Raw genomic sequence first — 115,308 nt, forward strand, 5'->3', positions numbered from 1 at the left:
TTCAGTGAGACCATCCGTGTGACCGATAACGGCGCGAAATCTTTCAGCAATATGTCGCGCGAGCTATTGGTAAATTGCTGACTTGGTAGGGTTGTAGTGTCGGCTTAGCACCAAATGGAATGGGGCGATCTCACTCAATCCGCGCGCACCGGCCTCGTGCGGTCCGGCTGATCGACATGGCGGTGGGCCTTAGCCCTGGCGACGCACTTGTCGATGAGCCAGGCGCAAGCAGGCGCGCTCCATCAAATACCAGCTGATCGTCGCCAAGCTGCCGCTCGCCAAGAAGATCGAGGAATTCGACTTCACCGACACGCCGGTCAACGAGGCCCTTGTCCGCGAGCTCGCCAACGGCACCTTTGTCGCCGACCAGCGCAATGCCGTGCTCATCGGCGGCCCCGGAAGCGGAAAGTTGCATCTGGCGATCGTCATCGCGCGTGCAGACCCGCAACGGTTCACACGGCCGCTTCTTGTCTGCTTGATCGGCACACCCTGCTTCGACAATTCCAGAATGGCCTCGTTTGTCTCCTGGCGTCGCAGATATCCTTCATATTGCAGCCGTTCGGCGTAGGTGAGAAGCAAGGCTGCATTCGGATGCCCGCCATATGACTATTGCAGCGGAGTTTATCATCCATCTAATGCCTCTCCGCGGCTTAATTGGCTCTACGGATGCGGTATAATTATCTTTACAGACTGCCTTGCGCTCGTGCCACTGATTTGCCGGAAAGGGTATCGCCCATGTCTTGCGACACAGCGCTGCCATGGGTTGCTATGGGCGGGCGTCGATTGCTGCGTCATTGCCCTGTGGCTGGGCCATGAGGCGATGGAAACGACGCTGGCCTATCTTCATGCACATCTTGAACTAAAGGAATCCGCACTCGCAAAGCTGAAGCCGTACGAACGCGCCATGGCCGAGCGATTTCGACCAAACGACCGGCTTCTGGAATTCCTGAATGCCCTCCACTGCTGCCCGGTTAAATTGGCTGGACAGGTTGCATGACATTGATTTCTACTCGATTTCAGACGTTTCGCGGCGTTTGGGACACGAGCAGGAGATCAATGTCATGCGGCATCACAATAGCGTTTTTCATTCGCTCCTGAAACATGTTCCGTGGGCGTGTTCGATCGGCTTGTGGACAAGCATAAAGCCGATCACAGGGTGGGGCAGCTGACCAGCAAGGGTCAGTTCCTGGCGCTGTTGTTTGGCCAACTGTCTGGGGCAACAAGCCTGCGCGAGATCGAGGCGGGGCTGATGAGCCACTCGGCCCGGCTCTATCATGTCGGTGGATCTCCGGTAGCGCGACGACACTGGCCGATGCCAATGCTAGGCGGCCGGCAGGCCTTTACGCCGAGCTGTTCGCCCACATGGCCGCTCTCGCCAACCGAGGCACCCGCCGGCAATTGGCCGATGCCGTGCGCATCCTCGATGCCACACGGGTGCAACTGTCTTCGCTCAGCAGCGGATGGGTGAACACCATCAAGGGCGCACGTGCGATCAAGCTGCACATCGTCTTCGACCCGCGCACCCACGCTCCACTCTCGGCAAGCTTCACCGCCCTGAGGACCAACGACATCACCCCGGCCAAGGCGATGCCTGTCGAGCCGGGCATGACCTATGTGTTTGATCTGGCTTACTACGACTTCGCCTGGTGGGCCGCGCTCGACGCCAAGGGCTGCCGCTTTGTGTCCCGCTTGAAGACCCACACCCACCTCGAGGTGACCGCCGAGCAACCAACGCCCGAAGCCGACAATATTCTTTCCGATCGCATCGGTCTGCTGCCGCAGCGCATGGCCCGCTCGCGCCGCAATCCCTTTGCCGATCCGGTGCGCGAGATCACCGTGCGTATCGCAACCGGCAAGATCATCCGTCTCCTCACCAACGATCTCGATGCTTCAGCTGAAGAGATCGCCGACCTCTACAAAGAGCGCTGGCAAATCGAACTGTTCTTCAAGTGGATCAAGCAGAACCTCAAGATACGCCACTTCCTCGGCGCCTCCGAGAACGCCGTGCGTATCCAGATCTTTGTCGCTCTGATCGCCTATCTGCTTCTGCGTGCCGCTCAGGCCACCCAGAAAACCGTCAGACAGCCCTTGGTATTTGCTCGCCTTGCGCGTCTCAACATCATGCACAGACGCTCAATCGACGCCCTCAAGACCCCACCGCCAATCGAACGCGACGACAGTCAGATGCTACTAGAATTTTAACCGGACAGCAGTGAATGCCCTCTGAGCATGACCCAACTTGAACAGTTGGAGGTGAACGGATGGCGAACACTGTGTAAGCGGGGCAAAACCGGTGGCTGACGCGGCGTTATGACTCGGGTGTATCGGGTTAGAGGGGTGGCGGTTTGGCGGGCGGGGTGATTTTGTCAGGCCATGGCGGAGCCACCAGATTCTCGAAGGCCGCCCTGCGGACCTGCTCGACATGATCCTGCAGTTGCGGGCAGAGGTCGCCGGGCTTCGCGCCGAGAATGCGGCTCTGAAGGATGAGATCCGGCGTCTGAAAGGTCCACCGCCGCGCCCGACGCTGAAGCCGAGCGGGATGGAGCAGTCGTCCAAGCGGAGCTCACCTGCGGCAACGGGTCCGAAGCGGCGTGGCTCGAGCCGGGCGATCGTCACCGAAGAGCGCCGTCTTTGTTATGAGCCGCCACCGGGCTCGCGGTTTCTGGGGCGGACAAGCTTCGTTGGGCAGGATCTGACGATCGGGGTGCGGGTGGTCCGCTATCATCGGGACCGCTGGCGGTTGCCGGATGGCCGGATGGCCGGCGCTCCGCTGCCGGACGGGGTCGAGGGGCACTTCGGATTGGCGCTTCGGCGTCTGGCGCTGTCGCTTTATCACCATGTTCAATCGACCGTGGAGCGGATCGTCGCGTTGCTGCGCGACTTCGGCGTGTCGATCTCCAAACGCCAGGTCGTGCGGATCCTGACCGGCAAGATCGACGCCTTCGTCGCCGAAGCGAAGCAGGTTCTGACGGCCGGGCCCGCTTCGGCCGGTTGGGTCAGCGTCGACGACACCGGGGCCCGCCATGGCGCGGTCAATGGCGTGTGCACGCAAATCGGCATGACCGGTTCGCCGTGTTCACGCCACCAAGTCGAAGGCCGGCTGAACTTCCTGCAGCTCCTGCACGGCGGGTCGCCCCGGTGGGTCCTGAACGCCTCACGCGCGCCTACATGCTAGAGCGCGGGCTGCCGGTGATCACGACGGATATTCTGCATGCCGGGCGCGAGCCGTCCGGGTTCGAGGACGCGGCGTCATGGGGACGCCCATCTACTCGCCCATCGCCTGGAGCCCAAGGATGGCCCTCTGGACTCGTTCCGCATCGCCAGCGAAGGCGCATTGTGGGGCGGTCTGACCCAGGCGAAGACCCTCGACGGCACCGTCATCCTCAGTGATGGGGCGGGCCAGTTCGCTATCGGCGAGCACGCGCGGTTCTGGGTCCATATGGAGCGGCAGATCCATGCCCTCGTTAGCTTCATCGAACCGCAGCGCCGCGCCAAGGCCTAACCTATGCCGAGGGCCGGCCGATCTGCAGCGAGATGATGGTGCCCGGCAACACCGCTGACGTAACCGTCCTTTTGCCAGTGGTGCCTGCGAACGCGCTTCGGCGTCACACGCGCCTGCGTTGTCGCCGATCGCGGCATGATCAGCGCCGATGCCATCGCCGCGCTCGAAAAGGTTAGCGGGCCCGCGAACGCTCGAGCAGCATGATCCACAAACGTCGTGCTCAAGGACGCGGCACCGATGGTTCCGCTCGCTCTCGAGCGCCAGCGCGGTGAAACTCAGTTGCGGGTCAAAGAGGTCAAGATCGGTAACGACCGCTACATCGTCGGTCGCAATGACGCCGGCCGAGAAGGACAAGCCGACCGCCAGGCGATCATCGCCGGCTCGAGGCACAGCGCAAGAAGGGCGACAAGCCACTGGTCGGCAACTCGGCCTACCGGCCTTACCTCAAGGCCAGCGGCAAGAACTCCAAGATCGATGTCGGCAAGGAAAATGGCACTCCAAACGCCCTTGGCCGACCAGCGCTGGAAACGGTTGTAGAGGGGCTTGCGCGATCCATAGACCGACGGAACGTCGGCCCACGTCCGCCGCTCTTCACCACATGAATAATGCCGCTGATCACGCGGCGATCATCGACGCGCGGCTTGCCTCGGGTGTCGGTCGGCAGATGTGGTTCAAGCAACCCAAACTGCTCATCGCTGAGCCAGAAATATTCGCGATCATGAAGTGGTCCCCCTCAGAGACCCGTGAATCACAATCCCGCCGTCAGAGGAACCCCCCTTTTATGGGTCCGGACCCTAAGTTGTGTTCGCCGACAATCACCTATTACTTGGCGCCACCTCTGCAAGTGCGGCCATCGTGAGCCCCGGACTGCTCCTATTCGCCAATTTACACAAAAGGTGTGATTGACCAATCGATCAAGTCGACGGCACGCTCAAGTATGGACCGGGTCTGCGCGAGGTCAGGTGAAGCAGCAATGATATATCCAACAGAGTCTCGGAAATCGCCTTTTCTGACGATTGGCGTCTTAGGTACAACATGCAATTTGACCTCGGTTACGCTTGGCACTGCAGCAGCCTCATCGTCGCCATCAATCCAATCGAGGGTACCATCGCAATCAGGTATCAGGATCCGCGCCGCCGCAATCTGCGAATGCCTTTTGCGCAAATCCCATTCGCAGCCGATGACAAGCTTGATGTGCTCCTTGATGAGATCGACGCCGCAGGCGGCTTGAACCAGCTGAGGACTGGTCCCACCCGCTAGACGCGGATTGACTTCAATGACGACCGGACCATTGTCCGTCCACCGGAGATCAATGTTCGTTGGTCCCCAGCCAATATCGAGAGCTTGCAAACAGCTCAGCGAAACATCCGTGATGCGCCTATGCTCATCAGCGGTCAGCGCCGCCGGAAAGGTGTACTCAAGACCGACGAAATGCGAATTGTTGCCGAAGTCAACGGCGGCAATTCCAAAGATCTCGTTGCCCATTAGCTCAACGCTATAATGGGGACCTTGTGCGAACTTTTCGACCAGTATCCTTGGTGAAGAGAGCCATATGTAGTCCTCGCCCAAAAGATAGTGTGTATGTTCAGTTAGCTCGTCGGCGTTGTGGCATAGTCGGACACCTCTACTGCCTGATCCTACGGCTGGCTTAACAATAACCGGCAGACCTATCTCAGCAGCGGATCTCTTCACGTCGGTCGCATTCGCCGCCAAGTGATAAGCAGGCATTGGAACGCCGGCCCGGGCGAGGATCTGATGTTGCGTGAATTTGTCGCGGCAACGTTCAATCGATGCGGGGTTCGGTCCCGGTAGATCGAAATGCCGGCAGAGCTTGCTGATTGTTGCCGGGACGGACTCGTCGAGGCCAGAAAAGCCAGTGATGCCAGCGATCTCATAGGTCTCACGCAGTCTACAACATTCGCGGATCAGCGCATGGAGTTTGCTTGTATCGACCCGGACTGCCTCAATGCCCTCTACCGCAAGATAGTCGTACTGAGTTGGATCTGCTGATAGGGTAATTGGACAGAGACCAAGGCGCTCGGCCGCGTTCAAATATAGTGAACCGATACTCCTGTGGCCTTCAATCAAAATAATAGCTCTTCTTGCCACTGGTGTTGACCCTCCGTTGTGCCGTGTGGCGACCTGAGCGTGAACAGGCATCAGTTCTTAATCCGTTCCTGACCTCAGACTTTGCCGTGGGGATATCACCGAAAGCTGCCTGCAAACGTAAAGTTTCTGCAAATTTAGTTTGAAAGGATCCTGCCAAGCTTCTTCCAAGACTGGCTCTCGAAGATTAGTGAGTACATGAGCGCGGCGCGGAGTGTCGCGTCTGCGGCAGTGCGGACACCGTGTTGGTGGCGGCTGTGCGAGAGCGTTGAGGATTGCCTGGCGTATGGCCGGGGGCTTGGCTGCGGTGGAGGGCTGAGGATTCTTTTTTCCCCCTCGGGGTTGGTCTTGTAAGCACGATGGTCGTCGGGCACGGGCGAGCCGGGCGGGATCGCTTGTCCAGCTCTCGGAGAGAAACAGCCGCAGACCAACCATCACCGGCACTTCACCCGATGCCAGCGTCAACGACACCAGCGTCTGGCAGTTGGCGTTTCTTGCCAAGCGCCGACGCATATTGCGGTGCTACGCCGACCGAGTGGCGCCCTTTTTTCGGCAGGTGGTATCATCCACGATCAGCCAGGCATGGTCACCGCCAACTTGGCTATCGGCTTCAGCAAGTAGCGCATCCTCCAGTGATGCCGCGTCCCATACGCCGCTCGCGATGAAATGGTGTAGTTGGTCATAGCTGACACCTGAGCCGCGGGAGGCCATCGGCGGCATCCTCTTGCGATCGCCAGGGCCGACCAATCCCACCACATAGGCCGGGCACATCCGCGCTCTCGTCTTATGCCTCAGCGCCGCGACAAATGGTGCTAGCCAGCGCTCCAAATCAACTTGCCAGTCCCCATCCATAGTCAGGCCCTGCAGAAGCCGAGCCCTATGAATCTGGAGGGTTCTGTGTAATCGCGGGCGCGATTGGGCGGGCACTCACGGGTCGCGACTACATTGAAGCCTGATTGAACTGAACCGCGGGATGGCGGGCGGGCTATGGGGATTTAGGGTCGACGGTGTGTCCGAGGCGCCGGAGCGGGCTCGCCGATCGCTCTCGGGCGGTCGCCCGTCGTCGCGATGCAGGACCATCTGCGACGCGAGAGACGGCGCCATTGGTGGTTGATGCTGAGGTGCAGCGTTGCTGGCGACAGCCAGGCTGCGACTTTGACTAACTGCGCGCAAAGGCCCTTCGGCGACTGTAGCAGACGCCCGTGCGGCGCTACAATCAACGTGAGAGCGCAGCGTCAATCAGGATGAGAATGCCGGTGGCTATGGGCGTTCGATTGAGCCTGCACCCCCGTAACCAGGCATCTGCAGCGTCTTGGAAATGCTAGCCTCCGGAGAGGAAAGCCACATATTCAACTCTTTTTTAAGTGGCTCTTTCCTGCCAATCAACGAGTTCTGTCACTCGTCGTTTGCGATGCACCTCGGCGCCCGCCCAGCGCTCCCGTATCTCCTCACATTTCAGCTGCATTTCCCGAAACAGCGTTTTTGCTACAGAAACCTGGACGTCTGTTGATCTTTTTCCGGGTCCTCCTCCGAATTGCAGAGCGTCCCTGCACTCTTCAAGACTCGCCGGCAACACATCAGCGAGTTGGTCGGCCAACTCGCTTCGGCGCTCCGCGGCGCAGCGATCCAGAGACGCTCGCCTGGCGATCTCACCAACTAGTGTGTGGGCCTTCCTGAAAGGAACGCCTTGCGATGCCATCCGTTCGGCGGCGACAGCCGTCATCGATGATCCGTCTTGTAAATTTTCGCGCATCGACCTCTCGTTGAAAGACATGAACTTCACGATTAGCGACGTGAGGGCTAGGGCGCGCTTTAGCGCTTCTTCTGCAAGGCCTAATGAAGTGCAGCCGTAGTTGCTCACCTCGATCGAGTTACTGAAAGGTGCTTTGCAGGTTGCCGTTGTTGCAGAAACGTATGCGCCAATCACGGTGCTTGCCGATCCCTTGATGTGTTCAAGCAGAAACGGGTTCCTTTTTTGCGGCAGCATGGAAGAGCCGCCAGCAAGATCGTCAGGAACGTCGATAAGTGCGAATTCCCGCGTCGTCCAAACTTGCAGGTCCTGGGCCACACGGCTGAGCAAAATTGAAACGCCAGCGAATAGCGAAAGCGCTTGTAGGTGATGGTCACGGCTTGCAACGGCATCAAGTGAGTTGAACGGAGGCATTTCGAATCCCAGCAGATTTGCTGTCTTTGTGGGATCTATGGGCACGCTGGTGCCTCCGCCGGCGCCAGCCCCCAGAGGGCAGTTCCGGATTTCTTCCAACAGGCAATGGAGGCGCTGGCGCTCGCGCCCCAGAGCGAAGAAGACGCCAAGGAGGTAGTGCCCTGGCGATCCGGGGAGTGCGATCTGATACTGACTGTACAAGGGGGCCAGAAGTCTCGATCCCTCATCCACTCGCTGAAGCAGGGCATCTTGTACAGTTCCGATCTGTTGCGAGATGGAACACGCAGCTTCCCGAAGGGCCAGGAGAGAAATGGTCGCGTTCAAGTCGTTGCGGGACCTCGCAAGGTGCAGCCAGCCGGCCATTTCGGGGCCAGCTCTAGCGCCAAGTTCGGCCTCGTAGGCCAGATAGAGGCCACGCGGAGCATCGCGGCCCTCCAAAGACTGAAAGCCCTCATCTTGGAGGTCGACGATGTGCTTGAGGAGATCGGCCGCCCCTGCCTCGCTGACCAAGCCCTGGTCCGCAAGCATCACCAGATGTGCTTCGTCTATGGCCGCCTGGTAACGCAGAAGGCGACCATCACGCGTGATTTCGATAGGCGGAGCGAGCAACTTCATCGCTTCGGGATGCAGGGTCCACCTGCGCTCGCTCGCGTCTTGCTTGTCCGGTTCGCCAGCAGCCGCCTCAATATCGATTACAACGGAATCGATCATCCGTTCAGCTGCCGCGGCGGCGACATTGAGTTCATCAGCGAAGCCGATAGCGTAGGCTACCCGGTCTCTGAAGTCGCCATTTATTTGAACTTCCTGCCCCTCAGATTTCAGAAGACCCGCTTCGGCCACTGCTGGCTCTGAATGTCGAGAGAAGCCCAGGCGTTTAAGCTTCCCGGATATGTGAGCAAGTCGGAAACGGATGGCTCCAGCCCTTGCGCTCGCGCGTGGAGGCGTGAACCCTTCTCCCGCGTAAAGTCTAATCACCATGTCAAGGATTGACGTGCCCAAGGCGCGCGAGAGCATGACTGGAATCATTCCTCCAGCAAGCCTGGGATTGACCTCAATGATGACGGGGCCCGACTCCGCTATCACGAACTCAACGTGAGCCGGTCCAAACTCCAAGCCGAGAGCCGATACCGCGCGAGCGGCAAAATAAGCCAGTTCTTGGAGGGATGGCTCTGGAAGCGGGGCCGGGAAATCGTGCCCTACCTCGACGAAGCAGGGGCCCGGCCCTTTGTGCTTGGCAAGAATTCCAAGGCAGTGCAGCGTCCCATCATACGCAACTATCTCTGCGGAGTATTCCTTACCCTGCACATACTGCTGGATCAGGATGTCGGGACTGGCCAGATCCACTTGATCCACCAAAACGTCCTTTGCACTCTCAAACGCCTCGACCGCGGCTGCTGCACTGTCGCACAACCGCACGCCGCTACTCCCACTGCCGGACACCGGCTTCACGACAACTGGCAGAGTGACTTGGGTAAGAATGTCCTCAACGTCTGTGATGGATGTGGCCAGCCGAGTGTCAGGGATCGCGATTGATTGTCGCTTTAACTCGGCCGCTTGCTTCCATTTGTTCCGGCAATTAGCAATAGCCTCCGGATTCGCTGCTGGCAGCCCTATCGCCGTCGCGACACGTGACGCTGCTCCCACAAAATAGTCCGACGACGAATATACACCTGCCAGCCTGCCTAATTTGGTGGCGACCCCGATGAGGTCATCCGGGCTGCGGGTCTCAGCTTCGATCACTTCAGCGACCGAGTCCTTAAGAAAAGGATAGCGCGCAGGATTGCGCGTAACGAGATAGGGCTCAAAGCCCAGGACACGGGCCCGCTTCATCAATAATTCGCCAGTGCCCGTTGTGTTGCTTTCCACGAAAAGGAAGCTACCTCGGTTCATGATGACGCGCCCTCCGGGACGTCTAGGACAGCTTTCCGGCTTTTCCGCTTCCAGGGATATCGGTTCCATGGTGGGAGGGCAGTCGAAGGGTGATTTTCGGTGGCCGGCGCATCCAGCAGAACACTGTCGTATGCACATGCGTTCTGCTTGAGCCACTCGCGGTCGTATGCAGCTTCGACGTAGCGGTGGCCTTCATCAGGACATATGGCGACTACGGTCTCTTCTGGATACCGCCGAGCACGCCAGCGCCCCACGATGTAGCTCGCTCCGGAGGTCGGACCGGCGAAAACGGCGTGCCGCTCGTGGAGGGTTCGCGTTGCAGCAAATGCGAGCTGTGCGGAGATGAGATGCACCTCGTCATATAGTTCATGTTTGACGTTCTTGGGGACAAGACTGTTCCCCAGCCCTCGCAGTTTACGTTCGCCGTCCTGTTGGCCAAAAATGACGCTATTGAAGGTGTCCACTCCAACCAGGCGCGCGCCAGGGGCCTTTTCGCGGAGACGCTCTATCGTTCCGCAAGTAGAGCCGCCTGACCCTACAGAACCGACTAAAGTTACGTCGGCACCCAACATCCCCGATATCTGATCGGCAAAGAACTTATACGCTGCGGGGTTGTCGGGTGTTTCGTATTGCTGGGGCCAAAAACAGGAGTGCCCCCACTTTTTCATCCTAGCATGTAATGCGTCGAGGCGGCTTCTTTGATAGCCACCCTGCTTCGCCTTTTCAGCTATTATGAACACTTCGGCTCCCAAGGAGCGCAACCTGTTTTCCAGGCCTTTGTCCATCACTGGGTCTGTGAAGATTTCCAGCTGGAAGCCACGTTCTCGGCAAACCACGGCCAAGCCCAGCGCGAACGTTCCGCTCGAGGTCTCGAGAACTTTCATGCCATGCCTCAAGGTTCCTCGAGCCAGCGCTTGCTCAATGATGTACTTCGCAGGGAGAAGCTTCATGAACGCAAACTGTGCAACATAAAGGTTTGTCTCACACCTAATAATACTGGGGAGAGCATAGGCATCAGAATAGCTAGAGAATGGCAGGCGCTTGTGAACGGCGTTCATATTCCTCATCGGCAGCCAGTCATGGTCAGATATATTTTTGGCGAGTTGTCAAACTGCGATACATGGGCGAGCACGGACCGAAGCTTCCGTGGAAAATCAGCCGCCATTCGATCAAGCAGGATTCCAATCATTGTGCCGCTGTGCGCGACTATGACCCCGAGAGCGTCAGTGGCCTCGGAGGCTTTCAGCATCGAGTTCAGATGCTCCTTTGGGACCCGCTCCTGATGCAGGAGCGCGCTGGCCGTAGCTATTCTGCCTATCGTGGCCGTATCACCCCGCGGAATTGCGATCCGCGCGCGGTCGAGTAATTGGTGATATTCTGCTCTATGACTGGCGGAGATTTCACCTCGCCGTTGATCATAGTCGAGGGTTTCGATTGTCCCTCCTTCATCGATCCCAACGATTGCAAGCGGCGGCATTTGACCTAGGAAGGAGAGAAGTCTACATGCTCGCTGCTGATATGCGACCACTCCTGGGTACATCACCCCGTCGGATGGCTCTATCTCCGCCATTAGCTTCTCAATCAATGATGTCCGGACTCCGCGCTTGAAGCAGCAGGCGATTGACCTTGCAGCCGCAACAAGATCCGCAGACGAACTCGCCAGCCCTTTGCCTTCGGGGAGCTCAGATTGCAAAAGGAGGCTTCCTCCTGAGACACCGAGAGCAATCACGAGATTCTCAGCTAGTCGTTTTGCCTTGAGTTTATGTGGTGGATAAACGGTTACGGATCGTGTGCCTGCAATCGGCATAAAGTGAGCTCGCGCAAAGACCGCGATGGGCATCGTGACCAAGAAGTGAGGTTCGCCAAGAAGGGAGCCGGCCGGCAACTGGCCTTGGAGCAGCTCGCCGAATGTGCCGCAACAAAGAGCCTCGCCATAATGGATTCCTGGCTGCTGTCCATCCTCGGCGATAAGCTCAGCCGTGCCTCCGAACGTCTGGTGGCACGTGTATGGCCTCCAAACTGCATCGGCGGCGGCTTCCAGAAGTGTAGTCGTGATGCTCCCCCTGCTTCCTGCTGAGTCGATGGAATAGGTGGAATGCTGGATCGGCATATCACATCCCCTAAGGTACGCTGTATTCGATTTGCTGCTAAGAAATGAGACTTTGATCATCGGAGTGCGGGTCGTTTTTCATTTGGACACTTTAAAGTACCTAGGCGCTTGGCTGTTTGGCCTCAGACTTTGAGGTGAACGTACCATTGGCAGCGATTTGCGGTTGCAAAGATTCTATGAAATTACTTGTAGTATCTGTTGCACTGAACCGCCCCGGGTTTTCCGGAGGCCGTTTCGTTTGAGTCACGCGGCTATGGCTGGTTCATCCAACATGGCGTAGTAGCGTTCCTAGGCTTCGGCCGGCGGGATGTTGCCGATGGGCTCCAGCAGCCGGCCATTGTTAAACCAGTCGACCCATTCGAGCGTGGCGAACTCGACGGCCTCGAATGAGCGCCAGGGTCCGCGTCGATGGATCACCTCGGCCTTGTAAAGACCGTTGATCGTTTCGGCGAGAGCATTNGGTCCGCGTCGATGGATCACCTCGGCCTTGTAAAGACCGTTGATCGTTTCGGCGAGAGCATTGTCTAAGAGTCGCCGACACTGCCCACCGAGTGTTCGACGCCGGCCTCCGCCAGGCGCTCGGTGTATCTGATAGAGACGTATTGGGCGGCCTCTATCGCTGTGATGGATGAGCCCGCCTCCCTGCACGGGCCGCCGATCATGGAGAGCCTGTTCCAAAGCGTCCAGAACGAAGCTGGCATGCGCCGTCCGGCTCATCCGCCAGCCGACGATCCTTCGCGCATAGGTGTCGATGACAAAGGCGACATAGACGAAGCCCGTCTAGGTCGCGACGCAGGTGAAGTCGGAGACCCACAGCATGTTCGGCGCCGGGGCATGGAACTGGCGATTGACGTGATCGAGAGGGCAAGGTGCGGCCTTGTCGCTCACCGTGGTGCGGATCGGCTTGCCGTGGATGATGCCCTCAAGACCCATGGCCTTCATCTGGCGGGCAACCGTGCAGCGGGCGACATCGAAGCCCTCGCGTTGCAACTGCCGACAGACCTTGCGAACGCCGTAGACGCGGAAGTTAGCCTCGAACACGCGTTGGACCTCATCCTTCAAAACCTCTTCCCGCTTCACCCTAGCCGACAGCCGGGAGGGATCGATGCGCTTGGCGACATGGTCGTGGTAGGTCGACGGGGCGATCGGCAGCACCTTGCAGATCGCCCCGACCCGATGCGCCTGGCGGTGACCGTCGATGAACGCGATCATGGCTTGAACCGGCGGTCGAGCTCTGCCTGGGCAAAATACGCGGAAGCCTTGCGAAGGATCTCGTTGGCCTGGCGAAGCTCGCGGTTCTCGCGTTCCAAAGCCTTGAGTTTCGTCGCAACATCCGTGGAACTCCGGCGCGCACGCCACTGTCGCACTCGGCCTTCCTCACCCCACTCATGCAGCGTCTGCGCCGTGCAGCCGATCTTAGCGGCGATCGACGAGACCGCCGCCCACCGCGAGGCATGCTCGCCTTCGTGATCCAAAACCAGCCGCACCGCACGGGCTCGCACCTCGGGAGAGAACTTGTTGGTCGTCTTGCTTGTCATGGCTCCACCTTCTCAGGAGTTGGAGCCTCCGATCAACCCGGGGCGGTTTCCACCCCTGATTGCTGGCGGCGCCGCATGGAACGTCTCAGCGAGTTTCGGTGGGCGCGACGTTCAAGGGACACCGGTTTGAGCATTCAGAGATCCTGCTTTGTCTACGGTGGTATCTGGCAGTCCGGCGGGATCATTGGGCCCCCACGTACATCGCGGATCACCCGCGACAGATGCCCGGCATCGACGTCATGCCCCGCCCGGTCGCCCACGACGCTCTCGATGGAAGCCTCCGCCGCCTTGTTCAGTGCCGGCTCTTCCATCGCAAGCGCCGCAAAGCCGGTGGCCGACGCCATGCCTTAAGGCAACACGAGCCGTATCTTCCGATCAGACGCTCGGGCCAGTCATAGACCTGGCAACGCGCGGCACCGTGCCTGCGTGCCACCTCGGCCACCCGCGCGCAGGGCGGAAGACTCTGCACGAGCGCCACGCCTTCGTCGAACGCTGCCCGCCGGCCGTCAGACCTGCGACTAACTCAAGCCAGGAGCAACCCGGATCGTGTCCCGCGGCGTGGCGTCAGCACCTCCAAGAGACCAAGAGAGGCTTCTTGGCGTGTTCAAATCGACGGATCCATGCGAACGGAAAGAGGCTACGGAGACAGGGCTTTGAACCTAGGTTAACGCGAAGCAGGATTGAGGCAAGGGAGTCAGTGCTCCAGGGTGCGCGGCCTTCCCGATATGAAAATCCAGGCTTACTCTCACGGCTCCGGCCGTGAACCTCAAGTGGCTGGCAGCCGCATATTTGGACCAGCTCCTTCGCATGGTATTCCGCTGCTCCGGATCGAGCCGTCGGTAGCAAGACGAGCGGTCTGAGGGTCACGCCAAACCAAGGCGGACCCCGTCTCAACTCAAAGCCGTTCGCCCAAGCGGACTTCTTCAACGGGCACGCCTCACTTCATGAGGAATGTGCTGGCGCATGCTGGAAACGGCAGAGTGGGGCGTGCTGCCAAAACGCCACTGTTGACCAGGCGCATCACACAAAGCCCGGGTTTGAATTGCCGTCAGCTTACGAGACGCCCTTCCGGCCGATCTGGGTTGAATCCGGAAGGAGCGCATTTTTGATCAATGCCGGAACCATGAATACTTTTTGTTTCACTTTTGTGGGCGGTTTGAAACAAACGTTGCGGAGAACTATGAAATTGTTAAGATTGCGAAGTAAATATTAAATCTCCAAGTATGGCTGGGCATCAGAGCGTGGACGACCTAGACAAAAGGATCCTGACGGCGCTACAGAAGGACAATCGGCACTCCTTTGCCGACCTCGCAGAACTCGTCGGTTCTTCAGCTGCCTCATGCATGCGTCGAGTGAACAAGTTGCGTGCGGAAGGCGTAATCGTTGCGGATATCTCACTCGTGGATCCGAAGGCTCTTGGCAAATCGCTTACCATTGTTGTGACGGTTGAACTTGACCGTGAACGTCTGGACCTTGTCGACGACTTCAAGCGCGGGATGCGCGCAGCCAAGGAAGTAACTCAGTGCTACATGGTGACGGGCGACGCCGATTTCGTCCTAATCGTAGCGGTCGAGGACGTCGAGGCCTTTGACGTCTTTGTCAAGACAAAGCTCTATACCAACCCCAACGTGCGAAAATTTAGGAGTATGATCAGCCTTGATCGTGTTAAGTTCGAGCCCCGGGTCACGGTATAGCTTTCGGCGGATTGCGATGAAGCCATCGATCCGAGCCGCCTTTGAAGCGCCCTCACTCCAACATCTACGGTCTCCAGAAAGTCCAGAGTTTGCAACGGGGCTCTAGCAGAACCCAATGAAAGAAAGACTTTCTACTCTCTTGACTAGCACCTTCTGGTGTCCTTTGGCTTTTTCCCTCTACCGATTAAGACATTCCGGATGAACTGGATCCTCTTCGCCTTGGGGGCAGTCAACAGCTGGCTTCCTCGACTTGCTAAGACCTTCGAAAACTTTGAGCGCTTTGCCGGCACAGCACGACGGCAAAATCGCAATCTGTCAAGCGTCCGCCGTTGCGGAAGGTGTAGCTGTACCCGTTGATGGCCGGTCCGCCGCCGAGATGCGCGCAGAGCACCCTCGATCCCTGTGGAAGGAAGCCTTTCTGGACAAGGTCGATCATCGTTGCATGGATTTGCCCTCGTAGACGGGATCGGTATTATACGCTCGTGCCGCGCACACAGGCGGATGGCCTGCTTCGTTGCCTCGGACGGAAGGCCGTAACCGGGACAAGCGTACCGCTCGAGCAGCAGCACGTCATCCTTGACGATTTCCATGCCAAACTTGACGAGCTTCGCAGTATCTCGGGCAATACTTAGCACCTGCGCCTTGGTTTGGGCGGGGTGGCGGAGGCATCGATACCGAGCACGTTGCGCTGCCGACCGTCCTTGGCAAATCCGACGACCATGCCGGCATGCGTCGAGTCCATGACCGTGCAAACGACGATGTAATCGGAGGCAAACCCAAGCTGTTTTTCCTGGGCGCGCATTTCTCCGCGAACCCCACATAACCGAGGCCGCCGTTCGGGTGAACAGACGCCCCGGCTCGTATCGGATAGTGGTCTGCCGCCCCTTGACCTCGCAGAGCGCTTGTTTTAACTGCGGCGGATGCCGATATCGAAGCCTTGGTCGACAAGGCGCACTTCTGCTCCCATGATCCGGCTCAAGAGAATGTTGCCGACCCGGTCGTAGACCGCATCCTCATGTGGGACCCAGCTCTCGTGAACCAGGAGGCATTTCATGCGATCTTGCCGGCGACCGCGGCGACCATGCGCGTATGGTTGGATTGCACACCCCCGATGGTGACGAGCGTATCGGCGTTTGACGCGATCGCGTCGGGGATGATGTATTCGAGCTTGCGGAGCTTGTTTCCGCCGAACGCGAGACCAGAGTTGCAGTGCTCGCGTTTGGCGTTTTCCACTTTGCCCCCCAGATGCCTGGAGAGGCGATCGAGCTTCTCGATGGGCGTGGGTCCAAATGTGAGCGGATTGGAGTGCGCCCCTCGGACCGGACAGGGTCAAGCCGCAGTTTTGACCATCTGCCGGGCGTGTTGGTCCTCGAACTGTTGCGGGCTGAGATAGCCGAGCGCTGAGTGCAAGCGGCGGGTGTTGTAAACCTCATCAATGAAGCGGGGAAGGTCCTCAGCGACGTCAGCGAAGGTTTCGTAGGCTATCGGATAGACGGCTTCGACCTTCATCGTCTTCATGAAGCTTTCCGCTTTCGCATTATCGTAGGGATTGCCGCGCCGGCCCATCGATCCAATAAGATCGTGCTCGGCGAGAACGTTGCGGTAGAGGAGTGCGGCATATTGGGCCCCGATCCGAGTGATGGACGCAGCCCGGCGGGGGTTTTCGTCGTTCGATTGCCGCCTTCAATGCTGCAACGGTCAAGCGCGCGTCGATCGACCGACCGATGGCGTAACCAACGACCTTGCGTGACCAGGCATCCAAAATGACCGCGACGTAGACGAAGCTCGCCGCAATCGTCACGTATGTTGTGTCGCTCACCCAGAGCTGGTTCGGGCCGTCGGGTGTCAAGTTCTTCGCCCGTTTCGGGAAGATCGGCAACTCGTGATCGCTGTCCGTAGTGGCGACGAAGCGCCGCCTGATCCTGGGCTGCAGATCGTGCTCGCGCATCAACCGTCTGACCTTCTTGTGGTTGACGACGATGCCGCGCTGCCGCAGCGCCGCCTGCATGCGGCTATAGCCGTAAGCTTCGAAGCCGTCGGAGATCTCACCCATCGTCTCGACGAGCGCTGTGTCATCCACGGCGGTTTCGGGCTGATCGTAGTAGGTTGATCGCGCGATCCCCATCAGCCGGCATCCTTCAGCGATGGAGACACCGCCGGGCCGGTGATCACGGATGTAGTCCCGCTTCTCGGACGTGGTGAGCTTTTCAGAGCCCCCTTTAGAAACTCAATTTCCAAGGCTTGCCGGCCTACCAGCCGCTCCAGCGCTGCGATCCGCGCCTCATAGGTCTGCATCGTGTCGGCCGCCGCCACGTCTTCGTCGAAGGAGCCGGCCTCGTATTTCTGAACCCAGATACGGATCAGGTTACGCGGCAGTTCGTGCCGTCTGGCGAGACCATGCAGCGTCTCGCCGGACGTTTGAACTCGATGCTATGCGTGCGATAAGTCACCTTCCATCCTTCGAAAGCCCGGCTTCCAAGTCAATTCTGCTTGTTCATCCTGTCCGGTCCGAGGGGCGCACTCCAGATTGCGTCCAAACATGTCCAGCATTTTCTCTCCGGCAACACGCGATGGAGCTGAATGAACCATTCACGATTCATCTAGAGGCGTCTTTGATTTGACGTCATCTGCATTTCCGGCGCCAGAAGAGTCCCATTACGATTTCCAGCGCCTCGTTCGTCTTTGAGAGTCGCAACCGGCCTGCGAGAGAACCAATGCGTATGGGATTCAAGAACTGCATCTCCTGGTTACTTAAATGAGCGGATTGCGGTATACCCCAACTCAAGCTCAGTATGCCTTCTAAAATCGCTCAATGTTCATCGTCGATCCAAAGTTTCTCCGGCTTGAGCACTGACCTTGTCATGTCGCCTCAGGGCAGCAGCAGCGATATGGCCAGCATTTTATCGCGCTGGATCAAATCTGCAGATTCATTCGTTACCTCATCAAAGTCTGGCGGCAAGTATCCAACTTCCTTGCAACTTCCGAAATGCTCAGCCCTTTGGCCAACTCGGCTAACGCAGCCATACCGCCAGATCAGAAAGAGCACGCTTGCGAAGTACGCCAGCTGAAGGAGCAGCGAACAAGCCATCGTCGTGACGACTACTGCGCCGATTGAATGAGATGCGAAGTAGACAGTCAGTGCAGTGCTGCACAGCACCACCCCCAGGACTCGACAAAACATTCTAAAGGGCAACGCCGTTCTCCTGGTTTTGTCTCCTCAGATCACGCTGCGACCTGATCGGCCGCAACATGGGTCTGGCAGTTCTTCGGGCAGACGCGGGCGCAGGCCCCGCAGCCAATGCAGCGGCCCGCATGATCGACGACCATGATCATGCGATTGAGCTCGCCATCGAAATCGTCGTCTTCGCCGTCGCAGGCGCCGAGGATTTCACCCGCGTCATCGACGCCGTAAAGATGCATGACCTCGCGAGAGCAGACTCTGAAACAGCGGCCGCAGCCGATGCAGGTCGTGCCGTCTATAGCCGTGAGATATTCCGGCATCCATCCGGAGCCGTCGCGGGTGATAAATGTGTTCGTCATCGTAACTTCTTCATTGCGAGCGCTCTCTTGGCACCATCCAACTCGGCAAAACCGCCGACGTTTCCTGAGCAACTTCCTCTATCTCAGTCCATTTTCCCGGGAGATCATCTGCAAGGTCGCGCAATTTTCATCTTGGCAACTGCCGCGCGCAGCTGAAGCTTTCGGACTTTCTTCCCCATCTCATCCAGCTTTGACATAGATCCTTCCTCGAAATCGGTTTCATCAGGCCGGCGCCACGTCGGGATAGGCTTCAATGGCTGCGGTCGCATCGTCGACCAGTTTCGTTCCGGCCTCAGCGAGTTGCCGAAGCGTCTCGAAGCCGAACCGGTGGATGTCTCGACAGAGCGACCAACCGCCCGGCCGTGAAAAGCAATCGCCCGAAGCCCCATGGGTTTCATCTTTGTTACTGGGATGTCATCAGGCCGGAGCGCGCTCCTCGATCGCGAGCGCGACAGCGGTGTAGAACATGTCGAGTCTCCACAGCCCGACCGATAAAGGCGATGCAGCTGTCTCGGTCGACTACGAACGAGGTCGGAATCCCGACGCAAAAGCTGGGTTCCCTCCAAAGCTTTTTCATTTCGCCTGTGAAGTCGGACGCAATCCGATGATTCAGATCCGGGCACTTTTCGGCCAACCACGCGTCCAACTTGGTGCGAGCCTCAACGGCCGTTGGAGCATCCTCATTAGCCGCGACGCCGACGACCTCAAGTCCGCTGTCCCTGTATTTTTCCTGGAGCCGCATCAGATCGAGCATCTCCGCGATGCATAGTTCGCACCAAGTTGCCCAAAATTCGACGATATAGACTTTGCCGGGCTGGAAGTTCACAAGGGGCTCGCCACGCAGCCAGTCTTCCATTTTGATCGAAGGAGCCGGTGACCCCATCTGCAATACCATGTTGTCTCCAAAGCTGTTGCCAAAAGTTGCGTGACCTTATGCGCAAGCTTGTTCCCCCTTTGAGACGGCGCACGAGGGTTCAAGGAATGGAGAGAATCGCTCGTCTTGCGCATCTGCGTGCAGTCAGCCTTCACTCAGTGTTGCTGAATCTCAATTCGCAAAGGCCGTGCCAACGCGCTCAGCGCGCAGTAAACGTTTGATATACTTTAAAAAACTTTGGGGGCGCCCAAGATAGCCGGTTGTATTAAACGCGACATGTTTTCTGCCATTGTCAGGTCTTGGACACGCATCACGCGCTTCGCGTCGCCAGAGAAGCGTGGCCACGGACGACTCGACATATATTCGGGCTGATGGACGAGCAGATGGACATCGTTGACTGCGTTGGCTACCGCCAGGCTCGTCATCATCGTCGGCCTCAAGCCTTGCTTGAGCTTCTTGCCATCTCGGTCGCTCACGTGGTAGCAGAACGCCATTGCGATTGGAGGGCCGCTCCATCCGAGCATCGCCTCTGCCCTACCCTTCCGCTTTGCCATTGATTTCCTGGCTCGCGACGCAGGAGTTCTTCACGAGGCCCGGTCCAGCTGCGGGTCGCGAGTACCGTCATCACCAGATTGACGATGACGATCGTGGCGAAGAGGGCCAGATGAGTGCCGGCATATGCCGGCCGGTGAACTCTGCGGGATCCCTGCTTTGTGTTTACTTCTGTGTTCCCGGTGCTCAGGTGCAACGGGACCTCGCGGCGCGACGTGAGCGTTGGCGGAATTGCAAACCCAAAGACCGCTCGGTCGCAACGCAGGTTGGGCCGGACCAACGGGAAACGCTGGAGATGCGGCTGTCCGCCACTAACCCGGGCTACCATCCCAGAGATGACAAGGCGATTGATGCCTTCGTTCGCGCGGACGCCGGCAAGAGCCCGACCGTCCCGACTCGAAGGTCGGCGCCTTGGCCACTGCACGGTCGTTGCGGTGGTCAGCTCCCGGCCAGTGGTGAGGGAAATCGTGATAACGCCAATACGATGCGGCTACGGTCCGAACGCGGCCTGCCGCGCTGAAACGACGCTCTTTCTCGACCTGGCGCCGACCTGCGAAGCCCCGGTTTTGACTGCATTGAGGAGCGCCTGTACCTCTGCCGGCCGTTGGTGTCCGCGTTACGGATCATCTCGGTCGAGCAGAACCCCCAACGCGAGACGTCCGCGATGTTCTCGGCGACAGCGCGTGCAGATTGGCTCCGAGGAGCTTCGCGAAACTTGCGCGTTTGCCGCGGCCTTTCTCCGACTTGGCATCAGGATACCCAGGGGAGTAGAGCTTCGAAGAGCATCGGTGCTGCTTCAAAACCCGTCAGCGAGCCAAAAACAGCGGCAATGGCGGCTTCCCCACTATCCATCTCGTTACGCCACCGAAGAGCCGCTCGCGCAGCCGTCGGCTGCCATAAGCGCCCATCACGATCACGTCGGCAGACGTGTCGATTGCGTGCTGCGCTAGCACCGTGGCCACCGGTTTGCCGCGGCTCGCCAGCCGGTCGACCAAAACCCTAGCACCGTGCCGAGTGAGATAGGCAGCGATGTCGGCTCCCGGCTCGGCGCCGTTTCCGGTGCAGGTCGCCTCCGGATCGACGACTGCGACCCGAACTTCCTCAGCACCGGATAGGAGATCCAGCGCTTCCCGAACCGAACGGGACGCCTCGACTCGCGAATCCCAGCCGACCAGGACGCGCCGCGGAGACAGAGTCGCCTCAGCGCCCTCCGGTACGACAAGCACCGGCTTTCCCGTATCGAACAAGCTGCCGTTGATAACAAGGGGTCCCAGACTAGCCCCATTGAGAAGTGCGGGGCCGACGATTGTCAGGTCGGTGCAGAGCGCCCGCTGTCGCACCGCGTCACCGACGCCAGCGTTGTCGCAGTGTTCGGTGTCAACATCATAGCAGCGCCACGTGGCTCTCAGCACTTTATGAATTTCCCTCGATGTTTTTTCCAGGTTGGCCATGTCCTGTGAAAATTGTTCCCGTGCGGTAATGTGGTGTGCGCGATGTCTAGGCCACTCGGGGATGCGACCGCCCAACGGCGGAGGGGACCCAATAAGCGGAGGCGACATCAGGAGCGGCGGAGGCGATATAATTAGTACGGAAAGATACGCGCCGACCTCGGCGCACAAGCGAGCAGCTATTGCGACGTCCTGATCGGAATGGTCAGCTCCCGTCACACTGAGTATCTTCTTGAAGGCCATTTGACTGCTTCCCCCTGAGATTCGCGGCCGTAGCGCGTTTTCGAACCGCAAGACTTGCCTTCCAACGAAGATGGAGAGTGGCACACCGTCCGTTCGCGATTTAGTCGTCCAGCTTCTCGAGCGAGTAGCCCGCAGACCTGACAGTATGAATGACGCTACCTGGCGAGGCCGCCTTCAGCGCCTTTCTGATCCGGCTGATATGGACGTCGACAGTGCGTTCACCGACATGGATATTGTCTGGCCAGGCCGCGTCGATCAGCTCGTCTCGGCTGAAGACCTTGCCGGGAGCCTCAAGAAATTGCCGCAGCAGGTTGAATTCGAGAGGTCCGAGATGGATGTCGTGGCCATTACCTCGAACGCGGTGAGCATCGAGCTTCATCTCAAGGCTGCCGCAACAGAGCCAGCTGCCGTTTTTTATCCCGTTTGAACCCGGCTGTGGCAGCGCCAACTTCGTGCGTAGACAGTCAAGCAGCTTGGCCGGTGCGAAGGGCCGCACAAAGCTCTCGTCAACACCTGCCTTCAAGAGATCGAGGTGCTGGTTCTCGGCGCCGGGCGCGATCAACGCAATGACAGGCAGGCGGCCGGTCCGGGGCTCCCCCTTGAACCGGGCGCAGATTGTGGAGCCTGCCGCGCTTGCTGGCCCGCAGTCCAGCACGACCGCCTGGAGCTCCCGTTGATCGGCCAATGCAAGTGCTTCCTTCACGCCGCCTGCCGGCTCACTCGTGAAGCCGTCCACCCCCAGAATGTGGCTGAGGAACAGATACAACTCCGCATCTTGCGAACAGATCAGTACCACTGGCTTCATCAGCGCTACCCCAAGAACCACATCGGCCTCGACCGCCTCGATTGAGAGGGCTCGCATGTCCTCAAGGCCTGACATGATCCCCTCGATCGAAAATCGGTTCCATCACGCCCGCGCCACCTCGGGATAAGCCTCAATGGCTGCGGTGGCATCGCCGGCCAGTTGGGTACCGGCCGCAGCGAGTTTCCAGAACGTCTCGAAGCCGAACCGATGGACGTCGCGCAGGGTCTTGGACAGAACGACCAGTCGCCCGGCCGTGAAGAGCACGCGCCCGAAGCCCTCGTGGCTTATCTCCATCATCGGCGATGCCATCAGGCCGGAGCGTTCCTCAATCGCAAGCCCGACGGCGGTGTAGAACTTATCGAGCCTCCACAGCACGTCCGGATCGGGATCGCCGATGATTGGAACTGCACGGCGCTGTTGCCTGGTGATGATGAAGTCGCCCAGCAGCTCGGCGTCCGATTTGCCTTCCCATGACCCGTGGGAATCATTGGCACGAATCAGCCGCACGAGGCATTTGACGAACGGGGTGGCAAGGGCCGCCTCGTCCTCGGTGGCGGCAGGGCTAACAGCGGCTTCAAACATTTCGCCCACTCCTCATTCAGCTTTCGTCCTCGAAGGAGGGTTTCTGTTCAGCGACTCCTGCCTGCGCCAGCACCTTGCGCAGCCAAGGGGGAGGACACGTCCTGAGCATCATCTTCGTGCGCAACAGCACCTCTTGGATGGTCTGGGGCTGCGGCACTTTGATCGGATGGATCTTTGCGGAAACAAGTTTGGCTGCCGAAGGTCCGCCGATCGCCAGACAAAACAGGAGATGACAGCCCTTCAGCGCCTCCACCTTCGGGGTGATGCGGTCATCGCCCTCAGTTCGGTGCTTCCCGCTCTCGTCGGAAACGTCGTCGAAGGCCACGGCTTCGACGAGATTCCACTCCTCGCGCGTCACGTCGTAGACAGCAAAGCGCCTGGCCGACCCGAAATGGGCGTTGAGGTTCTTCATGTCCTGCGTGGCGATTGCCACGCGCAATGCGCCGGCTTGGCGTTTCGGCGCCGGTGCGCGAACCTCGTCAGTGACGAGCGAGAGGCGACGAACGGAGCTCATCTGGGATTTCTCGCTTACGGAGTGGATCAAGCGCCTCAGGCGTCGGCGCGTGCCGGTTGGCTTCAAAAATGTTGGCAACCTCGAAGATCAGGTCGCGGGTCCCCTGGTAGAGGATTGTGAGCTTGTGCTGGCTGCCGAGCCGGTCGAAGACCGGGAAGCCGACCCGCATGAGCGGAATGCCGAGGCGCTGCGCCGCCTGGCGACCGTGGGAATGAGTGACGAGAAGATCAGCGCCGGCGCCAAGAGCTTCCAAATCACCGAGATCGCCGATTTGAACCGACTGCGCCGGCACTTCCTCCAGAATTTTCGACATAGCGGCCGTTGTGACCGCCGCCGCGATTTCGGAGCCCATGCCGATGAAGAAGCTCGCGAGTTGGTAGAGTTGGTCTGGTTCAGCAGCGATCGCAATTTTCTTGCCTCCAAAGTGGAAATGTCCGTCGAGCAACGCGTCCTGCAACTGCGCCCGCCGACGGCGCACCCCAGCCGGCGCCGCCTCGCCCGAAACTGCGGACAGCTGCGATACGAACCGATCGGCGTCCCTCAATCCAGTCAACGACCGGAACAGCACGTAAGGCACCCCGGTCAACCTATGCAGCACGTCGGCCGGGCGGCGCATATGCTCACCGATGACGATGCATTGCCCTGCCGTGCCAAGCTCGCGAATATCCTCCACGCTGGTGCCGCCATAGGTGGTCGTGACCCAACGGTCGGGCACCGTACCGTCGAGCGAGCCGGAGACGTCCGGCAAAATCACCGGTTGCAGTCCAAAGCTCTCAACCATCTCACGCAAATGCTCGATGTCAGCCACAGTGAGGTTCCAGCCAGGCAGGATCACGATCTTCTTCGATTGCCGCGCCTGCTCGCCGGGCCGTGTAATCCCTTCGATCATCGCGGTGACAGCTTTGGCCCAGCCCTCTTCGATCGCACCATCGAAATCTGGCGTGTTGGCCAGTACCACCTCCGTACCCGCGAGCTCTTTGGTGCGCTTCAGCCCGATATTGGCGATATCTCCTGCGCAGTTTTCGCCCCGGGTTTCCACCAGCGCGGTCGTGCAAACCCCGATCAGCGTTGGCTTTGTGCGGGCCTTGAGGTTGAGGATCGCCTCTTCCAGATGGTCTGCCCCGCCGAGGATCGTTGCCACCTCGTCCATCGCGGTTGTCTGCAAGGGAATGGCTTCCTTGAAATGTCGCACGAAGAGCACGAGCGCGAAGCTGGTGCACCCCTGGCTGCCGTGGAACAATGGCATCGCGCCGTCGACGCCAAGAAAGGCCAAGGCGGCACCCAGCGGCTGCGATGACTTCAGCGGATTGACCGCCGCCGCTTTGGTCTGGGGAAGGATGCGGCCCATTGGCTTCTCAACACTCGCCGAAATCAGCGGCCGTCGTGCCGGAGAATTCCTGGACAGCATGCAAGGTCACGTTCTCGCTTTTCGTGCGCGGCAGTTCCTCCCCCACCGCAGGCTGGCAATCCCATGGTGCCGGCTCCCGTACCTGGCACCAGATGGGGTTTTGAATGGCCAGGTCGATCTGGCGTACGAGTTCCACCATGCCGTCATAGCCGGCGTAAGGGTGTTGGCGCTCCTGGTTGATGTCGAGCCAGGGTGTCTTGGCCTTCAGAGCGACGAATTGCGTGCGCCCGCCTGATAGCAGGATATCGGCCTTGTGTTCGGAGAGCATGGCGTAAAGCTCGCGCGCTGCCATCTGCTCGAATATATGGTTGTCGTCCTTGAGGATCTGCTTGATCCGCTCCTTGTCTTCGACGGTCGACTTCTTGACAGAGGTGCCGACGATCTCGATCCCGATCTCCATCAGCGCATGGACGACCGACCAGGACTTCACGCCGCCGGTGTTGAGCAGCACGCGCTTGCCTGCGAGCCTCGGCCGGTAGGCCGCTAGCTTCTTCCAGGCGATCGCCTCTTCCTCTGAAATCAATACCTCGGTGCGGCCGAGGATCTCCGGATCAGCACCCTGCTTCACGAGCAGCTCAGCTATGTTCCGGAGTGCATCCGAGGTATCGGTGATGCCGTAGAAGGAGCCCTCGAAAAACGGGATGCCCCAGCGCTCGTCCATCTTGCGGGCGAGATTGATGAGCGCGGTCGAGCACACCACCATAGCCGCCCGGGCGCGGTGCGCGCAGGCAATGTCGAAGTAACGCGCGTCACCCGGAATGCAGGCGCGCACCCGGATCCCGAGCCGATCCAGCAGCGGCTTCACCAGCCAGAATTCGCCTGAGAGGTTGAATTCGCCAAGGATGTTGATGTCGTAAGGGCCGGGATCGTCGGGCTCGGCCGTGCCGATGACATGATCGAGCAATGCCTCGCCGGCAAGCTTGTTGCCAAGATTCTTGGAGCCGGCGAAGCCCGGCGCATTGACCGGTACAACGGCCAAGCCGAACTTTTCCGCCGCGCGCTGGCAGACGGCCTCTATGTCGTCGCCGATCAGCGCCGTCACGCAGGTTGGATAGACGAAGATCGCCGGCGGCCCATACGCTTCCTTGATCTCGCGGATCCCTTTGAAGAGCTTCCGCTCGCCCTGCCCCATGACAACATCGAGTTCGGTGAGGTCGGTCGTGAAGCTCGTGCGCCACAGCGTTGGCCCGGACGAAGCCGCACCGCGGTTGTCCCAGGAATTGCCCTCGCAGGCGAGCGGCCCATGGACCAGGTGTGCGACGTCGGTGATCGGCTGCAGCACGATCTTGGCGCCATCGAAGGCACAGCCGCCGGCCGCCGCCCCGGGGGTCAGTGGCCTCGAACAGCCCACCTTGCGCGCCTTGGCATCCTTGCCGCGGTTCTTTTCGCAGCCAGGCTCGTTGAAGACATCCTGGATTTTGGCTCTGAGCAAGGACATTGCGTCGGTCTCCAAAGTCCCTCGGGAAGACGACCGGCCAAAGCCGACCGTCAAGCTTAGCGGGTGAGGTCATACGAATAGTCCGTCACGCCCGTCTCGCTTGTCTCGCGATCGAGCTTGTCGAAGATCTTGTCGAGGATCGTCGTCAGCACGCGCAACCCGCCTTGGTAGCCCATCAGCGCGAACCGATGGTGATGGTGGCGATCGAAGATCGGAAACGTCAGCCGGATCAGCGGCGTGCCGGTGTCGCGCTCCAGATACTTGCCATAGGAGTTGCCGATCAGCAGGTCCACCGGCTCGGTGAAGAGCAGGGAGCGCATCGCCCAGAGGTCCTTGCCCGCCCAGACTTGAGCATCCTTGCCGAAGGGCGATGATGCAAGCAGTTCCTTCAACTCCGCTTCCCATGCCGACGTGCCGTTGGTGGCGAGGCAATGGGTCGGCTCGCCGCCCGTCTCCATGATGAAGCGGGCCATGGCGTAGACAAAGTCCGGATCGCCGTAAATGGCGTATTTCTTACCGTGCAGCCAGGATTGGCTGTCCGCCATGGCGTCGACAAGTCGGCCGCGATCGAGGCGGATTGCCTCCGGGATTTGCTTGCCGGAAATCGCGGAAACCTCCATCAGGAAGTCGTCAGTCGCCTTTACACCGAGCGGGTAATGGAACGAGGCCGTCGCCTGCCCCACCCCCTCGCAATACTCCAGGGTTTTTCGGGTGTTGTAATGCTGCAGCGACAGCGTCGCCTCGGCGTTGAGTGCCTTCCTCACGTCTTCGATCTTCGTGCCGCCGTCATACATCCGGTATTCGCCGTCGGACGGCGTGTCGAACTGGTCAGAGGCGTCTTGGATCAAGGTATAGGACACGCCTATGAGGTCGAGCAGGCGCTTGAGTTCCCGGTTGTTGCCAACACAGAAGCCATCGAAACCCGGAATGACGTTGATGGTCCCCTCGGCTTCCGTTCGCTCCTCGCCTTTCCAGAAATGCTCCAAAATCCCCTTGAGCGTGACGTCGTAGCCATCGACATGACTGCCGACGAAGGCCGGCGTGTGGGCGAATGGTACGTCGAAGTCGCGCGGGATCGAGCCTTCGTCCTTTGCGTTCTCGATGAAGCTGTGCAGGTCATCTCCAATGACCTCCGCCATACAAGTGGTCGAGACGGCGATCATCTTCGGGTCGTAGAGTTGGTACGTGTTGGCGAGACCGTCGACCAGGTTCTTCAGGCCGCCGAACACTGCCGCGTCCTCGGTCATCGAGGAGGAAACCGCCGAAGCAGGCTCCTTGAAATGGCGCGACAGGTGCGACCGGTAATAGGCCACGCAGCCCTGGCTGCCGTGGACGAAGGACATCGTTCGCTCGAAGCCTGCAGCCGCGAACACCGCGCCAAGCGGCTGGCAGGCTTTGGCGGGGTTCACGACAAGCGCTTCGCGAGCGAGATTCTTTTCGCGGTATTCCCACGTCTTGGTGAATTCGCCTTGGTCGGCAACGATCTGGTCCGGGTGAGGACATTCGAAATTCAGCCTCTTCTCGGCGAGCATCTGCCTGTATTCCGGCTCGCGGAACAGGGGCGCGTGGTCGAGAACTTTTTCAGCCGACTGCGGCATGGGTGGTTACCTCTTTCCATCTGGCCCGCCATAGGGCGGCACAGGGACGTCGAAACGTTTCAGGTCTCCCGCGGACAAGCGGCCACAGGCGTTCACTGCCTCCCGGCTTCCGGGAGGCCAGGGTTTCATTCGGCTGCGATCGCCGCCGACGGCTCGGCTTTTTTCTTCCAGGGAGCGTCGTAGAGGTTCCAGACCGGGTTGTTGATGGCCAGGTCCATGTCTCGGGCGAAGATGGCGAAGCCGTCGTAGCCGTGATACGGGCCGGAATAATCCCAGGAATGCATTTGACGGAACGGTATGCCCATCTTCTGGACCGGGTACTTCTCTTTGATGCCGGAGCCAACGAGATCAGGACGGATCCCTTCGATGAACTTCTCCAGCTCGTAACCAGTCACGTCGTCATAGATCAGGGTGCCCTTCTTCACGTAGTGGCCGGTGCGCTGATAGTCGTCGTTATGGCCAAATTCGTAGCCAGTGCCGACGATCACCATGCCCAGGTCCTCGTATGCCGTGACGACGTGACGGGGGCGCAGCCCGCCGACATAGAGCATCACCGTCCTGCCTTCGAGGCGCGGCCGGTACTTGGCGATTACGGCATCGACCAAGGGCCGGTATTTGGCGATGACCGCCTCGGCCTTGGCCTCGATTTCCGGCCCGAAATGCTTGGCTATCTTGCGCAGAGAGGCTTCAGTCTGGGAGGGGCCGAAGAAATTGTACTCCATCCAGGCGATGCCATACTTTTCCTCCATGTGCCGGCAGATGTAGTTCATCGACCTGTAGCAATGGATGAGATTGAGTTTCGCCTTTGGCGCTCGCTCTATTTCGACCAGGGTAGCGTCGCCCGACCAGTTGCCGACCACGCGAAGACCCATCTCTTCGAGCAGGATGCGCGAAGCCCAGGCGTCGCCGCCGATATTGTAGTCGCCGACCACATTGACATCGTACGGGCCGGCCTCGAACTCGAGGTCCTTCTTCTCGAACACCCAGTCGCGGATCGCGTCGTTGGCGATGTGGTGGCCGAGGGATTGCGAGACGCCGCGGAAGCCCTCGCAGCGCACCGGCACGATTGTCTTTTCGTGCTCCTTGGCCTTGTTGCGGGACACAGCTTCGGTGTCGTCGCCAATCAGGCCAATCGGGCATTCGGATTGCACAGTCATGCCCTTGTTCAGCGGAAACAGTTCCTCGATCTCGTCGATGATCCGTTCGAGCTTCTTGTCGCCGCCGAAAACAATGTCCTTCTCCTGGAAATCGGAGGTGAACTGCATGGTGACGAACGTGTCAATGCCGGTCGTGCCGATGTAGTAGTTGCGGCGCTGAGACCAGGAATATTGCCCGCAGCCTACCGGGCCGTGCGAAATATGGACCATATCCTTGACTGGACCCCACACCACGCCTTTCGAGCCGGCATAGGCGCAGCCGCGAATTGTCATCACGCCGGGGATGGACTTGATGTTCGATTTGACCTCGCATTCGGAAAGGACCTCGCTTTCCTCGCCAGCCTCGTCGCCGCTTTTTGCGACGCTGAGGTGCTTTTTGCGGCGCTTCGCCGACTTGTCAGGATATTGCGACAGCACTTCCTCGATTAGCCTCGCATGGAGGCCACCGTCATTCTCGTATTCCAGGCTCATGGGACCCCTTTCAAGGTTCAGGGTGACGCCTCACCGACGAGGCGCCGTTCTTTGAAAGACGCACCAGGTCAGGCGGCGCCTCATGTCGGCAGTGGTCGCTACTGTGCGGCCGCCTTAGCCGCTTCCTTGACCTGAAGCTCGGCAAGCATCTGCTCGTCCGTCTTCATGATGCCGAAGTCGAGCAGCATGTCCTCGAGCTCCTCCATGGTGATCGGGGTCGGGATGGTGCCCTGGCCCGAATTCCCATGGATCTTCTCGGCCAGCGCCCTGTATTCGCCGGCCTGCTTGGAGTCCGGCGCATACTGGATCACAGACATCTTCCTGAGCTCGGCGTGCTGGACGATGTTGTCGCGCGGCACGAAGTGGATAAGTTTGGAATTGAGCCTGGAAGCAAGCGCCTCGGCGAGGTCGAGTTCGCGGTCGGTTTGGCGCTCGTTGCAGATCAGGCCGCCGAGCCGCACGCCGCCCGAATGGGCGTATTTCAGGATACCCTTGGCGATGTTGTTGGCGGCATAGAGCGCCATCATCTCGCCGGACATGACGATATAGATTTCCTGGGCCTTGTTCTCGCGGATCGGCATCGCGAAACCGCCACACACCACATCCCCGAGCACGTCGTAGGAGACATAGTCGACGTCGTCGTAGGCGCCGTTCTCCTCGAGGAAGTTGATTGAGGTGATCACGCCGCGGCCGGCGCAGCCGACACCCGGCTCGGGCCCGCCCGACTCCACGCATTTGATGCCTTTGTACCCGACCTTGAGCACGTCCGCGAGTTCCAGGTCTTCCACCGAACCTTCCTCTGCCGCGAGGTGCAGCACCGTATCCTGCGCCTTCGCGTTCAGGATCAGGCGGGTGGAGTCGGCTTTGGGGTCGCAGCCGACGATGAGGATTCTCTGCCCGAGGTCGACAAGGGCGGCGAGCGTATTTTGGGAGGTGGTGGACTTGCCGATGCCGCCCTTGCCGTAAAAGGCGATCTGACGCAAACCTGACATGTAGCTTTCCTTCCTTCGTTCCATTCATCGCGGCTGCCGCGACATGAATGCCGGTCGGGCAGCTGTAGCCGCCTCGCACCTAAGGATCTCAAGACTCGTGCCAATTTGGCTGATCGAACCGAAGAATAATTTAATGGTTGCTTTTCAGGGGTTTAGCCTGAGGGCCAAAGAAAGGATCGTCGCAACAGACCGTGTAGCGGACCCGACAATGGCGACACAAAGCGTCGGATCGCGATCCTCAGTCACCGAATTCGTTTGAACCGCGTCGTTATGTTGAAGTGGACGAACAGCAGCTCGATCCTGTTGGGTGAATTGCGGGATGCTGTCTGTTCCGGCGAGCTGACGTGCTTGCTCACGCGTGTCATCGTGGACACTCCGCGGAATCTTGCGCCACGCTGGCATGCCTTCGATCCAGCCATCCATAGGGCCGCGGATCGAAAGTTCCGCTATATCAGCAACCCGAGGGGACTCGGCTCACTTATCGGCGCAGGAGTTCAGTATCGGCGTCATCGCCTTCACATGTTCGTCCATCCGCTCGAGCACTTTTGCTGCGACAACGTCGCGCTCAGGCAGATGCCACCAGTACTCGTTGACGAGTTTGACCGTCTCGACCACTGCCTTTAGGACTGCCGGCTCCGGAAGCCTTGCGCGGTTCGCAAATGCTTTCCATCGCGGTGCTGCTAGCGCCTTGAACGAGCGCTCTCCTCCAAGCGACAGCGCCATGGCGTCGGCGGGAATATATGGCACAGTGGACAGGACGTCGTAGATTGGTGCAAGCGCGGGCTTGTCGCCGTTTCCGGGATACATCAAAGACCAATTCTTCAGGTGCATGTCGCCATTGCCGGTGATGACGCTCAGTGCCAGGCGGCGGACGAAATCGAGAGCCGCCGTAGGCGAGACGGCCACGCCAAGAGCCAAGGCTATGTCGTGATAAGCGGCCCCCTCATATTTGCGCGAGGGGTAGACACTGAAGACCTGAGCGAAATCCTCGATGTGTATCCTCTCGCCACCGGCGCCGCGATCGAAGCGTTTGACGAGAAGGACCTTGCCCTCCGACAGCGTATTGAATTCTTCGGGAACGCCCTCAAAATCGGACTTCTCGACCAGTTCGCATTCAGGAACCTCCATGCCGATTGCTGCTGCCAGCGCCAGGTTGGCGAATTCGTTCTCGGAAACGCCCGGAAACGCCGTCGAAGGGAACTTGGCAATGTACCGGCCCTGCTCGTCGTCCATCGGCAAGGTAAGGCCGCCGCCTTTTCCAATGTTCTTCATGACCGACAGCTTCATCTGCACGCCGGCAAGCGAGAACCGTGCCTTGGGGTGATCCTTTGAGCCATCCTTCGAAACCGTTATCGCGCCGTCACTGGGCAACGCCCGTACGGCTCCCGGCAGATCGGCGCCCAGTGCCGCTAAAAGATCGAAATCATTGCCTGGCCGCACATTGCCTTCGTGATGCCTTTCCATCGCCTCCCGCAATTTCTCCTCCGGCAGGAGGTTCGCGAAGAAAGCGGGCAAGGCGCCTGCCAGAGGCTTTGGATCTTTCCGCAATCCTCCCGTCGCTGCCCGGAACGACAGGCTGAGAACCGGAAAGCCGCCCGTCGCGCGGTAGGCGTCATCGAAGTTGAACGCATTGAAACCGCCCGGCGTCCTGACGATTGTGCCGATCTTCACTGCATTCAAGAGCACGTCCAGTGACGGGATCGTCTTAGGTGCGCGAAAGACTGGAGCCATGATCGTCATCGTCAGGTTGAGAAACAAAGGCGGGTCGATCGTCATCATCATGCGGACGCAATAGAGCCTGGACAGCCGGCACCATGGCTTGCGGAACCAGCATCATTTCCAGACCGAGCGCGCGAGCGATATTCATGAGCGTCGTCGCACGCGCGGCTGCGGCTCCCTTTTCGATGTCGCGATATCGGGGACGGGATATACCCGCCAAATCGGCGACCTGCTCCTGCGTCATCGCAGCGGCCAACCTCGCCTGCCTGAAAAACCCACCGATTTCCCGAAGAATTTCCGATTGAGAGTCCATAACGCAACCTATACGATCTATTCCAATGCGCGATGGTACGCAAAGGTATCTCATCCAGCGAGCAGTCAATGCTTCTATGATCTGTTTACATATCATATGTGAAGAAAATGATATGGAAAGAGTTCAATCTTCCTCTCTCTTTAGCGCCGCGCGGCAACGTCGTTCCTCCGAGAACTGAACCGCACCGGGTTTTCCGGAGGCCGTTTCGTTGAGTCACGCGGCCATGGCTGGGTCATACAGAATGGCGTAGTAGCGTTCCTCGGCTTCGGCCGGCGGAATGTTGCCGATGGCCTCCAGCAGCCGGCGATTGTTGAACCAATCGACCCAATCGAGCTACCGAACTCGACGGCTTCGAAGTTGCGCCATGGTCCGCGTCGATGGATCACCTCGGCCTTGTAAAGGCCGTTGATCGTTTCGGCGAGAGCATTGTCGTAGCTGTCGCCGACGCTGCCTACCGAAGGCTCAACGCCGGCCTCCGCCAGGCGCTCGGTGTATCTGATAGAGTCGTATTGGGCGGCCTCTATCGCTGTGATGGATCAGCCTGCCCCCCTGCACGGGCCGCCGATCATGGAGAGCCTGTTCCAGAGCGTCTAGAACGAAGCTGGCATGCGCCGTCCGGCTCACCCGCCAGCCGACGATCCTTCGCGCATAGGTGTCGATGACAAAGGCGACATAGACGGAGCCCGTCCAGGTCGCGACGCAGGTCAAGTCGGAGACCCACAGCATGTTCGGCGCCGGGGCATGGAACTGGCGATTAACGTGATCGAGAGGGCAAGGTGCGGCCTTGTCGCTCACCGTGGTGCGGATCGGCTTGCCGCGGATGATGCCCTCAAGACCCATGGCCCTCATCAGTGGGCAACCGTGCAGCGGGCGACGTCGAGCCCTCACGCTGTAACTCCCGCCAGACCTTGCGAACGCCGTAGACGCGGAAGTTGGCCTCGAACACGCGTCGGACCTCATCCTTCAAGGCCAGGGCCTCATCCCGCTTCGCCCGAGCCGACAGCCGGGAAGGATCGATGCGCTTGGCGACATGGTCGTGGTAGCTCGACGGGGCGATCGGCAGCACCTTCCAGATCGGCTCGACCCGATGCGGTTGCCACGTCCGAAGGCACGCCGGCGAGCACGGTTCATACAGCTGCTGTGGCCACCGTCCACCGGCTTTTCTTCGTAATAGGCCTAGTGCATGCGTCGCTGCAGACGGCCAACTGAAAGAACATTCAGCCAACGGCTATTTGACCTCGGCGCCGATGCGCTCGACGGTGGTCCTATTAAAGAGACGGGCTGCTTCAGATGCCGCACAGCCTTCATTTAGCTGAGTCGAGTGATTTCGGAGCGCTGATTGGGTTTGTTTCGGACGGCGTCCACCCTTTCGCCCGCGTTCGCGGGCTGCCTTCAACCGGGGCACCGTGGGCATTTTTAGAATAATACCCGCTAAGGTAATTCGAAGTTGTTTGGATTGACCGGTTAGCTCGGATCGGCCTGGAGCGTTCCCGGGTCGGTCAATCTGGTTCCAGAGATAGTCTTTGGTGATGCGATATGAGCCAAGGAGCGGTGCGACCTGGGAGAGCAATTCGACGGAATATCGATGCCCTGGCCTGGACATAACCGACAGGGGCTGAGATGACGGTAAGCGCGTAGGCTAGGCCCCGTGTCAGCATCACCAAAGCTGATAACCCTTGGACGGCTCGCAGCGTCGGGGACGACTACGGGGTGGCGACAAGGCGCAGCTTGAGGTGCCCAGACCGGCGCTTGAGAAGGCTCTAACTCAGGCTGGCTAGACCTCCGACCCGACAAGCTAACACAAAGACGCAACGCCCCGTTCGAGTTTATTGCTGGCAACAAGCCGGCTCCCCAATTAGAGGATTTCCCGGCTTAATTTCCAGCGTCGACTTGACTGCAAAAGACTTTCGCTGGAAGTGTCGACCTAGATTCGGGGGGCTCCATAAAATGGCAAGCAAGGCAAAATCGCGGAAGCGCGTTGGAACTCTAGAAGACCGGTTTATGGACGCCGTTAGAGAATTGTCGGGGGGCGGAAAAGTGAGCGTTAAGAACGCAGCCCTTTTCAATAAACTGGGTTGGATAGAAGAACGTTACACGACAACTAAGGACCGCCTGAGGAAGAATGGACTGATAAGAGGAGGTCCCGGTGGGACTATGTCCCTCCCCCAAAATGCGGCTAGCCCCAGTCCCAAGCCTCTCAAGGCGTTTATCTCCTACTCGCATGCAGATGCGGCTATCAAGGTTGACCTTCTAAAGCACCTTACGCCGCTGAGCCGACTTGGTCTTGTCGAGGCTTGGCACGATGGCGAAATCGAGACTGGCGACAAATGGGCGGACGCCATCAAGGGCAATCTAGAGAGCGCCGACATTATCATCCTCCTGATAAGCGTTGACTTTATCAACTCGCGTTATTGCAACCAGATTGAGCTAACTCACGCGATGGAGAGAGAGGCCAACAACACGACGGTTGTTATTCCAGTGATCGCGAGAAATTGCCTGTGGCAGGAAGAGCTCTTCGGGTCTTTTCAGGCGACCCTCAAGGGTACATCGATCGCAAGTTTCAAGGACCGCGACGAAGCTCTGACTTTGGTCGCGGCAGATATCAAGGAAAAAGCCCTTTCCATGCTTGCCAAAAAGAACGGGGTTGCTCCTTCCTAGATGTGCAATCTGCACAACATCACCACGTCGCAAGAAGCCATACGCCAGTGCACCAGGGCTCTGCGCGACCATCTCAGGCAACCTGAACCGTCCATCGACATCTACCCCAACCAGCCCCCAACCAGCCCGGTCCGGTGGTCCGCAATGCGGCAGACGGGCAACGTGAAGTCGCCAACCTGATTTGGGGAATGCCGACACCGCTCGAACGGGTCAAGGGCAAGGCCGACTACGGCACGACCAATATCCGCAACCCACAATACGGCCATTGGCAGCAGTACCGTTGGGGTTGAGCATCGCTGTGTGGTGCCTGTGACGAGTTTCTCGGAGCCCAGCCCAACACCCGGCATTCCATCTCGGCCTCGAGCACCTCCTGCATCACCGCACGGAGAACTTCGTGCAATCCATCCGGGTTCGAAAGCAAAATGTCTTTGACGGCAAGCGCCGGCGGTCTTAGTCAGTCTTGGTCACGGTGGCGTTCCTTCGCGGGAAATCAGGTGACGTGAACAATCACCAGCCTGCCATGACCGCCCCCTCTCAGCGAATTTGCAGAACTCTCAGCACACTACCTCATCTCGATTTCGGGCCAATCGCATATGGAGCTCCCCCACTCCGTCTCGGCTTCGCCGAGCCACCTCTACCCCCACATTCGTGGGGGANGTGACGTGAACAATCACCAGCCTGCCATGACCGCCCCCTCTCAGCGAATTTGCAGAACTCTCAGCACACTACCGGGGCAGATGTGGATCGGTGCCTAATTGGCGTAACGCCAAGCAAACACAAGGGATCGAGGCTGGCTTACCTTCTCCGTTGCTTGCAGGAATACTCCTTCATTGCAATGGATTTGCGCCATCTGCTCCTGCCGGTCTCCCGCCGCACCTGGTGTTCCGGCCCTTTCAGGGGCTCGGCTCGATCGGCGTGACCACCCTGATCAAGCATCGACATAGCCGTCGAATACCGCTTTACTCTCGGCTGTCCAGTCGGGCGTGGCGGGGCGCTTCCCTGATGACGAAGCAGCACCCGAACAAGCCCGTGACCAGCGTGTCCCCGCTTCCGAGACTTTCTCACTCAGTAAGGCTATGCGCCCGCCGCCACCTGCGGGCTACGCCGGCATCAACCGGCGGGCAGATGGGCCGAGGGCAATAAGCGGGCCTGGCGCAACGCCCCCAGATCAGCCGAGCCGGTGCAGAAGCAGGCGACGGCCAACTGGCGGATGACGATCTCGAAATGCGCGACAACTGCCTCGGTGGATACCGTAGCCGCGCGCAGCACGCCGGCTGCCTGCCCGGCGATGTCCGCGCCGAGGCGGATAGCCTTGGCTACGTCGACGCCGTCGCTGATCCCGCCCGACGCGATCAGCTTCACCGCTGGCAGCGCCCGACGTACCGCCTGCACGCTGGCCGGGGTCGCAATCCCCCAATCGGCGAACGCCATCGCCACTGCGCGGTCGGCGGCATCGCGGGCGCGCTCGCCCTCCACCGCGGCCCAACTGGTGCCGCCGGCGCCGGCGACATCGATCACCGCCACGCCCGCCTGAACGAGCGCACAAGCCACCGAGGGAGAGAGGCCCGACCCCACTTCCTTGGCCACGACCGGCACGCCGACGCTACGTGCGGCGCGAGCGATCTGGGCCAGGACGCCGCGCCAGTCGCGGTCGCCCTCCGGCTGTACCGCTTCCTGCAGCGGATTGAGATGGACGATGAGTCCATCGGCCTCCAGTGCATCCACCGCCCGGCGGGCAAGGTCCAGGCCGTCGGGCTGGCGCAGTTGCGCGGCGCCGATATTGGCCAGCAAGGGAACGTCTGGGGCGAGGCGGCGCAGCGCGCGCGTCAGCCCCTGGGAGTTGCGGGATTGCAGGCTCACGCGCTGCGAACCGACGCACATGGCGATCCCCAAGGCTTGCGCTGCCTCGCTCAGATGCCGGTTAATGGCCTCGGCGCGTGGCATGCCGCCGGTCATGGAGCTGATCAGCAGAGGCGCGCGCATGGTCTTGCCCAGCAGCGAGGCGCTGAGGTCGATCTGCGTCAGATCCAACTCGGGCAATGCGCAGTGTTCGAAGCGAATGTACTCCCAGCCGGCGGCCTTGGCCCGTGCCGTTCGACTATCCAGCACGATGTCCAGGTGGTCGTCCTTGCGCCGGCTCAGGTTGGTGTCGCTGATGCTCGCTCCATCCGCCGCATCGGGCGACGGCGTTGCGTCGGATCGGACCGACGGGAGCGCGCGCAAGCCGCCGCTTCCCGCGCGTTCAGGCCGGCGCACGCTGGCCTCCCTCCGCAGCGTCGCTGCGGTAGCGGCTGGTTGAGGTCTCGTAGTACTGCGCTCGGATGGCCGCCATGGCGTCGATCAACGGTCCCCACGGCGCGGGAAAGCGTTCTTGCGCCATCACCCGGTGCAGCATGCGCGTATGGCCGGCCAGCTCGTCGTTGAGGAACTCCACCACAGGCATAGCCGGATAGCGCTGCAGCAGCAGGATCGCCGCGTTAACTCCCTCGCCGGCCGACCTATCCTTTTCGCGTCCATGCAGATCGTTCTGCAAGCGCCCTATCGCGGAGATGAGCCGCAGGACCTGGCGAAACGCCGGATGCGCGCGCAAGGTCGCCATGTCCAGCCCCCACAGCAACGACAGGCAACAGAACACGTTCGTGTAGGCGATCGAGTCCACGCCGTTCTGCAAGTACTCGGCGTAGGACCATCGCTCCGCCCCTGCCGCCTGCGCGTGTTCGGCACGCAGCGCCGCGCAGTAGCACCGGGTATCCTCGAGAAGCTGGGCATAGTCGCGACGATCGTAGGCGAGCGCGGCGAGCGAAGCGCGCAGCACGGCACAGCCCTCGAATCCGGGGAGCGCGCACGGCACGCCCTGCCCCAGCGCCTGCTCCACCGCGGCGAGCTGCTCCGGCGCGATCAGGTCAAGGTCGTTGCAATCGTCCAGCCAGAACAGCAGCGCCAGTTCGCGATAGAACGCCACGATCAGCGTCTCGTCCAGCGGGTCGCGGCCGGTGCGGGCGCTGGTGTCGCGCAGGCTCGGCTGGATGCGCTGCAGGATGTACTGGCCGCCCCGGACTGCTTCCACGCCATGCTCGTCGGCGAACCCGGTCAGGGAACGCCCCCACTCCAGCACCTGTTGCAGCGCGCGATGGGTCGGGATCATGGCCCCGCTCCTGCTCCCTCGGCCGAGACGCGCCGCCCCCAACGAAGCGCCAGCCACAACCCGGCGAGTTCGGCCACGCGCACCACCCGGGTGGGGCAATACAGTTCCTTGCCGATCCACAGCGGTGTCTGGGGCAGTGAGTGCGCTGCGTGGCGGGCGAGCATCCACTTCAGCGCACCCGCCACCGCCTGCGCGATGCGCCGGCGTCCTGCCGGCTCTTCGCTCCCGTCCATCACGTGCAACGCGAACAGCGCATAGGCGGTTTCCTCGAATGTGGACGCGCGACCGGCGCCCCAGCCGCCGTCATCGCGCTGCGCCTGCAGCAGCGCTGTCAGCGCGCGCTCCTCGCGCCACTGGGGCTTGCCTTGCGCGAGCGCAGCAATCGCATGCGCGGTGGGATATAGCCACGAAACGTGCCATTTTTCGTTGTCCCATAGACCGTGCGGGTTGCGATTGGCCTCGACGTAGGCGCTGGTGCCGGCGGCGGGCTTTCCCAACATTCGCAACGCATGCAGGGCATGGATGTTGGTCGACACCGAGGCATTGCGCTCACCGGGGAAGGTGACGAAGAGCTCGCCGGTTTCGAACTGGCGCAAGGCGTCGGCCGCCGGGTCGCGGCCTGCAAGGCGAAGGACGCACAACGCAACGGCGGTGTCGTCCGCATCGGCCGCGAAGTGCAAGGCAGGGCCCAGACCGCGCACGCCCAGGCGGGCGTCGAGCTGCGCGATGATCACTTGCACCGCCTGGGCGAGCGCGGGATGCGCGAACAGACCGGCCAGATGCAGGGTGTACAGCGACCAGCATGGCTCGAACACATTGATTGGCCAGACGTTGGGAACGACACCTTCGATGCCGGTGCGCGTCGCCCGCGATGCCGCCTGCAGATACCCGCCCGTGCGCCCGACGTGCGGCGTTCTTCCCTGTGTGACGGCGTGCGCACGCCACGCGGCGGTGGCCGCCGGACTGATGCCGATGCTGCCGTCGTCGTCCGGGCATGCGGTGGCCGGCGACGTCCCCCAGGCTTCCCAGGAGTGCAGCAACGGATGGCCGCTCGGCAACGTCGCCACAGCCCCCAGCTTGAACAGGCGTGCTTGCCGCAACGGCAACAGCGCCGCGTGGCGCGAAAACGACAAGCCGCCCAGCAAGGATGCGGCCTCGTCGCACAACTGCGGCAGGATCAGCTCCGCGCCGATGGGCGCGTCTTCCGGCACCGCATGCGCGTAGGGATCGGGCTGGCGCTCGATGAACCGGGTTGCAGCCTGGACTGCGTCGGCAGCCCCGGGAAGAGGATCGGCATGCTGCAATGCCAGCAGCGCCGCCCACGTAGGCGCATGGCGAAACAGCGGGAAGTCCGCACTTCCCCATCCGCCATCGGCCTGTTGCTGCGCGATGAGCCAGGTGTACGCGTCCTGCCGACCGGTGACGTTGCCGTGGAACTGCAGAGCTCGCGCCGTGTCGTAGATGGACGGGCCGACGCTGCCGCCGTCGCTCATCTCGTTCAGCAGGTGGCGCAATTCGGAAAGGATCTGTTCGGACAGCGCGTTCACGCGGGATGTTCCTTCTGCAGAGGGCTAACGAGAACAGAAACGGGCAGACGCCGCGCACGTCGCCGCCGACACGGACACAGTGCAGCATGCAGCGCCCGCCGGCCGATCGCACCAGCACAGGGGCGAGTACTTACGGATGGGGCGCTCATGCGTATGGCGCGGACAGATAGACGTTGGCCCGCTGCAGCATCTGAGCCAGCGCTTCCGCACGCGGCCCCAGAGGGGCGATGGCCTCCCCGGCGTCGTGCAACAAATACAGCGCGAACTGGCGCGCTGCCTGCAGCCCCATGATTGACGCGCAGGTCGGCTTCTGCGCCGCCGCGTCCTTGCCGGGGGTCTTGCCAAGAGTCGCGGTATCCGCCGTCGCGTCGAGAATGTCGTCGGCCACCTGCAACGCCAGGCCAAAACAGGCGGTGTATCGATCGAGCGCACAGTAAAGCGTAGCGTGCGCGGCATCCTCCGTGATGGAGTATAGCGCGCCCATGCGAACCGACGCGCGCACTAGCGCTCCGGTTTTCATCCGGTGCATCGCTAGGATCCTGTCCAGCCCGGCGTGCTTTCCGACCAGGGACAGATCCATTGCCTGTCCGCCTGCGGCACCCTCGGCGGACACCGCCTGCGCTAGTTCGCGCACGAGAGCGATACGGTTGTCGCCCGGCGCATCCAGGCTCGTCAGGGTCAGGAAGGCGTGGGCCTGCAGCGCATCGCCGACCAGGATCGCAGTGGCTTCGCCGAACTTTACGTGCACGGTCGGAAGGCCGCGGCGAAGCACGTCGTCATCCATCGCGGGCAGGTCGTCGTGGACCAGGGTACAGGCGTGCATCATCTCGATCGCGGCACCGACGTCGTCGAGCATGGGCGCCGGCGTGCCCGCCAGTGCGCCGGCAGCCAGACAGAGCAAGGCGCGGGTGCGCTTCCCGCCATGCAAGGTGGCGTAGCGCATGGCCGCCATCAGCTCTGTCTTACCGTCGTCTTTGGCGCAGAGCAGACGCCCCAGAGCCTGTTCGACCCGCTTTGCGCCGTCCTGCATCCAGATCTCCGGGAGCAGCCCGCCAGAGGCGCCGCGCGCCTGCGCGCCCAATCCGCCGAATGTGGAAACGCCAATTCGGTCGCGTGGAGTGGAACCGGTCTGCATGTTGTTGATGTCCTTGTAGCTGAGATGGCCACGGCGAGCGCAAGTCGTCACGGTGTTGCCGGCGTCACACGAGTGCGTGCGCTGAGTGCAGCAATGCCGCGCCCCGCCGGCGCCGCTGCCTTGCCACACAGGGCATGCGATGCCAGCTCATGAGAAGCCTATGCGGATTGCCATGGACGGATGTGCGGTCGGGTAATAGCGCCGGCCTTTTTCGACGTCGCTCAGCAACTGCGGCCGCACCCCGGCCTTGTGCATGATCAGCGCCAAGGCGATGCAGAACTGCACCATTTCCAGCCATACCAGGTGGTAGCCGATGCAGACGTGTGGGCCGGTACCGAACTGCAGCATGTCCACGGGCCGGATCGGTTCTGTGCGTAGCAGCCACCGCGCCAGGCGGAACTGATCAGGCGCCTCGTGCAGCAGCACCGAGGTCGAGAAATGCAGCAGCGGGATGCATAGATGGGTGCCCGCGGGAATGCGCCGTTGGCCGAGTTGCAATTCCTGCAGCGCGCGACGCGGCAAGAGCGTGGTCGCCGGATGCAGGCGCAGTGTCTCGCGGAACAGCGCCTCGGCGACCGGACACTGCGCCAGGTCCGCGTGCCGGGTCGGCACCGCGCCCACGCGTTGCGCCTCCTCGACCAGGGCGTCCCACAGCACAGGCTGCCGCGCCAGCTCGATTACAATCCAGGCCATCGTCGAGGCAGTGGTGTCGTGACCGGCAAGCAGCAGCAAGCGAATATTCGCGACCAGGACGTCATCGGAGAGCGGACCGTCGCTGCTGTCAAAAGCGCTCACCATGTCGTTGATGAACCCGGTGCGCGCGGCATGCGCGCGCGCATCGCGGACGAACCGGCGCAACTGCGCGTCGATCCAGTCGCGGGCGGAGCGGCCGCGCCGCAAAGGCAATCCGGGCAGGTCGACCGGTGGCGCGATGATCAACTGCAGCAATTGCCGGTACTTGCGATGCCATCCCGGCAGGTCCTGCGCGGGGATTCCCATGAGGCTGAAGATGAGCTTCAGCATCAGGTCGCCGGTCTCGCGCAGGATAGTTACCTCGCCGCGGGCGCGCCACGCCTGCACCCGCGCCTGGATGACCGGCGCGAACAGGTCGCCGATCCCGGCCTGGGTCAGCCCCTTGGGCAAGAACGCTGCCTTGATGGCATCGCGCGCCTGCCGGTGCGCGCCGCCGTCCAGGGCAACCAACGTTCCGCCAAGCAATTCGGGCGCGATCTCTTCGATCAGCGCCGAGGACACGTCCTTGTGCTTGAGCAGAGAGAATGCGTCTGGATCCACACAGGTCATCAGATGTCCGGGAGGGCCGAAATCCAGCCAGAAGTGGCTCCCCAGCGTCCGTTCTGCTCGCTGCAGCAGGCGCGGCAGGTCGCAGACAATGGCGGGAAGATGCCCGACCAGGGGGAAAGCGCCAGGCATGACCGGGATGTCGCACCGCAGCCGGTGCCGACGGTTGAGCGGGTTGAGCAGCATGTCCATCAGCAGCGCGCCGCCGCCGCCGGTTCGGTGTCGCCGACAGGGCGCGCGGCGCAGCTGTTGCCGCCGTCGGCGTATGTCGGCACATGCGCCAGCATGCCGCCATCGATGCACACGACTTGGCCGGTGATGAACGCAGCATCGGCGGAGAGCAGGAACGCCACGAGTGCGGCCACGTCCTCGGGGCGGCCGACGCGCTGCAGGAGCTGGTGCCGGCGCAGATGCCGTTGCATGCACTCGTCCAGCTTGGCGAGGAGACGCTCGGTCATGATAAGACCCGGCGCAACCGCGTTGCAGCGGATCTGCGCATGACCGTACTGGGTGGCGAGCGAAGCCGAGAGCATGTTCATCGCCGCCTTCGACGCGCCGTAGGACGTCTGCGCCGTGTCACCGCTGAGCCCTTGGCACGACGACATGTTGACGATCGCGCCACCGCCGCGGGCGATCATCCGTGGGATGGCCTGCCGGCAGCAGAGCAGCGTTCCGCGCAGATTGGTCGCCATGGTCTGGTCCCAGACTGCCAGGTCCAGGTCGAGGATCGCGCAGTCGCGCTGGGTCAGATGCATGGCGCTCGCATTGTTAACCAGCAGGTCGACCCCCCCGAAGTGCCGCTCCGCCATCTCGAACAGCGCTGCCACCGCCTGCTCATCGGCGATATCCATGGCTATGGGCAGCGCGTGGCCTGCTTCGGCCGCGATCTGCGCGGTGCAGGCGATGGCCGCCGAGCCATCAATGTCGGCCACCACCACTCTGCCGCCCCCGCGCGCGATGGCGAGAGCGCATGCCTTGCCGATGCCAGCGCCGGCGCCGGTCACCACGGCCACCTTGCCTTCAAACCGTCCCATCGTGCCTCCTGAATTGCATTGTTCTTTCGCGGCATGCCGCTCGGCCTGCGCCGGAGAAGGCGTAGGGTCGGCGCTGGCGCGCTCGTCATGGCCGGCGTCGCTTTCGATCACCCGAATGGCGGCGACCGGGCACTGGTTGGCCGCAAGCCGCACGGCGGCGTGCAGCGCCTGCGGGACCGTCGCCACGCACACTTCGGCCACGCCGTCCGGTTCGCGCTGGCGAAAGGTGCCCGGCAGCGTCAGCACGCACTGCCCGGTAGTTCCGCACAGATCCTGATCGACCACGATGCGCATCTCAGCCCTCCTGCCGATGCAGCCGCACCGGCAGCGCGCGGAACGTCCTAAGGAACGCGGAGGGCTCCCGGGTCGGCTGCTCGGCCAATGCCAGCGTGGGGAAGCGCGCCTGGACCCGCGGCAGGCTTTCGGCCAACTGCACCCGGGCCAGTTGCGCACCAAGGCAGAAGTGGATGCCGTGGCCGAAGGTCAGCATGATCTTCCCGTCGATCGACATGCCAGGACTGGTGCCGCAGAACCGCACGGGATCGAAGCGATCGGGATCGGCGAAGGCGTCCGGGTCGCGATTGCCGGCCGCGATCAGCACGCGCACGTCCGCGTTCTTCGGGATCACCACGCCGCCCATTTCGATGTCGCGCTGGGCGATACGCGGAATGGAGCTGAACAGGGCAGGCGCGTCGTAGCGCAGGGCTTCTTCGACGAATGCCTTCACCCCCACGGCATCTCCCTTCAGCCAGTGCCGCTGTTCGGGATACGCCAGCATCGCCAGGACAGCATGGCCGATGGCCGCAGCAGTGGTGGCGAAGCCGCCCAGCAGCATGCCCCAGAGCATGCTGATCAATTCCGCATCCGACAGCGTCTCGGCATCATCGTCGTGTGCGCCGACCAGCATTGACACGATGTCGTGGCGGGAATCGGTGCGCTTGCGCTGTATGAGGTCGCCGAAGTAGGCCTGCACCCTGGCGCTGGCCTCGTCCCCCGCGGCGAGCTGCGGATCGCTGGCGTGCGGGCTCAGGCCTTCCAGAATGGCGCTGATGCCGGTGACGAGCGCGAGAATGTCGTCCGGGGGCATGCCGAACAGTTCGCCGAAAACCAGCATGGGCAAGGCCAGCGCGAATTCCTGATGCAGGTCCACTGCCTCCCCGCGCTCCAGTGCGGGCGCCATGCCGTCCAGGCGCGCTGCGACAATGCGAGCGATGGTCGGCCTCAGCATGTCGATCTGGCCGATGGTGAAATCGCGCGAGATCAGCCGGCGCAGACGCGTATGCGTTGGCGGTTCCTTCATCGCCAAAGTGGACGCCAGCAGACTTAGCGACAGGCTGGTCGCCGCACGCGGGAAATAGCGCGCCAGTTCACCTGGCGCCGGCCCCCGAAAAGCATCGCCAGTGGCTTTAAGCGCCCAGTAGATGTCGGCGTGGCGGCTCAACAGAAAGAGACCCGACGCCGCGCGATGTACCGGATCGTGCTCGCGTAGCCACCGCATGAATGGGTACGGGTCCTGAATGCACGCTGGCGACGCCAGTTCGGCGAAGGCGTCCCGGCATGCTGCCGTGGTTTCTTGCACGTCCATCTTGGTCACCTGTTGGCTGGCTGATCTGATCGGCGCGCGGCAGTCGCGCCGGCAACTCGAGAACATCGGGATTCCTGGTGGCGTCCGCGCATCACCAGAGCACCGGGAACTCCTCGAACCCGCCAGTGATGATCTCCTTGCGCAACTCCAGTTCTTCGGGCGCCACCGCCAGGCGCAGCGCGGGAAAGCGCTGGAAGATCGAACCGAACACCGCCTTGAGTTCCAGCCTGGCCAGCGCCAAGCCGATGCAGCTGTGCGGCCCGTAGGAGAACGCCAGGTGCGGGTTTTCGTCACGTCCGACATCGAAGATTTCCGGGTCGTCGAAATGGCGCGGATCGAAGGACGTCGCCGGCAAGCCGACCAGCACCTTGCTCTCCGCGGAAACATGCACGCCCGCGATGGTCACGTCGGTCCTGGGATAGCGCATGATGCCGTCCCAGCCCGCGCCCGGCGGGTACATGCGCAGGATTTCCTCCACCGCCTTGTCCACCAGGGATGGATCGCCCACCAGGCGTGCGCGCTGTTGCGGATGGCGGAACATGGCCAGCAGGCCGAATTCGATCTGTGCCACGGTGCTCTCGTGCCCCGCCACCAGCATGCCCGCCGCCAGGCCGATCGCCTCTTCCTCAGTCGCGTTGCCCTGGTCGACCGCCGCGAGCAGATCCGTCAGCACGTTGTCGCCCGGATCCTGGCGCTTGTCCCGCATCTTGCCGCGAATGTAGGTGCGGAGTTCTTCCCAGGCCAAGCGCGACGCGCTTCGCGGGCCGCTTTCATGCTGGTGCGTCATCACCTCGTCGGACAGCCCGGCGAAAAAGGCGTGATCCTCGTAGAGCACGCCCATCAGCGCGCCAATGACCATGGCAGGAAGCGGAAAGGAGAGGTGGCGCCGCAGATCGGCGGGCTGGGGCTGGGCCGCCAGCGTCTCGAACAACTGCGCGACGATCGCCTCCACTTGCTGAGCGAGCTGCTTCACCCTGCCGTTGCTGAAGGATGGCGCCACGATAGTGCGTAACCGCGTATGCTCGCCCCCCTCGTGCGAGACCAGCCATCCTGGCGAACCGAGAATCACCGAATCCGGGGTGAATGCCGCCGGCGGCATTCCCGCGGGCCGGAACGCCGCGTCGGTCAACACCGCCTTGGCCTCGTCATAGCCTGTCACCCACCAGCCTTCGTGCCCGGACGGGAAGCGCACGCGGTGGATCGGACCGTTGGCGCGTAGCGCCAACATCTCGGGGGATGGCTCAATGTGATCGACGCGCCACATCGGCAGCGTCGGCAAGGGTTGTTCGGACATGGTGGCACTTCACTCTATAGCCAGGGCGGAAGGTGACCGGCGGGCGCTGCGGCAGCGAAGACCTAAGACGGCATATAGATGACGTCGTCCGAAGGCAGACCGATTATCAAGAACGGCTGGCGCGTAACTGTCTAGGCACATCGCGCGGCGATATGCAGAACGTTATCCTGCACCTTCGAGGTCAGGATAAGGTCGGTGTGGTGGGCCTTTGAGCCGCCGCCAGCCAAGATTTCCTGCGCAAGGGTCGACAAGAGCGGCGAGCTGTTGGGTAAGGGCGGTTTCGCCGAGGACCCCATGCCCATAGACGCTATCCGACGCGGATTTGACATTTTGCTTTTCTTTCTTCGTTCCATTCGTGCCATCCACGAAATGAAAGTCGGTCGGCGGCTCCCGGCCCGCAACGAAGCGGCTTCAAAACTCGTGCCAATTTGGCCAACCGAAGAAAAAAATCTGTGATGCTTTTAGGGGCTTAGCCTGAGGCCAGAGAAGAGCTAGGCGAAATAGGCCGGTGTCGCGGGCCAACAAAGGCGACGGAACAGTGTCGGACAGAACGCCTCGGCGACCTTTAGGTCGGGCTTGCGACATTCTGGTCCAGTTTCGAACATAAGAGGCGGCGAACAGACACGATTGGGGAATTCGATCCTCACGGGGCCAAGGCGCTTGCCCAAGAGCCCCCGCTCATGGTCGCTGCGACAGGCGCATGTTCGCGATAGCCGTGCCGGCGCACCAATGAACGCTAGCGCCACACGTTACGCAATGACTGGAGTGCCCTCCAGGCTCAGGTAATGCATCGGCTCGGCTTCCGGTTCGTCTTTGCCCAGCCGGGGCGAAGCGCCGAATATCCGCATCATACAGCATCGTTGTTGCCTGTGTGACGAGGCGGTTATAGCGCGCGCCCGATCTTCTAAGACACGGCCTCCGAGAAGGAGGGGCGGTCCAACAGCCCCTCTATTCCAAATGGCACGCCGCTTGCTGCTCCTGGTTAGAGCACCATCAAATCACGATGAAAGCGACTTGCACCATGCCCGACACGCGAAGCTCCAGACCGTGGCCTGAGGAGACGGTGCCCCTTGCAGCTGAACATCGGGGCATCGTCTCCTCCGGAAGTCCGATCTGGATGGCCGCTTTGCGCATGGCTGGTCCGATGCCGGCACGCCAACACGGGCAGCGCGCGCAAATGCGGTTTGCCGGTTCTGTTCAGCATGTGAGTGCCGAAAAGCCTTGTCAAAGGGTCACCCAAGCCAAGGCCGGCGGGTCACTGCCACATATCCACAACACGCTGAACCAGTCCAGTGACTCGGAGTCCTGTGACGCGGGTGTGTTGCATGAAGACATTTCAGGCCCCCATATGCTTGCGATATTGGCTCCTTCCGGCCGCTATCCTTTTTCGAAACGCAAGATCGCTAGTGACCGATCCGCTTCCGGCGCCATAGCCGTGGAAAGCAACCGGCTCGACGGTGTCCAGATCGCACAGATCGATTGCGTTCGGGTGGCCAAGACACCGCCAAGACGTTCCCACTGTCGGGAGGGAAAAAGGAGGTTGCGAGCCGCGAGGCCCTCATTCCGTGCCGGGCATACGAGCCTTTGCCCGGTATTGCGCCAGCCTCTGCCAGAATTCAGCGCAGTCTTCTTTAGGAGCAACTTAATGACAGTTCAAAAGAAAGTTCCCTTCGTCACCTTTCTCACGCGTGTTCACGATAAGTCGGTCGAGGGGCCAAATCCATATCGCTGGGAAGAAAAGACATCTGACGACTACTTTGCCGGCAAGCGCGTCATCCTGTTCTCGCTGCCTGGCGCCTTCACGCCGACCTGCTCGACCTACCAATTGCCCAAGTTCGAAGAGCTCTATGATGAGTTTGAGAAGGAGGGAATTGACGCGATTTACTGCCTCTCAGTCAACGACGCCTTCGTCATGAATGCGTGGGGGAAGTCCTTGGGCCTGAAGCAGGTCGAGCTCATCCCCGATGGCTCAGGCGAGTTCACACGCAAGATGGGCATGCTGGTTGCCAAGGACAATCTCGGATTCGGGATGCGCTCATGGCGTTACGCCGCCCTGATCAACAATGGCGTGGTGGAGCACTGGTTCGAGGAGGAAGGTTTCTCCGACAACTGCGAGGCCGACCCGTATGGCGTCTCATCCCCGCAAAACGTTCTCGAAACGCTGAAAGCCGCCGCATGACCTAGAAAACGTCTCACTGGCGCCATTGCAGGCCCCAAGAGGCTCCTCGACAGGATTATCGCACTCACCATGCAATCTTCAGCAAGCCTGTTTCAGCGCCAGAAGCAATCCATCGTCGCATCGCCTCAACTCATTGAGTCGATTCGCTTGCTGCAACTGGCGCATACCGAACTGCATCAGTTCGTGGAGCGGGAAATCGAGAAGAACCCGCTCTTGGAATCTGCGTCAAACGATGGCGGGCCTTTTGACGATGCTTCGATTTCGGGAGCGGATCAGCCCCTCGGCCCTGGTGCAAACGCCGTTGAAGGGCTGACCGGGGCAGGGTCGCCTGAACGGCTCGGGCAATGGAAATCACTTCGCAACACGACCAACAACCCGCCGGGCAATGGCCCTTCCCTCGACGAGTTTGCCACCCTCGCCGAAACATTGCACGACCATGTCGCTCGTCAGATCGCCCTCACTGCGTTCACACCACAGGAGCGGCTGATCGCTGGCCAGCTTGCCGCCGATCTGGAAGACACTGGCTATCTTCGGGCAAACCTTTTGGAGCTGGCCGAGAGCCTAAATGTCCATGAGGCTGTTGTGGAACGGGTTCTCGGAACCTTGCAGCAATTTGATCCACCGGGAGTTTTTGCGCGAAGTCTCAGAGAATGCCTCGAGATTCAGTTGCGCCAGCGAAACCGGCTCGACCCGGCAATGGCAGCTTTGGTTGCCCATCTTGAAATGCTTGCGCGACGCGATTTTGAGGCGCTGAAGCAGCATTGCGGCGTCGATGAAGAAGACCTTCTCGACATGATGCATGAGGTTCGTGCGCTCGATCCAAAGCCTGGGAACAGATTCGAATCCGGTGCGTCTGAATCAATCATACCCGACGTCTGGGTCACGCCCTCGCCGCAAGGCGGGTGGCAGATCGAACTTGATCCCGCCACGCTGCCGAAGCTGCTGATCAACCAAACCTACTATGCCGAAGTCACGCGTCAAACTGCCCAAAATTCGAAAGATAAAGCATTTCTCGACGAATGCTTGCAAAACGCGAACTGGCTAATCCGCAGCCTCGATCAGCGCGCCAAGACGATTGTTAAGGTTGCGGCTGAAATCGTGCGTCAGCAGGATGCCTTTTTGGAACATGGCGTCGCCCACCTGCGGCCTCTCAATCTCAGAACCGTCGCTGACGCGATCGGCGTGCACGAGTCGACGGTAAGCCGGGTGACCTCGAACAAGTACATGCTTACCCCGCGCGGCGTCTTTGAACTGAAGTATTTTTTCACCGTCGCGATCGCGTCCTGCCAAGGCGGCGATGCGCACTCCGCCGAAGCTGTCCGGCATCGGATCAAAGCGATCATTGCCGCAGAATCTCCCGGCGACGTGCTTTCCGACGAGGACATCGCTGTCCGGCTGAAGGAAACCGGCATTGATGTTGCGCGCCGCACCGTCACAAAGTATCGCGAAGCAATGAACATCCCCTCCTCCGTACAACGCCGCCGGGAAATGCGCTTGTGTTTTTAGATTTGAGTCAAGGCAGCCAACATCACGTTGCATTGCATCAAAGTGGAGACTTCGTTCATGACCCGATCCGCAGCAGGCGTTATGAACGCTGTTCTGCACGACCCAGAAAAGCCAGTCCCACCGTCTGGCCCGGCATGGGGTGCCATCATTTCGCTTTCCTTGGGCACCTTCGGGCTGGTCACGGCAGAGTTTCTGCCTGTCAGCCTGCTCACGCCCCTCGCGCATGATCTCGGTATCAGCGAGGGAGNGGGAGCGGCTGGACAGGCGATGACGGCGACAGCTATCGTCGGGGCGATCTCGGCGCCGACGGTGGCCATCATCACAAAGCGCCTGGACCGCAGGACCGTCATGTGGACAATGACGCTGCTGCTGATCCTGTCGGACGTTCTGGCGGCCGGCGCGTGGTCGCTGGCGGTTCTCCTGACTGCACGCGTCGTGCTCGGCATAGCGCTCGGAGGATTCTGGTCGATGTCGGCAGCACTGGCGATGCGGCTCGTTCCAAGCCACCTCCTGCCTCGCGCTATGTCGATCATCCTCACCGGCGTTTCCGTAGCTACCGTCTGCGCAGCTCCAATCGGCGCTTATGTCGGCGATATCTGGGGATGGCGAAGCGCCTTCATGCTCGCCGCAGCCGGCGGCGTCGCTACACTGCTCGTGCAGCTCATGACCATTCCGAGACTGCCTCCGATTGGAGTGACTAGCGTCCGCAGCCTGCTGGATGTGGCAAAGATTCCGATGGTCAAGGTTGCGCTTTTTGTCATCCTGCTGGTCGCTTCCGGCCACTTCGCCGGAATCACCTATATCCGCGCCTTCCTCGAAAAGATTCCCGCGCTTGACGTTGAGACGATCTCGCTTGTGTTGCTTGCTTTTGGCATCGGCGGATTCTTCGGCAATTTGGCCGGCGGGCTTCTGGCCGAGTACAGTCTCAAGGCAGTCGCGGCCCTTGCACCGCTGCTCATAGGGATAGCGGCTGTTTCGCTACTGACGGCGGGAGCATCGGCCTTCGCCTCGGGGATTGCGGTTGGCGCGTGGGGCTTTGCCTTCGGCGCGGTGCCGGTGGGATTACAGACGTGGATGGTGCGGCGAGCCGTTCCCGAGCAGGCCGAAAGCGCCGGTGTGCTGATGGTCGTAGCATTCCAAGTGGCAATTGCAGCCGGCGCGATTTTCGGCGGGCTATTGGTGGAGAATGCGGGGATCGCCAGCGCCATTGCCTACAGTGCTGTTGCCACGTTCGTCGCTGCCCTCATAGTTTTCCTGCTCGGCCCGAAGCGCGGAACCTAGACCGCCTGACAGGAGAGATCTCAGCAGCGCAGCGGGACGAGAGGTCCAATCGCATGCACGGCGCGGCGCGATCCTCCGCTTGCATGGACCCGCGGAAGCGCTTCGCCGGCTTCACCTCCGAGCATGGCGACGGACACCGGCACTGCCGCTTTCCACCGCTGATGCTGGCGGTAGTCGAGCAACTGGCCGATCACGGCGCGAATCGCGAAGCGCATCGTAGCCGCATCAGTAGGCTTGATCTCGACCATCACTTCGGGATTGCGTCAACCGCAACCGAAGGTCGTCGCGAAAACAAGCGGGAAGATCTGTCATGCTGAGGATGGACATTGATCTCGTACTTCCGCACATACCGTTTGTAGACGTCGGACGCTGCCGCTCCAGCCGGTCGGCCACGACTTCGATCATGAACGGGCGATGCCCCGACGGGAGCGACTGGCTCGCTTTCGATAATGCCTCTACTCTCTTGACGAATGCTCTGGCGGATCGATCTGTCGTATCGTTCGCACCACCAGCTTGCCTGGCCACCCCACCCTTTGACACGGTGCCTATCCCTCCGGGGCAGCACGAATGCATTTTCGGCGAGCGTCCTAGCTCTGAACGACCTGATCTTCTCCTTGTAGTGCTGGGCGGGTTACGCCCCTTGAACTGAACCCATATTCTGGGCGCACCTGCCGATCCAATTCGCCCTTAATCGTCTCGAAGAGCCGTAAACGTACCCGTCATTGGCTGCAACAAAGTTGCATTCTTCGGCGCAATAACCCTGCTTACTCGAAATGCCCCGCCACCGAGAGGCGGGCATCCGCGCTCCGGCCGGCGTAGTCGTTCATCCACGCAACATTAAGCAAAATAGGCATTTCTCAGCCTCTAGGGACGTCATGACGGATTCGATCGAAGGTTCCTATGTCAGACGAGTTGGTTAGTTGAACCGTTTTGACGCGAATTCTAATCGAGCCTAATCCAGCTGGTGAATGGTAGATTGTGGCACAACAGCCTTGGCGATTTCACATAGGTGCTTGTGGTGCGTGAGATAGATGACCTGACCTGTGTTCGCCATCTCCCCAAACAATCTGAAAACCTCCTCCGAGCGAATATGGTCGAAGGTTTCCATGATGTCGTCGGCGATGAAGGGAACCGAAGGCCGGAATTGCGCAAACTCGTAATAACCGGCGAGTCTCAGGGCAAGGTACAACTGAAAGCGCGCGCCCTTTGAAAGCGCATCGGTGACCTTGGATTGCCCGTCACCCTGCACCGCGATGAGAACCTCACCACCTTTTACAGGCTGGGTTGTCAGCCCCGAATACTGGCCACGCGTCATTAGCTTGAACGCGTCTGATGCGCGCGCCATCATCCCGGAGCGGTGGCTCTCACGGTAGAGCCGCAAAGCATTTCCGGCCGACATAATGCCAAGCTTCAGTTCGATATAACGGGTGGCCTTCTCCTCGATTTCCAACAGGGTTGTGCGCCGTTCGGCATCCAGGCGGGCAACCGCGCTGTCACCGCCGATGGCGTCCAACTTGTCTGCCGCGCGGGTCTGTCGGATCAGCTGTTGCTGGATGATTTCATCGAACTGGCGAAGCCGCTGCTCGCCCTCAGCCTTCTCGACCGCGAGGCTGTCGAAATCGATCGCGTCCAGGATCGAGCGTGCCTGGTCGAATCCATCGACTGCGAGTTCCGCCACTATCCGCTCCTCAAGTTCGGCGACGGTAGTGCGCAAGCCATCGCGCTCACGCAGCAGCTCGTCGCGTTCGACTACCTCGGACAGAGTGGCGACGCCAAAGACGCCCAGCACTTCATTCTTGCGGCGTTCGTGTGCCGAAATCTCGGTGTCGAGGATTTCGCGCGCCTCCTTGAGGCGCTTCAGCTCGTTGCCGAGGCTTGCCTTCGTTTCACGTGTCCGCTCGGCACGCTCCAGGCGCTCGGCAAGGCGGGTGGCCAACTGCTCCGGCTCGCCATCCTTAGTCGGCTCGTCGGCTTCGACCGCAACGGCGATGACCTCGACCAGAAAATTGGCCCTGTCGGCCTCCATCTTGTCGATACGCAGCTGCAGATCCTCCCGTTCCTGCAGGCTTCTTGACAGTTCGGCCAATTGATCGAGCACAGCGCCAACGCCTGACGCGGACAGACCGCTTTCGAGCCACGTTCCCTTGAGCGCTTCGGTAATGCCGGCCAGCCATTCCTCCTCGCGACGCTCCGCCACCCCTACCGCAACCCGTCGGGCAGCTAGATCCTCTTCTTTGGAACTCACCATCCTGAGCGCCTCGGCATACTCGGCGTCCACCTTGCGCTGCCGGTCCAGAAACAGCTCCGCGATGGCCATGATTGCTTCGAGGGTGTCGCCGGGCTCTGATACTATGCCGACACTTTCCAGCGCCGCTCTCATTTCCAAGTGTATCTGCTCGCCTGCGTCAGCGGCTCGCTCGGCTTTCAAGCGAGCAAGTTCGATCTGCTCCCAGGCAGCGAGCGCATCGCTGCGCGCCTCGATCTGATCCTCGATCCTTTCGATCAGGCGCTCAGACGAAGGTTCCAGGGCTTCTCCGAGGAGGTCGCTGGCGGCCACACGGATTTCCAACAATTGGGTATCCGCATCCTTGACGAGCTGTTGGCTTTGGATGCCGTTTCGTGACAGGTTGGCCGTGGCCTCGGCCAGGGCACGCGTCATTGCCCGGATCTCGGCCAGATCCGCCGCGCCGGCCAGCCGGCCTGCGCTGGCAACGTCATCGCGCGTCAGTGCCACGGCGAAATCGTCAGCGGTGTCACCAGTCAACACTGCGCGGTGCGTTGCCCACGCATCATCGCGGAGACGGCGGATGGCGGCAGCCGCTTCATCGTCGACAACGTCGACCGAGGCTCGAAGGGCATCCAATCGTGCGGCGAGCATTGCATGGTGGCCCTCGTATTCGGCGAGGCGTTCGGCAAGTACCGCGGTGTTCCTTGCCAGTACTGACGCTACTGTCTTCCAGGCGGCAATCTGCCCGGCGCTCGGAACCGCAACGTTGACGAGAGCGAGGGCATCTCCGTTCCATGGACGCAAGCGAGCCAGCGATGCCTTCCATCGGATTGTTCCCGCATCTCCCGCCTCGCGAGCCGTCTTGATCTCTGCCTTGTGTCCGCTTGCTCGCGCTTTCGACAAAGCCGAGCCCAGCCTTGCCCTGGCGGGTTCGGGCACCGCCCTTTCCTCGCCGACCCGCTGCCTTGCCACCTGCAACGCATCGAGTGCTGCCGCCGCCTCGTCGCGGGCGGCGCGCGCGCCCGTAGCAATACCGGACCTCTGCTCGACCATAGCGCGAACGACGCCAACTGTGACGGCAGGCAGAAGCAGTGCGGCAGGATCCGGCTCGGAAGACCGGCCCAAGGCGGCAAGGCAGCTTGCCACGGTGTTGTTGAGGATTTGCAGCCCCATCCTGCGAGTGGGCAAGTCAAAGCCAGCCGCGGTATGGCGCACCTTGCCCTCCGCCAGGCTGCGAATGCGTTCGGAAATCGACAGGATCCGTTCGTCCTCGTCGACCGCAGTGACTTTTGCCGACAGCCGCTCGACCTCATCGATGTTTGCGGACAGTCGCGTTCTGAGGCTGGCATCGTCATCGATTAGTTCGGTGACACTTCCCGTCCATGTCCGGGCTGGGGAGGTGATGTCCGGCAGCTGATCCAGCCGGGCAATCTTGCGGCGCATATCCGCCAGCATCGGCGCAGCACGTACGTGACGAGCAATGGTATCCAGCCTGGCCACCAGCACCGCCCGATCGCTGATGGTTCGGCCGTACTGCTGCGATGCATCGAGACGTTCGGCCTCCAGCCCCTCATAGGTCGATGCAAGTGTGTCGATCGCATCCCTGCGCGACTTCACGTCAACAAGGCGCTTCTTCAGCAGCGCCAGTTCGGTGCCATGCGCCTGCTTCCGATACAGCGCGTCTGCTTCGGCCTCGAGGGCGTTCAACGTATCGCTTGCGTTCCCAAGACCGGCGCTGGCCGTGAAGAGGAGCTTGCCGAGGTCGCCCCGCGATTCCAGGATCGATTTTCCGCCGGCTTCCAGCGTCTCGTCATCGAGTGAAAACATAGTCGTGTAAGCGTCACGCGACAGTCCGGCGAGATGCGCCGTGATCGCCACCTCGCTCATCGATTGGCCCGTCGCGTTCAATAGCGAATTAGTACGCTGTTTCGTACGCGTGAACGTGTGCTCGGAGCCGGCCAGTTCCAGAACCCCACCGATGCGCATGGCGCTGTACTCATGCAGGAAGTTGTAGCGGCTCCGTTCCTCGATGCCGAACAGCAAATCTAGATAGGCGGAAAGCGCTGTCGATTTGCCGGCCTCATTCAGGCCAAACACGATATGCAGATCAGGTCCGGATTCCGGTTTGGGTCCGAAGTCGATCGTACCATCGGTGAACTTTCCATAGCGAATGAGGTCAAGGCGCTGCAGCCTCATGACGCCCCACCGGACTTAAGGCGGGAAGTCACCAAGTCTGCGCCCTTGGAAAGCACCTGATCGAGGAACCGTTCCAGCCCGGCTTCGTCCTTCCCAGCAAAATCCCGTCCGTCGGCCGGAAGGTCGGCGACCATCCTTTGGACGAACGCCCTCGCCTCGGCGCGGAAGGCATCCGAGGTGGCATCGGCGCGCATGGATTGCTCGAGTTCGAAAATCGGATCAGCAATATCCTCGGCCGTCTCCGCCCGAGGTGGCGCGAGGTCAAGCTCGAGCTTCTCCACCCACGTATGGCCTAGCTGTTCCGCAGCCTGTTCGGCTTCGGCAAGAAGGAGATCTCTGTCGCGGATCAGCGCCCATAACAATGGTGATGTTCCTGTTAGGCCAACGCGGGCCACAGCATGACGCGACCGGACGGCGGCCCGCATCTCTTCGAGTGCGTTTCGAACACGCGCGACGGCCTCGGACCACTCCACTGCTCCCGTAAGGTCGACGCTGACCCTTTCGAACTGCGCAACGCTGGTCAGCCTTTCCTCGATCTGCACCGAACGGTCGTCTCGCACCGTCACAAGGGTGACTGATTTCTCGCCGGCCTCGTTGATATCCCTCCCCTGCGGTATTCCCGGCATCACCACCGTGCTTGCGCCGGAATGGACTTGGCGAAGATGAATGTGGCCAAGCCCCCAATAGTCGAAACCGTGGGCGTGCAGGTCAGCGATGCTGCAGGGCGCGTAAACGTCGTGACCGGGCGATCCGGCCAGACTGGTATGCATGATGCCAATATTGACGGCTCCTTCGCGAGCAGCCGGATATTTGGGCAGCAGGCTGTCCGGCGCCTTAGGGTTCGCAAAGCTCAAACCATGGAAAACGACGTCCACACCGCCGGCTGTCTGCAATACCGACTGAGCACGACCGCCAAAAATGGTCACGGTGTCAGGAAACACCAGCTGTTTGGAAATCCGCGACAGGGCGTCATGATTGCCGCGGATCTTGAAAACCCTGATGCCGGCCTGGTGCAGGCGTGTCATCTGCGCTGCCAGGAACCGCGCCGTCTTCATCGAGGTTTGATCACCATCGTATAGGTCGCCGGCTATTACCAACGCATCCACGCGTTCCTCTAGGCAGAGATCCACTATCGAAACGAATGCCTGGCGGCTGGCGTCGCCCACGAGCCCGGCAAGATCGGGATTACGCATCGCGAGCGAACGCAGCGGCGAGTCGAGATGAATATCGGCCGTGTGTACGAATCGAAATGCCATTCGGCCTCCGCCAGCAAAAGAGGTGTTCCGAGCTTCAACAGAGATTGCAACGAGGGCTCTACAATGCCCGGTCACACTTCAGCTAATGCCTCGCTCGCGGACTCGCCGGCCACCAACAAACCGTCTTGGGGCCGCAGCAAGCCCTTGGCAATCAAATCGGCGACCCCAGCTGAAATCAACTGCCGCAATTGTGCACTTGTGGCTTTGAAGCCCAGCATTCTCGCAACGGTTATTGCGATTTCTTCCTCCGTCGCACCGAGGTTGGATTTCACGACTTCCATGGCGCCTTGGGCGACTTCGTCCTGCGCAATCATTTCGGGCTTGCGCAATCCAGCGGACACGACGCCGCTGCGATCCCTGAGACGAACAGGAGCACCTGGCTTGAAGCAGAAGCTGCCTCGACGGGCTACTGCACCACCTCTCTGCGCTAGGCCTACCCCTCGCTCGATTGCATCCTGAATCCTGCCACCGGCCCGCTGCAGACCCCACGCGCCCCGAATACGCGAAACTATTTCGTCGACATGGATTGGTGTTTCTATAGCCACCACCTGCTCGACCAGTCCGGCCATGATTCCGCTGGGCGTCTCGTGGAGTTCGAACGATCCCGGTCGGTTTAGTTCGGCCTCTTCGTAGGCTCGATTGGGTATCTCGGATCCCTTTGTGCTTTCGAGACCGATTTCCGTCACGTTGCCTCTGTCGACCGTAACAACCTGCACGGCTACAGCACGATTTCTCTGGACCCCCAATTCGGCCCGCTCATCGAGCTCTTTTCTCGCAGCCTCAATTGCTAATATGGTTCGCTCCAGCTGCTCGCGTGGCCTCTGAAACCAGTCAGCGTTCCAGATGCGATGGATTATCCAACCATGGTCTTCCAGAACAGACTGCCGTAGCCGGTCTCGATCTCGGGCCGAGCGCGATGAATGATATTCTGCGCCATCACATTCGATGCCAAGAATATAGCGGCCTGGCCTCTCCGGATCAGCAACCGCGAGATCGATGAAGAAGCCTGCAATGCCAACCTGAGCATGAACCTGGTAACCCTTTCCGATCAGCGCGTTGGCTACCTGCTCTTCAAAGATTGAATCCATTTCGCGAACCGTGGCCTGGGCAAGCGAAATTCGCCCTGTTCTCGCGTAGTGCAAGAAGAGCTTGAAGGCGAAGATGCCTTTCCCTTTGCCACGCTCCAGGTCGATGTCCTCGTCTGTGATGGACGCGAATACTTCGCAGCTGCGCTTGGCGCGGCTTATGAGGACGTTGAGCCGACGCTCGCCGCCTTCCGCACCAAGAGGGCCGAAACGCATGGCCATGTACCCCTGCGCATTCTTGGCATACCCCACTGAGATCATGATCACGTCGCGCTCATCGCCTTGAACATTTTCAAGGCTCTTGACGAAGAATGGCTCGCTGGGGTGCGCGTGAAAGAACTCCTCCGTATCGGGATTTAGTCGCCGCAGCCCTTCGAGTTCATCCTGGATCGCGCGGCGTTGGCTAACCGAAAATGTTGCAACGCCTAGAGTCTCTCGCGGGTTCACCTTCGCATGACGGATGATCGCTTCGGCTACTGCTCTCGCCTCTACCGGATTGGTTCCTGTGCCACCGGAATCGAAGACCCCCTCTGGCACATGATGAAACCGCAACCCCATGCCTGCCTCTTGGGTATAGGGGCTTGGCACGATGAAAAGCCGGTTCTCGTAGAACTGGCTGTTCGATACGGCGATCAGAGATTGGTGACGGCTACGGTAGTGCCAGCGGAGCATACGCTGCGGCAAGCCGCGGGCCGTGAACAGGCCGAGGATGCTTTCGATGTCGGCGACCTGCGCGCCCTCACCCTCGTCATCTTCAGACTGCGAGCCTGTCACCTTGGCGAAGAATGTCGTGGGTGGCAGTTGGCGTTCGTCGCCAACAACGACCACCTGATTGGCCCTGGCGATCGAGCCGAGCGCGTCCACAGGCTGTATCTGAGACGCCTCGTCCATCACAAGAAGATCGAAGGACATCCTGCCGGGCGACAGGAATTGGGCCACCGAAAGCGGGCTCATCATGAACACTGGCTTGAGTGCCTGGATGGCAGGCCCTGCCTTCTGCATCAACTGCCGGATAGGCATGTGGCCCCGTCTGCGCGCCATCTCAGAACGAAGCAGTCCGACTGGTCCAGCTCCGCCGTCTCTTGAAGGAATTTTTCGGTGATGAGCCGTCACAACTTCGATGGCACCGGCCTTGATCCTCTGTCGGTCCAGATCCGCGAAGTCACGTACAGCCCTGGAATGCAATTCCCCGTCGAACCTTGCCAGCTCCGGCTCATCGGTCGCCATCGCTAGAAACATTTGTTCGTAGTAGGCCATATCGAAGACTGATCGCGCCGATCCTGCTGTAATCTGGCCGTCGGCCAGGCCGTCTATCAACTGTCCCAGTCCAGCCTTTCGGGCTGTTTCGGATCGCTCTCCATAGGCGACCCATTTTGAGAGCTGTTCCTGATGATCAAGCCACCCCTCCAGTCGAGAAACAACCTCGACTATCGCGACGTCTGGAAAATCGTCTACTCCAAACAAGGAGGGAGCATCGGCTTTCAAATCCCCTGCAAGCGCCTTCAATTCCCGCGCTGCCGCTTGGGCCGCTTCACGCGCTGAACGCGCCAAGTTTGCGATCTCTTTTCTTTCAGGCAACCGCGCAGCCAAATGCCGGATTGAGCCATTTTCTCTCAGCCAAAGTTCGGCTTGCGCGAGAGCGGCCCAATCGGATCCTCGACCGAGCCACGACGAGCCGAATGCGAACTTGCCAAGGCTTTCCCCGTCCTCGATCTCTTGATCAAGCGCTTGTAGTCTGCCTAGTCGGCGTAGTATCTCCACCCGCTCACTGATCAGATCTGGAACGTCAGTCAGAACCTGTCGTGACGCGTCATCGGCTTGAGCTACAGTGCTTGCCTTCGCTTCCATCATTTGCAGCGAGGCCCGCTCGGCGGAAGCCACGTCACCTTGCAGGGATGACGCAAGGTGGCCTAAATCGTTCCAAAACCCCTCGATAATCGGCTGACCGATGTCGATCACCTTACGAACTCGGACCGCACGCGCGCCCGCTTCAGAGCGCTCCGCCATCCGCCCGGCTATAATTCGCGGTTCCGAGCCAAGTCCCCTCAGCGTGCGCATCCACTCCACTAGGGCCTGGAGTGGTGCCGAAGACGATCTCTCACCGCGCCAATCGGCTCCGAAGGCGGAACCGCCAAAGGCGTCGCCTTCGCGCACTTTTGCTGCGGCCGCTTGGCCCTTCATTAGAATGTCGAGGAGACCCACTATCTCCGCCGCAGGCGCGCTAGGGGCCACCAAAATAGTCCGCACAAGTGCAGTGGCACGACGGTAGTCGCCATTCAATGCTTTCAATATTCCCGTGTGCTCGGCGAGCGCTTGCCGCGCCGCGGCCACGTTGGTACTCCACGCGGCATCAACAACTTTGCCCTGAAGCTCGGCTCTAGCAGTCTCTAGCGTTGCTACGCTGTCGGCAAGGTCACCAGCCTGTTCCAGCCCGGAGTCCCAAACTGTGGCTGCGAATGCCTCAGGGCTCGCATCGGGGGCTGCCGCAACTCTCTCGCCGGTCATCACTAACCTGAGGAGTCCTGCAAGCGTGTCCGGTAAAACCGTAGACCCCAGTTCTTGATTTAGCCGCTCAGCTTCTTCTCTTAAGCGCGGGAGCAACACGGTTAGCTGGCGCGCACGAACGAAACCATCTTTCGGAAAGTCTGAAGGAAGCTTAGCAAGCTCTGTCTCGAGACCTTCAATTGGCGTGTCGATAGCCGTCGCCACCAACTGCTCCGACAGTTCCTCGGATTTGCGGTTGAAATCTGTTCCTGTCCAGAGAAGCGATGCAATGTCCTTTGGACGCTCATCCCAAACCGGCGAGACTAGCGCCTCGGCAGGAAGTCCAGGTGCGGACGCGAGAAGCTCAGCGCGATCTTCTACCTCGCCGCTGTCGCTGAGGATTTGCGGAGGCTTCGCCTCGATCCGCTCAGCAATATCGGCCAGTTTGGCGTGCAGAGCCTTTGCTTGATCCAGCGACGACGCAATGCGTGGGACGAGCCTCTCAATGGTCGTTGGTAGGACGACATCCAGGCCAACTCCCCGCCATGGGTGGTGGATCGGCAAGCCGATCTCGTTGATCCGCTGAGACACGTCATCGAGAAGTTTGCGACGTTGCGAGACACCGTCATTCGTCCAAGCGGTGGCATCCTCAAGTTCAATATCAACTGTCTTTTGCCCGTTCTGCCTTAGTCGGGTTAGCTGGCCAAGAACCTGGTATGGAGTGAGTTCGGACGTTCCAAATGGAACATGCATCCTTGTAGCATGTGCATTGAGTTTATCCCTAGCCTCCAGCAGGCGTTCAGTAAGGGAAGAAGCAAGCTGTCCGCGAGGCGATCCGAGTTGCCAGGTGCGCCGCAACTCCTCCAGCATCATGCGCTTGTTTGCCTTGTTGCTATGGAGCTCAAGGCAGGCGTCCCCCACCCCCGCAGTGTCAAGCCGTCGCTTTACGACCTCAAGTGCGGCCATTTTTTCCGCAACGAACAACACGGTCTTTCCATCGGCAACGGCCGACCCGATAATGTTTGCGATCGTCTGCGATTTTCCTGTCCCGGGAGGACCTTGGATAACGAGGTCGCGACCCTTTCTTGCATCATGGATCGCCAGCGTCTGAGAACTGTCACTGTCGACGATATGCAACATTTCGGCAGGCGCGATATGCGGATCAATCGCAATGTCGTCCGACATCAGCGGTTCGCGTGTTTCGAAACCATCTGAAAGAAGCGAGCGGATCTTCGGTTGTTCGATAATCTTTGCGCCATCCGGCCAGAGATCCGGATCCAGGTCACGGTACATCAAGAACTTAGCGAACGAGAAGAAGCCGAGCACCATATCATCGGCAAGAACCTGCCAACCCTCTTTGGTCGACACTGCTTCGGCAACGGCTTCGAGATAGGCCGAGACGTCGAAGTCGTCTCCTACTTCAAAACGCGGCAGGGCGAGCTTGTGAATGCGGTCGAGATAGAGTTCCAAGGAGAGGTTTGCGGTAAGATCTTCCGTACGAGCTCGCAGCCGAAACTTTTCTCCAGCGGCCCCTCGCTCCAGCCGTACCGGGACCAAAATGAGAGGAGCCTGACGGATGTTTTCTTTGTTGCTCGGGTCAATCCACTTCAGCATGCCAAGGGCCAGAAAGAGGATATTGACGCCCTGCTCTTCCTCAAGTGTGCGGGCATCGTGGTAGAGATCAAGGAGCCGGCGCTGCAGCCCCGTTGGGGTCATCCTCGTCTGAAGCTTGGTGTCAGAATGTCGCGCAGATACCCCTCTGTCGTCGAATCCTTCGTCCTCAGGCTGAGCAAGAGCAACGGGGGAATAGTCGATTTCCTCGTCTGGAGGGCTGCTTTCAACCTGGCCTGCCTTCGGCCGATCCGGCTTGCCGGCCAGGAAGGTAAAAGCCTTTCCTTCGCTCACCAGCAATCGATAGATCTCAGACGACCTCTCGTCGACAATATCGATCGTCTTCGCGCTCTTTGAAAACCGTGGCACATTCAAAAGTCGGTTGCGAGCAGAAAGGTCGAGCAATTCCATCCTGGCTCGCTCGAGCTTTTCCTTTAAAGGCAGATCGCTTTGGAAGACCGATTTTTCAACTTCCGACACTCACACCCCCCTGATAGGCTGGACACATAGAGCCTAGACAAGGGCTGTCCGCAACATAAAATGCTGGTTTTTCAACCTCGAATGGCTGCCACCAACACTTCAATCGTTTAGTATTGTGAGCACTGCGGCTTGGTGGAAAAATTGCGGATGTTTGTTTAATGTTCCGGACACTTCGCATCCCCACCTTGATCTCGAGGTTCCCTTTCGGACAAAATGCCATCATACGTGTGGACGAGGTGTTGGCAGCTCTGGCATCCGCCTCGCCGGCCACGACCAACTGGCGCACAAGCCGACTTCTTTTTGAATCGGCCTCCTAATTTCATTCCGAGAAAACTTGTAGGCTCCAGCGCGGAAAGATGGTCGTGTTTACGGAAAAGGTAACTACAAAGTCGTGACTTCGGCTGATCTGCGAAGGCACCATGGTGTTCAAAGCGCCGAACTACAAGGCAAACCAGCGCCAGCGAAAAAGGCGCCTATGAATGGTGCAGAGGCACGTTACAAATCATGCAGCTTGCGTTTCGCAAAGGATCGGAAATTGAATAACAATCGCTATTCTCATCGTCGCCGCGCGCGACCAAGGCGCGGCGCTGAACCAATCGTCCGCAGACGTTTCTCTCCAGATGTGCGCTTGCCTCTGATCCTGGTGATCGTGGTGGCCTTGGCTGCTTACGCGACCCACTATTTTACAGGCTCGGGTGACCAGTTACGTGGTCTCGATATAGCGAACTCGGCCGGGTCGAGACGGGCGCCGATAGTAGGCATAGCATCGGTGATTGATGGAGACACGATAGAGATCCACGGGCAGCGCGTCCGCTTCAACGGCATCGATGCACCCGAAAGCCGCCAATACTGCAATGACGCTAGCGCACATCAATACCCCTGCGGGCGCCGGGCGGCCGAAGCATTGGCGAATTTCCTTGCGGCTTCGCAGCCTGTCCAATGCACATTTGTTTCATGGGATCGGTACCGTCGCTTCGTCGGTGATTGTCGGCGCGCGGACGGTGTCAGCGCCGCGTCCTGGATGGTCGAACATGGCCAAGCCTTGGACTGGCCCCGCTATAGCCACGGCGCCTATGCGCAACAGCAAACTAATGCTGAAACCGCAAAGGTTGGAATCTGGATTGGGACGTTTGACAACCCTTGGGATTGGCGCGAAAAACATGCCGAATCTGCGAGCCCAACCAAAAGCCCCCTTGGGCTTGTCAGCCGTCGCCAAGTAGCACAGAGCTACTCATGCCAACCTCGCCGCTTGTGCACGCAGATTTCATCTTGCGAAGAAGCACGTTGGTATCTCGCCAACTGCTCATGGGGGAGCAAGTTGGATCGAGATAGCGACGGGATTCCGTGCGAAGGCGTTTGCTGACCTGGGCTCACGCTTTGAGCCCATCCCCAACCATCACTCCCTAGTGTGCGCATTTAGCGTTATGAATTGGCGGTCGGAGCTTCGATGCAATTGCGCGAGTGCCGATAGAGCCTGGCAAAAGGGCTGGCTGACGTTTGTCTTGGAAAATTCCACCAGCTCGTTAAGTCCGGACGGGCTAGAAAACCGCAACGCTTCGTAGCGGCATACAGGGATCTGCCGATTGTCTTTGAAGCGCTTGTCAGGCCCGCCGTTTTTGTTTGGGTGAGCCCAGGTGTAGCTCACGATCTCCGCATCAGATGGAACTTTGCCGGTCTCGATAAAATTACTCGGGGCGAATTGGGTCTGCAGATCGGCATATCCGACTGCGCCGTATCGGTTTCCGTCCTTCACCAGCACTAGGTCAGGCATGAAGAAGAGCACCTGCCGACCCACATGGATTGAAGGAGGAGTAACGTTGCTGCGTACAACCTTCGGCAAGGAGCTTGTAAGTGTCGTGGGCTTTTTGTCGACCAGCATGCTGGCCCCGGCATTTCGCTTCCAAGCAGTCAGATCCTCTATCTTGCCGCCGGCAGCGACATGCCATCTCCCTGCGCAGCCGGTGAGAGTTTCGAACGCGCCGACAAGTCGCCCGTAGGCGGCCTCCGCGTCTTTTTCCAGATCGTAATAGAGCACGCTCACCCGGCGGTAACTGTCAAACCATTTGCCAATGAGCATACCCGGCACAAAGGCACCGATGCCCAGCACCGGTGCGGCACCTCCGAGCTTGGTCCCCACAAGGAAACCTGCAATCCCGAACAAAACCGCGAGTGCTACGGACAGCCGCGTCTGCGATTGCCTGGCATTGATTTCATCGAGCACATTGGCGAATGTCTCGTCACGCATTTCCACCACATCGCGGGACTCGATTTCTCTCATCACGACGCCGTCAGAGACGTATTCCGGGCGCGAGGATTGTGGACGGGGTTGCGGCGCAGATGGGGTCTGAGAGAGCTGAACTACCTTCTTCGCGCTGGCCTTGCCTAAAGTGCCACGATAGTAGAGCCCACCCACGCCGGCGTGGATGTAGTGACCTCTTGGCCCAGTGCCGATGCGGAGGCCCTTCACGCCAACGGAAGCGCCAACCCCACCGGACGAAAAGTTAAAGCGGAATGGTCCCGCACTGATCGATTTTCGAACGTAAAACCCCATAGCCCAATCCCCCCAACTCAACTGCCGTACCGACTAAGGCGCCAGTCTCTCGTCCCCATTCATGGCTTGGCGCCACCAACCGGCGCCAATTTTGATCGCTGCCTCACCCTAATCTCGATGCGCCTTCGAGCCCGTACATCGCCAATCTGCGCTCCGTCGGTGAGATGATCGCCGGGCAGGATGAGCTGACCACCAGACATCGGCAAAATCGTAAACCCCTTTAATGCGGGCATGTCACTGAGCACACTTGTAACTGAAATCGCGCGGGCCAGCCCAAGACCGGCATTGTCGGCGGGATGGAGTGAGCCGATTTCCACTTTCCCTGACAGGACCGGTTGGAGCCCCTTGTCCATGTTGGAGGATTCGCCCGCCATTGCCTGTTCGTCCGTGTGTCCAATTACCTCAATCACGTCGACACCGTACGAGGTCGCAGTCCCGGCGATGGTCTTCGCAAGATCGCGCAACTTTGTTTTGAAGGCATTCGAAAGCTCTGCGCTTCCGGTATCGAAATTATAGCCATCCAGTTCGCTGAGACTGATGATCGGCGGCCAATCGTGAGGTTTTGCTGCTTGCGTCGGCTCTGCAGCCTCCTTGAGCACATCAGCCAGATCCTGCAGCCCTTTGTCGGTGCCGGCGTAACCAAATTCTCTCAAGACCTTCGCCGCATCTATCATGGCCTTGGTCTGATCAATGCTTATGTCGTTGTCCGCAAGGACTTTCGCGACAGGGGCATTTCGCACGACCTCCTCCAGAGAAATACCTGCTTCCTTGACCGACTTAACAGCATCCTTGGCCAGGACCAGCTCGCGCCATTGTTCGTCGGGAACGGTTCCTCCCCTCGTGGGCTGAAACACCGCTTTTATCTGAGCCAGAAGCCGCTTGTTCTCGGCTTCGAGCCTCTGCACGTTTTCCTTGTTTGATTGAGTGGCTCGCAGTGCCTCATCGGTCTCTTTCTGCTTTTTCGTGATGATAGCACCGGCTGCTAGCAACAGGCAGAACACCAAAAGCAGCATCGTCTCGGCCATGGTCAGGCCCAGTATCAAACCGCGGCCAAAACCCTTGCGCTCGAAGGCGACCGAAGTCCCGCCAGCGTCACTCACCTGCCCCACCAACTGGTTCGCTTAGGCGGTTCCGTTCGTTCGGCGGGAGGCTCGCTTCCCAGAGTTTGGAAAGCGTCTGGTTGGGGCTCAGGCTCGACCCGAATTGGTGCGCTCTCGACGGTGTCATTTGCGGCCAGATCTGCCAGCGGCTGTTCAATCGCGATAGGAGCGTTGAGAGGGGGAACAGGCCTCGGCGCGTGAAGGGTTCTTCCTGCCAAGGTTGCGACAAGGTCTCCGGTGTCCTTGCTTTGCTTTTGCACCACTGCGGCAAGCGCCTGCGTCAAGCGTTGTTGCGCTTGGACGCTCTCCGCTGTTTGCTCTGCGGCTGCCACAGCCTTTTCCACACCTGCTGCCACTTTAGCCACAGCATCAACGATGCCCGCCATGCGGGCTTGCTGTTCCTGCGAAGCCGTCTCTGTTTTGACAGCATACTGAGCGACCGCGCTGCCAAGAAGTTTCACCATCGGCGCCAGATCGTTCTTAAGGACCTCATCAGGGACGACAACCTTCTCCAACTTGGTGGCTACGCTTTCGGCCTGTTCACCCAGTCTGCCAACTGAAGAGGACATTGAGCTGTTGGCTTTGTCGAGCAGATCGGCTGCCGCCTCGACGCGCTGTGCGATCGACGAGAACTGACTTTCGATCTGCCCAAAATTGTGGCTCAAAGCATTGCTGAGCTTTCCCGAGGCCTCTTGAACTGGTCTGATCGATTCCATCGCGATTTTATCCAGGGCCGATCTTATGTGCTCTCCGTTCCGCTCCGCTTGAACGGCGATTTCGGCAAAACCCTCCTCCAACATCTGATTGCTTACGCGGCGAAAGTCAGCGAATTCCCTAGTTACACTTTCCATCTCGGCTCTTACACGCCGCGTCATATCCGCGAGTTCGTGCCTGACCGTCCGTTCGATGTCGGCAGGATCGCGGCGCATCTGATTGTAAAAGATCCGCAAAGCAATGCCCGTGATCGTCGACGTCACCGCGATACCAAAGTTCCTCACGATTGTGTCGGTGGATCCTTCGGAACCAAACTGAAACAGCGATACGCCGAGACTCGTCAACGTAAACAGGAAACCCATGTAGTAGAGATTGTCGCCTGTTTGCTCATCGTGGAGCCGTAGCTTGCCGGTGAAGACGGACGCGGCAAGATAGATGAGCATCAGGCACACCGGTGCGCTCGCCGCCATTATAGGGTCTACGCCCGACAGCTTGGCTATTGCGATGAACACGCAGCCACCCAGGGTCAGCGTCGCAAAGACGAAAAGGGGCAGGCTCGGATGTCCTAAGAACGACTCCCCTCGCTTCTTGGCCATTAGTTTAACCCCTCCAACCCTACCAGCTTCTCAAAATCACCATGATGGCTTTGAACCCACCGGGTCCAGAACTCTGCATGTTCGAAAGAGCCAAATGGCTTCTTCGCCCTATCGACGTAGAGTATCGTAAACCCGACGCCATCGAGCGATGTCCCGTAAGTCCTGTCAGCCGCGCTATCAAGGTACTTCTGATAATCGAGACCCGAACGATATTGTGAGTACAGCGCCGTATGTTCGATCATATCTGACGCGACTATTATTCGCTTAGCGGTCTTCTCTTTCGCCAAACTGCTATCGAATAGCGACAGTTTGATTTTCTGAATTCCGGCCATGATCGGAGATTGGCTCGCGGATTCTCCATTGGCAATCTGGTCGGGAAGGTTCGTCAAAGGGTCCTCGAACGCATCTTCCCATTTCTTCTGCCGCCGAGACGGATTGTTCGTCCAGCTGTCGACCGTCGAGCCGTCGCCCGGATTGCATCCATCAAACATCACAGTCAGGTCGCCGGGCCTCGCGCCCAGCGTCAATATCTTGAGATAGCCGCCAGGCTCGACGCGCCCAATGGTCTTGCGGAATTCATTCTTCAGATCCGCCATGGTTATCGGCGAAATCGGGTCGGTGGCGTCGATCAAGACCGCTGTCAGGCTCACAGGTCCGTTCAGTGGGCAATTCGTGCTGATGTCGATTTGGTCCTTCCCGGATCTCGACCACATCCAAACAAAACCGGCCAACATCACAGCCGACAGCACGGCCAATCCGGCTGCTGCGACAATTGTGCCGCCACTGCCTTTCTTTCTTCTGCGACCCCGCCTAGCCATTCACGCTATCCGGATGAAGCTTGTCGAGATCTCGGTACTGTTCGATCCCGCGCTCGCATTCCAGCCCGATGAGCCGCACCTGAGCGTTGAGTTCTTCCTGCGCGTCACGAATTGAGGCGCCCAGGTCCTTCTCGCTCCATTCATCGTCGGACGATATCAGGGGTTTTATGCGCTCAAGTTTGTAGGGTGTGGCAAAATGTTTTGGCGCTGGCTCTGTGCGGGCCTGGAAATTGGCCTCCCTGTACTTTGAGAGAAGCTGGTTGCAGGCTCGCTCCAGCTGGTCTTGATGCTGCGCAAAGAGCGTCAGCAGCCTCGACCGATGGTCGATGATCGCTCGATGCTCCCTGCGTCTGCTCCCCAGCCGCTTGACGATGTCCTCCACCTTCTCGTTGTGCTCATCGCGCACCTCTTGCAGAGCCTCGATGAGCTCGCTCTTGCGCTCGATGTAGTCTTCCCGGCGAGCCACCAATCTGTTTTCGACACCCGCATAGCCCGGGTATGGGTCGAGAACGAACCAGCCGTCGATAAACGCAAAGATCGAAAACATGAGACCAATGCCGAACAGAAGCCAGGATTTCACGTCCATAAGGCCAGCCGGATTGGCGAGCATGCTGCGCACGACCTCGACGCCGGCTCCGTCCACAAAGGACCCGCTAACCTCGCGGTAATGCGCAAGCGCTAGGTTTATGGTCAATGCCAAGCCGATATAGGCCACTATCGACAGCGCGCCGATCAACTTCACAAAAAGCGATCTGTGAGTCACCAGGCGTGCACAGAATATTGCGAACAGCAGAGCGGCGCCGATGTTCAAAAACGAGAAAGCGGCGGCCTCGAGGAGCCCGCCAAAGAATCCCTGTTCATTTCCCTTTGCGAGGAAATTTCCGTTCATCGCCGTTTCAATGAGGAACAGGAAGATTAGCAGGGACACTCGGAAAACATGGGCCGCTCCGTGTTGAACCCTCACAGCCCGGACAAGCCCGTGCTTCTGTTTGAACCAGTCGTGTTCTTTCTCCGCATCGTTGAGCGATTTGCGCAATCCGTGAAGTTCGTCCAGGCCCACCGCGATCGAGGCCTTGAAATCGGAAACACTGGCGGCGTTCGCCTGACGGATCAGACCAAACTGCTCTTCAAAGTCGAGGCCAGCCAAACGGCCGGAGAGTAGCTGTAGGCTGTCTTCGAGTGTGTGATGTGCGGCCTTCTTTTCGTCCTCGACCCTCTCGATAACTGTGTGCTCTATATCGTCGAAATTCTTGGCCGTTTTCGGGGGCTGGTTAGCCTCGCCTCGCTGCGTTCCACGACCTTCAAGATCCATTTCGCGATCAATTTTCGCGACATCCAAGCTATTGAACAATTGGGTGCTGGCGCGGAAATCGTGATTTGCCTCTAGTAGAGACTCCCGCAGTTTATTTAGCTTTTCGAATTTTATTCCCACAGCACCGCACCCATTTTTGTACCTCTGCCCGCACAAATGGCTTCTATGCACAGTAGAAGCAAAGGGCAACTGCGTCTTCGCAACTTTGCGGTCCACTGCTCACGAGACGATCGTCTGATGTAAAAATGACAACGATAGCTGCCGTGGCAAGCGGACTTGGGCCAATGAATAGGCCAGGCAGCATACTCTTCTCCGCCGGGCTTTGTGGCGAAGGAACTGAAGATCACGCCAATGAGCTGCTAAAAATCGACTCCAGAGGCGTTCGCGCAGTAGCAGAAGCGCGCGCCCTCGGCGCGCACCACGCCACCAAAGTAAGCGCCGTCAATCTCGACCTCGCCTTCAAGGGTTTCGTTCTTGGTTTCAGCCGACAGGCTTCGCGCAGCTTGTGAGCCAGCGCAAAGGCGGTCTTGTACTGCACGTCCAGATCGCGAGAGAACTGGACCGCCGACATGCCCTTCGCGCCGTTAACAAACAGGCAGATCGCGGCGAGCAGATCGACAAACGACAGCTTGCGCCAAGGCGAAGATCGTGCCCTCGTAACCGAGAACTGCGCCCCCGCAAGCGGCGCACTTGAACTTGCGACGGGTCGGAATGTCGTAATGATCCAGGCACCCGCATTTCCGGCAAACAGGCTCGCCTTGAGTCGAAGCCCAGCGAAGGCGCTTGAACGCGTCGTAAGCCTTTTCCTCGCCACCCTTGTAAATCTCTTTCAGAGAAAGGGAGCGGCTTTCGGCGGAAAGGAGGAAGTGTTGGGCTATTGTCATCATATCCGGTTATATGCGGGACTTGTATCGCCAAATACAGGGGCCTGTACCACCGACTGTGATGATATTTTTTGAGGCGAGGCGATGGCAGGCAAGGACGACCCGCAGACCGTCGAATACGAGACGAAAGCCAAGAACCTTTTGAAGTCAGAGTTGAAGCGGAAGGGCGTTACCTATGCCCAACTCGCCGAAAAATTGGCGACTATGGACATTCACGAAACCGAGCGTAATTTGAACAACAAAATAAGCCGGGGGGCTTTAGCGCTGCGTCTTACTGCAATGCTTAGACGCTATCGGGGCATCCTCATTGCGGCTTTCGGAGTAGTTTTACTCGGGGCGGCTTTACCGCCAGACGAGCGCAAGAGCACTCAGCCCCAACATTCCGAACAGCATCAAGAGACCATAGGCAACCCTGTTGCGGCAAGCCCTCCGCCAGTCCAACAGGCAAATGAACCCCCAAGTTACACTAACCCATGCCAAGCAGGTCACGATGATCGCAGTTCCGATCTGTGTGCCCAGTGGAACGCTGCCGACGCTGCCCAACAGTCGGCGAACTGGACCACCATTGGCGCTATCGTGGGTGCTTTCACGCTCGCCGCTGCTATGGCCGCTGCTTACTACGCCAAAGAGGCTGCTAGGCACACCCAGCGCAGCGCCGACATTGCCGAAAAGGCTTTGCTCGATATCGAGCGCTCGTATTTGTTCGTCACCGCCACCAAACCGTTGGTGGGGGTGACGCACGATTGGGCTGACAAGCCCGACAACAAAAGACCAATTCCGGAAGCGGCATACTCGATCAAGAATTTCGGACGCACTCCTGCCATCATAAACGAGATTCGGGCGAGCCTCCGGCTTTGCAACTTGCCGCCAACTCCGCATTAGCATCCCGGAGAAATCAATGACGTTGAACGGGTGCTCGGGGCAGACGATGCTCTTAGCCCTGCAGCTTTTGATCGCGGCGGCCCTATCACAAACAATGTGCTGAATGAGCTTTTCCTGTCCGATACTCACATAGGGGCGGGTTCCCTTCGATATGTATCTGTATGGCGAGATCACTTATACGAGCGTCAACGGGATCTCCGACCAATTCGGATTTATCTACCGCTACTCGCCTCCCGGCAATACGTTCCATTTGCAGGACATTCCCGGCTACACCTACCGCCACCGTGAGGTGAAGAAACATAAGCAAAACGATGACTTATCGGCCTTAGACTTGCTCCGAACGCGTAAAAGCGGCCTCGGGCGGTTGCAAGATCGCTACAATGTTTATTTTTGATATCCGCTCGGTAAGGCGCTTTTCGCTTAAGCAACTAGGCGTTCTCACATTTTTTGTTCAAGAACAAGGCGTTACACAACTTGCCTACGAGGCGAAAGCGCCTTAAGTGTCAACGTTTACATACGCGAAAGTGCCTAAACATCCTGCCTGCTGCGGATGGAAAACCGCTGACTGTAAAAGCCCGCCAACCTTTCGGCGGGCGGGCTTCCACTGCCGGAACTGGAGAGTGTCATGTCGACAGCCCCGACAGGTCGGAAAGGGGTCGCTGGTTAGCGGCGCGAGATCAGCAAGCAGAGCCGGCGCAGCTCACGATCATAGGTATCTTCGTTGCTAAGCACTTCGACGCAGCGCTTCTTCATCCGAGTGACCTGGGCGTTCGACATATCGCCGACAACGCTAGCCAGATTCGGGTTGCTCGATNTCTTCGTTGCTAAGCACTTCGACGCAGCGCTTCTTCATCCGAGTGACCTGGGCGTTCGACATATCGCCGACAACGCTAGCCAGATTCGGGTTGCTCGAAGCGGTCGGGTTGCTGGGGTTGGCGGCTGGATTGGTTCCAACGCCGACATTTACGTCGGTACCGACCCCGGTGACGACACCGACATTGGCGCGGCCGGTGCCAATGGAAGCAGTCGCTCTGCCAGTGCCGCCGACGGAGGCTGCGGCATTTGCCCCAGAACCGCCTAGGGATACGCTAGCCGTAGCGCCGCTGTTGCCGCCCACATTAGCGCTGGCGCCTCCGCTGCCGACGGATACCCCGCCGACNACGCTAGCCGTAGCGCCGCTGTTGCCGCCCACATTAGCGCTGGCGCCTCCGCTGCCGACGGATACCCCGCCGACGCCTCCGACATTAATTCCAGCTGCAGTCGCTGGCATGCAAAGAATTACGAGAACACATCCGGCAGTCAGACTGCCCGTAAGAATTTCAAAAATTCTTGCCATAGTACGCCTCCTTGTTGCCCTGCAAAGGATGGGACATTTTTTGGGACCTACGGACCCCATAGTGACGCACTAGAGTTGAAAAACAACTTAACGGCCCGCGAAAGATTCGTTCTTGGATCATTACTTGGTAATTCTCAGGAGTCACATATAATAAAATTTTACTTTGGCTCCTACGTGATTTTTCCATTTGTCAGATAATATCATTCCCCAAGCACTCCAGGTGCGGTGCAACAAGGCTCAGGGATGACCGTCCGGCGATCAGTAAGCGGCTACTACCGCCGATCGGACATACAACGCTATATTAGCACCTTTTGACGAACCCGACCGGCGGGCCGAGCCAGAATCCCGTCAGCGCAAAACCTGCAAAATCGCTTCCGATGCTCGCCATTGACTAGCACGCAGGAAGTTCTGAGCGCCAAACACGGTGACCATCAACCTACGGCCGCTGGTAACTGTCGACGTCGAGCATTTCGCCTGGTTGAAAGCTATGTGGCGCCGAAGCGGAAGAAAACACTGCAGACCCCGTTTCCTAAAATCGTATCAGGGCATTAGCAGTTACGCCGAGCGGCCGCCGACCTATCGATTAACTCGGTCCGGAGCCAGAGCGTTATAAAGGAGCAAACACGCCAGAAGTGAGATGACGCTGCCTAGCAGTTGGTCTGCCGTCAGGCCGGAAAAATAAACGAGATCGAACGCCAGTACAGCCATCGCTCTAGCCACTCATGAATTGGAAAACCTAACGAGCTGGTCACCAAGTCCGGCCTGCTCAAGATCGCGCAGCGTGTCCTTCAACTCCTTGCGCTTGTAGCGATTGATGATGCCGGCTTAGGTTGTGGCGGCATCTAACAAACATTCGACTCGCGCCTGCCATGACGACGACCCGCCGAAGCGAGCATCGCGAGCGCACAGTATTCAAATCCCCCAAGGCGTCCGTCGAGATTTGACAACAGACAGATGGCGCGGCGCGAGCTCTGACGCTGTACGACTGACGCAAGCGGCTCTCAATCCTGGGCGTTGTCCTTGGTCCGTGTGAGGCGGCTTTCGCCTTCCTCCGGGCCGAAGCAGCTTTCGAAATCATTGCAGTCCCGGCAACTGGGGGAGCTGCACAGCGAAAAGCCTTCGGCCTCGCAGAGCTTTCGGTAAAAGTATTTTTTCCATTTCATGTTTTGGGTGTTGCCGGCCGCCAGCGTCGGAAAATGCGAGGCGAGCAGGCGGCCGAGGTCGCTTCGACTAAAAAGGCCAAGGTCTTGCCAGAGGTGGTCATTGCGCATGGCACGCCGGGCGATGATCTTGGCGAAGCGGGCGCTTGCCTTGTCGTCGGGCCGGGCATGCGCCAGCAGCAGTCCGCGCAGAAGTTCTTCTTCCAGATCCGGCTCAGGCTCGCTCCCCTCTTCCAAGGCAAACGCGTTGATAGGAAAAGCAGGGAAACAGCGGGACAGGACATCGCGCAACTCGGCGCGCGAAAGTCCGGTTGCCTCCGTCGCCGTCGCCTCGCCGGCCTCGATCTCCTCGAGCGCACGTGAAAGCACACAGGCAAGCACATGCTGGTCGAACCTTCTCTCCAGCTGCGGCCATTGGCCGGTGCTGAGCCGGGCATAATGTTGGGCAAATATGGCGCGTTCTCCTGGTTTCGCCCTATCAAATCATGCAGAGACCCGGCCTGCCGCAACATGGGTCGGGCAGTTCTTCGGTACGGCACTCCGGGTCGCCTCGCGTCGAGTAGTTCGGCAATTCTCGTCTGGTCCATCGGCTCTGGCGCAAATTCTGTGATTCGAAGAGGTTCGCGAACCCCGGCCCTGCCGTTTGCGCCTCACGGGGAACACTGGCGCCGGAATTTGCCCCGCAGAGTTGGACGTGAACCGTGCGGGACAGAGGTCGCGTGTTGAGTGCGGCCACATGGTTCAAGCCGCCAGACTCACGGTTGAATGCCGTCTCATCCAGAGCGTCAGCGAGTGAGTTCCAGCGCACGTTCAGGACAGGATCGCGCGCCTCGTGATGCAGGCAGTTCCTCCCCTTCCGCAACTTCAATGTCACCAGGCAGGATGTAACCGTCATTATCGAGTTTAAAGATGTCCGGCGCTTGCGCCGCGCATCGCGCGTGGCCCTGGCATTTGGCCTTTTGGACGATGATGCGCATGGCGCTGCCTCCATTGTCTGTGCCCGGGCTCGGGGCGGGCCTAAGACCAGTCCAGGATCAAATTTTCGATCCCGAACACATGGCCGCCAGAAGTTATCGGCGCCGTACCCTGCTTGATCCTGAAAGCCGGGATGCGCGCCAGCCACTCCTCCAGGCCAATGACAATCTCGCGCCGGGCAAGGTGTGAGCCAAGGCAACGGTGGGGACCATAGCCAAACGCTGCGTGGCGGTTGTCCTCCCGCTCCAAATCAATCGTGTTGGGGCATTCGAATTCCGCCGGGTCACGATTGGCAATCATCGTGGCGCAGGAAACATAGTCCCCCTTCCGGATCGGCGCGCCTTCGAAGTCGATATCTTTCGTGGCCACGCGGATCAACTGAATGGGCGGATAGGCCCGCAGCAATTCTTCGGTTGCGAGCGGGATGCGGTCCGGTTCGCTCCGCAGCAATTGCTGATCTTTGAGGTTGCGTGCGAGGTACGCCAAGTCAAAGCCTATAGCTGCTGCGACCGTGTCGAGCCCAGCGACGAAGACAAGCACGCCGATGCCGCGGACTTGGGTGTCAGTCAGCCGGCGGCCCTCGACCTGTGCCTGCACTATAAAGGTCATGAAATCGTCAATCGCCTCATCGCGGCGCATGGCTGCAAGTTCGTCGATGAATGCCACGATCGTCCGGGCAGCCACAGGTCGTTCCTTATCGTCGCCGTGGAGCAGATCTTTCCCCCAGCCGACGAATGTATCGAGTCGGTCATCAGGCAACCCCAGAAAGCGAAGAAAGGTGCTCACCGCGAAAGGAAAGGCAAAATCCTTCATCACGTCGCAGCTTGTGCGCGACGCGGCGATCCTTTCGATCAGCTCGACCGCCCGTTCGCGGACAGCCGGTTCCAAAGCCAACACCCGCTTTGGCGAAAGCAGCGGATTAAGCAGTGAGCGAAAGACGCCATGGGCCGGTGGATCGAGCTCAAGCGGGATCGTCGGCCAGTTCTCACCCAGTATGGAGGAGAAGATGCTGCGATGGCTGGAAAAAGTCTCTGCGTCCTGCAGCACCTTCCGTTGGTCCGCGGCACGGGTGATGACCCAGGTACCCCGGCCATCTTGCGTGTTGTAGCGGGAGTAAAAGATCGGAGGCCCGTCATGTACGCAAGCGACAGCTGCGTGTGGATCCCCGTTGGGTGTTGGTGGCATCCCTGGCGATGTAAACAGGCTGAAGTCCCTCACCATTTCGGGCGGGACATGATCTGGAACGGGGTTGGTCGCCATTTTGTTTTCTCTACATTGGCGTTCATGGCTCAATTGAGATTGCACCGCTGTTCATAAAGTCGATTTCCAGCATGGGCACGTCTCTTGTCGGGCGCCTTCTAGATTCTGTCGCCTGATACAGCCCACCTGCACCAGCGCGGATGAGATGGGTTGCGAAGTCGATCAGAGGGGCATCTCCGCCGCGCTCCGGTCATGAAGCAAAGCGGCCGCTTCCCCGTTAGGGTTGAGAGACTGGTCAATCACCTCTGCCCTGCTGATCAAATTGTCGAAGCAAGTCGCGTGCCGGATAGGGTAGCCATGGCGGTGCACCAAGCAATGCCAGCCTGCGCTGGGTCTGCCGCTGATGATCACCTGTCCATCATTCTTATGACAACGTCCGACAACCGACATCCGTGGTCGGTTTTGTCGAGCCCGCGACATCGGGCTGTTCGGCTTGTCTGTTGCTGCACAGCCTGCCGGTCGACGAGCGAGTAGATCGCTCGCACGGCCCGGATTGAGCAACGACGCGATCCAGCGCAAGGATCGGGTGCGGTCCGAGAAGACCCGACGGCGCTTGCGCGAGACGATCGGAAATATCAAAAAGGTCAAGCCGCGCTTCGGTTCGGCGCCGATGGCGTTTTATCGCTCGCAGGCGCTGCAAGGCTTTTCCGGCAGACGGCGATGCACTCGTGCGCACCGGTGCCGACCGGCGACCAGCTTGACTGTATAGATGCGGTCCATTCCGGCGTGCATCACCTGACCATGCGCATGCGCTACGACGGCATCCTTTCCGCTCATGGACCTAGATTTGCTCGCGAGCCGCTGTCGGAACGTGGTGCTGAGTCCTATCGCGGCCAATTCAATCCGAGGACCTGTCGGCAGTCAACACACCCCTGGAGGTCGGACCGGGAACGCGTGGCAGACTCTCGGCCAGAAACCGCCAGTCGCTGCCCTCGCGTTCGCCTTCCTTGCGCGTGCCGAAGAACTGGATGATCATCTTGCCGTCCGCGCCATAGGCTTCAATGGACGTAACGTGACCATCCCTCGTCGGCTTGCGCACGGCCCAGACCTCGCGGATGCGATGGGTCCTAAGATGCAGATGGAAGGTCTCTTCGAGCACATTGATCCGCGGCCCGATCTGCTTGACCGACCTGATCGGGCCGGAATGGATCTGAATGCAACCACGATTGCCGACAAAGCACATGATCGGCATCTCGTCTTCGGCCGCCTGTTGGAACAGGGCGCCAATGGCATCATTGTCGAGTAGCCAGGCGTCATCCTCGTCGGCCATACGCATCGCCTGGCAGCGGCTGAGCTTCAGTGTCTTCAACATATGGTAGAACTGATGCACGTCGCTTAGCCGGCCCCAGTGCTCGCGTAGGTCGTCGACCGTGGTGGCGTGGTCTGGACTCACTGCGTTATCGCGCGCCCCGCTCGCCTCGAGCGATATGATCGGCTCCTGGTCGGGGGATACAAGCTCTGCCGTCAGATCCTGATAGGCCTGCAGGTTCGAGGCGGGCGTGAGATGAGCTTTGTGCATCGCCTCGCCGGTGGCATCAAAGAATTGCAGGCTGCGGCGGATCTCGGCCCCCTCGCGCTTCTCGACGGCGAAGCCATACGCCCACGCTTTCGGGAAGATGCGCAGGTCGATCTCGTCGCCGAGCAGTATGGCATGCTGGTTGCCGGTGACCACTTTGCCGTAGACGCCAATCTTTTGGTGCACGGCACTTTCGTTGCTGGTGACCGCCATCACCTCGCCGACCGCTTCGAGGCCGGTCAGCAGATCATCGACGCGCGGCTCGATGCGCACCGCGCCGTGACCACAATGCGCCGCGACCAACTCGGCTTCCGAAATGCCCAATCGAGCGGCGAGATCATGCTCCCGGATCTTCGGATTGTCTTTGCACGCCCGCCGGATTTCGTCGGGCGACGGTTTCTCGCGTTGGTCCATGCTTACCCCTGTTTCTACGACGTGTGAGGATCATCTGCCCTGCCCGGGAACCTTCAGCCGATAAGGCGCGCCGAAATGCTCGATCCTGATCTGCTGCTGGCCCATGAACAAGGTGTCGCTGGACAGCGTGCGCACGGCGTCGCACCGATGCGAAAGCCGGCGAGCAGCCACATGCCGATGGCATCCCATCGAGCCGGTCGGCGGCTACTGGGCGGTGGTGAGCCAGTATGGATGTTGTCGCAATCGGCCAAGCGGGCATTCGGATGCCACGAGCGGCGCTGCTTTGCCAACAACGCGTATCTGACCACGGTCCTGACATGTTACTCCCTTGCTTCGCCCCATCATCGCGATGGCACCCACGGCATGGTTGTGGATCGGCATGCTCTTGCCGTCTCGCCAAACGGAGCTTCAAAAACCGTGCCAATTGCGCCGAGGCAAGCTCAGAAGAAGTTCTGTCCTTGGTGATGTGAGTTCACCCAAGAACTCAGGCCAACATCCCTCGTGCCGGACCCGACAAACCCGACAGCACGTGTCGATTGGCCGACACCTTATCAGCAATCAAGAGGCACCAGTGCGAGAGATGCCGCGCTGTGTTGAAACGTTTTTTGGCTTTGGCACGGTGCATGCAACGTGATGGGCAAGCAGGTCGCGGACTGAGGAGAATGGAGCCATGATTACGCTCACCGACAACGCTGTTGCCGCCTTCAAGACTGCTCTTTGCCGTGCCAGCGAGCCGGCGGAAGGCTTTCGCATTATGGTCGAGGCCGGCGGCTGCGCAGGCTTCAAATACTTAATGGGCCTGGAGAGCGTGTCGCGCGAGGGCGACGCGATCACTGACACAGATGGGGTCAAGCTGTTCGTGGACGCGGGCTCCCAACCCCATGTAGCCGGCATGACCGTCGACTTCCTCACCGGGCTCCAATCTTCCGGTTTTGTCTTCGATAACCCCAATGCGCGCGAAAAGTGCGGCTGCGGCAAGTCCTTCAGTTAAACGCCCGAAGCGTCTGTGCGGCCGACAGAGTGATTTTGCGGCAGAGGAGACTTATATGGCCGGCACAACAGATGTCCCCGTCCTAAAAAACAAGACAAGGTCAAAGCCGATCTCGGGACCGCCATTCGCTCCCAGTAGGATTCAAAGAACGTCGCCTCCCGAAGCAGCTCGGTTCCTGGTGGCACCCGAGCTGCTTGCGGACAAATCGCGCCGCTGCGCCAAATTCGGCTCATCGGTAGCGTTATCGCGTTCGGGCGTCCTTACCTGCGGGCTGACCTACGGCCACTGCGAACATGTCCATATCGACGGAGATCCGGTTTACGTCAAACACTTCGGGCGCCTGCGCGCGCTGCCAGTTCAAATGATCATCAACGGCATGCGCCAGAGGCTCAACGAGTCGGTCTAGCGCTCGCGTCATTCTGTTTAACTGAGGATCGCACCTATGAAGCCTGTCTACCTCGACAACAACGCAACCACACGGGTCGATCCTGAGGTCGTGCAAGCGATGTTGCCGTTCTTTAGGGATCAATTCGGCAACCCTTCGTCGGCACACGCTCTTGGCGCCTCAGTCAGTGCGGCGGTGAGAAAGGCGCGGAGGCAGTTGCAAGCTCTGATCGGCGCGGAGTTCGAGGATGAGATCACTTTCACCTCGGGTGGGACAGAAAGCGACAATGCAGCGCTTCTTTCAGCGCTCGAGGCGGCGCCCAACCGAACCGAGATCGTGACGTCCGCGGTCGAGCATCCCGCCGTGCTGACGCTCTGCGCGCATCTTGAGAAGACCCGCCGCCTCAAGGTGCACAGGATCCCGGTGGATTGCCGTGGTCGGCTCGATCTCGACGCCTATATGGCCGCCCTCACCCCACAGGTTGCAATCGTGTCAATAATGTGGGCGAACAACGAGACTGGTGTGATCTTCCCCGTGGCAAGGCTTTCCGAGTTGGCCAAGGAAGTGGGCGCCCTATTCCATACCGATGCTGTGCAGGCGGTCGGCAAGCTTCCGATGGACCTGAAGTCGACCGCAATCGACATGCTGTCGCTCTCCGGCCACAAGCTGCACGGGCCGAAAGGGATCGGTGCGCTTTTCGTAAAACGTGGCGTCGATTTCCATTCGCTGATCAAGGGGGGTCACCAAGAGCACAACCGGCGTGCTGGAACCGAGAATACGCCCGGCATAGCCGGGCTCGGCACGGCGGCCGAACTCGCCTTGAAATTCATGGACGACGAGACCACACGGGTAAAGTCGCTCCGCGATCGCCTGGAGGGCGGGATCCTCCAGCGCATCCCAAGCACCTGTGTCACTGGTGATCCCTTGCAACGGTTGCCCAACACCGCAAACATCTCCTTCGAACATGTCGAAAGTGATGGAATTCCACTTCTCCTCAGCCGCATTGGCATCGCGTGTTCCTCTGGCTCGGCCTGCACCTCCGGCTCTCTGGAACCAAGCCATGTCCTAAGCGCGATGAAAACGCCACACGCGGCAGTCCGCTTCTCCTTGGCGCGGGACAACAGCGAAGAGGACATCGACCGGGTGCTCGAGGTCATGCCGGGAATCGTGGGGAAGCTGCGCAGCTTTTCCGGTTCTGGGCCGGGTAGTCCGGTCTATGCGTGAGCCGCAGAAGAACAGGCTGCCTGTCATGACCGGTCATGTCTCCCTCAACGATACGACCTTGCGCGATGGCGAGCAGGCGCCGGGCGTCGCCTTCACCACGACGGAAAAGCTGGAGATCGCTGAGTCTCTTGCGGCGGCTGGCGTGACAGAGATCGAGATCGGCACGCCGGTCATGGGCGTCGACGAGATGGAAACAATTCGCGCCGTGGTAGCGCGGCGTCTTCCGGTTCGGCTCATGGCCTGGTGCCGGATGACGTCGTTGGATCTCGATGCAGCGATCGAGAGCGGCGTCCAAGCGGTCAATTTGTCGCTGCCTGCGTCGGACATCCAACTTGCCGCCAAGCTCGGCCTCGACAAGGCGGGAGCGCTCCAGGTCATCGATCATATGGTCAGGCGCGCCGCCGATGCCGGCTTCTTCGTCGCGGTGGGCTGCGAGGATGCCTCGCGGGCCAATCGGGATCATCTCGCCCGCGTCATCGAGACGGCCGCACGCGCCGGCGCAAGCCGCGTGAGGCTGGCCGACACAGTCGGTGTTCTCGACCCGTTTTCGACCTTCGAACTTGTCGCCCAGCTCGTGGTGCAGTCTCCAATCGACCTTGAATTTCATGCGCACAACGATCTCGGACTTGCTGCCGCCAACACGCTGGCCGGGATCCGCGCAGGCGCGCGCCATGCCTCCGTCACCGTCCTGGGGCTCGGCGAGCGTGCGGGCAATGCCGCGCTAGAGGAGGTGGCCGCCGCAATGGCGGTCTTCGACGGCGCAGACACCGGCATTGAGCTGACCGCATTGCCCGGCCTCGCCGCCCAGGTGGCTTGGGCCGCCCACCGGCCGACCGCGGCCACTAAGCCAGTCGTCGGCGCCGATGTTTTCACCCACGAATCCGGCATTCACGTCGCAGGGCTGCTGAAGGACTCGCGTACTTATCAGGGGCTCGATCCGACTCTCGTGGGCCGCTGCCGGCGGATCGTCATCGGCAAGCATTCCGGCGCCACTGCGATTGCCCATGTGTTGAGCGAAAGCGGTCGCGATCTCGACCCGGATCTGGCAGCCGCGATGGTGGCCCGCGTCCGGCGCGAGGCGGCCGAGACCAAATCGACCGTCACTGCAACTCGACTGGTCGAGCTCTACGATGGAATGTGCAGCGAGGGATCCCTCATCGAGCTGTGCGGGTCCAAGTCAGCCGTGCGCGAGCGCACAGAGGCCACAGTTTTGCGACCAGGAAGAATGCAATGAATTGTTCCGCTGACAGCCGCCCCATGGATGTCACTGACATCCTCGCACGACTGAAGCGCTTGTCGGCTGCAGAGGAATTCTTCTCAGTCCTAGGCGTCGCCTATGACCCGAAGGTACTGAATGTCTCGCGGCTCCATATCATGAAGCGTGTGGGCCAATACCTCGCCGGAGAAGATTTCTCCGGTCTGCCCGACCAGGTGATTGCCGCGAGGGTGCGCGCGACGCTCGAACGCGCTTACGAGGACTTTGCCATTTCCTCGCCGCTCGCGCATCGGATCTTCAAGGTGCTCAAGGACCACGATCCGAACAAACCTGCCGCGCCGGGTCACACCTTTGTTCCGTTCGACTCGGTACTGAAGCGGTTCGGACGGGAATGATCGGCGACAAGGGTGCGACGCGACAATGTCGAGCAGCCGCCAAATCCGGTCATCACCACAGCGCCGTCAGAAGCAACCAGCCGAAGTTGTAGGAAAGGGGGCAGCGCAAGAGACTTGGCACGAATAATGCGGATCAAGGAGATAACCGCAATGCCGCACCCGGACAGGAGCCTAGAGAAACCGCCAATGCACATCGTAATCTGCATCAAGCAGGTGCCGGACTCGGCACAGATAAGGGTCCACCCGGTCACGAACACGATCATGCGCCAGGGTGTTCCGACCATCATCAACCCTTACGACCTGTTCGCCCTCGAAGAAGCGCTCAGACTGCGCGACGCACATGGCGGCGAAGTCACTGTGCTCACTATGGGTCCGCCCATGGCAGAGGACGCGCTGCGCAAGGCGCTCGGTTACGGCGCCGACCGAGCGGTGCTCTTGACCGACCGCTATTTTGCCGGCTCCGACACGCTGGCAACCTCGTTCGCCCTTTCCCAGGCAATCGCGAAGATTGGCGAGACGTTCGGCACGCCAGACCTCGTCTTCACCGGCAAGCAGACGATCGATGGCGACACCGCCCAGGTCGGGCCCGGCATCGCCAAGCGCCTCGGACTCCTGCAATTGACCTATGTCGCGAAGATCCCTTCTGTCGACCTTGCTGCACGCGAGATCAAGGTCGAGCGCCGCTCCGAAGGCGGCACACAGATGCTGAAGAGCAGGCTCCCTTGCCTCATCACCATGCTGGAAGGCACAAACGAGATCCGCCGGGGCTCGATCCAGGACGCCTTGTGCGCCGCGCGGAGCCAGGTCTTGAAATGGAGCGCGGCCGACGCCGGCATTGAGGATCTCACCAAGTGCGGCCTGCGCGGTTCACCGACGGTCGTCAAACGTGTTTTCGCCCCTCCTGCTCGAGCTGAAAAGGCGGCACAAATCGACACCGCCGAGAAGGCCTTGCGCGATGTCGCTGACGAACTCATCACCGCAATCTTCACCCGCCAGCCGGCGCTGGAACATGAGCTCGCCTTTAACGGCGGCGCGTGACGGCAAGGAGCAAAACGATGTCGACCGCGAACCGAGAAACCCCTCGCCCTGCCGCCGGCCGCGCCGGCATAAAGAAGGAGTTGCCCGCTCATTTCAAGGACTACCGGCACGTTTGGGTTTTCATCGAGCTCGAACGTGGCGAGGTCCATCCGGTATCATTCGAACTGCTCGGCGAAGGCCGCAACTTAGCAGACAAGCTTCAGGTCCAGCTTGCAGGCGTCGTGCTTGGGCCGCCGGGAGAGGCCGTCGGGAACGCCGTTGCCGAAGCATTCGCGTATGGCGCTGACCTTGTCTACATCGCCGAGGCGCCCCTGCTCGCCGACTATCGGAATGAACCTTTCACCAAGGCGCTGACGGATCTGGTCGATACCCACAAACCCGAAATCCTTCTTCTCGGTGCCACCACACTGGGCAGGGATCTTGCCGGCTCCGTGGCGACGACCTTGCAGACGGGGCTCACGGCCGACTGCACCGAACTCGATGTGGATACCGACAGTTCGCTCGCCGCCACGCGTCCGACTTTCGGCGGTTCCTTGTTGTGCACGATCTATACGCTCAATTTCCGCCCGCAGATGGCGACCGTGCGACCGAGGGTCATGCCCATGCCGCAGCGGACCGATAAACCGGTCGGGCGTGTCATCCGGCACAAGCTTTCGCTTGCCGAGGATGAGATCGCTACCAAAGTCCTCGGCTTCCTGCCGGACAATCAGTCGGCGAAGGCAAACCTTGCCTATGCCGACGTCGTGGTTGCGGGAGGCCTTGGTCTTGGCGCGGCGGAGAACCTGCAGCTTGTGAAGAACCTCGCACGAGCAATCGGTGCCGAGCACGGCTGTTCGCGCCCGTTGGTCCAGAAGAGCTGGATGCCAGCTGATCGGCAGATCGGCCAAACTGGCAAGACCATCCGGCCGAAGCTTTACATAGCGGCCGGGATTTCCGGCGCCGTCCAGCATCGGGTTGGCGTGGAGGGGGCGGATCTCATCGTGGCCATCAACACCGACCCGAACGCGCCGATTTTCGATTTCGCTCACCTCGGTATCGTCACCGACGCGATCCGCTTCCTGCCCGCACTGACGGAAGCCTTCACCCGGCGGCTGTCGCCCCACAGTCGCGATAAGCTTGCGAGCTAAGGGATGGACATGATCGAGGAAAACTTCGACGCCATTGTTGTTGGGGCAGGCATGTCCGGAAACGCAGCTGCTTACACCATGGCCAGCCATGGCCTGAAGGTGCTGCAGTTGGAGCGGGGTGAATATCCGGGCTCCAAGAATGTCCAGGGTGCCATCATGTACGCGAACATGCTGGAGAAGATCATCCCGGATTTCCGGGATGATGCGCCTCTCGAGCGGCATTTGGTTGAACAGCGGCTTTGGGTCATGGACGACACATCCCATACCGGGATTCACTATAGGTCGGACGACTTCAATGAGGCGAAGCCCAACCGATACACGATCATCCGTGCCCAGTTCGATAAATGGTTTTCGCGTAAGGTGCGCGCGGCCGGCGCGACCGTTCTGTGCGAGACGACCGTGACGGAACTCATCCGTGACGCCAAGGACAGGGTGATCGGCGTCCGCACAGACCGGGCGGGCGGAGCCATCTACGCGGACGTGGTCGTTCTCGCAGAAGGTGTCTGCGGACTGCTTGGCACTCGAGCCGGCCTGCGCGAGATGCCAAGGCCGCAAACCGTGGCCCTCGCCGTCAAGGAAATGCATTTCTTGCCCGAAGAGGTCATTGAGCAGCGGTTCGGCGTAAAGGGCGATGAGGGCTGCGTGATCGAGGCGGTGGGCACGACCTCCCGCAGCATGGCCGGGCTCGGCTTCCTCTATACCAACAAGGAGTCCATCTCACTGGGCATTGGCTGCCTCGTCTCCGATTTTGCCGCGATGGTCGAGAGCCCCTACGTTCTCCTTGATGCCTTGAAGAGCCATCCTTCGATCCGGCCGCTGATCGCCGGCTCGGAAGTGAAAGAATATTCCGCACACCTCATTCCCGAAGGCGGCTACAAGGCTATTCCGCAGCTCTTTGGCGATGGTTGGGTCGTGGTCGGCGATGCCGCGCAACTGAACAACGCGATTCACCGCGAGGGTTCGAACCTCGCCATGACCTCCGGCCGCATTGCGGCTGAGGCAATCGTCGAGGTCAAGAGCCGCAACGGTCCGATGAACAAACGGAATCTCGCCCTTTACAAAGCCATGCTGGACAAGTCCTTCGTGGTCAAGGACCTGAGGAAATACAAGGACATGCCGGCCTTGCTCCACACCAATTCATGCAATTATTTCACGACTTATCCGCGGTTGATGTCGCAAGCTGCGCAGAACTTCATGCGTGTCGACGGCACGCCGAAGATCGAGAAGGAAAAGGCGACCACGGCGGCCTTCATCAAGGCGCGCTCGCGCTGGGGGCTGGTCAGCGACGCGGTCCGCCTTGCATTGGCGTGGCGCTGAGGGGAGACGAAATGACCAGCGCAGCGACGAAGTCACGTGTCGAGGACAAGCTTTACCAGAACCGCTACTTGGTGGATTCCGGCCGCCCGCACATCAAAGTGCGACCGCACCAGAAGCCGAGCGCGAATTTGCTCGCGCTGACCCACGTCTGCCCGGCGAAATGTTATGAGTTGAACGACAAGGGTCAAGTGGAGATCACTGCCGACGGCTGCATGGAGTGCGGCACCTGCCGGATTTTGTGCGGGACGACTGGTGAGATCGAGTGGAACTATCCACGCGGCGGTTTCGGAATCCTCTTTAAATTCGGATGACCGGCGCACGCATGCCCTATGCAGATACCGCGCTCAGGGACGCTACGATATGTGAAGGTGCTGACCGCGCCAAGCGAGCTGGAGATTACGCTCGCCATACGCTGGCCAATTGTCGTGAACGTCCTGCCCACATTTCTGCAGACGGGTGATGGAGAAGGCGTCGTCTGGACGCTGAAGGAGAGCCGGAGATTGCCGCCACTGCCGGCAATACCCACGCACCTCAATCAGGCACTCGCCGCCTCATATCACAGGCCGTAACAGATCAAGCGAATTGCGGCTGCCGGCCAGTCGCATCGGCGCCTCCGCAGCAAGGTATCTCCTCTTACGGCCGCATCCGAGCCATGCCGCTTGTCGCCCGCATCTGACGGCACGCAACCGGCTGATCGACGCGATTGACAAGAGGCCGGTTGGGTTCTGCCAGGGCGGCTCGTATCCTCGGCCTCACGCCATGGCAAATCGGCTACGCCCTGGGCCGGCATGGTATCAAGGTGAAGAAATTCCAGACGCCGCGATGACGTCAAGCGTAAGCAGCCCGGAGTGGTCTCGCTCACACTCTGCGCGCCCGAGGCTGCTAGCCTCGCGACCTATTTGCTTGTCCACTGTCGTAAGCCCGACAAAGGTGTGTCGGAGCAATCCGAAGGAATCTGACACGAGAAGCCTATTCGTGAACCGAAACAGCTCTTTGAGCTGGCATAGCTCTTGCGCTTTGAACTGCGACATCACGCAGCAACGGAGCCGTTCATGTCTGCACCGGCAATTTCGCTTGAGAGCCTCAGCACGACATTCGGTGACCAGTTGCTTGGCACCATGAAACCCGGTGGCTGCGCGTCTTCGTCTTGCGGCTCGTCGACAAAGCCCGACGACACGGATCCGGCTGTCTGGGAGAAGATCAAGGATCACCCCTGCTTTTCAGAAGAGGCGCATCACTATTTCGCGCGTATGCACGTCGCGGTCGCGCCGGGCTGCAACATCCAGTGCAACTACTGCAATCGCAAATATGACTGCGCCAACGAAAGCCGGCCTGGGGTAGCCTCTGAAAAGCTGACGCCCGACCAGGCGCTACGCAAGGTGATCGCGGTCGCCAACGAGGTGCCGCAGCTTTCCGTGCTCGGCATCGCCGGACCGGGCGACGCCTGCTACGACTGGAAGAAGACGAAGGCGACCTTCGCCAGGGTCGCCAGGGAAATCCCAGACATCAAGTTTTGCATATCCACGAATGGGCTGGCGCTGCCCGACCATGTCGATGAGCTTGCTGACATGAATGTCGATCACGTGACGATCACGATCAACATGGTCGACCCTGAGGTCGGTGCAAAGATCTATCCTTGGATCTTTCACGATCATCGCCGCTACATCGGCATTGAAGCCACCCGGATCCTGCACCAGCGGCAGATCTTGGGCCTGGAGATGCTTACCGCGCGGGGCATCCTCACCAAAATCAACTCGGTGGTGATCCCGGGCGTGAACGATGAGCATCTGATCGAGGTGAATAGATGGGTTAAGGAGCGAGGCGCGTTCCTGCACAACCTTATGCCGCTGATTTCGGACCCGGCACACGGCACGCATTACGGACTGAGCGGGCAGCGCGGCCCAAACGCAATGGAGATGAAGGCTCTTCAGGATCGTGTCGAAGGTGGCGCCCAGTTAATGCGGCACTGCCGGCAGTGCCGGGCAGATGCCGTGGGCCTGCTCGGAGAAGATCGTGGCCAGGAATTCACCGTCGACCGGATTCCCGGCGAGGTCACCTACGATGCCAGCAAACGCAAGGCCTATCGGGAGCTGGTCGCGGAGGAGCGCCGTGATCACGTCGAGGCTAGGAGAGAAGCGATCGGATTGGTCAAGGCAGCGAGCCCCGGCAAGTCCCTTCTCTTCGCGGTGGCGACCAAGGGCGGCGGCCGCGTCAATGAGCATTTCGGCCATGCGAAGGAATTCCAGGTTTATCAAGCCTCGCTGAAAGGGATCAGCTTCGTCGGGCATCGGAAGGTGGACAAGTATTGCCTTGGCGGCTGGGGCGCAGAAGCCGCCCTCGATGGCGTCATCGCAGCGCTTCAAGGCATAGATATCGTGCTGTGCGCCAAGATTGGAAATTGCCCGCAGGATCAGCTCGCGGAGGCTGGAATCAGAGCCACCGACGCCTGTGCCCATGACTATATCGAGACAGCAATCAGCGCGATTTACATCGCCGCATCTGGGACCCCCACACTCGCGGCGACGGCCTGAGCTGTCTCATTCATTCGGACCAGGAGTTAAAATGGCTTTCAAGATCATCGCATCCCAATGCACCCAATGCGGCGCCTGCGAATTCGAATGTCCTTCCGGCGCGATCAAGTTCAAAGGCGAGAGCTACGTGATCGAGTCACAGAAGTGTACCGAATGCGAGGGGGTCTTCGATGCGCAGCAATGTGCCTCGGTATGTCCGGTGCCGAAGACCTGCGTTCCTGCGTAACGGACATTGGACTGCCGACATGGTTGGGGGCTGCCTACGCAGGACGCATGGAACGCCTTGTTCGCAATCTCAGCCGCAAGAGAAATCAGGGAACGGACATGTCGCTCGGACGCGAAGAGGAGATCGAAATCCGCAGGCCTCCACGATTCATGCCGGGAGAGCGGGTACGTGCCACTCGCCACATAAGGAATGACGGCACCTATCCTGGCAGGGAGATCGGCGAAAATCTCGTGCGGAAGGGGGACGAGGGATATGTGCGCGACATTGGCACCTTTCTCCAGCAGTTCTTCATCTATGCGGTCGAGTGGATCGACCGTGGCACCGTCGTCGGTATGCGAGCGCGTGAACTGATGAGCCTCGACAAGGCCGAGGCGCCCTGCAGTGCTGAAAGCAATACCAATGAAGGGACGGCCAGATGAAAGTCATGATCCGCAGGACCGATGCTGGTTTGTCGGCGTATGTCCCCAAAAAGGACCTCGAAGAGCCGATCATCAAACTCGAGAAGGAAGAGTTGTGGGGCGGAACGGTCACGCTCAGGAACGGGTGGCGGCTCCTCCTACCCGATCTCCCACGTGATACGCGTCTGCCGATCACCGTCGAGGCAAGGAAGATTTCCGAAGAGGGCTGATGCTGCCCCTGGGTGCGTCGCGAGGAAACGAGATGAACACGATTCTGACATCGGGCCACCTCGTCATCGTGCGGGACAGTTTTGCTGAAAAGCTGCTTGACCTGGCGAAGGAAGCGCTCGCCGCCGATGAGGTGATCCCCTATCTCGGTCCGGGTCTTCTTGAGTTGAACTGTGTGGAACCGCCTGTGCCGCATACCCCGGAGGTTGTTGCCGCGGCACTCAATGCACGGGCTCCAGCCCCTTCCAGGATCCGCACCAATATGTGGTCGGTTGCACAGTTCATCGAACAGCGCCGGCATCGCCGGACGCTTCAAGCTTGGATGACCGACATATTCGCAGCGCCGGTGGGGCCGACCCCCTTCCACGCCTGGCTCGCAAGGCTGCCACTCTCCCTCATCATCGACAGCTGGTATGACAGCGCGATGCGCACGGCTCTGGTAGAGACCGGCCGAACGGACGTCGTTGAGATACAAGGCGTCACGCGCGCGAATGAAATCGGCAACATTTGGACGAAAACCTACGATTTGTCCGGGAGGGAGCTCGACCCCCGATTGGGGGCCAAGACGGTTCTCTATTCACCTCACGGGAGTATTACGCCCGCGCAAAACTTTCTCGTCGCAGATTCCGACTACGTCGAAGTCCTGTCCGAAATTGATATCCAGACACCGATCCCAGACGCCGTGAAGGAACGGCGCATCACCCGTGGATTTTTCTTCGTTGGCTGCCGCTTCAACGATCAGATGCTGCGCACCTACGCCAGACAGATCATGAAGCGCTCCCGCGGTCCCTATTGCACCGTAATGGACGCGGAAACCCTTACCAGAAACGAAGCGCGTTTCCTTGCGGCAAGCGGAATCACGGTGATCGACATGCCACTAAGTCAAGCGGCGGCTCGGCTTGTGGGAACGGGCACGGCTGCAGGTTGGGGACGGGATTAACAATGGCGGATGCCTTTGATGATGTCTGCTTCGGCTTTCCTCTAAGACGCAAAATGCAGTCGGGAATACACCCGTGAACAGTGATGCTGTCAGCAGCGCAACGAACGCACTGAATTCGTTGACCCATGTTGAAGCGGCGCACTGGGGCCGGGATTTGAGTACGCTGTTGCGCATCACGCGTATGAATCTGCGCCACCCGTGGCAGGTTGCCCTCGCTATGGGCTCGACGATCATGGCGGCAATCCTCCAGTTGCTCATTCCCCAGCTTCTCGGCCGGGCTGTCGACCAGACCCAGACAGCTATCGGGGGCGGTGTCGCGGGGGCCGCGGCAGGACAAGCGCTCTGGGCCCCGGCTCTCCTGCTGCTCGCCGTCAGCGCGCTACGCGGCGTTTTCACGATGGCGCAGAACTATTTTGCCGAAGCCGTCGGGCATCATGTCGCGTACGAATTGCGGCTCGCCTACTACGACAAGATCCAGCGTCTCAGCTTTTCCTTTCACGACCGGGCCCATTCAGGCGATCTGATAACCGCCGGAATGCTCGATCTCGACGGCGTGCGGATGTATTTTTCCACCGGGCTCATGCGGGTGCTCCTGCTGACGATGCTGATCGGGATTGGCGCTTACATGATGATCTCGACCGATCCCGTGCTCGGCTTGGCCGCGCTCAGCTTCGTGCCTTTTGTCGCTTGGCGCTCATCGACCACACAGCTTAAGCTGCGCGCCACCTGGCTCGACCTCTATGAGCGCCTTTCGGTACTAAGCCGCGTGATGAAGGAAAATCTCGCAGGTATCCGTGTGGTCCGCGCTTTTGCGGCTCAATCCTATGAGATGCTGAAGTTCGACGGCGCTTCCAAGAACGCGCTCGACCTCGCCAACGATCTCGTTGACATCTACGTACCCAACACGTCGGCGATGACCTTGTCCTACTTTTTGGCAATGGGATTGGTGCTTGGGATCGGTGGCAACAAGCTCGTCGCTGGCGAGATCAGCGTCGGAACCATGGCGACCTTCCTGACCTTCATGACCATGCTGCAAATGCCAGTCCGCCAGATCGGTCTCATGGTCAATGCGTTTGCCCGCGCTTCTAGCTGCGGTTCGCGGCTTTTCGGTCTCCTCGATCAGGAGATCACCATCAGGGATGCTCTCGAGGCCAGACCGCTTGAGATAAGTGACGGCACTCTGCGCTTCCACAATGTCTCATTTGCCTACCCCAACGCCGAAAACCGCGCCATTCTGAAGAACCTCAGCTTTGAGGCCCGGAGAGGCGAGACGATCGCGATCGTCGGTCCGCCGGGTTCCGGCAAATCGACGATGGCTCATCTGGTCCCCCGCTTTTACGACGTGACCGGTGGCGCCATCACGTTGGACGGCCAGGACATACGCAATGTCACCCTCGAGAGCCTTCGCAAGGCGGTCGCGGTTGTACAGCAGGATGCGTTCCTATTCACCACAACGATCGAGAACAACATCGCTTATGGCGATCCCTGGGCGAAGAGACAGCGAATTGAACGCGCTGGAGAATTCGCCCAGCTCCACGACTACATCCTCGGGCTCCCGGCAGGGTATGAGACGGTCGTGGGCGAACGCGGCGTTTCTCTCTCTGGCGGCCAGCGCCAGCGTCTCACGATTGCTCGCACCATGATGCTGCGCCCCTCCGTCATCATTTTCGACGACTCGATGGCCGCGATCGATGCCGGCACCGAGCTGCGCATTCGCGCGGCGATGCGGCGCTTCGCAAAGGATCGGGTGACGATCATCATCGCGCACCGGCTGAGTGCGCTTAAGCATGCCGATCAAATCCTTTTTGTCGATAACGGCGAAACCGTAGAACGCGGCACGCATGAAGAGCTTCTGGCGAAGCGGGGACGCTACAGGGCCCTTTACGATCTCCAGACGCGCCCGGGTGATAGCATTATTAGCCAGGATGGGGGCGCCCGCTGATGGACCAGGGCCGCGGCGAACTCGAAGCCGAACGTGACGATGGGAGACGCCCTCCGCGCGCGGTCGTCGGCTCGCACCGGATCGAGGAGGAGATGTTCGGCCGGGCTTTCGACAAGAGCATCCTCCGTCGCATCTGGGGCTTCGTCCATCCCTACCGGGCAAAGGTAGTTGTCACGATTGTCGCGATGCTGATCTTCACCGGGACGCAGCTTCTCATCCCCTTGATCATCCGCTACGCGATCGACCTCGGCATGAACCCGGCAAGGCCCGATCGCTCAGCCCAGCTTGCGGCCGTCGGCGCGTTCCTTTCGGCGATTTTGGTCAATTTCGCCGCCGGCTACATGCAGGAAGCCTTGGATGGGAAAATGGCCGAAACTGTCCTGTTCGACATCCGCCGCGCCATGTTTGGCCATCTGCAAAAGGTTTCGCTCTCTTTCATGGACAAGACTGAGGTCGGACGCCTGATGTCGCGCCTGCAAGGCGACGTTAACTCCATACAGGAGTTCCTGGAAACCTCGGTATATTCCCTAGGCGATGTTGCGCTTCTCTTCGGCATCGTTTTCGTAATGCTGTGGCTCGACTTTCGCCTCGGCCTCCTGACGCTATCGGTTCTGCCAATCCTGGTGATCGTCCGCATTGTCTGGTTGCCGCGGGCCCGCGACGCCTTCATGGCTGCACACGAAACCAATTCCGTCGTCAATGGCGCGCTGGCCGAAGCCATTCACGGCGTGCGGACCATACAGTCAATGGACCGCCAGCAGGTGAATTTCAGTCTTTTTGACGATCGGGCCCATGCCAACCTCAGGACCCACCTGATCGCTGCCAGATATGCACTGGTCATGGTGCCCATCGTCGATGGCATCACCGGCCTCGCCTTGGCCGCCGTTATTGTGGTCGGCGGCTCGATGGTCATGAATAGCCGTATAGATGTGGGCGTGTTGGTAGCCTACCTATTTTACATCCAGCGCTTCTTTGACCCGATCCGCTCACTCACCCTGCAATATTCGGTCATGCAGCGCGCCATGGCCTCAGGCAAGCGCCTGACCGATGTGCTCGACGTCAAGATCGATGTTAAGGACAAACCCAATGCCGAAGTGCTTTCGCCCGAAATGGACGGCTCGGTCGAGTTTAGGGACGTCACCTTCGGCTACGATCCGAACCGTTCGGTTCTGAAAAATGTCTCGTTCAAGGTCAATCCGGGCGAGACGGTCGCACTAGTCGGACCGAGCGGTTCTGGCAAATCGAGTGCGATGGCCCTGGTCCACCGCTTCTATGATGTTCAGCAGGGTCAGGTGCTGGTCGGCGGACATGATGTACGCGACCTCACCCAGGAATCGCTCGGCCGCCAGGTCGCCATGGTGCTGCAGGAGCCATTCCTGTTCACCGGGACGGTCTTCGAGAACATTCGATACCAGAAGACGGAAGCCACGCGCGACAAGGTGATCGAGGCGGCCAAGGCTGTCGGCGCGCATGACTTCGTCATGAGCCTCGCCGACGGGTATGAGACCCAACTTGGCGAACGCGGCGACAACTTATCTCTCGGCCAGCGCCAGCTTATCAGTTTCGCCCGCGCCCTCGTCGCTGACGCCAAGATCCTCGTGCTCGACGAAGCTACCGCCAATATCGACAGCTACACGGAATTGCAGATTCAGAAGGCTCTGATCAAGCTGCTTGAAGGGCGGACTGGCCTCGTCATCGCCCACCGTCTCGCCACGGTCCGGGGGGCCGACCGCATCATCGTGCTTCAGAATGGCCAAGTTATTGCGACTGGCAACCACGATGAGTTAATAGCCATGGGCGGCCTGTATTCCAAACTCTACTATCTCAACTACGCCTCCTTCGACGACCTTCCCGAACACGATACCACCGTCCAAGCTGGCTCTCAGACCTGACATCTTGGCGGCCTTGTGGTAGTGGCGTTGACTTTCGGGCGTGTCGGCAGACCACTCAGGCCACCGCATCCGGCCAGCAGCCAGCATTCAAGAACGAGCACTCCTCGCAATTCCTGAAGACCGGCTGCGAACGATTTCCTCCAGCATCGTATCCGACCGCGGTGCACCACCATCATCGGGCGAGCTCGCTGGAGGTGTTGGCTGGGCGTCGCAAAGCCGCTCGCGAGCGCGCCCTCAATAGCGCCGTAGCGAGTGACGGCTTTGCCACCGACGGGCCGCTGATGAAGCTGGATTAGTGGGCGCCGCACCGACGCCGCCCCGGGCGAGAAGAACCTCCTGCGGCTGGCTATGGGCAACGACTAGCGCCAGCGCGACGAGCAGACGCGTGCCGGCATCGTGACGCGCTCGGCTACCCTCTCCTTAGGATCGTGCATGTTCACACGATGGCCCAGACGCCAGCCAACGCACAAAGCTGGTATTCTGTGCCGCCTGCTCGTCGTCAGTTTGGCCTCCTCCCGATTGCCCGCCCCACCACGTGCAAGCTCGAGCACATGGTCAGCCAAGTCGAGCCATGATTTCGGATTGAATGGTCCTCGCGGTGTAAAGGGAAGCATCTAGCGGCAGATTTCCAAATGCCATTTGACAAAGCAGGTAGTTGGCACCTGCCTCTTCCAACTGATCTAGCAGAGCTTTTCGCACAGACTCTGCTGATCCTACCACGCACAATTCACTCTCGACTGCCGCATCGAAGGTTAGCGGCAAGTTTGGTGGAGTGGGGATAGCGTTAAGCTCGTAAAGGAATTGGAAGCTCTTGAGCCAGCGTGCGTAAGCAGGTGCCGCGAGCGAATAGGCATGTGTGTCACAACGCCCAATCACGACCATGCGGAGCAATCCGACAAATCTCCCTTGATCCTCCCCGCCTGCGTTGTCCTCTCGATAGGCGCGGAACGCATCAGTAGTTTTGCGAACAGAAGAGGAAGGTCCTACACACGCGATATTTGTTCCATTCGCAGCGGCCCAAGCTGTGGACTCGGGTCGATTGGCAGCGACCCATGTGGGCGGATGTGGACGCTGATGAGGTCTTAGCGTCAAAGGAACGTCATTGAGATCAAAATGGCGGCCTTGATAGCATAGCGTGCCGACCTCCCTCGAATTCACAAGTATTTGCATAAGAATTTCGCTGGCTTCGGCATAACGGCCCGGCACCGCGTCCGCACCAATCCCGAAGTAGCCCAATTCGGTCGGGAGAGCACCGCGCCCTATGCCCAGTTCGAGCCTGCCACCGCTCAACTGGTCCAGCATACAGATCTCTTCGAACGCACGCAGCGGATGATAAAGCGCAAGCAGCATCACCAAGGGTCCGAGACGCAAGCGCCGGGTGCGCTGGGCGACGCTCGATAAGAACAGATTCGGCGATGGACCTCTCCCATGGGGAGTACAGTGGTGTTCTGCGAGATGATAGGCATAGAACCCCAGCTGATCGCACGCCTCTGCTAATATCAGGCGATCTTCGTACTGCCGGCCTATATCGCGGCCATCCTCATCCAAATGATCGAAGATGCCGAAAGCCAGGTTTGAAGGAAAGACGTTTGTCACTCTTTAAGTCCCCGATTTTAAAAGCAGGCTGTTTTCTTGCTGGGATCACCAGCAAGTCGGAAGAGATGTGTGTGATCGCCGATTAGCGTCAGCGTAACGAAGAAGCAGAGCCTGACGCTTCCCTGCCTCTGGAGCTTGGCACCGTTAAGCTTCCAGCAATGTCGCCAGCGGCAGCAAGAAATTCATCCATCTGCTCTTTTGTGCCGATGCTGACGCGGATACAGTGTTCCAAGCCTTTGTCCGGAAAAAACGCGACAAGTATCTTTTGCCTCTCCAATGCTGCTTGCCACCATGAGCCGTCCTGTCCCGCGGGCACACGGGCCAGCAAGAAATTTGCGCGGGAGGGTGTTACGGAAAATCCGAGTTGCGATAGTGCAACTGTCACTCGCTCTCGTTCATCCTTGATGTGCTTGTGGTTGTCTGCGTAGGCGCCGCGATGCGCAAGCACGCTGATACCAACGGCATGCCCGATCACGTTCATGTTGAAGACGTTCTGGATGTTTCGCAGCCTTCCAATAATTTCAGGGTGACCGAAACCGAAACCGACGCGAATGCCGGCGGCGGCATAGCTTTTCGAGAATGACCTCAAGATCAGAAGGTTCGAATACCGGTTGATGAGGCGCAGTCCGTGATCGGGTGCAAAGTCGACGTAGGCCTCATCGAGGACAATCAAGCGGTCCGATTGTGCTACGAGGCGTTCGATATCGCTTATCGGGAGGAATGTTCCGGTCGGATTGTTTGGATTGGCCAACATAATAAACTTGGCGTCTTTTGCCGGACCAGAAAGCAATTGCTCCATTGGCAGGGAATGAGCTTGACATCCGATTTCGAGGAACTCAGCGCCCTGGAGCATGGCAAGTTTGCGGTTGAACGAAAACCCTGGCGACATCATCGCAACCTTGTCGCCGGGTGCGAGGAAAGCTCTGTAGATCAGTCCGAGCAGTTCAGACGACCCGTTGCCAGCGATGACCTGATCCCTGGAAACGCCATAGGCGCTGGACGCTGCTTCCCTCAGTCTGAAGTTATCGTCATCCGGATATAGATACTGGCGCTTGAGGGCCGCCACTGCACTTTGCATTATGATTGGCGGCAACGGAAACGGGTTCTCATTCGTATTCAGCTTGATAAAATTTGCGTCCGGCGCTGGTCCGTTGGACGGCAGAGCATCCAACTGTCGTGTCACTTGCGAAAGAGCCGAAAGCACAGTTTGCAGTTTTGCGTCGGACATATTTAACTCCGTTTCAGTCACACAGGGGCATCCGCATGAGCTCGCAACGAGAGCAACATGGCGGACGGGATTGGACGATGGCAGGGTTGCCTTTCACACAATGGTCGCAGCGCCGGCTGACATGGGAATTCAGCCACCTGTCCTCGGTCGAATCGAGTTGACGCGCACGCGGATCTGCATCGCTGCGCGGCGCCAAGGCGCTAAGCTGCTCAGCTCATGCCCAGGGTCATGCTTTCAAAGACGCTTGATCTCGACGCCGTATTTCCTCAGCACGTAGCCAATCTGGCGCGGGGTCAGCCCAAGCAAGCGCGCTGCCTTTGCCTGCACCCAGCCACATCTTTCCATGGCAGCAATGACGCGCTCTATATCGGGCGTCCTCGCGCCAATTGGGTGGGTTGCGCCGGCAAGTGGGTTAGTCGCGGCCGAACTGGCGGCCTCGTCCGGGGGCGTGGCCAAATTCGCTGACTCCGGCATGATCGGCGGTGGTTGCAGCGCGGCCTTGCCCGATCTGCACTTCCACAGCGCCTCGGCAAAGCATTGGCCTTGGGAGCAGGCAAAGTCGTTTCTCCCGATTGACAGTCCCTCGGCCAGGATCGCTGTCCGGTGCACGCAATTTTCAAGCTCGCGAATGTTGCCGGGAAACTCACATTTCATCAGCACTTCAATCGCACGCGGATCGAAGGTGAGCGTACAGCCGTTCTCGTCGTTGAACTTCTTGAGAAACTCAGCTGCGAGGAGCGGAATATCGCTGCGCCTTTGGCGCAATGCTGGTACCAGCAAGGGAACCACGTTGATGCGGTAGTATAGGTCGGCGCGGAACTCATTCCTTGCAACCGCCTCTTCCAGGTTCCTGTTCGTGGCGGCAATCACGCGAACATCGACCTTGATGGTCTGATTGCTGCCGACGCGCTCAAACTCCTGCTCCTGCAGCACGCGCAGTAGCTTTGCCTGGAACGAGGCCGAGATCTCGCCGATCTCATCCAGAAACAACGTCCCCTTGTCAGCGAGCTCAAAACGCCCCTTGCGGGAATTGAATGCGCTTGTGAAGGCACCCTTCTCATGACCGAACAATTCGGATTCCAGGACTGTCTCTGGGAGCGCTGCACAATTGAGTTTAACGAAGGGCCGCTTGGCGCGCGGCGACAACTCGTGAATTGCCTTGGCAGCCAGCTCCTTCCCGGTACCGGACTCACCTCGCAACAGAACTGTGGTTTTTGCCTTCGCTACGACCGCGATCTTCTCCAGCAGGGCGCTTATCGCCGGACTGTCACCAATCATCCCCTCGACGTGGACCTTTTTGCGCCGGGGTGCAGGGTGCTTAACATCAGAAAATTTCGTTTGCAGCCGATGTTCCAGCTCCGGCGTTCGCTCGCGGTCGACCGCGGAGAAGCGATGCAACTTGACTGTCTGTCCCACCATGTTGGCAATCATGGTAAGCAACCGGACATCATCGTCGAGCCGATAGCTTGACCTGCTTTCCAAAACCCGGTCCAAAGTCAGCGCGCCTATGGCGTTCCCATCAACACGAATGGGAACGCCGATGAACGACACGGTGTCGGAGGCCCCAAGCACCTCGATATCAGCGGCAGTGAAGGTCGGATGCATCACTATGTCGTCGGCGACAAGCGGCGTGTCGGTCGTCACAATCTGGTCGATGGCGTTGCGCGGCAGGCGCGAGCGGGAGGGCTCATTGCCGTTCGTGCCGCAGCCGCTGGCCACTGTGATGTCCAGTCCGCCCTCGGCATCGCAGAGAGCGATGATGCCGTGCCGCATCTGCACAAACGAGTGCAGGAGATCAACTACCTTGGCCAACTTGAGTTCGAGCCGGGCGGCATCGGCGAGTACTTTCGATATTTCGAAGATGCCGGTTAGCGCGCGCTCGTGCAATGCCACACTCGCAGGATTCGTGTCGGACTTTGGACAACCCTTTATCGCATTCGGCAGCGATATGCCGCAGTCGCGGGCATTCTGTTCTGACTTGCTCATGTTGTGGTGCATGTGATCCTCGATCTCGCGCCATCAAATCTAGGCTGGCGGCATGTGCGCCGCGACATCGTGGGCACGCGCGAAAATGCTCCGACGTGAACTCGTGCCGCCGCCGTGTGGTCGAGTGCAAAGCGGGTCTAGCCCTGACGCATCGCTTGGCTACTCCCTCCACGAGGCTTGGCCATGTTATTGGCTTGCCCCGGGCAAACACACGTTGTTTTCAAAAGACTGGAGCGAGGCGGCATAGTCAATCGAGCTTTCTTTCATCTGTGAAAGGAAACCTCGCGGCCTATGATAGGATTCATCAGTTCTATCTTTGCGATGAAGCAGAAATACCTGGGCCGGCCATGCGTTGCCCGAGCGGCTGACCGCGCGGAGTGTAAATGCGGGGCCGTGCCATTCACCAGCGCCCGCGAAGGAGGGTCGGGAGCGATAATAACCGCCAACGGCACTGGTCGGTTGCGGCAACCGCCATCTTTCTCGAGTTGATCAGGCGGCGGCGATGTCGGGTGTGAAGGCGCGAAGCTGGCGTTGAGTACGACTTCCTAGGCGGTGCTCGCAACTTCTGAATCGCATCGTCGTGGTCAGCACCATCACCGGCCTGGGGCCGAAATCGGCGCACTCAATGAGCGTATCGAAAAGTCTGAACAGATTACGATGCGACCGCTTGAAAACGGCTGCCCCTGCTGCGGGCGTTGATTTGCAAAATGGGTCGTCCAAAAGGCCGTCCGAATTTATTCTGTGATTGCAGTGGCTGCATGGTCGTAGGCTGTCTAGAAACGAGCGCTTCCGAACAGGGGTAAGTTAGCCTGTCATCTGGACGGCCTTGAACAGGCGACCTATTGGTACGCGCTGGCGCCAACGATGGGGCCCGGTCCAAAGCCGGCCAACGAGGAACCCACCACGCTCTGTGCAGCAAAACCGCTAGCCAGAGGGATCGACCGGCGGCACTCTGCCACAGACCATCAAGGGCGTTGGGACCGCGGCCTTGCCCGCTGGTCTGACACCGCATTCCTCCATCATTGGCGAGCCCACATCAGTTCAGGTGATCGGATTCATCTGGCATGGGTATTGCGGCGGCGTTGGTGCAGCGTTCGACCGGAGCGCCGCGATAGGGAGAAGCCCGGGAGAAGTCACGCCACCTCGATCCGGTCAGGGAGAGAGAAACAGTGTCAGCTGCACAAGTCCGCGGCGCGAGTCCCGCGCCCCGCAAACCCTTGTACACCAAGCTCTACGCCCAGGTGCTTGCCGCCATCGCGCTCGGCGTCGCAATTGGCTATTTTTATCCGGAGACCGGCGAGAGCCTGAAGCCGCTGGGTGATGCCTTCATCAAGCTGGTCAAGATGATCATCGCGCCTGTCATCTTCCTGACAATTGCGACCGGCATTGCCGGCATGAACGATCTTCATAAGGTCGGCCGGGTCGCCGGCAAGGCAATGGTTTATTTCCTCACCTTCTCAACGCTCGCGCTGATCGTCGGCCTCATCGTCGCCAATGTCGTCCAGCCTGGCGACGGCCTGAACATCGATCCGGCCTCGCTCGATGTCCAGGCCGTGAATACCTATGCCGCAAAAGCCAAAGCGCAGTCGGTCACCGGCTTCCTGATGAACATTATCCCGCCAACGATCGTCGGTGCCTTCGCGGAAGGCGACATCCTGCAGGTGCTGTTCTTCTCGGTTCTGTTCGGCATGGCGCTTGCGATGGCCGGAGAGACGGGCAAGCCTGTCGTTTCCTTCCTCCAGGCGCTCATTGTGCCTGTCTTCAAGCTCGTCGGAATTCTGATGAAGGCCGCGCCGATCGGCGCTTTTGGCGCGATGGCCTTCACCATCGGCAGATATGGCATCGGTTCGGTAGTCAACCTCGCGATGCTGGTCGCGACGTTCTATTTCACCGCCTTCCTCTTCGTGTTCGGGGTTCTCGGCGCAGTCTGCCGTTACAACGGCTTTTCGATTTGTTCTCTCATTCGTTACATCAAGGAAGAGCTGCTGCTTGTCCTCGCAACGTCCTCCTCGGAGGCGGCGCTCCCGTCGCTGATGGAGAAAATGGAGAAGGCGGGCGCCAGGCGTTCGGTTGTGGGTCTCGTCATCCCGGCCGGATATTCGTTCAATCTGGACGGCACGAATATCTACATGACGCTAGCGGCTCTCTTCATCGCACAGGCGACGAACACGGATCTGTCCATCGGCGATCAGGTGCTGCTGCTGCTCGTAGCAATGCTTTCCTCCAAGGGCGCTGCAGGTGTGACAGGTGCGGGCTTCATCACCCTGGCGGCTACGCTCGCGGTAGTTCCGAGTGTTCCCGTTGCTGGGATGGCACTGATACTCGGCATCGACCGATTCATGTCCGAATGCCGGGCGCTGACGAATTGCGTCGGCAACGCAGTGGCATCCCTCGTCGTCGCACGCTGGGAAGGAGAGTTGGACCGAGCACAGATGAAAGCTGCCTTCAGCGGTCATCAGCTTACCGAGGCATCAAACCGGCTACCCTCCTGCAAGTAAGGTGGGCGGCCCACGACCTGTGAAGTCGCTTAGCTGGTCACATAACTGAACGACCGACCCGCAGCCTCTAAACGGCTCCTCACGGACCATGTATCAGAAGCGCTAAATGTGTGAGTGCAAATCGTCACCGCCCTTTAAGCGAATGAGCCTTTCAGTATACCCGGCCGGTTTACGTCTGCAATGATGTTCGTCCAACACGCTGTGCCCATTCGTATGGGGACGTCTTCACTTTGCCACCCGAAACCGAAACGCGTTAGGCGGACAGAGAGCCGGCCCGCGTCAAAAACCAATCAGAATAGGACCTATGACCAAGCGCCCCACAATTGCCGATCTCGCCCGCGAAGCCCGAGTCAGCGTAGCAACGATCGATCGGGTTCTGAACGCCCGCCATCCGGTGCGCGAGGAGACCGCGCGGCGGGTCCACGACGCCGCCCAGGCGATCGGCTATCATGCTGCCGGGCTAATCAAGCAGCGGTTGCGGCGAGACCTACCGCACTACCGTCTGGGCTTCATCTTGAGAAAACCGGCCCAGCATTTCTACCAAGATTTTGCGCGCGAGGTCGAAGCATCGGTCAATTTGGCCCAGTCCTTCCACGGCATTCCGCTCGTCGAATTCGCCCCGTCACATATGCCGAGCGACCTGATCGCGCCGCTCAAGGAGTTGGGCGCACGCTGCCATGCAATCGCGATGGTGGCACCGGACCACCCGAAAATCACAGCAGCGGTTGAGGACCTCAAGGCCAAGGGCATTCCGGTTTTCTCGCTGCTTTCCGACTTCGCCGCCGGCGTGCGACAGGGGTATATCGGCCTCAACAACCGCAAGGTGGGGCGCACGGCCGCTTGGATGGTTTCCAAGGTCGCAAAACGGCCCGGCAAAGTGGCGGTGTTTGTCGGCAGCCATCGTTTCCAGGGGCACGAGCTCCGTGACGTCGGCTTTCGCTCCTATTGCCGTGAGAACGCGCCCACGTTCGAGGTGCTGGATCCGGTCATGAACCTCGAGAAACGGCAGATCACCTACGAGGCAACGCTTGATCTCATGCAGCGGGAGCCCGAGCTCGTCGGCTTCTATGTCGCCGGCGGCGGCATGGAGGGCGCGATCTCCGCGCTCCGAGAAGAGGGCAAAAGTCGGGATCTCGTCGCGATCGTGAATGAAATCACACCTGAGTCTCGGGCAGCGCTTGCAGATAACATCGTCACGATGGCGGTCGCCACGCCAATGCGCCGGCTTTGCCAGGAGCTGATAACGCTGATGACACGGGCTATCGAGACCGGCACCGCTGAAACACCCGGACAGACATTTCTGCCGTTCGACATCCATCTGCCGGAAAATATATGAAGGCGGAAGCGCGAGGTAGATTGCCTAGATCCGCAGCGTCAACCTCCACCGGCTTCACTTGCCAACATGCCCCACGTTCTCGTGCAGGGGGTGTGGTCAATGATCCCGCACGGCAGGAGCCGAGCGAGGCCAGCACAGTCCATTTGGGGTCGACCTCGTCGACCGCCATCTCCTCGCCTGGCTGCACGTGAAAAGCCGCGGCACAGCCGGCAAGGTAGGAATTTAACCGGGCTAACCATCTTCTGGGACTTCGCACGCAAATCGAGGCGGCAGTCAATTCAGTAGCAGCCCGGGCGTGTGTTCTGCTCGTTCCGGCCCCTCGCACTTAGCAAGGAACTGCGCCGCTCTGCCGGGCCAAAGGCCCGACGCCCGAAGGGCAACCGCTCCTACGCGATCGCGTCCGCCTCCAGAAGCCGCCATCGAAAAGAATGCTCGCGTCGTCACCACCTACGGCCAAAGCGGGCAATCAAGGCAGCTGGCATCACTCTGCCACACATCCTCGACGAGCAACTCGCCTGAGATCAGCCCCAGAACGTAGGTAACACGCGCCGCGCCGGCGCTTGTCGAACATGCTGATCAGCCTGTCTTACAGGCGGTGATTAGGTGGGGCTCAACATCTTCCGGGACTTCGCACGCGATTTCGAGGTGGCAGTCGGTACCAAGAAACGAAAGGTCGGATCGGCGTGCCCGAGACGCTCAATGATTTCAGGCAAAGGCGCCAGGCGAGATGCCTCCTGCAACATCATTTCCCGCATCCACATGCTTGCCGGATCACTATTGTGAAGCTCAGGCCATTGGACGGCTTCCGTGAATGCAGGAGGAGGAAGTGGCGGCGGAAGTTGGACAATCCGCAGGGGTGTTGTTTTTGCGAAATGCTGCGCCAGCCGTAAGGGCATGGTCCCGATGCGGTTGGTGCCTGACAGGACGGGCGGGATCAGGCTAAAGCCCTGTACGACAACTTCGATACGTCTCTCGAAACCGTGCTCGAGCAAATACCATTCCTCCATGGTGGGCTGCCGGGTGTGCCTGAATTTGAGCACAACATGTCCCATGCACAAGTATCGCTCGAATGTAAGTGGCTCCGACAGCTGCTTGTTCGTGCCGCAGCCTACGCCTACGAGCTTATCTTCGAACAGGGCTGCGCGAGGATGTTTCGACATGAACACTTCCGGCATGATTAGAAAATCAACGTCGCCGCGCCGGAGAAGCTCCTCGGGGTCGTCGCAAATAGGCAGACATTCAAAGCGAACGGCGGGAGCTTCCCGCGCAGCGCGCTCTACTATCGTCCTAAAAAATACGAGCGTGATGTAATCGGAAAGCATGATTCGGAAGAGGCGATCCGATTGGGCCGGGTTGAAGGCGTCGGGGGAAATAATCGATAGCTGGATGTGCAGCAATGCATCCCGGACTGCTGGAGCGAGCCCGTCGGCGCGCGGTGTCAAAATGAGCTCGCGGCCGTTCATCGTAAATAGCTCATCGTTGAAATAGGCGCGTAACCGAGCAACGGCGGCGCTCATGGCCGGCTGGCTCAGGTTGATACTGCGAGCCGCGGCAGTGACTTTACGCTCCCTCATCAGAGCGTCCAGCACAACGAGGAGATTTAGATCCAGCCCTTTAAAACGCATGTCATGTTCTATCCAACGTGTGGATGCGTATCATTCAAACAATCAATTTTACGAATTTACGAGCCATGCATTAGAGGAACGTAAATGAGCGACGTCAAGCTCAAATCGACGACACGGGCCGGAACTTCGAGAGAGTGTCTGGCTCACCTTCGCCAACGACAACGGCTGAGTGCAGCCAACAACGCCGCTTTGGTCGAGTAATGCGGCCGCAAAAACCAATATGAAGAGAGGTCCTGAATGCGCCATCAGGTGCAGTGGAAGTTGTGCTGGGAAAACGAGTTGCAGCTCTCCGATCACGTTAAGCTCGCCGAGTTCTTTCGTGATACGTACGGGCCGACTGGGGCGTCCAACGCAGAACCGTTCGAAGGTAGTCGAAGCTGGGCCGGAGCCAGGCCTGAACTCCGCGTAATCGCCTATGATTCAAGCGGTGTAGCGGCTCACATGGGCATACTGCGCCGTTTCATCAAGGTCGACGCGGTCGACCTGTTGGTGGCTGAACTGGGCCTGTACGGGGTACGTCCGGACCTTGAGGGTCTGGGAATCGCCCATTCAATCCATGTCATGCTTCCAATACTGCAGGAGCTTGGCGTTCCATTCGCTTTCGGAACGGTCAGGGACGCGCTGCGGAATCATGTTGAGAGGTTCGGACGGCGATACAGCCCTATGGCCGTTTTGTCGGGAATTCGCGTGCGCTCCACCCGACCAGAGGCCCGCCTCGACCTGCCGCCCACACGCATCGATGACGCACTCACAATTGTTCTGCCAGTTGGACGGCCGATCAGCGAATGGCCCACGGGCACGATGATAGATCGGAACGGACCAGAGCTATGAGCCGGTCCGATTGCTTGTACGAAGTGCGCCGTGAGTGCTCTGACGGCACCGGCCGTCGAAGCGTTTATCTGACGTTTGACGACGGTCCCAATCCACTTTTCACACCGGAGATTCTCGACGTGCTGGCAGAGCAGCGAGTGCCGGCGACTTTCTTCGTCATCGGCGCCTACGCCTTAGAGCACCCATATCTAATCCAACGGATGATCGCAGAAGGGCACGAGGTAGGCAACCACACGATGTCTCATCCGGATCTGTACCAATGCGGTTTCGGCGAAGTGCAACGTGAGGTCTTTGAAGCGAACGACGCCATCATGAGAGCGTGCCCGCAGGCCTCGGTCCGCTTTGTTCGCGCGCCCTACGGCGCCTGGAGCGAAGAAGTCTGCACAGCATCACAGATCGCCGGGCTGGCGGCCCTTCATTGGTCCGTCGACCCTCGAGATTGGTCTCGCCCTGGAGTCGAGGCGATTATCGATAAAGTGCTCGCCTCCGTCCGGCCGGGCGCAATTGTACTCTTGCACGACGGATGCCCTCCCGGCGAGTTGAGCCAGGGCGCTCACGCCGGCATGCGCGACCAGACGGTCACGGCGCTGTCCCGGCTGATTCCAGCACTGCGTGAGCGCGGATTTGTAATCCGCTCACTTCCTCAACATCACTGAACAACGAGATCCCATGACTCTTCTTGGTACAACCAGCACTGTGGCCATTTCGCTTTATGCACTGCTCTCGACTGCCTATAAGAGCATGCAAGGGCTTTATGCTATGCCGACAAAGGATTCGTCGGGGTTGGAGGTTCTCGTCGGCTCCGACAAACTGCCCAGCGTCGATGTCATCGTCCCCTGCTTCAACGAGGATCCGCGCACGCTTTCAGAGTGCCTGGCTTCCATTGCAGACCAAGAATACGCCGGAAGACTTCGGGTCTATTTGGTTGATGACGGTTCTGGAAATCGCGAAGCCTTAGGAACTGTCCACGAAGACTACGCGCGCGACCCCAGGTTCGACATCATTTTGCTTCCCGAGAATGTTGGAAAGCGCAAGGCGCAGATCGCCGCGATACGACGCTCATCAGGGGATCTGGTGCTTAACGTTGATTCAGACACGGTACTCGCGCCCGACGTCATTTCCAAGCTTGTACCGAAGATGCGAGATTCAGCGGTCGGCGCAGTCATGGGTCAATTGACGGCCAGTAACCGAACCGAGAGCTGGCTGACCAGGCTGATAGACATGGAGTACTGGCTGGCTTGCAACGAGGAGCGCGCGGCACAGGCTCGCTTCGGTGCCGTTATGTGCTGTTGCGGCCCATGTGCCATGTACCGCCGGTCTGCGCTCCTTTTGTTACTGGACCAGTACGAGTCGCAATTTTTTCGGGGCAAGCCAAGCGACTTCGGTGAGGATCGCCATCTCACTATCCTGATGCTGAAAGCAGGCTTTCGAACCGAATACGTTCCGAGCGCCATCGCGGCCACAGTCGTTCCGAACAGACTCGGACCGTATCTGCGCCAACAACTCCGTTGGGCACGAAGCACATTCCGGGACACGCTGCTTGGGCTGCGCTTGCTGCCTAGCCTAAATAGCTATCTCACGTTGGACGTGGTCGGACAGAATCTCGGCGCGCTACTCCTCGCCCTATCGGTATTAACGGGCCTCGCACATTTCGCACTGACAGGCACTGTGCCTTGGTGGACAGGACTGATGATTGTGTCCATGACCATGCTCCGATGCAGCGTGGTAGCATTTCGTGCTCGACAATTTCGATTTCTTGGCTTTTCGCTGCACACGTTCATCAACGTCTTTCTCTTGCTTCCGTTGAAGGCCTACGCGCTGTGTACCTTGAGCAATAGCGATTGGCTGTCGCGAAGCTCTGCTGTCGCCACATCGAACACTGGGGGAAAACAGGCCCCCACCCAAGCTCCGATCACTGGTTCCAGCAGGGCAGAACTCTCGCCCCATTCGGCTCCGCTTCGCAGGCTCAATCTTGCGCGGGATTCTTCGGAATTAGTCCTGTCGGACAACATTTGCGGCGACGACTGACCGCAAATACCTAATGGACGAGAGGTGCACGAGTTTGACCCAGAACGTGAATCATCAGTTGCTTGATCGGGAATTGGCCGCTGACGATCCGTGGCGCCTCGACGGCAATCCATTCGAGCGGAAGCGCCACACGCAAATGCTCCAGCTGGCGCTTGCCCAAGGCTCCATTACAAATGCCCTCGAAGTCGGGTGCGCTGCCGGCGCATTCACGGAAAAACTAGTCCCCTACTGCCAAGGGCTCACCGTCATCGATGTCGTGGCGCAAGCGATTGCTCGAGCACGTCAACGGATAAAGGAGCCGTCGCGCATCAACTGGATAGTCTGCGATGTTCAACAGTTTTCGACCGACGAGTTGTTTGACGTGATCGTTGTGGCGGAGGTCCTCTACTACCTCGGAGACATAGCCGAGATGCGCGCGGCCATCAAAAACCTGGTGCGGGTGCTTGCGCCAGGCGGGCATCTGATCTTCGGATCGGCAAGGGATGCTAATTGCCGTCGCTGGGGTCACGCCGCTGGTGCTGAGCCGGTCATGGCCATGCTGAACGAAACGTTGATCGAGGTAGAGCGGCTTGAGTGTCGGGGCGAGTCCGTCAACGAAGACTGCTTGCTCGTCCGTTTCCGGAACCCGATTTCCGCTTCCTGATGAATCTCGAATCTATCGCCGTTAACGTGGAGACACTATGCGCATCTGTGGTACCAAGCTGACCCATGATGGGGCGATCGCCCTGGTCGAGGATGGACGGCTCGTCTTCTGCGATGACCAGGAAAAGCGGCACAACGATCCGCGTTACCAATCCATCGATAATCTCGACGCAATTGTCGCCGCTTTAGCTGAGCAGCGGCTAGATCCTTGTGATGTCGATCAGTTCGTTATCGACGGCGGGGATGGCGAAGACGAGTCACAGTTTCAGGTCGGCAGGGAACCAAGCAACCGCCAGTTTTGTCGTCCCTCTCGGTAAAATGAACCCATGTCCATGATAGCGATCGACCTTACTGACGTAAGCAAAACTTATGACAAGCTCGTTGTCGACAGGCTGTCGTTCCGCGTTGCGGCGGGGGAATGCTTCGGGCTCTTGGGACCGAACGGCGCGGGCAAAAGCACGATTGCGCGTATGGTCCTCGGCATGACATCGCCTGATGCGGGGAAGATCACTGTGCTCGGCGCTCCAGTGCCGGCGCGCGCGCGTTTGGCACGTATGCGCATCGGCGTGGTCCCGCAGTTCGACAATCTTGATGCCGCGTTCACTGTACGCGAGAACCTGCTGGTGTTCGGGCGCTACTTCCGGATGAGCAGACGCCAGATCGATGCGGTCATACCATCGCTGCTTGAGTTCGCCCGCCTCGAGAACAAAGCGGATGCGCGCGTCGCCGAACTGTCCGGCGGCATGAAGCGGCGCCTGACGCTCGCGCGTGCGCTCATCAATGACCCGCACTTGCTGGTGATGGACGAGCCGACCACCGGCCTCGATCCGCAGGCCCGCCACCTGATCTGGGATCGGCTGCGATCGCTGCTGGCGCGGGGCAAGACTATTCTTTTGACTACCCATTTCATGGAAGAGGCCGAGCGGCTGTGCGATCGGCTGTGCGTTATGGAGGAGGGGCGCAAGATCGCCGAAGGTCGCCCGTCCGAACTCATTGACGAGCAGATCGGCTGTGACGTGGTCGAGGTCTACGGCGGCAATCCGCATGAACTGGGTGCGCTGATCCGGCCGTACGCACAGCGCATCGAGGTGAGCGGTGAGACGCTTTTTTGCTATGCACCCGATCCGGAGCAGGTGCTGGCGCAGCTACGCGGGCGCACGGGTCTACGCCTTCTGCAGCGTCCCCCCAATCTCGAGGATGTGTTTTTGCGGTTAACCGGGCGCGAGATGGAGGACTGAACAATGGGCGAACGTTATGCGGCGGGCATGCCCGCCAATGCGTGGAATTGGGTCGCGGTTTGGCGCCGCAACTATCTTGGATGGAAGAAAATCGGGCTTGCATCGGTTCTCGGCAACCTCGCCGATCCGATGATCTATCTGTTCGGTCTCGGCTTTGGCATCGGAACAATGATAGGTCCTGTTGAGGGCTCTTCGTACATTGCGTTTCTCGCGGCTGGCATGGTTGCCACAAGCGTGATGGCATCGGCGACCGCTGAAACGGTCTACGGGAGTTTCGGCCGCATGGGCGACCAGCGCACCTGGGAAGGAATGCTATGCACTCAGCTGACGCTCGGCGATATCTTACTCGGCGAATTGGCGTGGGCAGCCACGAAGGCCCTCATGGCGGGCACAGCAATCACTATTGTTGCCACCACGCTCGGCTACGCATCGTGGCCATCCATCCTCTGCTTGCTGCCAGTCATCGCTCTCAATGGCCTCGCCTTCGCGAGTCTAGCGATGGTCGTCACGGCGCTTGCGCCCAGTTATGAATATTTCATATTTTATAATACGCTTGTTATTACACCCATGCTGTTCCTTTGCGGCGCGATGTTTCCGATCAACCAATTGCCCGGCGCTTTTCAGTATGCTGCCTCCTTATTACCGCTCGCACATGCAATCGACCTCATTCGTCCAGCGATGCTTGGCCGTCCGATTGACAAAATGGGCCTGCATATCGGCGCGCTTTGCATATACACAGTTTTGCCCTTCTTCTTTTCGATTGCTCTTTTTCGTCGAAGGCTGATGCGTTGACGCTACTCACCATTCGAATTGAATGTTTGGTCGCAACCCATTCACACGCCGCCTAGATCAAGACATGCGTTTTAAGGGACTCGATCTGAATCTCCTCGTTGTGTTGGACGCTCTGGTCAGGGAACGTAAAGTCACCGCGGCGGCCCGCAGTATTAACCTGAGCCAGCCGGCAATGAGCGCCGCCGTTGCTCGGTTACGCGCCTATTTCAGCGATGAGCTATTTACGATGAGCGGCCGCGAGCTCATTTTGACACCTCGCGCTGAGGGGCTCGCCCCAGCAGTCAGGGAGGCATTGCTCCACATCCAGCTATCGATTATTTCCTGGGACGCCTTCAACCCAGCCCAATCGGATCGTCGCTTCCGGATTATCCTTTCCGATTACATCACGCTCGTATTTTTTAAGAAGATCGTAGAACGTGCTGCGCGGGAAGCTCCCGCCGTCCGCTTTGAATGTCTCCCTATTTCCGACGACCCCGAGGAGCTTCTCCGGCGCGGCGACGTTGATTTTCTGATCATGCCGGAAGTATTCATGTCGAAACATCCTCGCGCAACCCTGTTCGAAGATATGCTCGTGTGCGTAGGCTGCGGCACGAACAAGCAGCTGTCAGAGCCACTTACATTGGAGCGATACTTATCGATGGGGCAGGTTGTGTTCAAATTCGGGGACACCCGGCAGCTCTCCATGGAGGAATGGTATTTGCTCGAGCACGGTTTCGAGAGACGTATCGAAGTTGTCGTACACGGCTTTAGCCTGATCCCGCCCGTTGTATCAGGCACCAGCCGCATCGGGACCATGCCCTTACGGCTGGCGCAGCATTTCGCAAAAACAACACCCCTGCGGATTGTCAAACTTCCGCCGCCACTTCCTCCCGCATTCACGGAGGCCGTTCAATGGCCTGCGCTCCACAATAGTGATCCGGCAAGCCTGTGGATGCGGGAAATGATGTTGCAGGAGGGATCTCGTATGATTCCTCTGCCTAAGAGCACCGGACGTCTCAGTTGTCCCCAAATTGAGAAACTGCCCCCCCCTCGACTATGAGAGGAGGCATGGATGGCGATCCCCCGCCGCCTGCGACCCCGCAACTGCTCAGCAGAAGGGCGAAGCGAACGAGAGTGAATCCATTTCGTAAATGTGTGCCTATCCAAGCAATCGATTTCTGCAATTGTCCGATGACGAATATGAACGCGCCTGAAGGTGTGGAGGCGGAAGCCTGTTCGGGCCCTTGCGGCCGACCACGATGAATCCCTTCCAAACCTTCAGCCGGACGGTGTTGTTGACCCGCTCCATTAAATGCCAGGACCAAACATATTCGGCGGGAGCACTGATCCTGAACCAGCGAGCGGATGCAGTCGGTTGCCGGTCGGGGAGCAAATAGGGAGCTGGGTCGCCAGCCTCCGGAGACTTACGTGACAACCATTCCTTAAAGGATTCAGCTTTGAGACCCTTCCCTCTGACTTCCGCGATTTGGGGCATTGTGTTGATCAGCGGCGTGGTCAACGTGCTTGCGCTCATCTCGCCGCTGTTCATGCTTCAGGTCTATGACCGCGTTCTGGCAAGTGGCAGCGTATCCACGCTGGTGGGGCTCNATCTCGCCGCTGTTCATGCTTCAGGTCTATGACCGCGTTCTGGCAAGTGGCAGCGTATCCACGCTGGTGGGGCTCGTCGTGCTCGCTGCGGGGCTTTATGCGTTCCAATGCCTGCTCGACATTTTGCGCGCCCGCGTGCTGCTGCGGATTGGCGAGCGTTTCGATGGACAGTTTTCCGGACGCGTTCACGATGCGATCGTTCGCCTTCCGCTTTCAACGCGCATGCCGGGCGACGGCTTGCAGCCGCTTCGCGATCTCGACAATGTTCGCGGCTTCTTAGGTGGAAACGGTCCGACAGCGTTCTTCGATCTGCCATGGATGCTGTTTTATCTTGGCATTTGCTTCCTCCTTCATTTCTGGATCGGCATGACGGCACTTATCGGGGCGGTCGGTCTCACATCTCTGACACTCCTTGCCAACACTCTCACNCATTTCTGGATCGGCATGACGGCACTTATCGGGGCGGTCGGTCTCACATCTCTGACACTCCTTGCCAACACTCTCTCGCAAGGGCCGATAAGCGATACCGTTGCCCACAACATGGCACGCAATGGTCTGCTGCAAGCAGCGCGTTGCAATGCCGAGGTCGTGCAAGCTCTCGGTCTTGGAAAGCGGATCGCTGCCCGATGGCAAAAGGCCAATGCCAAGTTTCTGGCCGCCAACCGGAAAGCTGGGGACGTGGCAGGTGGGCTGGGTGCCATTTCAAAGTCGCTGCGCGTGCTGCTGCAATCGGCCATTCTTGCCGTCGGTGCGTACCTTGTCGTCAGGGAAGAGGCTACGGCCGGGGTCATGATTGCCAGTTCGATCATGATGGGGCGTGCGCTGGCTCCGGTCGACCTCGCCATTTCAAGCTGGAAACCCTTCCTCATGGCGCGCCAGGGTTGGGCGCGGCTGGAGGACCTCTTGGAAAAGGTTCCTGAAACCGCTCCTGTTATGCTAATGCCTGCACCTGAACGCGAACTGCGCCTCGAAAGCGTGACAATCGTTCCGCCCGGCGAAAGCAAGCCGACCGTGACCGGCCTTGCGTTTGCCATTCAGGCGGGAAGCGCACTCGGGGTCATCGGCCCGTCGGGCTCGGGCAAGTCGACACTCTCGCGCGCCATCGTCGGCGCATGGACGCCGGTCGCCGGGAAGGTTCGCATCGACAGCGCAAGCCTCGATCAATGGGACCGGGAAGCACTAGNCGGCGCATGGACGCCGGTCGCCGGGAAGGTTCGCATCGACAGCGCAAGCCTCGATCAATGGGACCGGGAAGCACTAGGCCGTCACATCGGCTATCTGCCACAAGGTGTTGAATTGTTCGATGGCACCATTGCCGAAAACATCGCTCGTTTTGAAGATGATCCTGACCCTGAGGCTATTGTCGCCGCGGCGAAAGCAGCGGGCACGCACGAACTGATCCTCCGATTTGAGCACGGATACGAAACTCCGATTGGTGAGGTCGGATCGGCACTTTCCGCCGGGCAGCGCCAGCTTNACGACGCTCTTCCGATCTAAACATTGCTCGTTTTGAACATGATCCTGACCCTGAGGCTATTGTCGCCGCGGCGAAAGCAGCGGGCACGCACGAACTGATCCTCCGATTTGAGCACGGATACGAAACTCCGATTGGTGAGGCCGGATCGGCACTTTCCGCCGGGCAGCGTCAGCTTATCGGTCTTGCCCGGGCCCTTTATCGAGACCCTTTCCTTGTCGTGCTGGATGAACCCAATGCCCATCTCGACGCGGAAGGCGAAGCTGCAGTCGTTAATGCGATCGCCTCCGTGCGCGAGCGCAAGGGCATTGCGGTTGTCGTCGCCCATCGGCCGAGCGCCATCCGCGCCGTCGATTTGGTGTTGGTGATGGAAGGTGGACGGCAGCGATCATTCGGTGCGCGTTCCAAAGTCCTGAAGGCCATCGAGTCTACACAGGATCACGTGGCAGAGCGCGCTGACATGGAGGATCCCGGTGTCCGGCATTCATCAGAACAATGACGTTTCGAGTCCATTCACCGGCACCTGGTGGCGGGCCTTCTGGCGAGCGTGATCTTTGTGGGAGGAGCCGGAGCCTGGGCGACCTTCACGAATCTCTCCGGTGCGGTTGTAGCGTCCGGACACTTTGTCGTCGTTTCCTAGTGAGAAGATACAGCACCCGACTGGCGGGGTGGTCGGAGAAATCCTGGTGAACCCGGCATTTCGTACTACCTGGTGCGCCTGTCGGTTCCGATCTCGGCTCGCGCGAACGCGCTCCCTAACGTTCCATTGCTCGCAATGGGCAGTGCCGGCGCGACTCGGCAACACAGCCCCATGCCCGTTCTTCCGAGGGCGGCCCAACCAGGACGACCGGTTGCCAAGTTTTCCTGGACCGTTCTTTGAGTGTGAATATTCGGGCCGATTGCCTGGGGCGTGTCCCCGCCGCCTGCGAGCCCGCAACTGCTCAGCAGAAGGGCGAAGTGAACGAGAATGCATCCATTTCGTAAATGTATGCCTATCCAAGCAATCGATTTCTCCAATTGTCCGATGACGAATATGAACGACTCAGGCAGGGGCATCATTAGGAGTATTTTCAATGGCAAAGATTATCGAAGGTGGCCCGGGTTCCGAAACACTCCTCGGCACCGAGGGTGTTGACTGGATCGAGGGTTACCAGGGCGGTGACTGGCTTGACGGTCGTGGCGGCAACGACGAGATCTCGGGTGGCGCGGGCAGTGACCGAGCCATCGGCGGCGAGGGTAACGACCGCATCTTCGGCGGAGATGGCTGGGACGATCTCTCCGGCGACAACGGCCGCTTCAACGCGCGCGTCTCCGGTGAGGACAATGACAGGCTCAGCGGCGGACCCGGCCAGGATGTCCTCTACGTGGGTGACGGCCAGGACACGTTGACCGGGGGCAGCGACAGTGACACGTTCGTGTTCCAGTTCCACAATCCGGTGCCTGGGGTTGTCGGGTCGACGTCGGACATTACCACTATCACCGATTTCAACCCGGCGGAGGACAAGTTCGCCTTCGATGCGGTAGGCCTCTACAACGACGGTTTTGGCGCGAACTTCGTCAACAACGCCAGCATACAGTCCGGCTACCCGGTGAGCAGCTTCTACAGCGGTGCGGCGTCGGGTGCGAACGGCGAACACGTCGTGGTGATCACTGGTGAATCTTTCAACTCTGCTAATGAGGCGGCGAGTGCGATCTCCGGCGAGCACGCCGGCGACATCATTGTCTACCAAAGCAGCTACACTGACAGAGTTGCAACTCTGGCCTATGTCACCGCCGACGGCAGCGCGCACGAGTTCGCCCACCTGGGCGGTGTAGTCACCGTGGCCGACCTAGGCCTGACCGCGTCGGACTTCACCTTCGTTTGATCCAGAAAACCCATGCGGAACCGCGCCCGCCCCGCCCCCCCCGGGCGGGCGCTTTCCCGTCCGTTTCCGCTACTTGCCATGGGCCGGGGCGCCTGGGAGCAGTCAGCGTGTACAGTGACGAAGCCCTGCGCGTCGCGCTGGTCGTGGACCGAAATCTCCTGAAGGTGTGGAGGCGGAAGCCTGTTCGGGCCCTTGCGGCCGACCAGGATGAATCCCTTCCAAACCTTCAGCCGGACGGTGTTGTTGACCCGCTCCATCAAATGCCGGGACCAAACATATTCGGCGGGAGCACTGATCCTGAACCAGCGAGCGGATGCAGTCGGTTGCCGATCGGGGAGCAATATAGGGAGCTGGGTCGCCAGCTGCGGAGACTTACGTGACAACCATTCCTTAAAGGATCAGCTTTGAGACCCTTCCCTCTGACTTCCGCGATTTGGGGCATTGTGTTGATCAGCGGCGTGGTCAACGTGTTTGCGCTGATCTCGCCGCTGTTCATGCTTCAGGTCTATGACCGCGTTCTGGCAAGTGGCAGCGTATCCACGCTGGTGGGGCTC

General features: G+C 59.7%; 85 protein-coding genes, 16 pseudogenes and 1 other annotated feature. Of the genes and pseudogenes, 46 read left to right on the top strand and 55 right to left on the bottom strand.

Annotation, left to right across the window (positions count from 1 at the left end):
- Positions 1-226: 226 nt before the first annotated feature.
- The 5 genes and pseudogenes from X727_RS1000000167110 to X727_RS1000000165745 form a co-directional block, all read left to right on the top strand.
- Positions 227-439: pseudogene (locus tag X727_RS1000000167110) on the top strand (ATP-binding protein); the annotation flags it as partial.
- A 283-nt stretch (positions 440-722) separates the two neighbouring features.
- A pseudogene (locus X727_RS1000000168665) lies at positions 723-997 on the top strand (tyrosine-type recombinase/integrase); the annotation flags it as partial.
- A gap of 64 nt (positions 998-1,061) precedes the next feature.
- Positions 1,062-2,202: pseudogene (locus X727_RS01000000165070) on the top strand (IS4 family transposase).
- Positions 2,203-2,422: 220 nt separating this feature from the next.
- Positions 2,423-3,175 (top strand): hypothetical protein, encoded by a 753-nt coding sequence (locus X727_RS01000000165075; RefSeq protein ID WP_050591326.1) that lies wholly within the window; start codon positions 2,423-2,425, stop codon positions 3,173-3,175.
- 36 nt (positions 3,176-3,211) lie between these two features.
- Positions 3,212-3,502, top strand: coding sequence for a hypothetical protein (locus X727_RS1000000165745; protein ID WP_031204710.1), 291 nt, complete (start codon positions 3,212-3,214; stop codon positions 3,500-3,502).
- Between the two features lie 479 nt (positions 3,503-3,981).
- On the opposite strand, the pseudogene X727_RS1000000167125 reads toward X727_RS1000000165745, so the two are convergent.
- The 8 genes and pseudogenes from X727_RS1000000167125 to X727_RS138530 all read right to left on the bottom strand — a co-directional run.
- Positions 3,982-4,181 (bottom strand): annotated as a pseudogene (locus tag X727_RS1000000167125) (transposase); the annotation flags it as partial.
- A 206-nt stretch (positions 4,182-4,387) separates the two neighbouring features.
- Positions 4,388-5,611, bottom strand: coding sequence for an acetyl-CoA carboxylase biotin carboxylase subunit family protein (locus X727_RS0134645; RefSeq protein ID WP_031204711.1), 1,224 nt, complete (start codon positions 5,609-5,611; stop codon positions 4,388-4,390).
- Between the two features lie 57 nt (positions 5,612-5,668).
- A pseudogene (locus X727_RS1000000169195) lies at positions 5,669-6,460 on the bottom strand (transposase).
- A gap of 508 nt (positions 6,461-6,968) precedes the next feature.
- Positions 6,969-9,662, bottom strand: a complete 2,694-nt coding sequence (locus X727_RS138550) for a lyase family protein (protein WP_023835142.1) — start codon at positions 9,660-9,662, stop codon at positions 6,969-6,971.
- On the bottom strand, positions 9,659-10,720 hold the full coding sequence (locus X727_RS138545; RefSeq protein WP_031204713.1) for a cysteine synthase family protein: 1,062 nt from the start codon (positions 10,718-10,720) through the stop codon (positions 9,659-9,661). Before X727_RS138545 ends, X727_RS138550 begins: the two co-directional genes overlap by 4 nt.
- Positions 10,721-10,725: 5 nt before the next feature.
- Positions 10,726-11,772, bottom strand: coding sequence for a hypothetical protein (locus X727_RS138540; protein ID WP_031204714.1), 1,047 nt, complete (start codon positions 11,770-11,772; stop codon positions 10,726-10,728).
- A gap of 288 nt (positions 11,773-12,060) precedes the next feature.
- Positions 12,061-13,310: pseudogene (locus tag X727_RS1000000167130) on the bottom strand (IS3 family transposase).
- Positions 12,910-13,026, bottom strand: a sequence feature (AL1L pseudoknot). It overlaps the preceding pseudogene by 117 nt.
- A gap of 152 nt (positions 13,311-13,462) precedes the next feature.
- The gene (locus tag X727_RS138530; RefSeq protein WP_023835146.1) at positions 13,463-13,654 is read right to left on the bottom strand and encodes a hypothetical protein; all 192 of its coding nucleotides are present in this window, start codon (positions 13,652-13,654) and stop codon (positions 13,463-13,465) included.
- 897 nt (positions 13,655-14,551) lie between these two features.
- Between X727_RS138530 and X727_RS138525 the strand changes: the two genes are divergently transcribed.
- The gene (locus X727_RS138525) at positions 14,552-15,004 is read left to right on the top strand and encodes an Lrp/AsnC family transcriptional regulator (RefSeq protein ID WP_023835147.1); all 453 of its coding nucleotides are present in this window, start codon (positions 14,552-14,554) and stop codon (positions 15,002-15,004) included.
- 325 nt (positions 15,005-15,329) lie between these two features.
- Here X727_RS138525 and X727_RS01000000165090 read toward each other — a convergent pair.
- The 20 genes and pseudogenes from X727_RS01000000165090 to X727_RS01000000165105 all read right to left on the bottom strand — a co-directional run.
- Positions 15,330-16,279 (bottom strand): annotated as a pseudogene (locus X727_RS01000000165090) (1-aminocyclopropane-1-carboxylate deaminase); the annotation flags it as partial.
- 54 nt (positions 16,280-16,333) lie between these two features.
- On the bottom strand, positions 16,334-16,522 hold the full coding sequence (locus X727_RS1000000168145; protein WP_245274209.1) for an IS3 family transposase: 189 nt from the start codon (positions 16,520-16,522) through the stop codon (positions 16,334-16,336).
- Between the two features lie 19 nt (positions 16,523-16,541).
- A complete protein-coding gene (locus tag X727_RS01000000165095) occupies positions 16,542-17,180 on the bottom strand; it encodes an IS3 family transposase (protein WP_155923617.1) in 639 nt (212 codons plus the stop codon).
- 693 nt (positions 17,181-17,873) lie between these two features.
- Positions 17,874-18,185, bottom strand: a complete 312-nt coding sequence (locus X727_RS138520) for an exopolysaccharide production repressor protein (RefSeq protein WP_280806444.1) — start codon at positions 18,183-18,185, stop codon at positions 17,874-17,876.
- Positions 18,186-18,226: 41 nt separating this feature from the next.
- A complete protein-coding gene (gene fdxB / locus X727_RS138515; protein WP_023835153.1) occupies positions 18,227-18,544 on the bottom strand; it encodes a ferredoxin III, nif-specific in 318 nt (105 codons plus the stop codon).
- Between the two features lie 222 nt (positions 18,545-18,766).
- Positions 18,767-19,027 (bottom strand): annotated as a pseudogene (locus X727_RS1000000169205) (DUF269 domain-containing protein); the annotation flags it as partial.
- 4 nt (positions 19,028-19,031) lie between these two features.
- Positions 19,032-19,439 (bottom strand): annotated as a pseudogene (locus X727_RS138510) (TlpA disulfide reductase family protein); the annotation flags it as partial.
- 206 nt (positions 19,440-19,645) lie between these two features.
- Positions 19,646-19,972: a hypothetical protein gene (locus X727_RS138505; protein ID WP_023835155.1), complete on the bottom strand. Its 327-nt coding sequence runs from the start codon at positions 19,970-19,972 to the stop codon at positions 19,646-19,648.
- A gap of 804 nt (positions 19,973-20,776) precedes the next feature.
- Entirely contained in the window at positions 20,777-21,421 is a 645-nt protein-coding gene (locus tag X727_RS138500) for a universal stress protein (protein WP_245274210.1), read from the bottom strand.
- Positions 21,422-21,761: 340 nt separating this feature from the next.
- Positions 21,762-22,541 (bottom strand): response regulator transcription factor, encoded by a 780-nt coding sequence (locus X727_RS138495; protein WP_023694354.1) that lies wholly within the window; start codon positions 22,539-22,541, stop codon positions 21,762-21,764.
- A 27-nt stretch (positions 22,542-22,568) separates the two neighbouring features.
- Positions 22,569-23,048 carry a NifX-associated nitrogen fixation protein gene (locus X727_RS138490; RefSeq protein WP_023835158.1) on the bottom strand — a complete coding sequence of 160 codons (480 nt, stop codon included), beginning with the start codon at positions 23,046-23,048 and terminating at the stop codon, positions 22,569-22,571.
- Between the two features lie 16 nt (positions 23,049-23,064).
- On the bottom strand, positions 23,065-23,562 hold the full coding sequence (gene nifX, locus X727_RS138485) for a nitrogen fixation protein NifX (protein ID WP_023835159.1): 498 nt from the start codon (positions 23,560-23,562) through the stop codon (positions 23,065-23,067).
- Complete coding sequence (nifN, locus tag X727_RS138480) at positions 23,528-24,910, bottom strand: nitrogenase iron-molybdenum cofactor biosynthesis protein NifN (RefSeq protein WP_023835160.1); 1,383 nt, start codon at positions 24,908-24,910, stop codon at positions 23,528-23,530. Before nifN ends, nifX begins: the two co-directional genes overlap by 35 nt.
- 7 nt (positions 24,911-24,917) lie before the next feature.
- Positions 24,918-26,408 carry a nitrogenase iron-molybdenum cofactor biosynthesis protein NifE gene (gene nifE / locus X727_RS138475; protein WP_023835161.1) on the bottom strand — a complete coding sequence of 497 codons (1,491 nt, stop codon included), beginning with the start codon at positions 26,406-26,408 and terminating at the stop codon, positions 24,918-24,920.
- Between the two features lie 56 nt (positions 26,409-26,464).
- Positions 26,465-28,006 (bottom strand): nitrogenase molybdenum-iron protein subunit beta, encoded by a 1,542-nt coding sequence (gene nifK / locus X727_RS138470; RefSeq protein WP_023835162.1) that lies wholly within the window; start codon positions 28,004-28,006, stop codon positions 26,465-26,467.
- A 125-nt stretch (positions 28,007-28,131) separates the two neighbouring features.
- The gene (gene nifD, locus X727_RS138465; protein ID WP_023835163.1) at positions 28,132-29,634 is read right to left on the bottom strand and encodes a nitrogenase molybdenum-iron protein alpha chain; all 1,503 of its coding nucleotides are present in this window, start codon (positions 29,632-29,634) and stop codon (positions 28,132-28,134) included.
- A 98-nt stretch (positions 29,635-29,732) separates the two neighbouring features.
- Positions 29,733-30,626 (bottom strand): nitrogenase iron protein, encoded by an 894-nt coding sequence (gene nifH, locus X727_RS138460; protein ID WP_023706403.1) that lies wholly within the window; start codon positions 30,624-30,626, stop codon positions 29,733-29,735.
- Between the two features lie 474 nt (positions 30,627-31,100).
- Positions 31,101-32,357: a HipA domain-containing protein gene (locus tag X727_RS138455; RefSeq protein ID WP_023835164.1), complete on the bottom strand. Its 1,257-nt coding sequence runs from the start codon at positions 32,355-32,357 to the stop codon at positions 31,101-31,103.
- Complete coding sequence (locus X727_RS138450; RefSeq protein ID WP_023690557.1) at positions 32,332-32,658, bottom strand: helix-turn-helix domain-containing protein; 327 nt, start codon at positions 32,656-32,658, stop codon at positions 32,332-32,334. The genes X727_RS138455 and X727_RS138450 overlap by 26 nt, the downstream gene beginning before the upstream one ends.
- A 213-nt stretch (positions 32,659-32,871) precedes the next feature.
- Positions 32,872-33,742 (bottom strand): annotated as a pseudogene (locus X727_RS01000000165105) (IS3 family transposase); the annotation flags it as partial.
- 863 nt (positions 33,743-34,605) lie between these two features.
- Here X727_RS01000000165105 and X727_RS01000000165110 point away from each other — a divergent pair.
- Positions 34,606-35,316 (top strand): toll/interleukin-1 receptor domain-containing protein, encoded by a 711-nt coding sequence (locus X727_RS01000000165110; RefSeq protein ID WP_023727169.1) that lies wholly within the window; start codon positions 34,606-34,608, stop codon positions 35,314-35,316.
- Positions 35,317-36,426: 1,110 nt separating this feature from the next.
- Here the strand turns inward: X727_RS01000000165110 and fni are convergent.
- The 9 genes and pseudogenes from fni to X727_RS138410 all read right to left on the bottom strand — a co-directional run bounded on the left by fni (position 36,427) and on the right by X727_RS138410 (position 46,355).
- Positions 36,427-37,473 carry a type 2 isopentenyl-diphosphate Delta-isomerase gene (gene fni, locus X727_RS138445; RefSeq protein WP_031198378.1) on the bottom strand — a complete coding sequence of 349 codons (1,047 nt, stop codon included), beginning with the start codon at positions 37,471-37,473 and terminating at the stop codon, positions 36,427-36,429.
- Positions 37,474-37,558: 85 nt separating this feature from the next.
- Positions 37,559-38,461, bottom strand: a complete 903-nt coding sequence (locus X727_RS138440; protein ID WP_023702812.1) for a hypothetical protein — start codon at positions 38,459-38,461, stop codon at positions 37,559-37,561.
- Complete coding sequence (locus tag X727_RS138435) at positions 38,458-40,008, bottom strand: hypothetical protein (protein ID WP_023702813.1); 1,551 nt, start codon at positions 40,006-40,008, stop codon at positions 38,458-38,460. Before X727_RS138435 ends, X727_RS138440 begins: the two co-directional genes overlap by 4 nt.
- Positions 40,009-40,153: 145 nt before the next feature.
- Positions 40,154-41,143, bottom strand: a complete 990-nt coding sequence (locus X727_RS138430) for a polyprenyl synthetase family protein (RefSeq protein WP_023835165.1) — start codon at positions 41,141-41,143, stop codon at positions 40,154-40,156.
- Between the two features lie 147 nt (positions 41,144-41,290).
- Positions 41,291-42,634, bottom strand: a complete 1,344-nt coding sequence (locus X727_RS138425) for a cytochrome P450 (RefSeq protein WP_023835166.1) — start codon at positions 42,632-42,634, stop codon at positions 41,291-41,293.
- A complete protein-coding gene (locus X727_RS138420) occupies positions 42,634-43,476 on the bottom strand; it encodes an SDR family oxidoreductase (protein ID WP_023835167.1) in 843 nt (280 codons plus the stop codon). Before X727_RS138420 ends, X727_RS138425 begins: the two co-directional genes overlap by 1 nt.
- A gap of 6 nt (positions 43,477-43,482) precedes the next feature.
- Positions 43,483-43,770: pseudogene (locus X727_RS1000000169845) on the bottom strand (ferredoxin); the annotation flags it as partial.
- Position 43,771: 1 nt separating this feature from the next.
- On the bottom strand, positions 43,772-45,061 hold the full coding sequence (locus X727_RS138415) for a cytochrome P450 (RefSeq protein WP_023835168.1): 1,290 nt from the start codon (positions 45,059-45,061) through the stop codon (positions 43,772-43,774).
- A gap of 91 nt (positions 45,062-45,152) precedes the next feature.
- On the bottom strand, positions 45,153-46,355 hold the full coding sequence (locus X727_RS138410; RefSeq protein ID WP_023835169.1) for a cytochrome P450: 1,203 nt from the start codon (positions 46,353-46,355) through the stop codon (positions 45,153-45,155).
- 195 nt (positions 46,356-46,550) lie between these two features.
- Here X727_RS138410 and X727_RS138405 point away from each other — a divergent pair, with 195 nt between their 5' ends.
- The 5 genes from X727_RS138405 (at position 46,551) to X727_RS1000000168160 (ending at position 51,638) form a co-directional block, all read left to right on the top strand.
- Entirely contained in the window at positions 46,551-46,811 is a 261-nt protein-coding gene (locus X727_RS138405) for a hypothetical protein (protein WP_023835170.1), read from the top strand.
- A 1,189-nt stretch (positions 46,812-48,000) separates the two neighbouring features.
- On the top strand, positions 48,001-48,534 hold the full coding sequence (locus X727_RS138400) for a peroxiredoxin (protein WP_023698264.1): 534 nt from the start codon (positions 48,001-48,003) through the stop codon (positions 48,532-48,534).
- Between the two features lie 69 nt (positions 48,535-48,603).
- On the top strand, positions 48,604-50,040 hold the full coding sequence (rpoN, locus tag X727_RS138395; protein ID WP_023822632.1) for an RNA polymerase factor sigma-54: 1,437 nt from the start codon (positions 48,604-48,606) through the stop codon (positions 50,038-50,040).
- 57 nt (positions 50,041-50,097) lie between these two features.
- A complete protein-coding gene (locus X727_RS138390) occupies positions 50,098-51,321 on the top strand; it encodes an MFS transporter (protein WP_023835172.1) in 1,224 nt (407 codons plus the stop codon).
- A gap of 53 nt (positions 51,322-51,374) precedes the next feature.
- Entirely contained in the window at positions 51,375-51,638 is a 264-nt protein-coding gene (locus X727_RS1000000168160) for a hypothetical protein (protein ID WP_155923618.1), read from the top strand.
- A gap of 635 nt (positions 51,639-52,273) precedes the next feature.
- Here X727_RS1000000168160 and X727_RS138380 read toward each other — a convergent pair.
- The 3 genes from X727_RS138380 to X727_RS138370 form a co-directional block, all read right to left on the bottom strand.
- A complete protein-coding gene (locus X727_RS138380; RefSeq protein ID WP_023835174.1) occupies positions 52,274-55,744 on the bottom strand; it encodes an AAA family ATPase in 3,471 nt (1,156 codons plus the stop codon).
- Positions 55,741-57,000: a DNA repair exonuclease gene (locus X727_RS138375; RefSeq protein ID WP_023835175.1), complete on the bottom strand. Its 1,260-nt coding sequence runs from the start codon at positions 56,998-57,000 to the stop codon at positions 55,741-55,743. Before X727_RS138375 ends, X727_RS138380 begins: the two co-directional genes overlap by 4 nt.
- Before the next feature lie 71 nt (positions 57,001-57,071).
- On the bottom strand, positions 57,072-62,660 hold the full coding sequence (locus tag X727_RS138370) for a DUF3320 domain-containing protein (protein WP_031204719.1): 5,589 nt from the start codon (positions 62,658-62,660) through the stop codon (positions 57,072-57,074).
- 475 nt (positions 62,661-63,135) lie between these two features.
- Here X727_RS138370 and X727_RS1000000167145 point away from each other — a divergent pair, with 475 nt between their 5' ends.
- Complete coding sequence (locus X727_RS1000000167145) at positions 63,136-64,023, top strand: thermonuclease family protein (protein WP_081726231.1); 888 nt, start codon at positions 63,136-63,138, stop codon at positions 64,021-64,023.
- A 33-nt stretch (positions 64,024-64,056) separates the two neighbouring features.
- Here X727_RS1000000167145 and X727_RS138365 read toward each other — a convergent pair whose 3' ends face one another.
- The 6 genes and pseudogenes from X727_RS138365 to X727_RS1000000167150 all read right to left on the bottom strand — a co-directional run.
- Complete coding sequence (locus tag X727_RS138365) at positions 64,057-65,211, bottom strand: DUF4236 domain-containing protein (RefSeq protein ID WP_023672191.1); 1,155 nt, start codon at positions 65,209-65,211, stop codon at positions 64,057-64,059.
- A gap of 59 nt (positions 65,212-65,270) precedes the next feature.
- Positions 65,271-66,311, bottom strand: a complete 1,041-nt coding sequence (locus tag X727_RS138360) for an OmpA family protein (protein ID WP_031198374.1) — start codon at positions 66,309-66,311, stop codon at positions 65,271-65,273.
- A complete protein-coding gene (locus X727_RS1000000165750) occupies positions 66,308-67,621 on the bottom strand; it encodes a hypothetical protein (protein WP_023672193.1) in 1,314 nt (437 codons plus the stop codon). The genes X727_RS138360 and X727_RS1000000165750 overlap by 4 nt, the downstream gene beginning before the upstream one ends.
- Entirely contained in the window at positions 67,621-68,439 is an 819-nt protein-coding gene (locus X727_RS138355; RefSeq protein ID WP_023835178.1) for a hypothetical protein, read from the bottom strand. Before X727_RS138355 ends, X727_RS1000000165750 begins: the two co-directional genes overlap by 1 nt.
- Positions 68,432-69,865 (bottom strand): hypothetical protein, encoded by a 1,434-nt coding sequence (locus X727_RS138350; protein ID WP_023706372.1) that lies wholly within the window; start codon positions 69,863-69,865, stop codon positions 68,432-68,434. The genes X727_RS138355 and X727_RS138350 overlap by 8 nt, the downstream gene beginning before the upstream one ends.
- A 293-nt stretch (positions 69,866-70,158) precedes the next feature.
- Positions 70,159-70,629: pseudogene (locus X727_RS1000000167150) on the bottom strand (IS1595 family transposase); the annotation flags it as partial.
- Positions 70,630-70,719: 90 nt separating this feature from the next.
- Between X727_RS1000000167150 and X727_RS1000000169215 the strand changes: the two are divergent.
- Together X727_RS1000000169215 and X727_RS138340 are read left to right on the top strand one after the other, a co-directional pair.
- Positions 70,720-71,517 carry a DUF6471 domain-containing protein gene (locus tag X727_RS1000000169215; protein ID WP_245274211.1) on the top strand — a complete coding sequence of 266 codons (798 nt, stop codon included), beginning with the start codon at positions 70,720-70,722 and terminating at the stop codon, positions 71,515-71,517.
- Between the two features lie 151 nt (positions 71,518-71,668).
- Positions 71,669-71,911 (top strand): hypothetical protein, encoded by a 243-nt coding sequence (locus X727_RS138340; protein ID WP_023835180.1) that lies wholly within the window; start codon positions 71,669-71,671, stop codon positions 71,909-71,911.
- Between the two features lie 1,943 nt (positions 71,912-73,854).
- On the opposite strand, the gene X727_RS138335 is transcribed toward X727_RS138340, so the two are convergent.
- From X727_RS138335 to X727_RS1000000169220, 5 genes are all read right to left on the bottom strand, one after another.
- Entirely contained in the window at positions 73,855-74,466 is a 612-nt protein-coding gene (locus X727_RS138335; RefSeq protein ID WP_023687343.1) for a nitrogen fixation protein NifQ, read from the bottom strand.
- A 332-nt stretch (positions 74,467-74,798) separates the two neighbouring features.
- Positions 74,799-74,990, bottom strand: coding sequence for a ferredoxin (locus X727_RS1000000167160; protein WP_081725572.1), 192 nt, complete (start codon positions 74,988-74,990; stop codon positions 74,799-74,801).
- Positions 74,991-75,030: 40 nt separating this feature from the next.
- Complete coding sequence (locus X727_RS138330; RefSeq protein WP_023835182.1) at positions 75,031-76,248, bottom strand: cytochrome P450; 1,218 nt, start codon at positions 76,246-76,248, stop codon at positions 75,031-75,033.
- An 838-nt stretch (positions 76,249-77,086) separates the two neighbouring features.
- A complete protein-coding gene (locus X727_RS138325) occupies positions 77,087-78,178 on the bottom strand; it encodes a hemin-degrading factor (RefSeq protein ID WP_023672205.1) in 1,092 nt (363 codons plus the stop codon).
- 30 nt (positions 78,179-78,208) lie between these two features.
- Positions 78,209-78,283, bottom strand: coding sequence for a hypothetical protein (locus X727_RS1000000169220; RefSeq protein ID WP_245274215.1), 75 nt, complete (start codon positions 78,281-78,283; stop codon positions 78,209-78,211).
- On the opposite strand from X727_RS1000000169220, the gene X727_RS1000000169225 reads away from it, so the two are divergent.
- The 17 genes from X727_RS1000000169225 (at position 78,254) to X727_RS138240 (ending at position 94,028) form a co-directional block, all read left to right on the top strand.
- Positions 78,254-78,643, top strand: coding sequence for a hypothetical protein (locus X727_RS1000000169225; RefSeq protein WP_245274216.1), 390 nt, complete (start codon positions 78,254-78,256; stop codon positions 78,641-78,643). The two genes, X727_RS1000000169220 and X727_RS1000000169225, sit on opposite strands and share 30 nt — an antisense overlap.
- Positions 78,644-78,848: 205 nt before the next feature.
- Entirely contained in the window at positions 78,849-79,169 is a 321-nt protein-coding gene (locus X727_RS138320; protein WP_023672207.1) for an iron-sulfur cluster assembly accessory protein, read from the top strand.
- Positions 79,170-79,224: 55 nt separating this feature from the next.
- Positions 79,225-79,575 carry a hypothetical protein gene (locus X727_RS1000000168170; RefSeq protein WP_155923619.1) on the top strand — a complete coding sequence of 117 codons (351 nt, stop codon included), beginning with the start codon at positions 79,225-79,227 and terminating at the stop codon, positions 79,573-79,575.
- 36 nt (positions 79,576-79,611) lie between these two features.
- The gene (gene nifS, locus X727_RS138310; protein ID WP_023685015.1) at positions 79,612-80,778 is read left to right on the top strand and encodes a cysteine desulfurase NifS; all 1,167 of its coding nucleotides are present in this window, start codon (positions 79,612-79,614) and stop codon (positions 80,776-80,778) included.
- Between the two features lie 25 nt (positions 80,779-80,803).
- Complete coding sequence (gene nifV / locus X727_RS138305; RefSeq protein ID WP_023835184.1) at positions 80,804-82,012, top strand: homocitrate synthase; 1,209 nt, start codon at positions 80,804-80,806, stop codon at positions 82,010-82,012.
- Positions 82,009-82,389, top strand: a complete 381-nt coding sequence (nifW, locus tag X727_RS138300; protein WP_023835185.1) for a nitrogenase stabilizing/protective protein NifW — start codon at positions 82,009-82,011, stop codon at positions 82,387-82,389. Before nifV ends, nifW begins: the two co-directional genes overlap by 4 nt.
- 186 nt (positions 82,390-82,575) lie before the next feature.
- Complete coding sequence (locus tag X727_RS138295) at positions 82,576-83,427, top strand: electron transfer flavoprotein subunit beta/FixA family protein (protein ID WP_023672212.1); 852 nt, start codon at positions 82,576-82,578, stop codon at positions 83,425-83,427.
- 17 nt (positions 83,428-83,444) lie between these two features.
- The gene (locus X727_RS138290; RefSeq protein WP_023835186.1) at positions 83,445-84,554 is read left to right on the top strand and encodes an electron transfer flavoprotein subunit alpha/FixB family protein; all 1,110 of its coding nucleotides are present in this window, start codon (positions 83,445-83,447) and stop codon (positions 84,552-84,554) included.
- Positions 84,555-84,563: 9 nt separating this feature from the next.
- The gene (locus tag X727_RS138285; RefSeq protein ID WP_023807989.1) at positions 84,564-85,871 is read left to right on the top strand and encodes an FAD-binding protein; all 1,308 of its coding nucleotides are present in this window, start codon (positions 84,564-84,566) and stop codon (positions 85,869-85,871) included.
- An 11-nt stretch (positions 85,872-85,882) separates the two neighbouring features.
- Positions 85,883-86,182 carry a ferredoxin family protein gene (locus X727_RS138280; RefSeq protein ID WP_023806340.1) on the top strand — a complete coding sequence of 100 codons (300 nt, stop codon included), beginning with the start codon at positions 85,883-85,885 and terminating at the stop codon, positions 86,180-86,182.
- 741 nt (positions 86,183-86,923) lie between these two features.
- A complete protein-coding gene (gene nifB / locus X727_RS138270; protein WP_023835188.1) occupies positions 86,924-88,402 on the top strand; it encodes a nitrogenase cofactor biosynthesis protein NifB in 1,479 nt (492 codons plus the stop codon).
- A 31-nt stretch (positions 88,403-88,433) separates the two neighbouring features.
- The gene (locus X727_RS138265) at positions 88,434-88,628 is read left to right on the top strand and encodes a 4Fe-4S dicluster domain-containing protein (protein WP_023672218.1); all 195 of its coding nucleotides are present in this window, start codon (positions 88,434-88,436) and stop codon (positions 88,626-88,628) included.
- A 98-nt stretch (positions 88,629-88,726) separates the two neighbouring features.
- Positions 88,727-89,047, top strand: a complete 321-nt coding sequence (locus tag X727_RS138260; RefSeq protein WP_023807986.1) for a nitrogen fixation protein NifZ — start codon at positions 88,727-88,729, stop codon at positions 89,045-89,047.
- Entirely contained in the window at positions 89,044-89,256 is a 213-nt protein-coding gene (gene nifT / locus X727_RS138255; RefSeq protein ID WP_023807985.1) for a putative nitrogen fixation protein NifT, read from the top strand. The genes X727_RS138260 and nifT overlap by 4 nt, the downstream gene beginning before the upstream one ends.
- A gap of 32 nt (positions 89,257-89,288) precedes the next feature.
- Positions 89,289-90,194, top strand: a complete 906-nt coding sequence (locus X727_RS138250) for an SIR2 family protein (RefSeq protein ID WP_023835189.1) — start codon at positions 89,289-89,291, stop codon at positions 90,192-90,194.
- Positions 90,195-90,267: 73 nt separating this feature from the next.
- Positions 90,268-92,136 carry an ABC transporter ATP-binding protein gene (locus X727_RS138245; RefSeq protein ID WP_023835190.1) on the top strand — a complete coding sequence of 623 codons (1,869 nt, stop codon included), beginning with the start codon at positions 90,268-90,270 and terminating at the stop codon, positions 92,134-92,136.
- Complete coding sequence (locus tag X727_RS138240; protein ID WP_023685024.1) at positions 92,136-94,028, top strand: ABC transporter ATP-binding protein; 1,893 nt, start codon at positions 92,136-92,138, stop codon at positions 94,026-94,028. The genes X727_RS138245 and X727_RS138240 overlap by 1 nt, the downstream gene beginning before the upstream one ends.
- Positions 94,029-94,583: 555 nt before the next feature.
- On the opposite strand, the gene X727_RS1000000167170 is transcribed toward X727_RS138240, so the two are convergent.
- The 3 genes from X727_RS1000000167170 to nifA form a co-directional block, all read right to left on the bottom strand.
- Complete coding sequence (locus tag X727_RS1000000167170) at positions 94,584-95,624, bottom strand: LLM class flavin-dependent oxidoreductase (protein WP_081726232.1); 1,041 nt, start codon at positions 95,622-95,624, stop codon at positions 94,584-94,586.
- Positions 95,625-95,712: 88 nt separating this feature from the next.
- Positions 95,713-96,852 (bottom strand): histidinol-phosphate transaminase, encoded by a 1,140-nt coding sequence (gene hisC, locus X727_RS138230; RefSeq protein WP_023829772.1) that lies wholly within the window; start codon positions 96,850-96,852, stop codon positions 95,713-95,715.
- Positions 96,853-97,086: 234 nt separating this feature from the next.
- On the bottom strand, positions 97,087-98,838 hold the full coding sequence (gene nifA, locus X727_RS138225) for a nif-specific transcriptional activator NifA (protein WP_245274212.1): 1,752 nt from the start codon (positions 98,836-98,838) through the stop codon (positions 97,087-97,089).
- A 1,169-nt stretch (positions 98,839-100,007) separates the two neighbouring features.
- On the opposite strand from nifA, the gene X727_RS138220 reads away from it, so the two are divergent.
- Together X727_RS138220 and X727_RS138215 are read left to right on the top strand one after the other, a co-directional pair.
- Positions 100,008-101,336, top strand: coding sequence for a dicarboxylate/amino acid:cation symporter (locus tag X727_RS138220; protein WP_023727109.1), 1,329 nt, complete (start codon positions 100,008-100,010; stop codon positions 101,334-101,336).
- A gap of 304 nt (positions 101,337-101,640) precedes the next feature.
- On the top strand, positions 101,641-102,672 hold the full coding sequence (locus tag X727_RS138215) for a LacI family DNA-binding transcriptional regulator (RefSeq protein ID WP_023672231.1): 1,032 nt from the start codon (positions 101,641-101,643) through the stop codon (positions 102,670-102,672).
- Positions 102,673-103,271: 599 nt separating this feature from the next.
- Here X727_RS138215 and X727_RS138210 read toward each other — a convergent pair.
- Complete coding sequence (locus X727_RS138210; protein ID WP_023685028.1) at positions 103,272-104,297, bottom strand: LysR family transcriptional regulator; 1,026 nt, start codon at positions 104,295-104,297, stop codon at positions 103,272-103,274.
- Between the two features lie 237 nt (positions 104,298-104,534).
- Between X727_RS138210 and X727_RS138205 the strand changes: the two genes are divergently transcribed.
- The 12 genes and pseudogenes from X727_RS138205 to X727_RS138160 all read left to right on the top strand — a co-directional run bounded on the left by X727_RS138205 (position 104,535) and on the right by X727_RS138160 (position 114,754).
- A complete protein-coding gene (locus X727_RS138205; RefSeq protein ID WP_023694280.1) occupies positions 104,535-105,128 on the top strand; it encodes a NodA family N-acyltransferase in 594 nt (197 codons plus the stop codon).
- Positions 105,125-105,784, top strand: a complete 660-nt coding sequence (gene nodB, locus X727_RS138200) for a chitooligosaccharide deacetylase NodB (protein ID WP_023672235.1) — start codon at positions 105,125-105,127, stop codon at positions 105,782-105,784. The genes X727_RS138205 and nodB overlap by 4 nt, the downstream gene beginning before the upstream one ends.
- A gap of 13 nt (positions 105,785-105,797) precedes the next feature.
- Entirely contained in the window at positions 105,798-107,156 is a 1,359-nt protein-coding gene (nodC, locus tag X727_RS138195; protein WP_023829773.1) for a chitooligosaccharide synthase NodC, read from the top strand.
- A gap of 13 nt (positions 107,157-107,169) precedes the next feature.
- Positions 107,170-107,799 carry a nodulation methyltransferase NodS gene (gene nodS, locus X727_RS138190; RefSeq protein ID WP_023672237.1) on the top strand — a complete coding sequence of 210 codons (630 nt, stop codon included), beginning with the start codon at positions 107,170-107,172 and terminating at the stop codon, positions 107,797-107,799.
- A 37-nt stretch (positions 107,800-107,836) separates the two neighbouring features.
- Positions 107,837-108,070, top strand: a pseudogene (locus X727_RS138185) (carbamoyltransferase N-terminal domain-containing protein); the annotation flags it as partial.
- 54 nt (positions 108,071-108,124) lie between these two features.
- Positions 108,125-109,036 carry a nodulation factor ABC transporter ATP-binding protein NodI gene (nodI, locus tag X727_RS138180; RefSeq protein ID WP_023685034.1) on the top strand — a complete coding sequence of 304 codons (912 nt, stop codon included), beginning with the start codon at positions 108,125-108,127 and terminating at the stop codon, positions 109,034-109,036.
- 3 nt (positions 109,037-109,039) lie between these two features.
- Positions 109,040-109,828 carry an ABC transporter permease gene (locus X727_RS138175; protein ID WP_023672240.1) on the top strand — a complete coding sequence of 263 codons (789 nt, stop codon included), beginning with the start codon at positions 109,040-109,042 and terminating at the stop codon, positions 109,826-109,828.
- A gap of 64 nt (positions 109,829-109,892) precedes the next feature.
- Positions 109,893-110,867: a LysR family transcriptional regulator gene (locus tag X727_RS138170; protein WP_023835193.1), complete on the top strand. Its 975-nt coding sequence runs from the start codon at positions 109,893-109,895 to the stop codon at positions 110,865-110,867.
- Positions 110,868-111,264: 397 nt separating this feature from the next.
- Positions 111,265-112,888 (top strand): annotated as a pseudogene (locus X727_RS0134705) (ATP-binding cassette domain-containing protein); the annotation flags it as partial.
- 23 nt (positions 112,889-112,911) lie between these two features.
- Positions 112,912-113,388, top strand: a pseudogene (locus tag X727_RS1000000167175) (ATP-binding cassette domain-containing protein); the annotation flags it as partial.
- A pseudogene (locus tag X727_RS1000000169230) lies at positions 113,363-113,581 on the top strand (HlyD family type I secretion periplasmic adaptor subunit); the annotation flags it as partial. The pseudogenes X727_RS1000000167175 and X727_RS1000000169230, both read left to right, overlap by 26 nt.
- Positions 113,582-113,962: 381 nt before the next feature.
- The gene (locus X727_RS138160; RefSeq protein ID WP_023673926.1) at positions 113,963-114,754 is read left to right on the top strand and encodes a hypothetical protein; all 792 of its coding nucleotides are present in this window, start codon (positions 113,963-113,965) and stop codon (positions 114,752-114,754) included.
- The last annotated feature ends 554 nt before the right edge of the window (positions 114,755-115,308 follow it).

The sequence above is a fragment of the Mesorhizobium sp. L103C105A0 genome (genome assembly GCF_000502215.1).
Taxonomy (GTDB): Bacteria; Pseudomonadota; Alphaproteobacteria; order Rhizobiales; family Rhizobiaceae; genus Mesorhizobium.

What these genes read in the sequence shown, in the direction of transcription:
- nifV (WP_023835184.1), top strand. Translation starts at nt 80,804, where the DNA reads ATGACCGGTCATGTCTCCCTCAACGATACGACCTTGCGCGATGGCGAG.
- X727_RS138540 (WP_031204714.1), bottom strand. Translation starts at nt 11,772, where the DNA reads ATGCCGATCCAGCATTCCACCTATTCCATCGACTCAGCAGGAAGCAGG.
- X727_RS138425 (WP_023835166.1), bottom strand. Translation starts at nt 42,634, where the DNA reads ATGGACATGCTGCTCAACCCGCTCAACCGTCGGCACCGGCTGCGGTGC.
- X727_RS138495 (WP_023694354.1), bottom strand. Translation starts at nt 22,541, where the DNA reads ATGTCAGGCCTTGAGGACATGCGAGCCCTCTCAATCGAGGCGGTCGAG.
- X727_RS138400 (WP_023698264.1), top strand. Translation starts at nt 48,001, where the DNA reads ATGACAGTTCAAAAGAAAGTTCCCTTCGTCACCTTTCTCACGCGTGTT.
- X727_RS138545 (WP_031204713.1), bottom strand. Translation starts at nt 10,720, where the DNA reads ATGAACGCCGTTCACAAGCGCCTGCCATTCTCTAGCTATTCTGATGCC.
- nifW (WP_023835185.1), top strand. Translation starts at nt 82,009, where the DNA reads ATGAATTGTTCCGCTGACAGCCGCCCCATGGATGTCACTGACATCCTC.
- X727_RS138375 (WP_023835175.1), bottom strand. Translation starts at nt 57,000, where the DNA reads ATGGCATTTCGATTCGTACACACGGCCGATATTCATCTCGACTCGCCG.
- X727_RS1000000168170 (WP_155923619.1), top strand. Translation starts at nt 79,225, where the DNA reads ATGGCCGGCACAACAGATGTCCCCGTCCTAAAAAACAAGACAAGGTCA.
- X727_RS1000000167160 (WP_081725572.1), bottom strand. Translation starts at nt 74,990, where the DNA reads ATGCGCATCATCGTCCAAAAGGCCAAATGCCAGGGCCACGCGCGATGC.
- X727_RS1000000168160 (WP_155923618.1), top strand. Translation starts at nt 51,375, where the DNA reads ATGCACGGCGCGGCGCGATCCTCCGCTTGCATGGACCCGCGGAAGCGC.
- X727_RS138430 (WP_023835165.1), bottom strand. Translation starts at nt 41,143, where the DNA reads ATGCAGACCGGTTCCACTCCACGCGACCGAATTGGCGTTTCCACATTC.
- nifD (WP_023835163.1), bottom strand. Translation starts at nt 29,634, where the DNA reads ATGAGCCTGGAATACGAGAATGACGGTGGCCTCCATGCGAGGCTAATC.
- X727_RS138380 (WP_023835174.1), bottom strand. Translation starts at nt 55,744, where the DNA reads ATGAGGCTGCAGCGCCTTGACCTCATTCGCTATGGAAAGTTCACCGAT.
- X727_RS138520 (WP_280806444.1), bottom strand. Translation starts at nt 18,185, where the DNA reads ATGTTTTGTCGAGTCCTGGGGGTGGTGCTGTGCAGCACTGCACTGACT.
- X727_RS138160 (WP_023673926.1), top strand. Translation starts at nt 113,963, where the DNA reads ATGGCAAAGATTATCGAAGGTGGCCCGGGTTCCGAAACACTCCTCGGC.
- fdxB (WP_023835153.1), bottom strand. Translation starts at nt 18,544, where the DNA reads ATGACGAACACATTTATCACCCGCGACGGCTCCGGATGGATGCCGGAA.
- X727_RS138365 (WP_023672191.1), bottom strand. Translation starts at nt 65,211, where the DNA reads ATGGGGTTTTACGTTCGAAAATCGATCAGTGCGGGACCATTCCGCTTT.
- X727_RS01000000165110 (WP_023727169.1), top strand. Translation starts at nt 34,606, where the DNA reads ATGGCAAGCAAGGCAAAATCGCGGAAGCGCGTTGGAACTCTAGAAGAC.
- nifH (WP_023706403.1), bottom strand. Translation starts at nt 30,626, where the DNA reads ATGTCAGGTTTGCGTCAGATCGCCTTTTACGGCAAGGGCGGCATCGGC.
- X727_RS138280 (WP_023806340.1), top strand. Translation starts at nt 85,883, where the DNA reads ATGACCAGCGCAGCGACGAAGTCACGTGTCGAGGACAAGCTTTACCAG.
- X727_RS138325 (WP_023672205.1), bottom strand. Translation starts at nt 78,178, where the DNA reads ATGGACCAACGCGAGAAACCGTCGCCCGACGAAATCCGGCGGGCGTGC.
- X727_RS138240 (WP_023685024.1), top strand. Translation starts at nt 92,136, where the DNA reads ATGGACCAGGGCCGCGGCGAACTCGAAGCCGAACGTGACGATGGGAGA.
- X727_RS138285 (WP_023807989.1), top strand. Translation starts at nt 84,564, where the DNA reads ATGATCGAGGAAAACTTCGACGCCATTGTTGTTGGGGCAGGCATGTCC.
- nifX (WP_023835159.1), bottom strand. Translation starts at nt 23,562, where the DNA reads ATGAGCTCCGTTCGTCGCCTCTCGCTCGTCACTGACGAGGTTCGCGCA.
- X727_RS1000000165745 (WP_031204710.1), top strand. Translation starts at nt 3,212, where the DNA reads ATGCCGGGCGCGAGCCGTCCGGGTTCGAGGACGCGGCGTCATGGGGAC.
- X727_RS138530 (WP_023835146.1), bottom strand. Translation starts at nt 13,654, where the DNA reads ATGGCGTCGGCCACCGGCTTTGCGGCGCTTGCGATGGAAGAGCCGGCA.
- X727_RS138440 (WP_023702812.1), bottom strand. Translation starts at nt 38,461, where the DNA reads ATGATCCCGACCCATCGCGCGCTGCAACAGGTGCTGGAGTGGGGGCGT.
- X727_RS138500 (WP_245274210.1), bottom strand. Translation starts at nt 21,421, where the DNA reads ATGGCCAACCTGGAAAAAACATCGAGGGAAATTCATAAAGTGCTGAGA.
- X727_RS138210 (WP_023685028.1), bottom strand. Translation starts at nt 104,297, where the DNA reads ATGCGTTTTAAAGGGCTGGATCTAAATCTCCTCGTTGTGCTGGACGCT.
- nifB (WP_023835188.1), top strand. Translation starts at nt 86,924, where the DNA reads ATGTCTGCACCGGCAATTTCGCTTGAGAGCCTCAGCACGACATTCGGT.
- nodB (WP_023672235.1), top strand. Translation starts at nt 105,125, where the DNA reads ATGAGCCGGTCCGATTGCTTGTACGAAGTGCGCCGTGAGTGCTCTGAC.
- nifE (WP_023835161.1), bottom strand. Translation starts at nt 26,408, where the DNA reads ATGTCCTTGCTCAGAGCCAAAATCCAGGATGTCTTCAACGAGCCTGGC.
- nifA (WP_245274212.1), bottom strand. Translation starts at nt 98,838, where the DNA reads ATGAGCAAGTCAGAACAGAATGCCCGCGACTGCGGCATATCGCTGCCG.
- X727_RS138290 (WP_023835186.1), top strand. Translation starts at nt 83,445, where the DNA reads ATGTCGACCGCGAACCGAGAAACCCCTCGCCCTGCCGCCGGCCGCGCC.
- X727_RS138205 (WP_023694280.1), top strand. Translation starts at nt 104,535, where the DNA reads ATGCGCCATCAGGTGCAGTGGAAGTTGTGCTGGGAAAACGAGTTGCAG.
- X727_RS138320 (WP_023672207.1), top strand. Translation starts at nt 78,849, where the DNA reads ATGATTACGCTCACCGACAACGCTGTTGCCGCCTTCAAGACTGCTCTT.
- nodS (WP_023672237.1), top strand. Translation starts at nt 107,170, where the DNA reads ATGGACGAGAGGTGCACGAGTTTGACCCAGAACGTGAATCATCAGTTG.
- X727_RS1000000169225 (WP_245274216.1), top strand. Translation starts at nt 78,254, where the DNA reads ATGCTCGATCCTGATCTGCTGCTGGCCCATGAACAAGGTGTCGCTGGA.
- X727_RS138250 (WP_023835189.1), top strand. Translation starts at nt 89,289, where the DNA reads ATGAACACGATTCTGACATCGGGCCACCTCGTCATCGTGCGGGACAGT.
- nifN (WP_023835160.1), bottom strand. Translation starts at nt 24,910, where the DNA reads ATGGGCCGCATCCTTCCCCAGACCAAAGCGGCGGCGGTCAATCCGCTG.
- X727_RS138410 (WP_023835169.1), bottom strand. Translation starts at nt 46,355, where the DNA reads ATGTCCGAACAACCCTTGCCGACGCTGCCGATGTGGCGCGTCGATCAC.
- X727_RS138330 (WP_023835182.1), bottom strand. Translation starts at nt 76,248, where the DNA reads ATGGCGACCAACCCCGTTCCAGATCATGTCCCGCCCGAAATGGTGAGG.
- nodI (WP_023685034.1), top strand. Translation starts at nt 108,125, where the DNA reads ATGTCCATGATAGCGATCGACCTTACTGACGTAAGCAAAACTTATGAC.
- X727_RS138170 (WP_023835193.1), top strand. Translation starts at nt 109,893, where the DNA reads ATGCGTTTTAAGGGACTCGATCTGAATCTCCTCGTTGTGTTGGACGCT.
- X727_RS138550 (WP_023835142.1), bottom strand. Translation starts at nt 9,662, where the DNA reads ATGAACCGAGGTAGCTTCCTTTTCGTGGAAAGCAACACAACGGGCACT.
- X727_RS138420 (WP_023835167.1), bottom strand. Translation starts at nt 43,476, where the DNA reads ATGGGACGGTTTGAAGGCAAGGTGGCCGTGGTGACCGGCGCCGGCGCT.
- X727_RS138260 (WP_023807986.1), top strand. Translation starts at nt 88,727, where the DNA reads ATGTCGCTCGGACGCGAAGAGGAGATCGAAATCCGCAGGCCTCCACGA.
- X727_RS138295 (WP_023672212.1), top strand. Translation starts at nt 82,576, where the DNA reads ATGCACATCGTAATCTGCATCAAGCAGGTGCCGGACTCGGCACAGATA.
- X727_RS138265 (WP_023672218.1), top strand. Translation starts at nt 88,434, where the DNA reads ATGGCTTTCAAGATCATCGCATCCCAATGCACCCAATGCGGCGCCTGC.
- nifK (WP_023835162.1), bottom strand. Translation starts at nt 28,006, where the DNA reads ATGCCGCAGTCGGCTGAAAAAGTTCTCGACCACGCGCCCCTGTTCCGC.
- X727_RS138450 (WP_023690557.1), bottom strand. Translation starts at nt 32,658, where the DNA reads ATGGACTCTCAATCGGAAATTCTTCGGGAAATCGGTGGGTTTTTCAGG.
- X727_RS01000000165075 (WP_050591326.1), top strand. Translation starts at nt 2,423, where the DNA reads ATGATCCTGCAGTTGCGGGCAGAGGTCGCCGGGCTTCGCGCCGAGAAT.
- X727_RS1000000169215 (WP_245274211.1), top strand. Translation starts at nt 70,720, where the DNA reads ATGGCAGGCAAGGACGACCCGCAGACCGTCGAATACGAGACGAAAGCC.
- rpoN (WP_023822632.1), top strand. Translation starts at nt 48,604, where the DNA reads ATGCAATCTTCAGCAAGCCTGTTTCAGCGCCAGAAGCAATCCATCGTC.
- nifT (WP_023807985.1), top strand. Translation starts at nt 89,044, where the DNA reads ATGAAAGTCATGATCCGCAGGACCGATGCTGGTTTGTCGGCGTATGTC.
- X727_RS138490 (WP_023835158.1), bottom strand. Translation starts at nt 23,048, where the DNA reads ATGTTTGAAGCCGCTGTTAGCCCTGCCGCCACCGAGGACGAGGCGGCC.
- X727_RS1000000167145 (WP_081726231.1), top strand. Translation starts at nt 63,136, where the DNA reads ATGAATGGTGCAGAGGCACGTTACAAATCATGCAGCTTGCGTTTCGCA.
- X727_RS1000000168145 (WP_245274209.1), bottom strand. Translation starts at nt 16,522, where the DNA reads ATGAAGACGATGAAGGTCGAAGCCGTCTATCCGATAGCCTACGAAACC.
- X727_RS138415 (WP_023835168.1), bottom strand. Translation starts at nt 45,061, where the DNA reads ATGGACGTGCAAGAAACCACGGCAGCATGCCGGGACGCCTTCGCCGAA.
- X727_RS138340 (WP_023835180.1), top strand. Translation starts at nt 71,669, where the DNA reads ATGTATCTGTATGGCGAGATCACTTATACGAGCGTCAACGGGATCTCC.
- nifS (WP_023685015.1), top strand. Translation starts at nt 79,612, where the DNA reads ATGAAGCCTGTCTACCTCGACAACAACGCAACCACACGGGTCGATCCT.
- X727_RS138505 (WP_023835155.1), bottom strand. Translation starts at nt 19,972, where the DNA reads ATGGCAAAGCGGAAGGGTAGGGCAGAGGCGATGCTCGGATGGAGCGGC.
- X727_RS1000000165750 (WP_023672193.1), bottom strand. Translation starts at nt 67,621, where the DNA reads ATGGCCAAGAAGCGAGGGGAGTCGTTCTTAGGACATCCGAGCCTGCCC.
- X727_RS138175 (WP_023672240.1), top strand. Translation starts at nt 109,040, where the DNA reads ATGGGCGAACGTTATGCGGCGGGCATGCCCGCCAATGCGTGGAATTGG.
- X727_RS138215 (WP_023672231.1), top strand. Translation starts at nt 101,641, where the DNA reads ATGACCAAGCGCCCCACAATTGCCGATCTCGCCCGCGAAGCCCGAGTC.
- X727_RS138355 (WP_023835178.1), bottom strand. Translation starts at nt 68,439, where the DNA reads ATGGCTAGGCGGGGTCGCAGAAGAAAGAAAGGCAGTGGCGGCACAATT.
- nodC (WP_023829773.1), top strand. Translation starts at nt 105,798, where the DNA reads ATGACTCTTCTTGGTACAACCAGCACTGTGGCCATTTCGCTTTATGCA.
- hisC (WP_023829772.1), bottom strand. Translation starts at nt 96,852, where the DNA reads ATGTCCGACGCAAAACTGCAAACTGTGCTTTCGGCTCTTTCGCAAGTG.
- X727_RS138455 (WP_023835164.1), bottom strand. Translation starts at nt 32,357, where the DNA reads ATGGCTCCAGTCTTTCGCGCACCTAAGACGATCCCGTCACTGGACGTG.